The organism is Streptomyces sp. NPDC101166 (genome assembly GCF_044768125.1).
Taxonomy (GTDB): Bacteria; Actinomycetota; Actinomycetes; order Streptomycetales; family Streptomycetaceae; genus Streptomyces.
This window is the reverse complement of sequence record NZ_JBIWPF010000025.1, coordinates 1-92,176: the sequence shown is the minus strand read 5'-3', so window position 1 is coordinate 92,176 and position 92,176 is coordinate 1. Positions and strand designations below refer to the sequence as shown.

The 92,176-nt window shown below is 71.9% G+C and carries 77 protein-coding genes, 1 tRNA gene, 1 pseudogene and 1 riboswitch; of the genes and pseudogenes, 48 read left to right on the top strand and 31 right to left on the bottom strand.

Annotated features, from left to right (window positions below):
* Nucleotides 1-290: 290 nt before the first annotated feature.
* From ACIRS4_RS32065 to ACIRS4_RS32030, 8 genes are all read left to right on the top strand, one after another.
* Nucleotides 291-1,373 carry a transglycosylase family protein gene (locus ACIRS4_RS32065; protein WP_404202683.1) on the top strand — a complete coding sequence of 361 codons (1,083 nt, stop codon included), beginning with the start codon at nucleotides 291-293 and terminating at the stop codon, nucleotides 1,371-1,373.
* A gap of 228 nt (nucleotides 1,374-1,601) precedes the next feature.
* Nucleotides 1,602-1,770, top strand: a riboswitch (cyclic di-AMP (ydaO/yuaA leader).
* Nucleotides 1,771-1,773: 3 nt separating this feature from the next.
* Nucleotides 1,774-2,484, top strand: coding sequence for a transglycosylase family protein (locus ACIRS4_RS32060; protein WP_404202681.1), 711 nt, complete (start codon nucleotides 1,774-1,776; stop codon nucleotides 2,482-2,484).
* Nucleotides 2,485-2,800: 316 nt separating this feature from the next.
* Nucleotides 2,801-4,087 (top strand): phosphopyruvate hydratase, encoded by a 1,287-nt coding sequence (gene eno / locus ACIRS4_RS32055; protein ID WP_404202699.1) that lies wholly within the window; start codon nucleotides 2,801-2,803, stop codon nucleotides 4,085-4,087.
* Between the two features lie 217 nt (nucleotides 4,088-4,304).
* A complete protein-coding gene (locus ACIRS4_RS32050; RefSeq protein ID WP_404202679.1) occupies nucleotides 4,305-4,775 on the top strand; it encodes a septum formation initiator family protein in 471 nt (156 codons plus the stop codon).
* A gap of 21 nt (nucleotides 4,776-4,796) precedes the next feature.
* The gene (locus tag ACIRS4_RS32045) at nucleotides 4,797-5,342 is read left to right on the top strand and encodes a DUF501 domain-containing protein (RefSeq protein ID WP_404202677.1); all 546 of its coding nucleotides are present in this window, start codon (nucleotides 4,797-4,799) and stop codon (nucleotides 5,340-5,342) included.
* Complete coding sequence (locus ACIRS4_RS32040; RefSeq protein WP_404202675.1) at nucleotides 5,339-6,280, top strand: exopolyphosphatase; 942 nt, start codon at nucleotides 5,339-5,341, stop codon at nucleotides 6,278-6,280. Before ACIRS4_RS32045 ends, ACIRS4_RS32040 begins: the two co-directional genes overlap by 4 nt.
* A gap of 475 nt (nucleotides 6,281-6,755) precedes the next feature.
* Nucleotides 6,756-8,141, top strand: coding sequence for an NAD(P)/FAD-dependent oxidoreductase (locus tag ACIRS4_RS32035; RefSeq protein ID WP_130442453.1), 1,386 nt, complete (start codon nucleotides 6,756-6,758; stop codon nucleotides 8,139-8,141).
* Between the two features lie 229 nt (nucleotides 8,142-8,370).
* Complete coding sequence (locus ACIRS4_RS32030) at nucleotides 8,371-9,672, top strand: class I SAM-dependent methyltransferase (RefSeq protein WP_404202672.1); 1,302 nt, start codon at nucleotides 8,371-8,373, stop codon at nucleotides 9,670-9,672.
* Nucleotides 9,673-9,733: 61 nt separating this feature from the next.
* Here ACIRS4_RS32030 and ACIRS4_RS32025 read toward each other — a convergent pair whose 3' ends face one another.
* Both ACIRS4_RS32025 and ACIRS4_RS32020 read right to left on the bottom strand, forming a co-directional pair.
* Nucleotides 9,734-12,262 carry an ABC transporter permease gene (locus tag ACIRS4_RS32025; protein WP_404202670.1) on the bottom strand — a complete coding sequence of 843 codons (2,529 nt, stop codon included), beginning with the start codon at nucleotides 12,260-12,262 and terminating at the stop codon, nucleotides 9,734-9,736.
* Between the two features lie 75 nt (nucleotides 12,263-12,337).
* Nucleotides 12,338-13,108: an ABC transporter ATP-binding protein gene (locus tag ACIRS4_RS32020; protein ID WP_352247752.1), complete on the bottom strand. Its 771-nt coding sequence runs from the start codon at nucleotides 13,106-13,108 to the stop codon at nucleotides 12,338-12,340.
* A gap of 391 nt (nucleotides 13,109-13,499) precedes the next feature.
* Between ACIRS4_RS32020 and ACIRS4_RS32015 the strand changes: the two genes are divergently transcribed.
* The 3 genes from ACIRS4_RS32015 (at nucleotide 13,500) to ACIRS4_RS32005 (ending at nucleotide 16,102) form a co-directional block, all read left to right on the top strand.
* Nucleotides 13,500-13,582 (top strand) — tRNA-Leu (locus tag ACIRS4_RS32015).
* A 223-nt stretch (nucleotides 13,583-13,805) separates the two neighbouring features.
* Nucleotides 13,806-14,981, top strand: coding sequence for a 4-hydroxybenzoate 3-monooxygenase (locus tag ACIRS4_RS32010; protein WP_404202668.1), 1,176 nt, complete (start codon nucleotides 13,806-13,808; stop codon nucleotides 14,979-14,981).
* 227 nt (nucleotides 14,982-15,208) lie between these two features.
* On the top strand, nucleotides 15,209-16,102 hold the full coding sequence (locus ACIRS4_RS32005; protein WP_404202666.1) for a Bax inhibitor-1/YccA family protein: 894 nt from the start codon (nucleotides 15,209-15,211) through the stop codon (nucleotides 16,100-16,102).
* Nucleotides 16,103-16,227: 125 nt separating this feature from the next.
* On the opposite strand, the gene ACIRS4_RS32000 is transcribed toward ACIRS4_RS32005, so the two are convergent.
* Nucleotides 16,228-17,109 (bottom strand): BTAD domain-containing putative transcriptional regulator, encoded by an 882-nt coding sequence (locus ACIRS4_RS32000; RefSeq protein ID WP_404202663.1) that lies wholly within the window; start codon nucleotides 17,107-17,109, stop codon nucleotides 16,228-16,230.
* A gap of 242 nt (nucleotides 17,110-17,351) precedes the next feature.
* Nucleotides 17,352-17,762: a hypothetical protein gene (locus ACIRS4_RS31995; protein ID WP_404202661.1), complete on the bottom strand. Its 411-nt coding sequence runs from the start codon at nucleotides 17,760-17,762 to the stop codon at nucleotides 17,352-17,354.
* Between the two features lie 226 nt (nucleotides 17,763-17,988).
* Here ACIRS4_RS31995 and ACIRS4_RS31990 point away from each other — a divergent pair, with 226 nt between their 5' ends.
* Entirely contained in the window at nucleotides 17,989-18,363 is a 375-nt protein-coding gene (locus ACIRS4_RS31990; RefSeq protein ID WP_404202657.1) for a hypothetical protein, read from the top strand.
* 96 nt (nucleotides 18,364-18,459) lie between these two features.
* On the opposite strand, the gene ACIRS4_RS31985 is transcribed toward ACIRS4_RS31990, so the two are convergent.
* Nucleotides 18,460-18,687, bottom strand: a complete 228-nt coding sequence (locus ACIRS4_RS31985) for a DUF4287 domain-containing protein (protein WP_130442465.1) — start codon at nucleotides 18,685-18,687, stop codon at nucleotides 18,460-18,462.
* Nucleotides 18,688-18,820: 133 nt separating this feature from the next.
* Here ACIRS4_RS31985 and ACIRS4_RS31980 point away from each other — a divergent pair, with 133 nt between their 5' ends.
* On the top strand, nucleotides 18,821-19,102 hold the full coding sequence (locus ACIRS4_RS31980; RefSeq protein WP_130442467.1) for a hypothetical protein: 282 nt from the start codon (nucleotides 18,821-18,823) through the stop codon (nucleotides 19,100-19,102).
* Nucleotides 19,103-19,114: 12 nt separating this feature from the next.
* Here the strand turns inward: ACIRS4_RS31980 and ACIRS4_RS31975 are convergent, their stop codons facing one another.
* From ACIRS4_RS31975 to ACIRS4_RS31965, 3 genes are all read right to left on the bottom strand, one after another.
* Nucleotides 19,115-19,903 carry a hypothetical protein gene (locus ACIRS4_RS31975; protein ID WP_404202697.1) on the bottom strand — a complete coding sequence of 263 codons (789 nt, stop codon included), beginning with the start codon at nucleotides 19,901-19,903 and terminating at the stop codon, nucleotides 19,115-19,117.
* A gap of 290 nt (nucleotides 19,904-20,193) precedes the next feature.
* Nucleotides 20,194-21,411 carry an acetyl-CoA C-acetyltransferase gene (locus tag ACIRS4_RS31970; protein WP_404202655.1) on the bottom strand — a complete coding sequence of 406 codons (1,218 nt, stop codon included), beginning with the start codon at nucleotides 21,409-21,411 and terminating at the stop codon, nucleotides 20,194-20,196.
* Nucleotides 21,412-21,634: 223 nt separating this feature from the next.
* Nucleotides 21,635-22,672 (bottom strand): SGNH/GDSL hydrolase family protein, encoded by a 1,038-nt coding sequence (locus ACIRS4_RS31965; RefSeq protein ID WP_404202653.1) that lies wholly within the window; start codon nucleotides 22,670-22,672, stop codon nucleotides 21,635-21,637.
* A 146-nt stretch (nucleotides 22,673-22,818) separates the two neighbouring features.
* On the opposite strand from ACIRS4_RS31965, the gene ACIRS4_RS31960 reads away from it, so the two are divergent.
* Complete coding sequence (locus ACIRS4_RS31960) at nucleotides 22,819-24,207, top strand: cystathionine beta-synthase (RefSeq protein ID WP_404202651.1); 1,389 nt, start codon at nucleotides 22,819-22,821, stop codon at nucleotides 24,205-24,207.
* A gap of 379 nt (nucleotides 24,208-24,586) precedes the next feature.
* Here the strand turns inward: ACIRS4_RS31960 and ACIRS4_RS31955 are convergent, their stop codons facing one another.
* Entirely contained in the window at nucleotides 24,587-25,015 is a 429-nt protein-coding gene (locus tag ACIRS4_RS31955) for a hypothetical protein (protein WP_404202695.1), read from the bottom strand.
* A gap of 183 nt (nucleotides 25,016-25,198) precedes the next feature.
* Between ACIRS4_RS31955 and ACIRS4_RS31950 the strand changes: the two genes are divergently transcribed.
* Nucleotides 25,199-26,077, top strand: coding sequence for a MurR/RpiR family transcriptional regulator (locus tag ACIRS4_RS31950; protein ID WP_404202650.1), 879 nt, complete (start codon nucleotides 25,199-25,201; stop codon nucleotides 26,075-26,077).
* A 179-nt stretch (nucleotides 26,078-26,256) separates the two neighbouring features.
* Nucleotides 26,257-26,811, top strand: coding sequence for a hypothetical protein (locus tag ACIRS4_RS31945; RefSeq protein ID WP_404202693.1), 555 nt, complete (start codon nucleotides 26,257-26,259; stop codon nucleotides 26,809-26,811).
* 14 nt (nucleotides 26,812-26,825) lie between these two features.
* Here ACIRS4_RS31945 and ACIRS4_RS31940 read toward each other — a convergent pair whose 3' ends face one another.
* Genes ACIRS4_RS31940 through ACIRS4_RS31925 form a run of 4 tightly spaced genes read right to left on the bottom strand, consistent with a single transcriptional unit; the run spans nucleotide 26,826 to nucleotide 28,966 of the window.
* Complete coding sequence (locus tag ACIRS4_RS31940; protein WP_356682719.1) at nucleotides 26,826-27,200, bottom strand: hypothetical protein; 375 nt, start codon at nucleotides 27,198-27,200, stop codon at nucleotides 26,826-26,828.
* A complete protein-coding gene (locus tag ACIRS4_RS31935) occupies nucleotides 27,176-27,721 on the bottom strand; it encodes a roadblock/LC7 domain-containing protein (RefSeq protein ID WP_404202648.1) in 546 nt (181 codons plus the stop codon). Before ACIRS4_RS31935 ends, ACIRS4_RS31940 begins: the two co-directional genes overlap by 25 nt.
* A gap of 34 nt (nucleotides 27,722-27,755) precedes the next feature.
* Complete coding sequence (locus ACIRS4_RS31930) at nucleotides 27,756-28,580, bottom strand: transcriptional regulator (RefSeq protein ID WP_404202645.1); 825 nt, start codon at nucleotides 28,578-28,580, stop codon at nucleotides 27,756-27,758.
* A complete protein-coding gene (locus ACIRS4_RS31925) occupies nucleotides 28,577-28,966 on the bottom strand; it encodes a hypothetical protein (protein WP_130442484.1) in 390 nt (129 codons plus the stop codon). The genes ACIRS4_RS31930 and ACIRS4_RS31925 overlap by 4 nt, the downstream gene beginning before the upstream one ends.
* A 444-nt stretch (nucleotides 28,967-29,410) precedes the next feature.
* On the opposite strand from ACIRS4_RS31925, the gene hutU reads away from it, so the two are divergent.
* Genes hutU through hutI form a run of 4 tightly spaced genes read left to right on the top strand, consistent with a single transcriptional unit; the run spans nucleotide 29,411 to nucleotide 35,053 of the window.
* Nucleotides 29,411-31,075: a urocanate hydratase gene (hutU, locus tag ACIRS4_RS31920; RefSeq protein ID WP_404202643.1), complete on the top strand. Its 1,665-nt coding sequence runs from the start codon at nucleotides 29,411-29,413 to the stop codon at nucleotides 31,073-31,075.
* A gap of 17 nt (nucleotides 31,076-31,092) precedes the next feature.
* Entirely contained in the window at nucleotides 31,093-32,385 is a 1,293-nt protein-coding gene (locus ACIRS4_RS31915) for an allantoate amidohydrolase (RefSeq protein WP_404202691.1), read from the top strand.
* Nucleotides 32,382-33,761, top strand: coding sequence for a formimidoylglutamate deiminase (locus ACIRS4_RS31910; protein WP_404202641.1), 1,380 nt, complete (start codon nucleotides 32,382-32,384; stop codon nucleotides 33,759-33,761). Before ACIRS4_RS31915 ends, ACIRS4_RS31910 begins: the two co-directional genes overlap by 4 nt.
* Nucleotides 33,758-35,053, top strand: a complete 1,296-nt coding sequence (gene hutI, locus ACIRS4_RS31905) for an imidazolonepropionase (RefSeq protein ID WP_404202639.1) — start codon at nucleotides 33,758-33,760, stop codon at nucleotides 35,051-35,053. Before ACIRS4_RS31910 ends, hutI begins: the two co-directional genes overlap by 4 nt.
* Nucleotides 35,054-35,207: 154 nt before the next feature.
* Here the strand turns inward: hutI and ACIRS4_RS31900 are convergent, their stop codons facing one another.
* Nucleotides 35,208-36,113 carry an RNA polymerase sigma factor SigF gene (locus ACIRS4_RS31900; protein WP_404202637.1) on the bottom strand — a complete coding sequence of 302 codons (906 nt, stop codon included), beginning with the start codon at nucleotides 36,111-36,113 and terminating at the stop codon, nucleotides 35,208-35,210.
* 248 nt (nucleotides 36,114-36,361) lie between these two features.
* Between ACIRS4_RS31900 and ACIRS4_RS31895 the strand changes: the two genes are divergently transcribed.
* The 5 genes from ACIRS4_RS31895 to ACIRS4_RS31875 all read left to right on the top strand — a co-directional run bounded on the left by ACIRS4_RS31895 (nucleotide 36,362) and on the right by ACIRS4_RS31875 (nucleotide 41,330).
* On the top strand, nucleotides 36,362-36,739 hold the full coding sequence (locus tag ACIRS4_RS31895; protein ID WP_358798628.1) for an STAS domain-containing protein: 378 nt from the start codon (nucleotides 36,362-36,364) through the stop codon (nucleotides 36,737-36,739).
* Between the two features lie 431 nt (nucleotides 36,740-37,170).
* Nucleotides 37,171-37,653: an ATP-binding protein gene (locus ACIRS4_RS31890; protein ID WP_404202635.1), complete on the top strand. Its 483-nt coding sequence runs from the start codon at nucleotides 37,171-37,173 to the stop codon at nucleotides 37,651-37,653.
* 247 nt (nucleotides 37,654-37,900) lie between these two features.
* The gene (locus tag ACIRS4_RS31885) at nucleotides 37,901-38,650 is read left to right on the top strand and encodes a peptidase (protein WP_404202633.1); all 750 of its coding nucleotides are present in this window, start codon (nucleotides 37,901-37,903) and stop codon (nucleotides 38,648-38,650) included.
* 41 nt (nucleotides 38,651-38,691) lie between these two features.
* Entirely contained in the window at nucleotides 38,692-39,939 is a 1,248-nt protein-coding gene (locus ACIRS4_RS31880) for a hypothetical protein (RefSeq protein ID WP_404202631.1), read from the top strand.
* 119 nt (nucleotides 39,940-40,058) lie between these two features.
* Nucleotides 40,059-41,330 (top strand): hypothetical protein, encoded by a 1,272-nt coding sequence (locus ACIRS4_RS31875; protein ID WP_404202689.1) that lies wholly within the window; start codon nucleotides 40,059-40,061, stop codon nucleotides 41,328-41,330.
* Nucleotides 41,331-41,388: 58 nt separating this feature from the next.
* Here the strand turns inward: ACIRS4_RS31875 and ACIRS4_RS31870 are convergent, their stop codons facing one another.
* The gene (locus tag ACIRS4_RS31870; RefSeq protein ID WP_404202629.1) at nucleotides 41,389-42,885 is read right to left on the bottom strand and encodes an oligopeptide:H+ symporter; all 1,497 of its coding nucleotides are present in this window, start codon (nucleotides 42,883-42,885) and stop codon (nucleotides 41,389-41,391) included.
* A 448-nt stretch (nucleotides 42,886-43,333) separates the two neighbouring features.
* On the opposite strand from ACIRS4_RS31870, the gene ACIRS4_RS31865 reads away from it, so the two are divergent.
* Nucleotides 43,334-44,011: a response regulator transcription factor gene (locus ACIRS4_RS31865; RefSeq protein ID WP_404202627.1), complete on the top strand. Its 678-nt coding sequence runs from the start codon at nucleotides 43,334-43,336 to the stop codon at nucleotides 44,009-44,011.
* Nucleotides 44,012-44,072: 61 nt separating this feature from the next.
* Nucleotides 44,073-45,347, top strand: coding sequence for an ATP-binding protein (locus ACIRS4_RS31860; protein ID WP_404202626.1), 1,275 nt, complete (start codon nucleotides 44,073-44,075; stop codon nucleotides 45,345-45,347).
* Nucleotides 45,348-45,375: 28 nt separating this feature from the next.
* Here ACIRS4_RS31860 and ACIRS4_RS31855 read toward each other — a convergent pair whose 3' ends face one another.
* Nucleotides 45,376-45,894, bottom strand: a complete 519-nt coding sequence (locus tag ACIRS4_RS31855) for a GtrA family protein (RefSeq protein WP_404202625.1) — start codon at nucleotides 45,892-45,894, stop codon at nucleotides 45,376-45,378.
* Nucleotides 45,895-46,114: 220 nt separating this feature from the next.
* Between ACIRS4_RS31855 and ACIRS4_RS31850 the strand changes: the two genes are divergently transcribed.
* On the top strand, nucleotides 46,115-47,254 hold the full coding sequence (locus ACIRS4_RS31850) for a 5-(carboxyamino)imidazole ribonucleotide synthase (protein WP_404202624.1): 1,140 nt from the start codon (nucleotides 46,115-46,117) through the stop codon (nucleotides 47,252-47,254).
* Here ACIRS4_RS31850 and ACIRS4_RS31845 read toward each other — a convergent pair.
* Nucleotides 47,244-48,186 (bottom strand): annotated as a pseudogene (locus tag ACIRS4_RS31845) (RNA-guided endonuclease TnpB family protein); the annotation flags it as partial. The gene ACIRS4_RS31850 and the pseudogene ACIRS4_RS31845 overlap by 11 nt on opposite strands.
* Nucleotides 48,187-48,292: 106 nt before the next feature.
* Here ACIRS4_RS31845 and purE point away from each other — a divergent pair.
* Complete coding sequence (gene purE / locus ACIRS4_RS31840; RefSeq protein WP_404202622.1) at nucleotides 48,293-48,817, top strand: 5-(carboxyamino)imidazole ribonucleotide mutase; 525 nt, start codon at nucleotides 48,293-48,295, stop codon at nucleotides 48,815-48,817.
* A 5-nt stretch (nucleotides 48,818-48,822) separates the two neighbouring features.
* Nucleotides 48,823-50,001, top strand: a complete 1,179-nt coding sequence (locus ACIRS4_RS31835; RefSeq protein WP_404202620.1) for a dipeptidase — start codon at nucleotides 48,823-48,825, stop codon at nucleotides 49,999-50,001.
* Between the two features lie 200 nt (nucleotides 50,002-50,201).
* On the opposite strand, the gene ACIRS4_RS31830 is transcribed toward ACIRS4_RS31835, so the two are convergent.
* Entirely contained in the window at nucleotides 50,202-51,545 is a 1,344-nt protein-coding gene (locus ACIRS4_RS31830) for a UDP-glucose dehydrogenase family protein (RefSeq protein ID WP_404202618.1), read from the bottom strand.
* 201 nt (nucleotides 51,546-51,746) lie between these two features.
* Here ACIRS4_RS31830 and ACIRS4_RS31825 point away from each other — a divergent pair, with 201 nt between their 5' ends.
* On the top strand, nucleotides 51,747-52,904 hold the full coding sequence (locus ACIRS4_RS31825; RefSeq protein WP_404202616.1) for an acyl-CoA dehydrogenase: 1,158 nt from the start codon (nucleotides 51,747-51,749) through the stop codon (nucleotides 52,902-52,904).
* Nucleotides 52,905-53,039: 135 nt separating this feature from the next.
* Here ACIRS4_RS31825 and ACIRS4_RS31820 read toward each other — a convergent pair whose 3' ends face one another.
* Nucleotides 53,040-55,889 carry a fibronectin type III domain-containing protein gene (locus ACIRS4_RS31820; protein ID WP_404202614.1) on the bottom strand — a complete coding sequence of 950 codons (2,850 nt, stop codon included), beginning with the start codon at nucleotides 55,887-55,889 and terminating at the stop codon, nucleotides 53,040-53,042.
* A 379-nt stretch (nucleotides 55,890-56,268) separates the two neighbouring features.
* On the opposite strand from ACIRS4_RS31820, the gene ACIRS4_RS31815 reads away from it, so the two are divergent.
* On the top strand, nucleotides 56,269-56,631 hold the full coding sequence (locus tag ACIRS4_RS31815) for a four-helix bundle copper-binding protein (RefSeq protein ID WP_404202613.1): 363 nt from the start codon (nucleotides 56,269-56,271) through the stop codon (nucleotides 56,629-56,631).
* A gap of 63 nt (nucleotides 56,632-56,694) precedes the next feature.
* Here ACIRS4_RS31815 and ACIRS4_RS31810 read toward each other — a convergent pair whose 3' ends face one another.
* The gene (locus ACIRS4_RS31810; RefSeq protein ID WP_404202612.1) at nucleotides 56,695-57,972 is read right to left on the bottom strand and encodes an LCP family protein; all 1,278 of its coding nucleotides are present in this window, start codon (nucleotides 57,970-57,972) and stop codon (nucleotides 56,695-56,697) included.
* Between the two features lie 120 nt (nucleotides 57,973-58,092).
* Here ACIRS4_RS31810 and ACIRS4_RS31805 point away from each other — a divergent pair, with 120 nt between their 5' ends.
* On the top strand, nucleotides 58,093-58,650 hold the full coding sequence (locus ACIRS4_RS31805) for an acyl-CoA thioesterase (protein ID WP_404202610.1): 558 nt from the start codon (nucleotides 58,093-58,095) through the stop codon (nucleotides 58,648-58,650).
* Nucleotides 58,651-58,704: 54 nt separating this feature from the next.
* Here the strand turns inward: ACIRS4_RS31805 and ACIRS4_RS31800 are convergent, their stop codons facing one another.
* The gene (locus ACIRS4_RS31800; RefSeq protein WP_404202608.1) at nucleotides 58,705-60,180 is read right to left on the bottom strand and encodes an LCP family protein; all 1,476 of its coding nucleotides are present in this window, start codon (nucleotides 60,178-60,180) and stop codon (nucleotides 58,705-58,707) included.
* A 132-nt stretch (nucleotides 60,181-60,312) separates the two neighbouring features.
* Between ACIRS4_RS31800 and ACIRS4_RS31795 the strand changes: the two genes are divergently transcribed.
* Nucleotides 60,313-61,356 carry a glycosyltransferase family 2 protein gene (locus ACIRS4_RS31795; protein ID WP_404202606.1) on the top strand — a complete coding sequence of 348 codons (1,044 nt, stop codon included), beginning with the start codon at nucleotides 60,313-60,315 and terminating at the stop codon, nucleotides 61,354-61,356.
* A gap of 18 nt (nucleotides 61,357-61,374) precedes the next feature.
* Here ACIRS4_RS31795 and ACIRS4_RS31790 read toward each other — a convergent pair whose 3' ends face one another.
* The 4 genes from ACIRS4_RS31790 to ACIRS4_RS31775 form a co-directional block, all read right to left on the bottom strand.
* On the bottom strand, nucleotides 61,375-63,144 hold the full coding sequence (locus tag ACIRS4_RS31790) for an LCP family protein (RefSeq protein WP_404202604.1): 1,770 nt from the start codon (nucleotides 63,142-63,144) through the stop codon (nucleotides 61,375-61,377).
* Between the two features lie 95 nt (nucleotides 63,145-63,239).
* A complete protein-coding gene (locus tag ACIRS4_RS31785) occupies nucleotides 63,240-65,003 on the bottom strand; it encodes an LCP family protein (protein WP_404202602.1) in 1,764 nt (587 codons plus the stop codon).
* Nucleotides 65,004-65,269: 266 nt separating this feature from the next.
* Nucleotides 65,270-66,469, bottom strand: coding sequence for an LCP family protein (locus ACIRS4_RS31780; RefSeq protein WP_404202600.1), 1,200 nt, complete (start codon nucleotides 66,467-66,469; stop codon nucleotides 65,270-65,272).
* A 166-nt stretch (nucleotides 66,470-66,635) separates the two neighbouring features.
* Entirely contained in the window at nucleotides 66,636-67,400 is a 765-nt protein-coding gene (locus ACIRS4_RS31775; RefSeq protein WP_404202598.1) for a TIGR03089 family protein, read from the bottom strand.
* A 128-nt stretch (nucleotides 67,401-67,528) separates the two neighbouring features.
* On the opposite strand from ACIRS4_RS31775, the gene ACIRS4_RS31770 reads away from it, so the two are divergent.
* Nucleotides 67,529-68,920: a peptidoglycan recognition protein gene (locus ACIRS4_RS31770; RefSeq protein WP_404202596.1), complete on the top strand. Its 1,392-nt coding sequence runs from the start codon at nucleotides 67,529-67,531 to the stop codon at nucleotides 68,918-68,920.
* Nucleotides 68,921-69,075: 155 nt separating this feature from the next.
* Nucleotides 69,076-70,158 carry a sugar phosphate nucleotidyltransferase gene (locus ACIRS4_RS31765; RefSeq protein ID WP_404202594.1) on the top strand — a complete coding sequence of 361 codons (1,083 nt, stop codon included), beginning with the start codon at nucleotides 69,076-69,078 and terminating at the stop codon, nucleotides 70,156-70,158.
* 88 nt (nucleotides 70,159-70,246) lie between these two features.
* On the opposite strand, the gene ACIRS4_RS31760 is transcribed toward ACIRS4_RS31765, so the two are convergent.
* From ACIRS4_RS31760 to ACIRS4_RS31745, 4 genes are all read right to left on the bottom strand, one after another.
* Nucleotides 70,247-71,269 carry a DNA-3-methyladenine glycosylase family protein gene (locus ACIRS4_RS31760; RefSeq protein WP_404202592.1) on the bottom strand — a complete coding sequence of 341 codons (1,023 nt, stop codon included), beginning with the start codon at nucleotides 71,267-71,269 and terminating at the stop codon, nucleotides 70,247-70,249.
* A gap of 78 nt (nucleotides 71,270-71,347) precedes the next feature.
* Nucleotides 71,348-72,646 (bottom strand): coenzyme F420-0:L-glutamate ligase, encoded by a 1,299-nt coding sequence (locus tag ACIRS4_RS31755; protein ID WP_404202687.1) that lies wholly within the window; start codon nucleotides 72,644-72,646, stop codon nucleotides 71,348-71,350.
* 23 nt (nucleotides 72,647-72,669) lie between these two features.
* Entirely contained in the window at nucleotides 72,670-73,629 is a 960-nt protein-coding gene (gene cofD, locus ACIRS4_RS31750; RefSeq protein WP_404202590.1) for a 2-phospho-L-lactate transferase, read from the bottom strand.
* A 107-nt stretch (nucleotides 73,630-73,736) separates the two neighbouring features.
* Nucleotides 73,737-74,255, bottom strand: a complete 519-nt coding sequence (locus ACIRS4_RS31745) for a cysteine dioxygenase (RefSeq protein WP_404202587.1) — start codon at nucleotides 74,253-74,255, stop codon at nucleotides 73,737-73,739.
* 710 nt (nucleotides 74,256-74,965) lie between these two features.
* Here ACIRS4_RS31745 and ACIRS4_RS31740 point away from each other — a divergent pair.
* The 3 genes from ACIRS4_RS31740 to ACIRS4_RS31730 all read left to right on the top strand — a co-directional run bounded on the left by ACIRS4_RS31740 (nucleotide 74,966) and on the right by ACIRS4_RS31730 (nucleotide 80,640).
* Nucleotides 74,966-75,229 (top strand): WhiB family transcriptional regulator, encoded by a 264-nt coding sequence (locus ACIRS4_RS31740; RefSeq protein WP_030792866.1) that lies wholly within the window; start codon nucleotides 74,966-74,968, stop codon nucleotides 75,227-75,229.
* Nucleotides 75,230-75,451: 222 nt separating this feature from the next.
* The gene (locus ACIRS4_RS31735; RefSeq protein WP_404202585.1) at nucleotides 75,452-79,150 is read left to right on the top strand and encodes a glycosyltransferase; all 3,699 of its coding nucleotides are present in this window, start codon (nucleotides 75,452-75,454) and stop codon (nucleotides 79,148-79,150) included.
* The gene (locus tag ACIRS4_RS31730; RefSeq protein WP_404202583.1) at nucleotides 79,147-80,640 is read left to right on the top strand and encodes a DUF5719 family protein; all 1,494 of its coding nucleotides are present in this window, start codon (nucleotides 79,147-79,149) and stop codon (nucleotides 80,638-80,640) included. Before ACIRS4_RS31735 ends, ACIRS4_RS31730 begins: the two co-directional genes overlap by 4 nt.
* 43 nt (nucleotides 80,641-80,683) lie before the next feature.
* On the opposite strand, the gene ACIRS4_RS31725 is transcribed toward ACIRS4_RS31730, so the two are convergent.
* Nucleotides 80,684-81,133 (bottom strand): metallopeptidase family protein, encoded by a 450-nt coding sequence (locus ACIRS4_RS31725; RefSeq protein ID WP_404202581.1) that lies wholly within the window; start codon nucleotides 81,131-81,133, stop codon nucleotides 80,684-80,686.
* A 295-nt stretch (nucleotides 81,134-81,428) separates the two neighbouring features.
* Between ACIRS4_RS31725 and ACIRS4_RS31720 the strand changes: the two genes are divergently transcribed.
* The 8 genes from ACIRS4_RS31720 (at nucleotide 81,429) to ACIRS4_RS31685 (ending at nucleotide 89,787) form a co-directional block, all read left to right on the top strand.
* Complete coding sequence (locus ACIRS4_RS31720; protein ID WP_130442553.1) at nucleotides 81,429-81,851, top strand: DUF3499 domain-containing protein; 423 nt, start codon at nucleotides 81,429-81,431, stop codon at nucleotides 81,849-81,851.
* 109 nt (nucleotides 81,852-81,960) lie between these two features.
* A complete protein-coding gene (locus ACIRS4_RS31715; RefSeq protein WP_404202578.1) occupies nucleotides 81,961-83,325 on the top strand; it encodes a phosphomannomutase/phosphoglucomutase in 1,365 nt (454 codons plus the stop codon).
* A 129-nt stretch (nucleotides 83,326-83,454) separates the two neighbouring features.
* Nucleotides 83,455-83,625 (top strand): Trm112 family protein, encoded by a 171-nt coding sequence (locus ACIRS4_RS31710; protein ID WP_404202576.1) that lies wholly within the window; start codon nucleotides 83,455-83,457, stop codon nucleotides 83,623-83,625.
* A gap of 110 nt (nucleotides 83,626-83,735) precedes the next feature.
* On the top strand, nucleotides 83,736-84,869 hold the full coding sequence (locus tag ACIRS4_RS31705) for an SIS domain-containing protein (RefSeq protein ID WP_404202574.1): 1,134 nt from the start codon (nucleotides 83,736-83,738) through the stop codon (nucleotides 84,867-84,869).
* 93 nt (nucleotides 84,870-84,962) lie between these two features.
* Nucleotides 84,963-86,114 carry a mannose-6-phosphate isomerase, class I gene (manA, locus tag ACIRS4_RS31700; protein ID WP_404202572.1) on the top strand — a complete coding sequence of 384 codons (1,152 nt, stop codon included), beginning with the start codon at nucleotides 84,963-84,965 and terminating at the stop codon, nucleotides 86,112-86,114.
* 136 nt (nucleotides 86,115-86,250) lie between these two features.
* A complete protein-coding gene (locus tag ACIRS4_RS31695; protein ID WP_404202570.1) occupies nucleotides 86,251-87,231 on the top strand; it encodes a cation diffusion facilitator family transporter in 981 nt (326 codons plus the stop codon).
* 281 nt (nucleotides 87,232-87,512) lie between these two features.
* Nucleotides 87,513-88,970, top strand: a complete 1,458-nt coding sequence (ahcY, locus tag ACIRS4_RS31690) for an adenosylhomocysteinase (RefSeq protein ID WP_404202568.1) — start codon at nucleotides 87,513-87,515, stop codon at nucleotides 88,968-88,970.
* Between the two features lie 199 nt (nucleotides 88,971-89,169).
* The gene (locus tag ACIRS4_RS31685; protein WP_404202566.1) at nucleotides 89,170-89,787 is read left to right on the top strand and encodes a hypothetical protein; all 618 of its coding nucleotides are present in this window, start codon (nucleotides 89,170-89,172) and stop codon (nucleotides 89,785-89,787) included.
* Between the two features lie 62 nt (nucleotides 89,788-89,849).
* Here the strand turns inward: ACIRS4_RS31685 and ACIRS4_RS31680 are convergent, their stop codons facing one another.
* Complete coding sequence (locus ACIRS4_RS31680; protein WP_404202685.1) at nucleotides 89,850-90,734, bottom strand: RDD family protein; 885 nt, start codon at nucleotides 90,732-90,734, stop codon at nucleotides 89,850-89,852.
* Between the two features lie 129 nt (nucleotides 90,735-90,863).
* Here ACIRS4_RS31680 and ACIRS4_RS31675 point away from each other — a divergent pair, with 129 nt between their 5' ends.
* On the top strand, nucleotides 90,864-91,868 hold the full coding sequence (locus ACIRS4_RS31675; RefSeq protein WP_404202564.1) for a stage II sporulation protein M: 1,005 nt from the start codon (nucleotides 90,864-90,866) through the stop codon (nucleotides 91,866-91,868).
* Nucleotides 91,869-92,176: the final 308 nt, after the last annotated feature.

Below are 92,176 nucleotides of genomic sequence, written 5' to 3'. Positions count from 1 at the left end.
CGAGTACATCCAGTACACGGGCGATGCTCCGCCTTGCGATCCACCGCGCCGGACGCCGCGAGCTTCCCGGCAAACCTTTCCGGTCACGGCACTAGCGCCGGCTCCCAAACCTGATGTGGTGTGACCGGATTGCGAAACGAAGGTGACCGATCCTCAAGTCTGTGATCTTCACGTGATCTACGCGGCATTAACTTGTGACAAGCGATCGTCTGCCGATACGTTCACTCGTCAACGCGGCGACCCTCTTCCGCTCGCCGCGAGGGCACTGCTGTCTCGAGAAAGGCGTTCGCATGCTCACCGGGAACGGTCGTCACCGTCGCCCCCGCCAGGCCCCGGCCCTCATCGTCGCGGCCGGTGTGACCGGTTCCGCCATCGCCATCCCCCTGCTCGGCGCCTCGGCGGCGAGCGCGGCCGACGGCGCCGTGTGGGACCGGGTGGCGGAGTGCGAGAGCGGCGGCTCCTGGAGCGCGAACCAGGGTGGCGGTGAGTACGGCGGCCTGTCCCTCAGTCAGGAGGACTGGGACAAGTACGGCGGGAGCGACTACGCCTCGCGCCCCGACCTGGCCAGCCGCAACCAGCAGATCGCCGTCGCCCAGAAGGTCCTCGCCGGCGAGGGTGTGGGCGCGTGGGGCACCTGCGGGCTGACCTCCGGGCTCACCGCCGACGCGGCCACGGGCGACGTGGACACCGGCGTCGCGGACGACTCGTCCGACTCCTCCATCACCTCCGGCCTGGCCGACCTCTCCAGAGGCTCCGGTTCCTCGGGCTCCTCCGGCTCCTCCCAGGATTCCGGCAGCGGCTCCGCCGGATCCGAGAAGGATGCGGGGAAGGCGCAGTCTTCGCCCTCCACGTCACCTTCGTCCCCTTCTTCTCATTCTTCTCCTTCGTCCGGTTCGTCCACCCCGTCCTCCTCCGCGGACGACGGGTCGGCGAAGCCGGACACCGCGGCCGGCTCCGGCGGGGCGCAGACGGGCCACAGCTCGCCCACGGAGTCCCCGAAACTGGACGAGTCGGACAAGTCCGGCCAGGATGCCGGTTCCTGGAGCCTCGTCGACACCGGATCCCTCGCCGCGGGCTCCGCCGACGCGGAGACGCTCGGCGCCGACGCCCTCGGCTCGGGGCGCCACCGCGGCTCCACCGCGGACGAGAACACCGGTGACGGTGCCGCCCAGTCCTCCGGCCGCCACGCCGCCAACTCCCTCGGCGCGGCCGACACCTACACCGTCCGCGTCGGCGACTCCCTCGCCTCCATCGCCGACTCCCTTGGCGTCGACGGCGGATGGCGCGCCCTCTATGACGCCAACCGGGATGCCATCGGCGCCGACCCGGCCGACATCGCACCCGGTCAGACCCTGGTCACCGCGGTCGGCTGACCCGGCGGGGGAGCGGGCGAAGAGGGTGGAAAACCCCCCGAAACGGGGGGAGTTCACGTCACCTTTCGCGCCGAATGTCCGGTTCGGTGAAAGTGTGGGATGAGTCTCAGAAGCCCCTATCGTCTTTGATATTCCGTCGGTCGCGTGCCTACGGTCGTGACCGCTCGGCAACCCGAGCCCCGGCTGCCGCAACGCCGAATCCTGCCGACGGCCGCCCGGGAACAGTCGTCGCGTCAAGCGCCGCGGGCAGGAGCGGGGGACCCAAGGTAAGCGCCGGGCCCAGCGGTTCAGCTGGATCCGGCTAGGGGTGAAGCCACGCCTCCGACGGAGGAGTGGCCGGGCAACTCAACCGGCCCGAACCCGACAGCTCACCTCGTAGGCGTCGGTGAGGGGATCCACCATGCTGTTTTCCGCCAAGGGCAAGCACCGTCGTCCGGCCAAGGCCACCCGTGCCGCCGCGCTGGCCGGTGTCACCGGCGTCGCCATCGCCGCCCCGCTGATGGCCGCGGGCAACGCCTCCGCCGCCACCTCCTCCGAGTGGGACGCCGTCGCCCAGTGCGAGTCGGGCGGCAACTGGTCCATCAACACCGGCAACGGCTACTACGGCGGTCTGCAGTTCTCCGCCTCCACCTGGTCCGCGTACGGCGGCACGCAGTACGCCTCCACCGCCGACAAGGCGAGCAAGTCGCAGCAGATCCAGGTCGCCGAGAAGGTCCTCTCGAGCCAGGGCAAGGGCGCCTGGCCGGTCTGCGGCAAGGGCCTGTCCGGCGCCGCGTACACCGGCGGCTCCTCCGACGGCGGCTCCGCTTCCGGCTCCTCCGACAGCGGTTCCGGCTCCTCGGACTCGGGCAGCCGCTCCACCGAGAAGCAGAGCGCCTCCCGCTCGACCGAGCGTCCGGCCGTCAAGAGCCAGAAGACCGTCACCACGCCGACCGGCGAGAAGGTCAAGAAGGGCGACGGCGAGTACAAGGTCGTCGAGGGCGACACCCTCAGCTCCATCGCCACGAAGCAGAAGGTCGCCGGCGGCTGGGCCAAGCTCTTCGAGCTGAACAAGGACATCGTCGACGACGCCAACCTCATCTACCCGGGCCAGCAGCTTCACCTGAAGTGACACCCGGCTCCGGACGAAGCCACGGCGCCCTCACGAGCGAGGCCCACACCCTCAAGGCCTCGTGAGAGCCGCCCCCGTCCCCATGGGCTCCCCGCCCCGGTGCGTCTTCCCCCGTACGCACCGGGGCGGGGTTCGTTCTTTCCGCCGCCGGGTGTTCTCCCGGTGTTCGCTCACCCTCCTTGCCGAAACCTCTTTGTTCCGGCCGGGAACAATGTGTACCGTCTGTCTGTCCACGGGACGGTCGGTCGGCTGCCGACGGCCCCGGGGCGGTTAGGCTCTAGTCGAACCAGCGTCACATCCCATGAAGGAGATGCTCGTGCCGTCCATCGACGTCGTCGTAGCCCGGGAAATCCTGGACTCCCGAGGCAACCCCACGGTCGAGGTCGAGGTCGGCCTCGACGACGGCAGCACGGGTCGTGCCGCCGTCCCCTCCGGCGCTTCCACCGGCGCCTTCGAGGCCGTCGAACTCCGCGACGGTGACCCCAACCGCTACCTCGGTAAGGGTGTCGAGAAGGCCGTCCTCGCCGTCATCGAGCAGATCGGCCCCGAGCTCGTCGGCTACGACGCCACCGAGCAGCGCCTGATCGACCAGGCCATGTTCGACCTGGACGCCACCGACAACAAGGGCTCCCTCGGCGCCAACGCCATCCTCGGCGTCTCCCTCGCCGTCGCCCACGCCGCCTCCGAGGCCAGCGACCTGCCGCTGTTCCGCTACCTGGGCGGCCCCAACGCGCACCTGCTGCCGGTGCCGATGATGAACATCCTGAACGGCGGCTCGCACGCCGACACCAACGTGGACGTCCAGGAGTTCATGATCGCCCCGATCGGCGCGGAGTCCTTCTCCGAGGCCCTGCGCTGGGGCGCCGAGGTCTACCACACCCTCAAGAAGGTGCTGAAGCGCAAGGGTCTGAGCACCGGCCTCGGCGACGAGGGCGGCTTCGCCCCGAACCTGGACTCCAACCGCGCCGCCCTCGACCTCATCCTCGAGGCCGTCAAGGAGGCCGGCTACACCCCCGGCGAGCAGATCGCCCTGGCGCTCGACGTCGCCGCCTCCGAGTTCTACAAGGACGGCGTCTACGTCTTCGAGGGCAAGGAGCGCTCCGCCGCCGAGATGACCGACTACTACGCCGAGCTCGTCGAGGCGTACCCGCTGGTCTCCATCGAGGACCCGCTGTTCGAGGACGACTGGGACGGCTGGAAGACCATCACCGAGCGCCTCGGCGACAAGGTCCAGCTCGTCGGCGACGACCTGTTCGTCACCAACCCCGAGCGCCTCGCGCGCGGCATCGAGGAGGGCGCCGCCAACGCCCTGCTGGTCAAGGTGAACCAGATCGGCTCGCTGACCGAGACCCTCGACGCCGTCGAGCTCGCCCAGCGCAACGGCTTCAAGTGCATGATGTCCCACCGCTCCGGCGAGACCGAGGACGTCACCATCGCCGACCTCGCCGTCGCCGTGAACTGCGGTCAGATCAAGACCGGCGCCCCGGCCCGCTCGGACCGCGTCGCCAAGTACAACCAGCTGCTGCGCATCGAGGAGATCCTCGACGACGCCGCGGTGTACGCCGGCCGCAGCGCCTTCCCCCGGTTCCGCTTCGCGAACTGAGACGCGGCCACGGCCTGACACCTTCAGGCAGCGTCGTACGTACGTCCCCGTACCCGGTCCCGTACCGTGTGCGGGGACGTACGCGCGTGTGACGCGGGACGAGACGGGAGGCGGGGTACATGTCCGTGCTGTGCCCTCCCGGGGGACAACCCCCGGACCCCCGGCCGAACAGCAGGTGGGTGGACATGACGGGCGGAACGCTGCGAGGTGAGGATCCGTGAGTGACCGGGACCGGTTCTCCACCACGACCAGGATCAGGCTGCTCGGCGAGCAGACGGCGGCCCGCGTCTACCGCTCGCAGACCAAACGGCAGGCCCGCCGCTCCCGCCTCACCGGCCGCGCCGCCCTGCTCGCGCTCGTCCTGTGCTCCCTCGTGGTGGCCCTCGCCTACCCCATGCGCCAGTACGTCTCCCAGCGCGCCGAGATCGCCGACCTCCAGCGCGAGCGGGAGCAGGCCCGGCAGCGGGTGGAGGAACTGCGCGACCTCAAGGCACGGTGGCAGGACGACGCCTACGCCGAGCAGCGGGTCCGGGAGCGGCTGCACTATGTGATGCCGGGGGAGACGGGCTTCGTCGTCATCGACCCGGGCGCCGCCAAGCAGTCCCGCACCGACCTCGGCGCCGCCGACCGCCCCTGGTACTCGAACGTCTGGGACGGCGTCGACAAGTCCGACGCCGCCGACCAGTGAATGACCGATAGAAAGACAGTCATGGAAACGCCCCCGCCGACCACCGAGCGCACCGAGCCCACCGACGCGGACGTCGAGGCCTTCCGGCAGCAGCTCGGACGCCCGCCGCGCGGTCTGCGCGCGATCGCCCACCGCTGTCCCTGCGGGCAGCCGGACGTCGTCGAGACGGCTCCCCGTCTGCCCGACGGCACGCCCTTCCCGACGCTGTACTACCTGACGTGCCCCAAGGCGAACTCCGCGATCGGCACGCTGGAGGCGAACGGCGTGATGAAGGAGATGACGGAGCGGCTGGGGACGGACCCGGAGCTCGCCGCCGCCTACCGGGCCGCGCACGAGGACTACGTCCGGCGGCGCGACGAGATCGAGGAGCTGAAGGGCTTCCCGAGCGCGGGCGGCATGCCGGACCGGGTGAAGTGCCTGCACGTCCTCGTGGCGCACTCGCTGGCCGCGGGCCCCGGGGTGAACCCGCTCGGGGACGAGGCGCTGGCGATGCTGCCCCAGTGGTGGGCCAAGGGCGCGTGCGTGACGCCGGCGGAGTCGCCGTCCGGCGCGGGAGAAGCGCAGTGACCCGCGTCGCCGCCGTCGACTGCGGTACGAACTCGATCCGGCTGCTGGTCGCCGACGCCGACCCCGTCACCGGTGAACTCGTCGAGCTGGACCGGCGTATGACGATCGTCCGCCTGGGACAGGGAGTCGACCGCACCGGCCGGCTGGCGCCCGAGGCGCTGGAGCGGACCTTCGCCGCGTGCCGTGAGTACGCGGCGGTGATCAAGGAGCACGGGGCCGAGCGGTTGCGCTTCGTCGCCACCTCCGCTTCCCGGGACGCCGAGAACCGGGACGAGTTCGTGCGCGGGGTGCTGGACATCCTCGGCGTGGAGCCGGAGGTCATCTCCGGCGACCAGGAGGCGGAGTTCTCCTTCACCGGGGCGACGCGGGAACTGACGGGCCGTGACGACCTGGCCAGGCCGTACCTGGTGGTGGACATCGGCGGCGGCTCGACCGAGTTCGTGGTCGGCGACGACCGGGTGCGGGCGGCGCGTTCGGTGGACGTCGGCTGTGTGCGGATGACCGAGCGGCACCTCGTGGTGGACGGCGTGGTCAGCGACCCGCCCACCGCGGAGCAGATCGCGGCGATACGCGCCGACGTCGAGGCCGCCCTCGACCTCGCCGAGGAGACGGTCCCGCTGCGCGAGGCGCGCACGCTGGTGGGTCTGGCGGGCTCGGTGACGACGGTGTCCGCGATCGCGCAGGAGCTGCCGGAGTACGACTCGCAGGCCATCCACCACTCCCGTGTCCCGCTGGAGCGGGTCCGGGAGATCGCCGAGTGGCTGCTGCGCTCCACTCACACCGAGCGCGCGGCCGTCCCGTCGATGCATCCGGGCCGGGTGGACGTCATCGCCGCGGGCGCCCTGGTGCTGCTCTCGATCATGGAACGGATCGGCGCGGAGGAGGTCGTGGTGAGCGAGCACGACATCCTCGACGGCATCGCGTGGTCGGTGGCCTGACCTGAATCCCGTGCTCGCGGGCGGGTCTTGCCATCGCCGCCGCAGCACTCCGCTGAGCAGTGCGGACAACGTATGAGCGGGTCGAAGGGGCTCTTCGGGGCCCCTTTTCGGCACTCCGGGGAGCCGCCCCGAAAAACTTCGTGAAGTTCTTCACAAGGAAATGGGCCCTGTGGGAGCGTGGATCTACCCCGGTTGGCCCTTCCGGGGGGCCAACGGCCCTGTGAACATGTTCAAAAGGCGCGCGGGTGGACGTTTTGCGAGGGGCTGGAGGAGGAGTGTTTCGGGGGGCTCACCCGGGCCATTCATCACCGGAGAGGCAGCTCACGCGGCATTGACAACGGTGCGCGATACCCTCTGGTTCCCCTTCGCCGCCATGATCTGGATCACGTGGGTCGCGGAGGATAGCACACACCCTGTGCGAGCTTGTGAAGGGGCGCACGAGCTACCCCCCTGTGGCGGGTGGATACTCGATGGCATGAGCACCACGGAGCGTCCCAGGATCCTCGTAGTAGGCGGTGGGTACGTAGGCCTGTACGCAGCTCGGCGCATCCTCAAGAAGATGCGCTACGGCGAGGCGACCGTCACGGTCGTCGACCCCCGGTCGTACATGACCTACCAGCCCTTCCTCCCCGAAACCGCCGCCGGCAACATCTCCCCGCGGCACGTCGTCGTCCCGCTGCGACGCGTGCTGCCCAAGGCGGAGGTCCTCACCGGCCGGGTCACCACCATCGACCAGGACCGCAAGGTCGCCACGATCGCCCCCCTCGTCGGCGAGGCGTACGAGCTGCCCTTCGACTACCTGGTCGTCGCGCTCGGCGCGGTCTCCCGCACCTTCCCGATCCCCGGCCTCGCCGAGCAGGGCATCGGTATGAAGGGCATCGAGGAGGCCATCGGCCTGCGCAACCATGTCCTGGAGCAGCTCGACAAGGCCGACTCGACCAACGACGAGGAGATCCGCCGCAAGGCGCTCACCTTCGTCTTCATCGGCGGCGGCTTCGCCGGCGCGGAGACGATCGGCGAGGTCGAGGACATGGCCCGCGACGCGGCCAAGTACTACAAGAACGTGTCCCGTGAGGACATGCGCTTCATCCTCGTCGACGCCGCCGACAAGATCCTCCCCGAGGTCGGCCCCAAGCTCGGCCAGTACGGCAAGGAGCACCTGGAGGGCCGCGGTGTGGAGGTCTACCTCTCCACCTCGATGGACTCCTGCGTCGACGGTCACGTCGTACTGAAGAACGGCCTGGAGGTCGACTCCAGCACGATCGTGTGGACGGCCGGCGTCAAGCCCAACCCGGTCCTCGGCCGCTACGGTCTGCCGCTCGGCCCGCGCGGTCACGTCGACTGCGCGCCGACGCTCCAGGTGCAGGGCACCGACTACATCTGGGCCGCGGGCGACAACGCCCAGGTCCCGGACGTCGCCGCCCGCAAGGCCGGCGTGGAGAACGCCTGGTGCCCGCCGAACGCGCAGCACGCGCTGCGCCAGGCCAAGGTGCTCGGCGACAACGTGGTCTCCGGCATGCGGGGCTTCCCGCAGAAGGAGTACTCGCACTCCAACAAGGGCGCGGTGGCGGGTCTCGGCCTGCACAAGGGCGTCGCGATGATCGTCATGGGCAAGATGAAGATCAAGCTCAAGGGCCGGCTGGCGTGGTACATGCACCGCGGCTACCACGGCCTGGCGATGCCGACGTGGAACCGCAAGATCCGCGTCTTCGCGGACTGGACGCTCGGCATGTTCCTCAAGCGTGAGGTCGTCGCCCTCGGCGCGCTGGAGTCCCCGCGCGAGGAGTTCTACGAGGCCGCGAAGCCGGCCCCGGTCGCAGCGGCCCCCAAGCAGGAGAAGACCGAGGTCAAGGCTTCCTGACCCCGCCCGGACCCATCCCGAAAGGGCCGCCCGCCATCCGTGGTGCGGGCGGCCCTTTCGCATGCGGGAACCACCGGGGGCGGGGCCGGAGGGACTGGTCGGGCGGGGCCGCAGGGGGCGGGTGGGCAAAGTCTGCGCAACCGGCGGCGCCAAGTGCTGGCACAGCGCCCCGCAAGTGCTTTCGTGGTGTCAGGACATTCCGGGATCACCCCTCACGGAGGTGTGCATCATGGCTGACGCCGCTCCGCGGCTCCACGCCCTCGTCGAACAGTTGCTGGCCGCCCCCTTCCGGCTGCGCATCCGCGCCTGGGACGGTTCGCAGGCCGGGCCGCCCGACGCGCCGACCCTCGTCGTACACAACCGCAGAGCCCTGCGCCGTTTCCTGTTCAAGCCGGGCGAACTGGGCCTGGCCCGTGCCTGGGTGGCCGGCGACCTGGAGATCGAGGGCGACCTCTACACCACCCTCGAGCGCATCTCCGGCCCCGTCTGGCAGCGGGGCGAGGACGCGAGACCCCTCACCGAGGCCCTGCGCGACCCCCGCTTCCGCGAGGCAGTACGCGGTCTGTTCGCCCTCGCCGGCCCGCCGCTGCCGCCCGCCCCGCCGCCGGAGGAGGTCCGCCGCCCCGGGCACCTCCACACCCGCCGCTCCGACCGCCGCGCCATCAGCCACCACTACGACGTGGGCAACGACTTCTACGAACTCGTCCTCGGCCCGTCCATGGTGTACTCCTGCGCCTACTGGGAGTCCCCCGACCGGGCCCCCGAGGCCACGCTCGAGCGGGCCCAGCACGACAAGCTGGAACTCGTCTGCCGCAAGCTCGCCCTGCCCCCCGGCAAGCGACTGCTGGACGTCGGCTGCGGCTGGGGCTCGATGGCGATCCACGCGGCGCGCGAGCACGGCGTGAGCGTCGTCGGCGTCACGCTCTCCCGGGAGCAGGCGACCTACGCCCGCAAGCGCGTCGCGGACGCCGGCCTCACCGACGTGGTCGAGATCCGCGTCCAGGACTACCGCGACGTCACCGACGGCCCGTACGACGCGATCTCGTCCATCGGCATGGCCGAGCACGTCGGAGCGGAGAAGTACCTGGAGTACGCGGCCGCCCTGCACACGCTCCTGCGCCCCGGCGGGCGGCTGCTCAACCACCAGATCGCCCGCCGCCCCCAGCAGGACGAGACCGCCTACCGCCTCGACGCGTTCATCGACGCCTACGTCTTCCCTGACGGCGAGCTCGCCCCCGTCGGCACCACGGTCACCCATCTGGAGCGCGCCGGCTTCGAGGTCCGTGACGTGGAGTCGATCCGCGAGCACTACGCCCTCACCCTGCGCCGCTGGGTCGCCAACCTGGACGCGGGATGGTCGCGGGCCACCGCCCTGACCAGCCCCGGCCGGGCCCGCGTCTGGCTCCTCTACATGGCGGCGTCCGCCCTCGCGTTCGAACGCAACCGCATCTCCGTCAACCAGGTCCTGGCCGTCCGCACCCCGGACTCGGGCGCCTCCGGCATGCCCCTGCGCGCCCGCACCTGGAACTGACGGCGCGCGCAAACGGCGAGGGACCCCGCCGCACACCGCGACGGGGTCCCTCAGTCACCGCTCACTCCGACTTGATCGCCGCCAGCATGTTCAGCCGCGCCGCCCGCCGCGCCGGCCACAGCGCCGCCAGCACGCCCACCGCGGCGGCCAGCACCAGGAACAGGGCGATCCGGCCCCACGGCAGGACGAGTTCGTACGTCGCCATGCTCGTCCCGAGCAGCTCACCGGCCGCCCAGCCGAAGAACACCCCGAGGCCGATGCCGAGCACCGCGCCGAACAGGGAGATCACCAGGGACTCCAGCCGGACCATCCGCTTGATGCCGGTGCGGTCCAGGCCGATCGCCCGCAGCATGCCGATCTCCTGGGAGCGCTCGAACACCGACATGGCCAGGGTGTTGACGACCCCGATGACCGCGACGATCACGGCCATGGCCAGCAGGCCGTAGACCATGTTCAGCATCAGCGTGAACATCTTCGCGATCTCGTCGGACAGGTCCTTCTTGTCCTGGACCCTGACGGCCGGGTTGGAGCCGAGGGCCTTCTCCAGCCGGTCCTTCGCCGCGTCCGTGGCGCCGCCCGAGGTCTTCACGAAGACCTGCATGTCGGCCGGGTCGCTCAGGTGCGGGGAGAGCACGGAGCTGTCGAGGATGATGCCCTGGATCATCTCGTTGCCCTCGTAGACGCCGGCGACGGTCAGCCGCTGCGGCTTGCCGTCCTCGTAGTGGGCGGTGAAGTCCGAACCGGCCTTCCAGCCGTGCGCCTTGGCGGTGACACCGTCGACGACGACCTGGGTGCCGCGGACCGTGAAGGCGCCGCTCTCGACCTTCAGGTCGGTCAGCTCGCCGAACGTGCGTCCGTCGACGCCGGTCAGGTACTCGGCTCCCTCGTCGATGCGGGCGTAGCCGTTGCGCATCGGGCTGGTGGCGGTGACGCCGTCGACGCCCTTCAGCTTCTTCTCGACGTCCGGCGAGAGCTCGTTGCCGTTCGCCATGGACACCACGTAGTCGGCGCGGATCGCCGCCGACGCCATCTTGTCGATCGACTTCTGGAGGCTGCCGGCCATGACCGTCATACCGGTGATGAGCGTGAGGCCGATCATCAGCGCGGAGGCGGTGGCCGCCGTGCGGCGCGGGTTGCGCACCGCGTTCTGCCGGGCCAGCTTGCCCGAGACGCCGAACACGCGCAGGGCCGGGGCCGCGGCCGCGACGAGCGGGCGCGACAGCAGCGGGGTCAGGATGAAGACGCCGATCACCAGCAGCATCGCGCCGAGACTCATGGGCGCCTGCCCGTCGGTGCCCTTCATCGTGGTCGCGGCCAGGACGGCGGCGGCGCCCGCGGCGGAGCACAGCGCGCCCAGCGTGTTGCGCAGCACCAGCGACCTGGCGGTGGCCGGGGCGTGCATGCTGCTCATCGCCGCGACCGGCGGGATCTTCGCGGCCCGGCGGCCCGGCAGCCAGGCGGCGAGCATGGTGACCAGGACGCCCACCGCGAAGGCCGTGCCGACGGTGGAGGGGGAGACCACCAGCGGTCCGGCCGGAACGACGGCGCCGAGCGAGCTGATGAGCGAGCGCAGCCCCGCCCCGATGCCGATGCCGGCGACCAGTCCGGTCACGGCCGCGGCCGTACCCACCACGAACGCCTCGATCAGCACCGAGCGGGTGATCTGCCGCCTGGAGGCGCCGACCGCGCGCATCAGCGCGAGTTCCTTGGTGCGCTGGGCGACCAGCATGGTGAAGGTGTTGGCGATGATGAACGTGCCGACGAAGAGCGCGATGCCGGCGAAGACCAGCAGGGTCTGCTTGAGGCCGGACATCTGCCGGGAGATCGTCTCCGCCTGGTCGTCGGCGAGTTGCTCGCCGGTGGCGGTCTCCGTGACGCCCTTGGGCAGCGCCTTGTCCAGCGCGGCGCGCAGCGCGGCCTGGCTGACGCCGGGCTTCGCCGTCACGTCGATCTCGTGGTAGGCGCCGGGCTTGCCGAACAGCTTCTGCGCGGTGGCGGTGTCGAAGAGGGCGAGGCTGCCGCCGGCCGCGACGTTGCCGTCGTCGGTGGTGAACACGCCGGTGATCTTCGGGGCGAGGACGGGGCCGTTCACCGAGAGCCGTACGGTGTCGCCGACCGCGTACCCGGTGCGCTTCGCGGTCGCCGAGTCGATGAGGACCTCGCCGCCGCCCTTCGGGGCACGCCCCTCGGCGAGCGGGTAGCGCGCGTCCTTCGCGCCCCAGTAGTTCCCGCCTTCCGACTGGAAGCCGCCGCCGGCGAGCTTGCCGTCCTTGCCGGCGATCGCGGTGAAGCCGCGTACGACGCCGACGGCGGAGGCGGCGCCCGGCGCGTGCGCGCTGCGGTCGAGCAACGCGTCGGTGAGGTCGGGGAGTTTGCTGATCGTGTTGCCCTCGTCCTCCGGAACCCTGGGGGTGACGGCGACGTCGACGTGGTCGAATCCCTTGGCGGAGCTCTTCTGGAGCGCCTGGGAGATGGTGTTGGTGAAGACCAGGGTCCCCGACACGAAGGCCACGCCGAGCATCACGGCGAGCACGGTCATCAGGAGCCGGGCCTTGTGCGCGGAGACATTGCGCAAGGCGGTACGGAACATGGGTGTCTTCAGTCCAGGTGGTCCGGAGGTCGAGAGGCGATCAAGTCGCCCTTTGGCAAGGAGGGTGACGCCCGATCAGCTCGTGCGGCCCTTGGTGTCGAAACGCTTCATGCGGTCCAGCACCGACTCCGCGGTCGGCCCGTGGACCTCGTCGACGATCCGGCCGTCCGCGAGGAAGACCACCCGGTCTGCGTAGGCGGCGGCCACCGGGTCGTGGGTCACCATCACCACCGTCTGCTTCAGCTCGCGCACCGAGTTGCGCAGGAAGCCCAGCACCTCGGCGCCGGAGCGCGAGTCGAGGTTTCCGGTCGGCTCGTCACCGAAGATGATCTCCGGCCGGGAGGCGAGGGCGCGGGCGACGGCGACGCGCTGCTGCTGGCCGCCGGAGAGCTGCGAGGGCCGGTGGCCGAGCCGTCCGGACAGGCCCACCATCTCGATCACCGTGTCGAGCCACTGCTTGTCCGGCTTGCGGCCCGCGATGTCCATCGGGAGGGTGATGTTCTCCAGGGCGGTGAGCGTGGGCAGCAGGTTGAACGCCTGGAAGATGAAGCCGATCTTGTCCCGGCGCAGCTTGGTGAGGTGCTTGTCCTTCAGGGAGCCCAGCTCGGTGTCGCCGATGCGCACGGAGCCGGAGGAGAAGGTGTCGAGGCCGGCGACGCAGTGCATGAGCGTCGACTTGCCCGAGCCGGAGGGCCCCATGATCGCGGTGAACTCGGCGCGCCGGAAGTCGACGGACACCCGGTCCAGGGCGACCACCCGGGTCTCGCCCTCCCCGTACGTCTTCGACAGGTCCGTGGCGCGTGCGGCCACGTCGGTGGTCCGGTCGGCGAGAGGGGCAGTGGTCACGGGTGGGGCTCCTGTCGGGACGAAGGCGTTGCCGGGGGATGTGAACCATCGTCCCGGCGGCCCGCCGCCGTGTAGTCACCCGTTGCTCCGGTTCCGAAGGCCGACTCCGGTCGGACCGGGGCACGCCGCGTCATACCTGGGGATGACACGTGACCCCGACAGGTCAAACGTCAAGAACCGGTGGAGCACCCTCGTTCGTACGGTGAAATTCCGTCATTCCGCATACAAGGCCGATGCGCGCGGGGGACGCTACTGGCAAGTGCGGATGGACAGTTCACGGTGCTGATGCACCCTCAGACGTCAATAAAATAAGACAACATCGGTTCGCTGGACCGGTGTTAGAGAGGTGCGTCCCGATAGGGTCGGAGCCTCAGTGCGGAGCCCATGGCCTGCCCGGATGGTGGAATGCAGACACGGCGAGCTTAAACCTCGCTGCCCCTCGCGGGCGTACCGGTTCAAGTCCGGTTCCGGGCATCTCCCACGCCTGCCGACACGTTCGTGTCGTTGCATCCTCCATGGAGGCCTTGACCGCCTCGACCGCCGACGGGCCGTCCACGCGCACAACCGTTGACACCGGCCGACCTCACGCGCACACTCACGTCCAGCATAAGTGAAGAAAACTTCACTGTGCGAACCGACTGCAACGCGTGAACACCGACCCCCCGTGGCGGCGACGCCCCGTCGAAGGGAACGCCCGATGCGCACCACCGTCGGCATCATCGGCGCCGGCCCCGCCGGCCTGCTTCTCGCCCGCCTCCTGCACGTCGCCGGCATCGACTCCGTCGTCCTGGAGAGCCGCGACCGCGCCTACGTCGAGCAGCGGCAGCGCGCCGGGATTCTGGAGCAGGGCACGACCGACGTGCTGCGCGCGGCCGGGGCCGGTGAGCGCATGGACCGGGAGGGGCTGCGCCACGACGGCATCGAGCTGCGGTTCGCCCGGCGGCGCCACCGGGTGGACTTCCCCGCCCTCACCGGCGGCCGGTCGGTGACCGTCTACGCGCAGACCGAGGTGTGCAAGGACCTCATCGCACTCCAGCTGAAGGAGGGCGGCCCGCTGCTCTTCGAGGCGGAGGCGCTTGCCGTGGAGGGCGCCGGCACCGACCGCCCCCGCGTCCCCTTTCGGCACGAGGGCCGCGAGGACGTGCTCGTCTGCGACTACGTCGTCGGCTGCGACGGTTTCTGGGGCGTGTCCCGCCGGGCCGTCCCCGCCGGAGCGAGCCGCGTCTTCGAACGGACGTACCCGTTCGGCTGGCTCGGCGTCCTCGCCGACGTGCCGCCCTTCCACGACGAACTGGTCTACGCCCGCCACGACCGCGGATTCGCCCTGTTGTCCATGCGCTCCCCCGCCGTCTCACGCCTCTACCTCCAGGTGCCGCAGGACACCGACGCCCGGTCCTGGAGCGACGACGCGATCTGGGCGGAGCTGGAGCGCCGCTTCGCCACCGACGACGACTGGCGACTGGAGCGCGGGCCCATCACCCAGAAGTCGGTCACCCCCATGCGCTCCTACGTCCACGAGCCCATGCGGCACGGCCGCCTCTTCCTCGCCGGCGACGCCGCCCACATCGTGCCGCCGACCGGCGCGAAGGGCCTCAACCTGGCCGTCGGCGACGTCGTCACCTTCGCGCGCGCCCTGGCCCACCGGCGGCTCACCGGATCGGCGGAACTGCTCGACGCGTACTCCGCCACCTGCCTGCGTCGCGTCTGGCAGGCCGAGCGCTTCTCCTACGACATGACGACCCTCCTCCACCGCGCCCCCGGCGCCGACCCCTTCGAGGACCGCCTCCAGCTCGCCCGCCTGGAACGCCTCGCCTCCTCGCGCGCCGCCGAGACCGACCTCGCCGAGGCGTACACCGGCTTCCTCTTCGAGTGACGCCGACGGCGGGACGCCGGCCACGCGCGCGTGGGTGATCTCCGACCGGTTCCGGACGTGTACCGGAACGGTCATGAATGACGCCGGGCGATGCCGGGAATCAGGCGGGGACATAGCGTGTTGCGCAGCACGACGAGGGAAAGATCCTCCCCAAGCAGTAGGGTCAATCCTTTGCCTACCTATTACTCTTGAGCCAAGGCCACGCTGTGTGGCCATGGAGGAGTGAAATGAGGAGCAACAACCCGGTCTTCTCGCGACGGGGGTTCAGCCGCGACAACGGCTACGCGGGCTTCAACGCCGCGCCGCAGGCCGGGGGTCCCGCTGGCGGTACGCAGCAGGGCAATCCGTACGCCCAGCCGGCCGGCAACCCGTACGCGCAGAACCCGTACGCCCAGCAGGACGCGCAGTACGGCGCCCCGCAGACCCCGGTCACCGCCGGCGGCGTGATGACCATGGACGACGTGGTCGCGCGCACCGCCATGACCCTCGGCACGGTGGTCGTCACCGCCGTCCTGTCGTGGCTGCTGCTGCCCGTCGACGAGGCCAACCTCGGCAAGTCGTACGCCATCGGCGTCGGCGCCGGCCTGGTGGCGATGGTGCTGGCGCTGGTCCAGTCCTTCAAGCGCCGTCCCACGCCCGCGCTGATCCTGTCCTACGCCGCCTTCGAGGGCGTCTTCCTCGGCGTGATCTCCAGCGCGGTGTCCACGTACATCGCGGACGGCGTCGTCGCCCAGGCGGTCCTCGGCACCATGGCGGTCTTCGCCGGCGTGCTGGTGGCCTACAAGGCGGGCTGGATCCGCGTCAACCGCCGCTTCTACGGCTTCGTGATGGCGGCCGCGCTCGGCTTCGTGCTGCTGATGGCCGTGAACATGCTGTTCGCCGTCTTCGGCGGCGGTGACGGCCTCGGCTTCCGCAGCGGCGCCCTCGGCATCGTCTTCGGCGTCATCGGCATCATCCTCGGCGCGTGCTTCCTCGCCCTGGACTTCAAGCAGGTCGAGGACGGCGTCGCCTACGGCGCCCCGCGCGAGGAGGCCTGGCTCGCGGCCTTCGGTCTCACGCTGACGCTGGTGTGGATCTACATGGAGTTCCTGCGGCTGCTGTCGATCCTGAACAGCGACTGACGAACTCGCCCCTGAGAACGCATGAGGCGCCCCGCCGGAGAATCTCCGGCGGGGCGCCTCGCGTTGGTGAGGGGCCGGGCTCGAGGAGGACCCGGCTTCGTCGCGTGCGGCCCGGCCGGCTGTCCTCAGGAGGCGAATCGGAGGCCGGTCATGAGGCCCCGGGCGTCGGCCGGAGCGGACGACACGGGAAGGTCGGAAACCGCTGTGCGCAGTTGCAGCAGGTCGGGCCACTCGTCGCCGCGCAGCACACCCTGATGGACCCGGGCGAGTTCCGCGGAGGGTTCGATGCCGACCTGGTCGAGGAAACGCTCACGGGTGCGCAGATACACGTCCGCCGCTTCCAGTCGACGGCCGGCGGCCGCCAGGGCCGGCAGTAACAGCGTCACCAGGCGTTCCCGCAGCGGGTGCACGATCACCAGGCCGAGCAGCTCCGGCAGCACCTCGCAGGCGCCGCCGTCCCACAGGCGGGCCTCGATCGCCAGCTCCGAGGCCTGGAGGCGCAGCTCGCCCAGGCGCGTGGCCTCCGCCTCCAGTTCCAGGACCGACCGGACGTCGGCCAGTGCCTCGCTGCCCCGCCACAGACTCAGCGCGGACCGCAGCGTCCGCGCCGCCGCGGACGAGTGTCCGAGGGCCAGCAGGCGCCGCCCCTCGCGCATGCGCTGCTCGAAGAGGGCGATGTCGATCTCGTCGTCGCCGGCCTCCACGCGATAGCCGACAGAGGGGCTGTGGGTGATCCACTCACGCTCACGCCCCAGGGCGGCGCGCAGTTTCATGACATGGGACCGGACCATCTGCACCGCGGAGGCCGGCGGCTCCTCCCCCCACAGGCAGCGGGAAATCCGATCCGGTGATATACCGTTGCGGCCGAGCACCAGAAGAATGGCCAGGACCTGGCGGGATTTCAAAGGAAGTCGACTGTGCCAGTTGTCCATCGCGGAAATCTCGATACTGCCGAGCGCGAGAAACTGGGGCCGGTGATGCGTGGTATCGCAGAATGCCTCGTGCAACGTTCCCCCTGAACTCAGGGGATCGTCGATGGTGGTCGCCTTTGATTATCCCCCGTGCCGAATCACGACACCGGACGACATCACGGCTGTCGGTGAACTGTCAACCAGATCCGGCCATTCGTCACCTTCCGTTGAGGATGATCTGAGGTGGGGAGCATCCCCGCTTGCGGATTTGTCCGGTACGCCGAAAAGCGCCCCGTCCGGGTGGCGGACGGGGCGCTGAGGATTCCTGGCGGCGAGATCTAGGCGATGCCCGTCTTCCAGGGGCCCGTGACGTCGGGCCAGAACGGGATCTGGACGACCGCGCGGAACTTCACCTTGCGGCCCTCGCCGAAGTCGTGGTCGAACATCGAGCAGTTGCCGCTGTCGACCGTGGCGCTGTGCGATCCCTTCTGCAGCGTCCCGTCCTTGCGCACGTACTCGTACTCGACCTTCGCGGTGTTCCCGTCGAAGGCGAGATCGCACACCTCGAACTTGTCACCGACGTTGATGAAATGCGCACTGGCGCCATGGGTCGACGAAAGGGCGTCCTGGCCGGCGAATGCCGTGCCCATGAGCGGGATGCTCAGCGCGACGGTGGCCATGCCCACGCCCAGGACCTTCTTGTGCAGCTTCATCTTCTTTCCTCCCACATCGGTGCCGATCGCGGACACCGGCCGACTGTGAACAGATGCTGCACCGGGCACGTTGCCGACGGGGGGAGAAAAGTGTTGGTTTTCCGTTGGTCACCCAACGGCAACACGCACCGAAATTCCTCTACGCAACGTAGTCAACGCAAAAGAGGACGCCCAAGTGTCGGCGGGCACAACACCGCCTCGCGAGGCTCGGTGGCAGGGGACGGAGGCCGAATCCGTCCACGAAGTCGCCCCGGAGGCAGACATGAACTTCCGTCGAAGGACTCTCGCGGTGTCCGCAGCGGCCGCAACCCTCGTCCTCGGGGGCGCCACCAGCGCCTTCGCGGGCATCGACGCGACGGCCGAGGCCGCCGGCGTGAAGGTGACGTTCCACAGCTACGGGGACTACTTCAAGGTGTGCGACATGGCGACCGACAGCGGCAACCCGTACGCCGACGTCCGCTACACGAACGCCGCCGGGTCGAGCCGGACCTGGCGCCACCAGATCGACAAGGGCTCCGGCAACTGCGGCAAGTTCGACCACAACTTCGGCGAGGGGCGCACCGTGCTCTTCCGCGCGTGCAACGACACGCCGTGGCTGCCGGACCCGTGCAGCGCGTGGAAGACCGGGGTGGCCTGACCGTCCGACGCGTACGCGCGGGGGCCGTACGCGCAGGGGGCCCGTCCCGGGCAGTCCGGGACGGGCCCCCTGCGGCTCTGTGCGAGGGTCCGCTGATCAGAGCAGCTTGCGCGCCGCCCTCCTCAGGTCGTACTCATGGATGATCGCCTTGGCGTGGCCGTACGAGAGGTTGTGCTCGTAGCGCAGCCAGCTGACCTTCTCCTCGAAGCGGAGAGCGGGGCCTTCGTCGACGGTGCGCAACCAGTCGGCGACTTCACGACCGGTGCAGTGAGGGATGCGGGCTAGCAGGTTGCGATGGGTCTCCTCGGAGAAGACTTGGGACATCGGCGCCTCCGGTACGCATGGGTGTAAGCCGGTCCTACAGGTCACCGTGCCTGAGCGTTCGCCGGTTGGCAACAGTCCGGGCGTGGCGCTGTACGCTCACCGCGTGGTTGATACGACGCCTTTGATCCGTGCGGTGGATCACTTTGCCGACCGTTTGCGGGCGGCGCCGCAGTCCCGACTCCAGCGGGGCGCCGCCGCGGAGGCGCTGGCGCTGGCCAGGGAGTTGGCCCGCTGGACGCAACGCGTGGAGGAGCCCGGCACACAGCCCCGCGAGATGCCCGACGCCGGCATGTTCGCCGCCGCCGACCAGATCACCGTCGCGGGCCACGACCTGGCCGTCGCGCTGACGGACGCCGACGACATCGCGGAGGCGGTGCGGCTGGTGGAGGAGGCCCAGAAGCGGGCCGGCGTCTGAGGGGGAGGGCCTTCACAGGCTCGCTATGACCCGGTCCGCCAGGATGTAGACGCTCTCCCCGCCGCAGGCGAAGGTCAGCGTGTACGCGCCGGAGATGCCGGAGCCGCCGAGGAGGAACGGGGTCTCGCCGGCCGCGAGGGCCGTGGAGAGGCGGTCCGCCGTCTCACGGTGGCCCGGGGTCATGCACAGGGTGGTGCCGTCGGCGAAGACGTAGACGTCGAGGGTGCCCAGCGGGCCCGGGCGGACGTCGGTCAGCTCGGTGCGGGAGGCGGCCAGGTCCTCCAGTGCCGCGACCGTGCGCTCGTGGTCGTCGACGACCGGCGACTGCACCGGGACGAAGTCCGGGTGGGAGGGGTGACGGCGGCGGGCCGCGGCCAGCTCGGCGGACTCCCCGGCGAACTCGTCGTTGTCCGCACTCGACTCGCTCACCGGCTCCAGGTGCTCCAGACCCACGAGGTCCGCCTGCCGGGGCAGGAACAGCTCGCTGTCGGGCAGGCCCAGCAGGGAGGGCGCGTCGGAGGCGTCACGGGCCTCCTGGGCGGCCCAGAACGCGCGCGCCTCGGCCAGCTCCCGCTCCCGCTCCTCCGCGAGCGCCTCGGCGACCGCGGCGCGTATCTCGTCCGTGTCCGCCGTGGTCCGGGCGGCCGGCACGAGCCCCTGCGTCCCGGCGGCGTGCCGGCCGTTCTCGGCGAGCTGGACGTGCAGGGCCGCGACCTGCCGGCGCAGTTGCAAGAGGGTGCGCAGGACGGCGACACCCACGGCGCCCGTGGCGGCCGTGGTGACCAGCAAGGCGATCGGCAAGGCGCTCACTGACGTACTCCCGGTTTCAAGTCGACCCCCGACTTCCTACATCAGCTTGAAGGGCGGACTATCCAGCTGTCAGTGCGTAACGTCACGAAACGGACAGGACTTTGGCCCGGCGCTCGTTGATGGGACTGCTCTGAGCTGCGTGAATCCCTACGTCGAGGGAGATAGGTCACATCCTGGGGGAGATTGGATCACAGAACGGCCCGGAATCCGGGGGTTTCCCGGACTCCGGGCCATCGGCTCACGGTGGGTGCCTCGGCGGCTACCCAGAGGTCGTCACGGACTCAGCTGAGGCGCTCGATGACCATCGCCATGCCCTGGCCGCCGCCGACGCACATCGTCTCCAGGCCGAACTGCTTGTCGTGGAACTGCAGGGAGTTGATGAGCGTGCCGGTGATGCGGGCGCCCGTCATGCCGAAGGGGTGGCCGACGGCGATGGCGCCGCCGTTGACGTTCAGCTTGTCCAGGTCGATGCCGAGGTCCCGGTAGGAGGGGATCACCTGGGCGGCGAACGCCTCGTTGATCTCGACCAGGTCGATGTCGTCGATGGTGAGACCGGCCCGGCGCAGGGCCTGCTGGGACGCCTCGACCGGGCCGAGGCCCATGATCTCGGGGGAGAGGCCGGACACGCCGGTCGACACGATGCGGGCGAGCGGGGTGAGGCCCAGCTCGCGGGCCTTGGTGTCGCTCATGACGACGACCGCGGCGGCGCCGTCGTTGAGGGGGCAGCAGTTGCCGGCGGTGACCAGGCCGTCGGGGCGGAACACCGGCTTCAGGCCCTGGACGCCTTCGAGGGTGACGCCGGCGCGCGGACCGTCGTCCTGGCTGACGACCGTGCCGTCGGGCAGCGTCACCGGGGTGATCTCGCGCGCCCAGAAGCCGTTCTTGATGGCTTCCTCGGCGAGGTTCTGCGAGCGGACGCCGAACTCGTCCATGTCCTGGCGGGTGACGCCCTTGGCGCGGGCGAGGTTCTCGGCGGTCTGGCCCATCGAGATGTACGGGTCGGGCAGCAGGCCGTCCTCGCGCGGGTCGTGCCAGGAGGTGCCCTCCTGCTGCGCGACGGCCTCCGTGCGGGCCTCGGCCTCGGCGAAGAGGGGGTTGTGGGTGCCCGGCATGTCGGAGCTGCCGTTGGCGTAGCGGGAGACCATCTCGACGCCGGCCGAGATGAAGACGTCGCCCTCGCCGGCCTTGATGGCGTGCAGGGCCATGCGGCTGGTCTGCAGCGAGGAGGAACAGTAACGGGTGATCGTGCAGCCGGGCAGGTGGTCCATGCCCATCTGCACGGCGACGATACGGCCCAGGTTGTGGCCCTGCTCGCCGCCGGGGAGGCCGCAGCCGAGCATCAGGTCGTCGATGTCCCTCGGGTCCAGCTCGGGGATCTTGGCGAGCGCCGCCTGGATGATCGTGGCGGTGAGGTCGTCCGGGCGCAGGTCCTTGAGGGAGCCCTTGACGGCGCGGCCGATGGGGGAGCGGGCGGTCGAGACGATGACGGCTTCGGGCATCACGGCTCCATTGGCATGCGGGGTTCTTCGTACCGGTTGGCTGGTTGGGAAGTTACCGGTACGTATGGCCTGGGTCACGGGGGTGCCGGTGTGACCCTGGCCGCAGTTTACTAAGCGCTTGCTTGGGCCTCCGGCGGTGAGCCGAAGAGGGTGCGGGTGGGTGGGGGTTCACGTCCCCGGGGGCTGCGCCCCCAGACCCCCACCGGCCCGAAGGGCCTCGTCCTCAAACGCCGGACGGGCTGGTGGGTGACGGTGACGTCTCCGGCTCCGGCACCCGGCGCCTCCGCCTCCGCTTCAGCAGGGCCCACGGCCCTCGCGGGCCCGTCGGCATCGCCGCCGTGACCTCGGTGCCGGCCTCCGCCGCCGCCTCCGCCGCGGCCCGGGCCACCGGCAGGAAGCCCTCGCGGCGGAAGGCGTCCGGCCGCTCCTCCTCCGCCGGCCACAGCCCCAGGGCCGCGCAGACCGTCGGCAGCACCGCCATCGCCGCCGTGGCGTACCCCTCCGCCGAGGGGTGGTAGTGGTCCGGTCCGAACAGCTCGCGCGGGTTCGCCTCGAACTCCGGCCCCAACAGGTCGCCCAGCGACACCGTGCGCCCGCCCTGTTCGATCGCGCCGATCGTCTGGGCCGCCGCCAGCTGGCGCGAGGCGCGCCGGGCCAGCCAGCGCAGCGGCTGGCCTACCGGCTCGATCGTGCCCAGGTCGGGACAGGTGCCGACGACCACCTCCGCGCCGGCGGTGCGCAACCGCCGTACCGCCGAGGACAGATGCCGTACCGAACGGGTGGGCGGCATGCGCTGGGTGACGTCGTTCGCGCCGATCATGATCACGCACACGTCGGGCACCCGGCCCGCGTTGCCGAGGACCGCCGCGACCTGCCGGTCGAGATCGTCGGACTGGGCGCCGGGCAGCGCCACGTTCCGCAGCTTCACCGGCCGCTCCGCCACCGCCGCCAGCCCCGACGCCAGCAGCGCCCCCGGCGTCTGCCCCGCCCGGTGGACGCCCTGGCCCGCCGCCGTGGAGTCGCCGAGCAGCGTCAGCCGCAGCGCCTCCTCGCCGGGAACCGCGTACGCCCTGCCGTACAGGCCGTCCGCGTGCGGGACACGCGGATGCGCTCCGTTGCCGTTCACATGGCGTCGCGCCAACTGCGCCTCCGCCAGCAGCAACCCGACCACCGCCGCGCCGGCCAGACCGATCCCGCCTCCGCCGTAGGCCGCGCCGGCCGCGATGCGCCGGGCCACCCTTGCCCTGGACATGCTCGTCATGCCTCGACGCCACCTCCTCGTGTCCGTACACCCACTCCTTGCCCCGTACGGACCGTCGGCCAATCTCGACGGGGAGTGAACGTGCGGAGCACGCCTTAGGCTGGCGGGACCACTACGACAGTCTTTGCAAGCAACCGGAGACAACGGTGCATTTCCACGACTCGATGATCAGCCTCGTCGGCAACACCCCGCTGGTCAGGCTCAACAACGTCACCACGGGCATCCAGGCCACCGTCCTGGCCAAGGTGGAGTACTTCAACCCGGGCGGCTCCGTGAAGGACCGCATCGCGCTGCGCATGATCGAGGCGGCCGAGCAGAGCGGAGAGCTCAAGCCCGGGGGGACCATCGTCGAGCCGACCAGCGGCAACACCGGCGTGGGGCTGGCCATCGTGGCCCAGCAGAAGGGGTACAAGTGCATCTTCGTGTGCCCCGACAAGGTGAGCACCGACAAGATCAACGTACTGCGCGCGTACGGCGCCGAGGTCGTCGTCTGCCCCACCGCCGTCGACCCCGAGCACCCGGACTCGTACTACAACGTCTCCGACCGGCTGGTGCGCGAGACGCCGGGCGCGTGGAAGCCCGACCAGTACTCCAACGCCAACAATCCGCTCTCGCACTACCACTCCACCGGCCCGGAGCTGTGGGAGCAGACCGAGGGGCGGATCACCCACTTCGTGACCGGCGTCGGCACCGGCGGCACCATCTCCGGCACCGGCCGCTACCTGAAGGACGCCAGCGACGGCAAGGTCAAGGTCGTCGGCGCGGACCCCGAGGGCTCCGTCTACTCGGGCGGCTCGGGACGGCCGTACCTCGTCGAGGGCGTCGGTGAGGACTTCTGGCCGACCGCCTACGACCGGACCGTCGCCGACGAGATCGTGCCGGTGTCCGACAAGGACTCCTTCCAGATGACGCGCCGTCTGGCCAAGGAGGAGGGGCTGCTCGTCGGCGGTTCCTGCGGCATGGCCGTCGTCGCCGCGCTCCGGGTCGCCGAGCGGCTCGGCCCGGACGACGTGGTCGTCGTCCTGCTGCCCGACAGCGGCCGCGGCTACCTCAGTAAAATCTTCAACGACGAATGGATGGCGGACTACGGCTTCCTCGAGGACGAGGGCCCCAGCGCCCGCGTCGCCGACGTCCTCAACGACAAGGTGCACGGCGCCATGCCCTCCCTCGTGCACATGCACCCGGAGGAGACGGTCGGTCAGGCCATCGAGGTGCTGCGCGAGTACGGCGTCTCGCAGATGCCCGTCGTCAAGCCCGGCGCCGGCCACCCGGACGTCATGGCCGCCGAGGTCGTCGGCTCGGTCGTCGAACGCGAGCTGCTGGACGCCCTGTTCAGCAAGAAGGCCTCGCTCGAGGACCCGCTGGAGAAGCACATGTCGGCCCCGCTGCCGCAGGTCGGCTCCGGTGAGCCGGTCGGCGACCTGATGTCCGTGCTGGGCTCGGCGGACGCGGCGATCGTCCTCGTGGAGGGCAAGCCCACCGGCGTCGTCAGCCGCCAGGACCTGCTGGCCTTCCTGGCCAAGGGCGGCAAGTGACGGCGAACGTCCGGTGAACCGCCGGTGTCGCAGCGGACGTTCGCGTTCACCCGCCGAAGCGGCGGACTTCGCGGAAGTGGTACGAGCGCGTCACGTCCGCGCAGCACACGCTTAACACGCGTCCGGCACATTGGTGGGTGTCGGCAGGGCGGCGGAGGCACCTCCCAGGCGTTGAGCGCCGGGAGAGGCTCCCCGCACCGGCCGGCGCCCGAACGGCGTCAAGGACCTCCGGAGCGGCTCCCGGACATCCATGGACGCCACGGACGCGGAGGCCCGACCCGGCCCGCGTCCCTCGCGGGGACCGCCGTCGTCCCGCCCCCCGGTACGGGGGTGCGGCGGTCCCCGCGCACACTTCCCGCGGGCCTGCGGCCCAGCCCGCTCAGCCCTCCCAGTCGCCGTCGCGCGAGCGGCCGCGCAGGCGTCCGCCGAACAGGTGCGGGCTGACGCGGGCGGCCTGGAACGCGTTGACGCCGACGATGCCCGTCCAGGTGACGATCAGTCCCGGCAGGTGGGCGGTGGCCGCGCCGATCGCCGACAGCGGGATCGCCAGCACCAGCGAGACGATGCCGAAGCCGAAACGCTCACCCCAGGAGTCCCGCTCCTCGGCCGCACGACCGCCCCGGGCCGTCGCCACCTGCTGCTCCGCGAACTGACGGCGCACCCGGCGCTCGACCGCGCCGTCGATCCGCTGGTCCACCTTCTCCAGGAACGAGTCCACCAGCGCCGACTCGTACTCCTCGCCCAGCTCCCTGCGGGCCTTCAGGGCGGCGTCGAGCTCCTTCTTCAGCTCGGTGTCCTGTGCGTCCATGCTGGTCTCCCGTCCGGTCATACCTCCACGGTAGGAACGCGCCGGGCCGCCGGCACTGGGGTTAGCCCCCCACTTCACCCGCGGCGGGGCGGGCTGCCGGCGTCCGTCGCCTTGCCTGGCTGTATAGCGTCATGCAGAGTTTGGGTTGAGTGAATAGACGACCGGATGCGGAGGGGGAGCGGCATGGGCGAGGGCGGCGGCGCGGACCGGGCGACGGGAGGCGGTGTGGCGGAGAGTCCCGCCGGGCGGCTCCAGACGCTGTTCGAGGGGCACCGGCTGACCCCGACCCAGCGGCGCATCGCGCACAGCATGGTGCGGCGCGCCGCCGACGTGCCGTTCCTGTCCAGCGTCGAGCTGGCCGAGCTGGCCGGGGTCAGCCAGCCCTCCGTCACCCGCTTCGCGGTCGCCCTCGGCTTCGACGGCTACCCGGCCCTGCGCCGGCATCTGCGCGAGGTCGCGCCCGCCGAACAACCCGCGGGCGGCGTCCCGTACAACGAGTACCAGCAGGCGGTCGAGGCCGAGATCGAGAACCTGCGGCATCTCGCGGAGGTGCTCGCCGACCCGAGGCCGGTGGAGCGGGCGGGCCGGCTCCTCGCCGCCTCGCGGCCGCTGCCGGTGCTCGGCCTGCGGGCCGCAGCCGCCCAGGCCCACGGCTTCGCGTACTTCGCCGCCAAGGTCCACCCGGACGTACGGCTGCTGCACGAGGGCGGCACCATGCTGCACGACCGGGTCGACGCGGCCGTACGCGCGGGCGCCACCGCCCTGCTCTGCTTCGCGCTGCCCCGCCACCCCCGCGAGGTCGTCGACGCCCTCGCCTACGCCAAGGAGGCGGGGCTGACCGTGGTGACGGTCGCCGACTCCGCCTTCGCGCCCGTCGCCAAGGTCTCCGACCTGCTGCTGCCGGCCGCCGTCGGCACGGGCCTCGCCTTCGACACGGCGTGCGCGCCGATGCTGCTCGGGCGGGTGCTGCTGGAGGCGATGTGCGACGGCCTGCCGGAGGCCCAGGCCCGGCTGGAGGAGTTCGACGCCAAGGCGGCGGCGCGAGGGCTGTTCGTGGAGTGAGGCCCCAGGGCGCCGGCGGGGGAGCCGCCCTGCGGGGCTGACGGGCGCCGCCGTTCTCATGCCCGTCTCACGTTCGCTCGCTACCGTGCTCGACCAGCGTTCGGACGGGCGGGAGCGTCGAGGCGACGAGGAGGCGGGACGTGACACGCGGGGATCACAGAGCTCAGGGTCTGGCTCGGGTGGCCGTGGTGGTACGGGCGGGGGCCGGCCCCCTGTGGTGGGCCGGTGCGATCGCGGCCGGCGTCGGCGTCCTGCCGCCCGGCGTCACGGGCCGGCGGATCGGGGTACTGGCCGGGGCCGCGCTGTTCCTCGTCGCCGCGGCGGTGGTGGCGCTGACGCGGCGCGCGCGGTACGCCGATCTCGCGCGCGGCGCGGTCCGCGCGGGCCGGCACGACGTCCTCCAGGACCGCGGGGTGACCGTACGGGTGTGGCGCCGCGGCCACCGCTGGTGGCTGCTGCTCGCCTTCGCCGCCGCCCTGGGCAGCGCGTTCGCCGTGCCCGCCGCCGGGGGCCTGCTGCTCGCCGGGTGCGGTGCGGGGCTCCGGCTGAAGGCCGCCTGGCTCGGACGACGGGAGCGAGCCGGGGACGTGCTGCTGTGGGTGCGGGTCGACCGGCTCTCCGCGAACGGCGGCCGCCCCGCCGGCAAGGCGGTCGAGGTCTACCGCAGCACGGGCATCGCGGCGGGCGACGCGGCCCCCGGTGGAGCCCGCCGCCGCACCGCGGCACTCGTGTAGGCGCTGCGCGCTGCTCAGACCTCCAGGTCCTCCTCGATCTTGCGGAGCTGGTGGCGGGCCATCGCCAGGTTGGCCCGCTTGGCGTCCAGTACCAGGTAGAGGAAGAGACCGTTGCCGCCGCGACCGCTGATCAGCCGGATCAGGTGGTACTGGTCGGACAGTGTGATCAGGATGTCCTCGATCTGGGCCTTCAGCCCGAGGTGCTCCATGGTGCGCATCTTGGCGCGCACCACGTCGGTGTTGCCCGCGGCGGCCACGTTGAGGTCGAAGGTCTTCCCGCCGCCCAGCGTGCCCAGCGCCATGCCGCTGGTGTAGTCGACCAGCGCGACGCCGTTGGCGCCCTCGATGGTGGCCAGGGCTTCCTTCAGCGCGGTTTCGGTGTTGGCCATGGGTGGATCTCCTCGTTGTCCGTGATCTCTGGGTTCTGCCTGTGCTGGCTGTGCGGGCCGGGGTCGCCGGGCGGTCGCCCCGGCCGTCCGGTGGTCTGGCGGCGCGGGTTCCTGCTCCTCGGGGGCGCCGCCGTCCCCGTCGGAGCGGGGGGCCCGGCGTCGACCAGCTCCCCGATGCGGACGCCGGCCCGGCGGGCCTCCAGGTGCAGCCGGCCGACGTTGACACGGTCCTGCGCGAGCACCGTCAGCACGGCGCTCTTGCCCGCCGCGTAGGTGGCGACGTAGCCGTACATCCCGCGCACGAGCAGCTCGCGGAAGTCGCCCTGCCCGGTCGCGTCGGCCATCCGCACCGCCACACCGAGGGCCGTGGCGGTGAGCGCGGCCACGCTCTCGGCCTCCACGCCGGGCGTGTCGTGCGCCAGGACGAGCCCGTCCACGCCCGCCGCGAGCGCCCCGGTCAGCTGCGGCACCCGGGCCCGCAGCCGCCGCAGCTCGGCGCGGATGTCGGGCTCCGCCGCCATCAGCTCGCTCCTCTCGGCGCGCGGTCGCTGCCGTTCAAAGGGCCTCCAGCGCATCCCTGAGCCTCTTCAGCAACGTGATGTCGGGGTCGTTGACGCGCGGCAGGGCCAGGCCCGGCGCGGGGAGCGGGACGGGCGGCGGGAACTGGGCGGTGAGCAGGCCCGCCGCCGCCAGCCGGCGGACGTCCACCAGCGTCGCGAAGGCCTGCCGGCCCAGCTCGCGGGCGATGTCCGACGCGGTGCGCACGCCGTCCACCAGCGCCAGCACCGCGCGCTGCCGGGCGGTGAGCCCCGGTGCGGCGACGGGCTCGGCCGGCAGCAGCGGCGCGCTGTCCGGCAGCGGGTCGGGCCACAGCCGGTCCAGCAGCTCGCGGCGGCGCAGCGTCTCCCGCTCCACCGCGGCCACCGGCACCGGCCGCAGGACGCCGAACCAGTTGCCGGGTCCGTAGCGGAAGTGGCCCGGTGTGCTGCTCGGGGCGAGGGCGAAGTACGCCGCGTCGTACAGCGCTCCCAGATGGCACAGTTCCAGCGCGCCCCGGCCGATCCGGCCGGCCTCCAGCAGCAGTCCGGCGGCGCCCCGCTCCTCGTCGGCGTGCTCCACCGCCTCCCGCCAGACGCCGGGATCGACCGTGCCGTGCGTCAGCAGCAGCACCTCAAGGCCGGGGGAGTGGGAGCTCTCGGCGTGCACCACCCAGCCGTCGGCGAGGTAGATCACGCCGCGCTCGCGCTCCAGGACGCCGGTGGCGCGCTCGGCCGCGAGCCGGTTCAGCATCGGGGAGACCCCACCGCCGGCGCGGTCGCGGGCCGCCGCTCTGTCCCGCACCGGCAGCCGGGGCGGCGGGGTGGTGCCCACGACCGTCATCCCAGCACCAGCCGTCCGGCCATCTCGCCCAGCCGGATCCGGGCCAGGGCGAGATTGCCGTCCGGCCGGGCCAGCCACACGTGCAGGAACACACTGCTGTCGAAGGAGGTCGGTACGAACCGGAGGACGTGGTAGCTGTCCCGGTTGCTGATGATCAGGTCCTCCACCGGGGGGTCGGCGTCCGCGTCCGTCTCCGGGGTGAACGCCCGTTGCTCGGCCGTGAGCCGCGCGACCTCCGCGGCCTCGGCGGCCGCGGCCTCGTGGTCGCCGCCCGGGAACTCCCCGACCGCTCCCAGAGCCAGCCCGCTGGTCCAGTCGACCAGCGCGGCCCCCCGGGCTCCGGGCAGGCGCATGGCCTCCAGGAGGCACTCGTCGATTCCGGGCACCGTTGGCTCCCCTCCCGCCTGCGGTTCGGCTGAGTGAGGAAGAAGCTACGCAACGTGTCCGCTTGGAGGGAGTCTTCTGGCATTTTCCAGCGGAACATGCGCTTCGGTGACTAGTGTGGGTCGACTGACCCCGATTTCTCCCCGCCCGTTCAACACCGCGCCCGGGGCGTGCGCCAAGGGGGGTGCGGGAGTGTGCCGGGTGGTGAGGGGTGGCGCTGCGCGCCCCCGTTTTCCGAGTCCCCGCCTTCGTGCCTCCTGGCTCCCCCAGGTTCGTCCGCCGGAGCTCCCCGCCTCACGGCCGGCCCCTTTCCGTTCCCCGCCCTGCCCGGCTCGGGGGCTCCGTCATGCCGCCGACGTGTTGACTAGCCCTATTCAGACGTCCAGGATGTGAATAGACAAAGCAACACTCCGCCGGGACCATCCCATCCGCAAGGAGGCAGACCCATGTCAGGACCCCGCCCCGTACGAGCGCCCCGCGGTACGGAACTGAGCGCCCTGGGATGGCAGCAGGAAGCCGCCCTGCGGATGCTGCAGAACAACCTCGACCCCGAGGTCGCCGAGCACCCCGACAAGCTCGTCGTCTACGGCGGCACCGGCAAGGCGGCCCGCGACTGGCGCTCCTTCGACGCGATGGTGCGCACGCTCAGGACGCTCAAGCAGGACGAGACCATGCTCGTCCAGTCCGGTCGCCCCGTCGGCGTCATGCAGACCCACGAGTGGGCCCCGCGCGTCCTCATCGCCAACTCCAACCTCGTCGGCGACTGGGCCAACTGGGAGGAGTTCCGCCGCCTGGAGCAGCTCGGGCTGACCATGTACGGCCAGATGACCGCCGGTTCCTGGATCTACATCGGCACCCAGGGCATCCTCCAGGGCACCTACGAGACCTTCGCCGCCGTCGCCGCCAAGAAGTTCGGCGGCACTCTCGCCGGCACGATCACCCTCACCGCCGGCCTCGGCGGCATGGGCGGCGCGCAGCCGCTCGCCGTGACCATGAACGACGGCGTCGCGATCTGCGTCGACTGCGACCCCCGGGCCATCGAACGCCGTATCGAGCACCGCTACCTCGACGTACGGGCCGACTCGCTCGACCACGCCCTGCGACTGGCCGTCGAGGCGCGCGACGCCCGCCGCCCGCTGTCCATCGGCGTCCTCGGCAACGCCGCCGAACTGGTCCCGGAACTCCTCGCCATGGACGCCCCGATCGACATCGTCACCGACCAGACCTCCGCCCACGACCCGCTGGCCTACCTGCCCACCGGGATCGCCTTCGAGGACATGGCCGACGCCGCCGCCAAGGACCCGGCCGGCTTCACCGCCCGCGCGCGGGAGTCGATGGCACGGCACGTCGAGGCGATGGTCGGCTTCCAGGACGCCGGCGCCGAGGTCTTCGACTACGGCAACTCCATTCGCGGTGAGGCGCGACTCGCCGGCTACGAGCGGGCGTTCGCCTTCCCCGGTTTCGTCCCCGCCTACATCCGCCCGCTGTTCTGCGAGGGCAAGGGCCCCTTCCGCTGGGCGGCCCTGTCCGGCGAGGCCTCCGACATCGCCAAGACCGACAAGGCGATCCTCGACCTCTTCCCTGAGAACGAGTCCCTGGCCCGCTGGATCAAGCTCGCCGGTGAGCGCGTGCACTTCCAGGGGCTGCCCGCCCGTATCTGCTGGCTCGGCTACGGCGAGCGCGACAAGGCCGGCGAGCGCTTCAACGACATGGTCGCGAGCGGTGAGCTGGCGGCGCCGCTGGCGATCGGCCGCGACCACCTCGACTGCGGGTCCGTCGCCTCCCCCTACCGCGAGACCGAGGCCATGCTCGACGGCTCCGACGCGATCGCCGACTGGCCGCTGCTGAACGCCATGGTGAACGTGGCGTCGGGCGCGTCCTGGGTCTCCCTCCACCACGGCGGCGGCGTCGGCATGGGCCGGTCCATCCACGCGGGGCAGGTCTCCGTGGCCGACGGCACGAAGCTCGCCGGCGAGAAGATCCGGCGGGTGCTGACCAACGACCCCGGGATGGGCGTCATCCGGCATGTCGACGCCGGGTACGACATCGCGGAGTCGGTCGCCGACGAGCGGAACGTGCGGGTTCCCATGCGCGAGGGTGAGCCCGCGTGAGCGGCGGCGACCCGCAGATGAGGACGCAGACCTCGCCGCCGAACCCGGGCCCGGCCGCGACCGCCCGCCCCGGGACAGGCGCCCAGGCCTCCTTTCAGCAGATGTGGCGCGAGCTGGCCGCCATCGGGCGGCACCCCGGGTCCGGTGGCTACCGGCGTTACGCCTGGACCGGCGCCGACGCCGACTGCCGGGGCTGGTTCCGGGCGCAGGCCGAGGCGCGGGGGCTGACGTACGAGCTCGACCGCAACGGCAACCAGTGGGCCTGGCTGGGCGACCCCGCCGCCGGGGACGCCGTCGTCACCGGGTCCCACCTCGACTCCGTGCCCGACGGCGGCGCCTTCGACGGCCCCCTGGGCGTCGTGTCCTCCTTCGCCGCGCTCGACGAACTGCGCGGCAGGAACGCCCGGCTGGACAAGCCCCTCGCCGTCGTCAACTTCGCCGACGAGGAGGGCGCCCGCTTCGGGCTCGCCTGCGTCGGCTCCCGGCTCGCCGCCGGGCACCTCACCGTCGAGCAGGCCCATCGGCTGACCGACGGCGACGGCGTCACGCTGCCGCGCGCCATGGAGGCGGCCGGCTACGACCCCGACGCCATCGGAGCTGACCCGGAGCGGCTCGCCCGCATCGGCGCGTTCGTCGAGCTCCACGTCGAGCAGGGCCGCGCCCTCGACCTCAGCGGCGACCCGGTCGGCATCGCCGGCGCCATCTGGCCGCACGGACGCTGGCGCTTCGACTTCCGCGGCGAGGCCAACCACGCCGGCACCACCCGGCTGGCGGACCGCCGCGACCCGATGCTGCCCTACGCCGAGACCGTGCTCGCCGCCCGGCGCGAGGCGCGGCTCGCCGGGGCCGTCGCCACCTTCGGAAAGATCGCCGTGGAGCCCAACGGGGTCAACGCCGTCCCCTCCCTGGTGCGCGGCTGGCTCGACTCCCGCGCCGCCGACCGGACGAGCCTGGACCAGGTGCTCGCCGGCGTCGAGAAGGCGGCCCGGGAGCACGCCGCGGCCCACGGCGTCGACCTCGACGTCGTCCGGGAGTCGTTCACGCCCGTCGTCGAGTTCGACCACGCGCTGCGCGACGAACTCGCCCGCATCCTCGGCGAGCAGGTGGAGCCCGACCTCAAGGTCCCCGTCCTGGGCACCGGCGCGGGACACGACGCAGGGATCCTGTCGGGGAGCATTCCGACCGCCATGCTGTTCGTGCGCAACCCCACGGGCGTCTCGCACTCCCCGGCCGAGTTCGCCGCCGAGGACGACTGCGTGGCCGGGGTGCGCGCACTCGCCGACGTACTGGAAGGGCTGGCCCGCACGTGACCCCCGCACAGCCGACCCCCGCACAGCCGACACCCCCGCAGCCGGCACGGACGTACTGGCTGGAGCACGCCTGGCTCGGCACCCGCGTCGAGCCGGGCGTCGCCCTGTGGACGCGGGACGGCCGGATCACCGCCGTCCGCACCGACACCCCCGCCCCGCCCCCCGGCGCGGAGGTTCTGCGCGGCCTCACCCTGCCCGGCCTCGCCAACGCCCACAGCCACGCCTTCCACCGCGCCCTGCGCGGCACCGTCCAGGTCGGCTCCGGCACCTTCTGGACCTGGCGCGAGGTCATGTACTCCGTGGCCGACCGGCTCACCCCGGAGACCTACCACCGGCTGGCCCGCGCGGTGTACGCGGAGATGGCCCTGGCCGGCATCACCGCCGTCGGTGAGTTCCACTACGTGCACCACGCCCCCGGCGGCGCCCCCTACGCCGACCCGAACGCGATGGGCGAGGCCCTCATCGAGGCCGCCGCCGACGCCGGCATCCGCATCACCCTCCTCGACACCGTCTACCTCTCCTCCGGCTTCGGACAGCCGCCCAACACCCACCAGCTCCGCTTCTGCGACGGCAGTGCGGACGCCTGGGCCGAACGCTGTTCACTTCTCAAGGAACGGGATCACGCGCGGATCGGTGCGGCCGTCCACTCCGTACGGGCCGTGCCCGCCGACCAGCTGGCGACCGTGGCCCGGTGGGCCGAGGAACGCGGGGCCCCGCTGCACGTGCACCTGTCCGAGCAGACCGCCGAGAACGACGCCTGCCGCGAGGCCCACGGGTGCACGCCGACCCAGCTCCTCGCCGAGCACGGCGTCCTCGGCCGACGCACCACCGGTGTCCACAACACTCACCTCACCGACGAGGACATCGCCCTCCTCGGCCGCTCCGGCACCGGCACCTGCATGTGCCCGACCACCGAACGGGACCTCGCCGACGGCATCGGCCCGGCCGCCGCCCTGCAGAAAGCGGGCTCGCCGCTCTCCCTCGGCTCCGACAGCCACGCCGTGATCGACCTGCTCGAAGAGGCCCGCGCGATGGAGCTGAACGAGCGCCTTCGCACCCGGACCCGGGGCCACTGGACCGCCGCCGCCCTGCTGCGCGCCGCCTCAGCCGACGGTCACGCCGCCCTGGGCCGCGACGACGCGGGCACGCTGGCAGCGGGCGCGGCGGCCGACTTCACGACGATCGCCCTGGACTCGGTCAGGACGGCAGGGCCGCTTCCGCGACTCGGGGCCGAGACGGCCGTATTCGCCGCGTCGGCAGCGGATGTGACGCACACGGTCGTGGCGGGGCGGCACATCGTGCGCGACGGGGTGCACCGTCTTGTGCCGGATGTGCCGCGGGCCCTCGCGGACGCCGTCGCAGCCCTGCGCGGATGACGCCCCGCCGGCCGCTCCCGCGATCCGCTTCCGCCCCCGACCCCCATCCCACCGCCGACCAGGCCAGCAAGGACGCCATGAGCAACGCGACGACCGTCAGCCCCGCCCACTCCGCGAGCACCGCGAGCACGCTCATCACCAACATCGCCGCCCTGGTCACCAACGACCCCTCCCTGAGTGACAGCTCTCCCCTCGGACTGATCCAGGACGCGGCCGTCGTCATCGAAGGCGACCGTGTCGTGTGGACCGGTGAATCAAGCAAAGCACCCGCCACTGACAATCGGGTCGACGCCGGCGGGCGGGCGGTGATCCCCGGCTTCGTGGACTCCCACTCCCACCTCGTCTTCGCGGGCGACCGCACCGAGGAGTTCAACGCCCGCATGTCGGGCCGCCCCTACACGGCCGGCGGCATCCGCACCACCGTCGCCGCCACCCGCGCCGCCACCGACGCGGAACTGGAGGCGAACCTCACCCGCCATCTCGCCGAGGCGCTCCGCCAGGGCACGACGACCTTCGAGACGAAGTCGGGCTACGGCCTGACCGTCGAGGACGAGGCCCGCGCCCTGCGCCTGGCCGCCCGCCACACCGACGAGGTCACCTACCTCGGCGCCCACGTCGTCTCCCCCGAGCACGCCGACGACCCGGCCGCCTACGTCGCCCTCGTCACCGGCGAGATGCTCGACGCGTGCGCCCCGCACGCCCGCTGGATCGACGTGTTCTGCGAGAAGGGGGCCTTCGACGGCGACCAGGCCCGCGCGATCCTCACCGCCGGCAAGGCCAGGGGACTGCACCCCCGCGTCCACGCCAACCAGCTCACCTACGGCCCCGGCGTGCAGCTCGCCGTCGAGCTCGACGCGGCCAGCGCCGACCACTGCACCCATCTGACCGACGCCGACGTGGACGCGCTCGCCGACGGCGACACCGTCGCCACGCTCCTGCCCGGCGCCGAGTTCTCCACCCGCGCCGCCTGGCCGGACGCCCGCCGCCTCCTGGACGCCGGCGTCACCGTGGCCCTCTCCACGGACTGCAACCCGGGCTCGTCGTTCACCTCGTCCGTCCCCTTCTGCATCGCGCTCGCCGTGCGGGACATGCGGATGACCCCCGACGAGGCCCTCTGGTCGGCCACGGCCGGCGGAGCGGCGGCGCTGCGCCGTACGGACGTGGGCCGCCTCACCCCCGGCGCCTACGCCGACCTCGTCCTCCTCGACGCCCCCAGCCACGTCCACCTGGCCTACCGCCCGGGAGTCCCGCTGGCCTCCCAGGTCTGGCGCCGGGGCGTCCGCGTGGTCTGAGGCGTCCTTCGCCGCGCCCGGTGAGGCGTCCTTCGCCGCGGCCCGTGAACGCGGCTGTGCCCGGGCCGTCCGTCGTGGGACGTCCCGGGCACAGGCTGATGCGGGGAGGTGGTGAAGCACGGGAGGAGGTCGCTCCTCCGCGGTCAGGAGGAGGTCACTCCTCCACGGTCAGGCCCTTGCGGAGCCGGACCAGGGTGCGGGAGAGCAGCCGGGAGACGTGCATCTGCGAGATGCCGAGCTCCTCGCCGATCTCCGACTGGGTCAGACCGGCCACGAACCGCAGGGAGAGGATCTGGCGGTCGCGGGGCGCGAGCTCGGCGATCAGCGGCTTCAGGGACTCGACGTACTCGATGCCCTCGATGCCGTGGTCCTCGTAGCCGATGCGGTCCGCGAGGGCGCCCTCGGTGTCGTCCTCCTCGGGCTGGGCGTCCAGCGAGGAGGCGGTGTAGGCGTTGGAGGCGGCCATGCCCTCGACGACCTGGTCGTTGGAGATGCCGAGGCGCTCCGCAAGCTCGGCCACCGTGGGGGCGCGGTCGAGCTTCTGGGCCAGTTCGTCGCCGGCCTTCGCCAGGTCGAGCCGCAGCTCCTGGAGCCGGCGCGGCACGCGCACGGACCACGAGGTGTCGCGGAAGAAGCGCTTGATCTCGCCGACGATGGTTGGCATCGCGAAGGTGGGGAACTCCACACCCCGGCTGAGCTCGAAGCGGTCGATCGCCTTGATCAGGCCGATCGTGCCGACCTGGATGATGTCCTCCATGGGCTCGCTGCGGGAGCGGAAGCGGGAGGCGGCGAACTTGACCAGTGCGAGGTTCAGTTCGACGAGGGTGTTGCGGACGTACGCGTACTCGTGCGTCCCTTCCTCCAGCGACTCGAGGCGCTCGAAGAGGGTCTTGGACAGGGCGCGTGCGTCGACGGCGCCCACCTCGTCGTACGGGGGGATCTCCGGGAGCCCGGCGAGTGCGTCGGCGGGCTCGAGACCCGGCGCGAGAGAATTCGGATCGTCCGGAGGGAGTGTCGACGTCGCCTTGGGGGTATGCGGTGCGTCGAGCCGGGGTGACATGATGTCCTCCATCGTTCTCGGCATACGGCTGCCGAAGCCTGTGCGTGCACTGCGGTGTGCGGCGCCTCCAAAGCCGGCCGTGTCGGATACGTGTTCCTCTAGCCCTATCGGCTTTACTCGACCGATCGCAAGTGCGTTCTGGTAGGTTATGTCCGTTTGTGGGTGATTGTTCGGCTGTTGGAGTGCGGATCGAAGGCGTAGTGTTCGAGGGCGTCAGGTAGCAGTCACGACCTCGGGAGAGACACGGCATGGACCGCGGGACGGTCGGCAGCGCACAGTCTGGCCGGCTTCTGGTGGAGGTGCGGGAAGAGGGCTCCAGCGCCGTCGTGACCCCGGCCGGTGAGTTGGATCACCACACGGCCGAATTGTTGCGTGAGCCACTCGACGACTGCCTCGCCAAGGGCATCAGCCGGCTGGTGGTGGACTGCTCACGGCTGGAGTTCTGCGACTCCACTGGGCTCAACGTCCTGCTCGGCGCCCGCCTGAAGGCGGAGGCCGCCGGAGGTGGGGTGCACCTCGCGGGCATGCTGCCCGTGGTGGCCAGGGTCTTCGAGATCACCGGCGCGGACGCCGTCTTCACCGTGCACGACACGGTCGAGGCGGCCCTCGCCGACGGGGACGGCTGACCCGTCCGCGGCCGGGCGGCCCGAGGCCGTCTCCGGCGGCTCGGGCCCGGTTCCGGGCCGCCTCCCGGGGGGTTCGTGCGACCGGCCGAACGAGTGCCGTTCCGCGCGTCGCGGCGCCGTGCGACCGGCGGCCGGGTCACCTCCGGGCGAACAGGGGGTGTTCCGCCGGTTCCGTCGGGCAGGAGACATCCTGAACGTGCATGTAGGCGGCAACGGTATGAGAAGGGGACGGGGGCGGGATGCGCAGACCGACCGTGCGGCGGCCGCTGAGCGTGTGTACTGGTTCCTGCACGCTCGAAGTCGGAGACCACGTGAGTCATACGGGCCCTGCGGGCCGTGTGATTCATGGGGACCATGTGAGTCGTGTGAACCGCGTGAGTGAAGTGAATCGTGTGAACCATGTACTGGTGAATCGGTGAGGTGAAGCGCTGATGAGCACCACCCGGCCTTGCTCGCCGGGCGACCGCGGCCATGAGCCCAGCGGCGCTTCCGGGGCGTCGACGGGCCGCCAGGTCCGCAGGCTGAGCTTCGACGGCGCGAGCGGGGTCGTTCCGATGGCGCGGGACTTCGCCCGCCAGGCGCTGTACGCGTGGGGCTGGCTGCCCGCCGCCACCGCCGACCAGCGGGCGGCCGCGGAGGACGTGCTGCTCGTCGTCTCCGAACTGGTCACCAACGCCTGCCTGCACGCCGAGGGGCCCGAGCAGCTGCTGCTCGGCTGCGACAACAAGGTGATCCGCGTCGAGGTCTCCGACCGCGGCGCGGGCCAGCCGGCCCCCCGCAACCCCCACCGCGCGGGCCGCCCCGGCGGCCACGGCATGTTCATCGTCCAGCGCCTGTGCCTCGACTGGGGAGTCGTGCGCGCACCCGGCGTCACCGGCAAGACGGTCTGGGCGGAACTGGGCGCCCCGGCCTGACATGCCCCGCCCGGCCCTCTGCGCGGGGGCCGGCGTCGGAGCCCCGGTTCGGTGCGGGAGGACGCCCCCGGGTCCGTGGCTCCGTCCCGTCGCGCCCCACGCGCCCTCGCGCGGGGCGGGCGCAACTCCGGTGTGTTCCTCCCCTTCCTTCCTCACGGTGCCCGGCGTACCTTGACGGCCCTGTCTGATGCACCGTCAGCAAATGGCGGAAGACGAACGACGAGCGCCTGTCGGGAATGAGGGGACCGTGTCGTACCGGAAGCGAACCGCCGCGCTCGCGACTGCCGCGGCTCTGGCCGGCCCGGCGGTGTGGGCGGCCGCCCCCGCGGCCAGCGCCCAGGTCGTCGACGTCAACTACGCCTGCAAGACGCCCATCGGCGACAAGAGCGCCCTCTCGCCCATCGACATCAAGGGCGTGGCGAGCGGCGGCGTCTACAAGATCACCATGTCCTGGCAGAAGGGCGTCTCCTCCAGCCCCGTCGAGCTCGGCAAGGGCGCGATGAGCCCGAGCGCCACGATCCGGCTGGGCGGCGCCGACAGCGGCACGATGACCGTCACCGGTCCCGCCAACCAGGCGGCGATCCCCGCCCAGACCCCCATCAAGATCAACGACCTGAGCGGCACGTACACCCCGAAGAAGACCGGCAAGGTCACCTTCACGCCCGGGGTGCTCACCATCAAGGCCCTCGGCACGACCACCACCTGCACCCCCACCAACAGCCCCCGGCCGGCCCTCACCCTCGACGTGACGGCGAAGGACGGCGGCGGGTCGACGGGCGGCAGTACGGGCGGCAGTACGAGCGGCGGCAGCACGGGCGGCGGCAGTACGAGCGGCGGTTCGACAGGAGGCGGCGGCACCACGCCCGACGGCGGCGGCTCCCTCCCGCGGACCGGCCCCGAGGACTCCGCGATCGCCCTCGCCACCCTCGGCGGCACCGTCCTCCTCACGGGCGCGGCGGGCGCCCTCTGGCTGACCCGGCGGACCCGCACGCCCTGATCCCACGCGCACGTGCCCCCGTACGACCGTTGGAGCCGCCGATGCCGTACGAAGACGGAGGGCGAGCCGGCCTGAACGGCGAGCCGCGCACCCCACGCCGGACGCCGCGCCGGACGGCGTCGGCCCTGGCCGCCCTGGCGCTGGCCCTGTTGCCGGCGTCCGTGCCGGCGCCCGCCCGGGCCGAAGCGGCCGCAGCGGCCGGGCAGCCCACCGTGCGGCTGTCCGTGCCCCAGCCGGGCGCGGGCGGCTCCCTCACCGTGACCGGCGGCGGCTGGCGGCCGCACGCACTGCTGACGCTGCTGATCTGTGGACAGGCCACCCCGGCCAGGGGCGTCCTCGGCGGCACCAACTCCTGCGCCAACGCGGACGGCCGGGCCGTCACCACCGACGCCGACGGCCGGTTCAGCCGCGCGCTGCCGGTGTCCGCGCCGCCCGCGCCGTGCCCCTGCGTGGTGCACGTGGCCACTGCCACCGGGCCCGAGGCCCGGGCCGACGCCGCCCTCCAGGTGGCCGGCCACCCCGTGCGGCCGCTGCCCGCCGAAGCGGGCAAGGGACGCCTGACGGTCCTCACCGACCCCTTGCTGAAGGGCTCCGACGGGCTGCTCACCTGGTTCGGCGCGCCGCCCGCCCGCACCCTGACGTTCACCGTCGGCAACGTCGGCGTCGGGGCCGTCAAGGACCCCGTGTTCGAGATCGGCACCGCCCACGGGGTGTTCGCGCCGCAGTGGGACGAACGGCAGTGGCGCGGCGCCGTCGCCCCCGGCGGCAAAACCCGCGTCGAGATCCCCGTCGAACTCGCCGCCGGCGCCCACGGCGACTACACCGTCTCGCTGAGGTACGGCGGCAAGGTCCTCGACGAGCAGCCCTGGAGCGTGGGCCGGCCCTGGGGCGTCACCGTGTTCTGGGTCCTGCTCTGCCTCGTCGTGCCGGCCGCCGTGTTCCGCGTGGGCATGGCGGTGGTGAACCGGGCGCGGCCCCGCCCGGGCAGCGCGCGCCGCGGCACGTCCGCGGCCGCACGGCGCCGCCGTGGGACGGCCGGGACGGTGAACCGCGGGCCGGGCTTCCCGGCGGACCCGCCCGCACGGTCCCCGGGAAGGCTCGGAGCCGGCTTCCCGCGCCCGCAGTGGCGCGACCGGGCCGCCACCGCCGAACAGCCGCCCGCGCAGGCCTCGACCCTGCCGTGGTTCGCCCCGGACGCCGGTCCGGGCGCGGCGGGCGGGCTCCGCGCACCGCACGACGACGACCACCCGACGAGTTCGACGACGCCCGGCAGGAAGGGACCCCCGTGAAAGAGCGCGAGAGAGCCGTACCGGGAGCGGCGGGACCTGCGGGGCAGGGGCCGGGAGCGGCGTCGTCCGGGACCGCGCCGTCCGTGCGGCGCCGGGCCGCCGTCGCGGCGGCCGCCGTCCTGACCGGCGGGGTCGCCGTACTGCTGGGCGTGGCCGTCCCGCCGGCGCAGGCCGCCGAGGTCTCCTACGCCACCCGCTGCATCCCGCCCTCGGGCATCGGCCTGCCCCCGGTCGACGGCACCACCAAGGTCGAGATCACCGCGCCCGCCACGGCGAAGGTCGGCGACACCGTCGACGTCGTCTGGAGGTTCACGCAGGCCGCGTCCAAGAACCCCGACATCATCGATCTGCCGGCCGACTCGGTCCAACCGTCCGGCACCCTCAAGGCGGCCGGCGCGCAGAGCGCGGACATCGCGATGCGGGGGCCGCGTGAGAACCCGCCCGTCCCCAAGGGCGGCGCGATGGTCCTGGCCGCCATGAAGGGCTCCCTCAAGCTGACGACGGCGGGACAGATCACGCTCACGCCGGACGCGTACGTCGTCAACGCCCTGTCGACGGACACCAGTTGCGCACCCACCCAGCAGGTGCAGCCCGCGGCGACCATCACCGTGACGGCCGGAAGCGGGAGTTCGTCCGGCGGCACGGGCGAGCCGTCCCACACCGGGACGCCGAGCCACACTCCGACCAGGCCGACCTCGCCGTCCCCGCCCGCATCCGCGTCGACCTCGCCCCCGCCCTCCGGCGGGAGCGGCGGGCAGACCGACTTCACCGGCAAGGTGGTGAACGTCCCCTACACCTGCCAGTCACCCATCGGGCAGAAGAAGGCGACCTCGCCCGTGCACATCAACGCGAAGAAGAACGGCGGGAGTTACGACCTCACCGTGCAGTTCAAGAAGTCGGTGATGGACAGCCCGATCGACATCCCGGCGAACTCGGTGAAGCCGGCCATGCAGGTGGTGCTCGGCGGGGCCGACAAGGGCTCGGTCACCGTGGAAGGGCCGAGGAACTCCGCGCCGATCAAACAGGGCGCCCCGATCGAGATCCCCGACCTGACCGGCGTCTACAAACCCGGGGCGACCGGTGAGGCCACCCTCTCGCCGGGCGTCCTGACCATCGACGCCCTCGGCACCAGGACCACGTGCACCCCGGACAGCACGTCCGTCTCGCTCACCCTGGACACCACCGAGCAGGCGAGCGGCGCGAGCGGTGCGACCGGCGGCAGCGGCTCCTCGTCGTCCACGGCGGGCGGCGCCTCCACCACCGGCGGCCTCGCCGAGACGGGCGCCGGCGAGCACGCCACCCTGAAGGCCCTCGGCCTCGTCGCGGGCACGGCCGTCCTGCTGGGCGCCGCGGTCTTCACGTACCTGCCGGGACGCCGGCGCACTCGCTGAGACGCGCGGAGGGCCGCCCCCGCGAGTGCGGGAACGGCCCTTCCGAAGGGACGCGACGTCAGTTGACGTCGCCCATGAGCTCCTTCACGCGCTTGCGGTACATCCACACCGCCACGCCCGCCACGACGGCGAGCACGGCCTCAAGGGCCACGATGCCCGTCTTGTTGAGGTCGACGCCGGCGATGGAGAGCAGACCGGTCGTGGCGTCGCCCGCGGTGACGGCCAGGAACCAGACGCCCATCATCTGGGAGGCGTACTTGGCGGGCGCCATCTTCGTGGTGACCGACAGGCCGACCGGGGACAGCGTCAGCTCGCCGACGGTCTGCAGGAAGTAGATGCCGACCAGCCACATCGCGGCCGCCTTGTGACCGCCGTCGGCGATCCCCAGCGGGGCGAGGAAGAGGAAGAAGGACGCACCGATCAGGACCAGGCCCATGGAGAACTTCACCGCGGTGCTCGGCTCCTTGCCGCGCCGGGCGAGGGCCAGCCACGCCCAGGCGAACACCGGGGCCAGCGCCATGATCATGATCGGGTTGACCGACTGGTACCAGGAGACCGGGAACTCCCAGCCGAGGACGCTGTTGTCGGCCGAGGAGTCGGCGAACAGGGAGACCGTGGAGCCGCCCTGGTCGTAGATCATCCAGAAGACGGCCGCGGCCACGAAGAACCAGATGTACGCCGACATCTTCGACTGCTCGGCGCGGTCGAGCTCCTTGTCCCGCTTGATGCGGGCGATGACCGCCACCGGGATGATCAGACCGGCCAGCGTGATCGGGACCAGCAGCCAGTTCAGCGTGTAGTGGCCGGAGAAGCCGACGACCGCGTAGAACACCGACGCGACGGCCGCCCACAGCGCGGACTTGCGCAGCGTGGACGCCTTCTCCTCGGCGGACATCGGCGTCGGGACGACGTCGGAGCGGGCGTCCAGGTGGCGGCTGCCGAGCAGGAACTGGACGAGGCCCAGCGCCATGCCGAGCGCGGCGAGCGCGAAGCCCAGGTGCCAGTTGACGTTCTCGCCGACGGTGCCGATGATCAGCGGCGCGGCGAACGCGCCCAGGTTGATGCCGATGTAGAAGACCGTGAAGCCGCCGTCGCGGCGCGGGTCGTCCGGACCGTCGTAGAGGTGGCCGACCATCGTGGAGATGTTGGCCTTCAGCAGACCGGAGCCGATCGCGACCAGGCCGAGGCCGGCGTAGAAGGTGCCGGCGCTGGGCAGGGCGAGGGTGAGGTGGCCCAGCATGATGACGACGCCGGCGACGGCGACGGTCTTGCGGGGGCCGAGGACGCGGTCCGCGAACCAGCCGCCCGGAAGGGCGAGCAGGTACACGAGCGACAGGTACACCGAGTAGATCGCGGTGGCGGTCGCCGCGCTCAGATGCAGGCCGCCCGGTGCCACCAGGTACAGCGGGAGCAGGGCCTTCATGCCGTAGTAGGAGAAACGCTCCCACATCTCGGTCATGAAGAGAGTGGCCAGTCCGCGGGGGTGGCCGAAGAAGGTCTTCTCGGAGCCGGGGGTGCCCGGGCGGGCCGAGTCCTTCGTCAGGCTGGACGCCATGGTCGTTCCTTGCTGGTCGGGACGCATGCGTGATGCGTTACGCGCCCGGTTGGGGCGGCCGGCGCCGGCGTCGGTCCGCCACAGGTCATTCCTTCGAGGACCGGCCGCAGCCGGCCCGCACACAAAAGAGACCTTCAGCGTCGGATGTGTGCCAAAGGTCCCCGCGGTGCTACAGGCGTTCTTTCACCATACGGCAGCACACTGCCGGATATGGAAGGACTTGAGACACGGATCACAGGTGAGAAGGGAACCGTGAGCGGGTATTCCAAGGTCCATTCCAGGATGGCATCCCCGGACCCCAGGTCCGTACCAAGTGCGGCCGACCGGGGGAGAGAAGACCGCCGACGGCTGTCCGGCTTGTAGGGGTCGCCCCTGAGTTGTCCCTGAGTAAGAATTCGGGGCCACCGTCACACCTCTGGCCCTGCCGCCCGCGGACTACCATCTGCTCATGACCCGAGTACTGCTCGCCGAGGACGACGCGTCCATCTCGGAGCCGCTGGCCCGCGCCCTGCGCCGGGAAGGGTACGAGGTCGAGGTGCGTGAGGACGGCCCGTCCGCGCTGGACGCCGGGATACAGGGCGGCGTCGACCTGGTCGTGCTGGACCTCGGTCTGCCCGGCATGGACGGCCTGGAGGTGGCGCGCAGGCTGCGGGCCGAGGGCCACGCCATCCCCATCCTCATCCTCACCGCCCGCGCCGACGAGGTGGACACCGTCGTCGGCCTGGACGCCGGCGCCGACGACTACGTCACCAAGCCCTTCCGCCTCGCCGAGCTGCTCGCCCGGGTCCGGGCCCTGCTCCGGCGCGGCTCCACCGAACCCCAGCAGCCGCCCGCCACCCACGGGGTGCGCATCGACGTCGAGTCGCACCGCGCCTGGATGGGAGACGAGGAGCTCCAGCTCACCGCCAAGGAGTTCGACCTGCTGCGGGTACTGGTACGCGACGCCGGACGCGTGGTCACCCGGGACCAGCTGATGCGCGAGGTGTGGGACACCACATGGTGGTCGTCCACCAAGACGCTGGACATGCACATCTCCTGGCTGCGCAAGAAGCTCGGCGACGACGCGGCGAACCCCCGGTTCATCGCCACCGTGCGGGGCGTGGGCTTCCGGTTCGAGAAGAGCTGAACGCCCCGCCGGGGCGGGGCACCCGCGTCCCGTCCCGTGAAGTCACCGCCCGGAGGGCCCCGTGCGTCGCCGTCTGATCCAGTCCACCCTCGCCGTCGTGCTCGTCGTGATCGCCGTGTTCGGGGTCTCCCTCGTCATCGTCGAGACCCGCACGATCAGCAACAGCGCGCAGGAACGCGTGGACCTGGAGGCGGCGCGGCTCGCCAGCATCGTCGACAGCCGGCTCCTGGGCGCCGGAAGCGTCGACGCCGAGGTCCTGAGCGATCAGCTCACCCAGGAGCGGTACGCCGTGATCCGCATCCCCGGCAAACCCGCCATCGAGGTCGGCTCCCGGCCCGACGGCGACGTCATCCGCGGCGACGCCCGGGGCGAGGAGGGCGAGAGCGTCGTCGTGGAGGAACCGCGCTCCTCCGTGACCCGGGAGGTCGGCCGCACGTTCCTGATCATCGCGCTGGTGGCGCTGCTCGCCGTGATCGCCGCCGTGCTCCTCGCCATCCGCCAGGCCAACCGGCTCGCCTCCCCCCTCACCGACCTCGCCGAGACCGCGGAACGCCTCGGCTCCGGCGACCCCCGCCCCCGCCACAAGCGCTACGGCGTCCCCGAGCTGGACCGCGTCGCCGACGTCCTGGACGCCTCCGCCGAACGCATCGCCCGGATGCTCACCGCCGAACGCCGGCTCGCCGCCGACGCCTCCCACCAGCTGCGCACCCCGCTCACCGCCCTGTCCATGCGCCTGGAGGAGATCACCCTCACCGACGACCCGGACACGGTGAAGGACGAGGCGACGATCGCGCTCACGCAGGTGGAACGCCTCACGGACGTCGTCGAGCGCCTGCTGACCAACTCACGCGACCCCCGCACCGGCTCCGCCGTCACCTTCGACCTCGACGAGGTCATCCAGCAGCAGCTCGCCGAGTGGCGCCCCGCCTACCGCAGCGCCGGCCGCGCCATCGTCAGCTCCGGCAAACGCCATCTGCGGGCGGTCGGCACACCGGGCGCGGTCGCCCAGGTGCTGGCGGCCCTGATCGAGAACTCCCTGATGCACGGCGGCGGCACCGTCGCGCTGCGCACCCGCGTCACCGGCAACCAGGCCGTCATCGAGGTCACCGACGAGGGCCCCGGCGTCCCCGCCGACCTGGGCGCGCGGATCTTCGAGCGGGCCATCAGCGGCCGCAACTCCACGGGCATCGGCCTCGCCGTCGCCCGCGACCTGGCGGAGGCCGACGGCGGCCGCCTGGAGATGCTCCAGGCCCAGCCCCCGGTCTTCGGCCTGTTCCTGTCCCGCACGGCCCCCTCGAAGAGGCCCGCGGTGGACGACGAGCCCACGGTGCGCTGACCGGGCAGCGCCGTGGCCGTGGCCCGTCTCAGCCGACCCGCTGCCTCGCCTGCGGCGTGCGCGACTCCTCCGCGAGCAGCGACTGAGCCCCGTCGACCGCCTCCCGCGCGGGCATCGCCCGGAACACCCACGTCCGGTACGACCAGAACCGGAACAGCGTGGCGACCCCGATCCCGACGAACTTGAACACGTTGTTCTGCAGCGGGCTGTTCCACCCGAACCCGTACGTCGCGAGGTACAGCAGACCGTTCTGGATGACCATCCCTACCGCGCTGAACAGCAGGAACAGGCTCATCTCCCGCGTGCGCCCGCTCTTGTCCAGAGCGCGGTCGCGGTAGGTGAAGTACCGGAAACCGACGTAGTTGAAGGCGATGGCGACCACGGTCGATATGACGCTGGCCCGCACCACCTGGAGATCGGTGACATGCCGGACGAGGTTGAACACACCGAGATCGACGAGGAGCCCCGCCCCGCCCACCGCGCCGAACTTGGCGAACTCGCGGACGAGTCTCTGCAGCCGTCCTCCCCCCGAGGAACCATGTCCCATGGTCGTACAGGCCCCCGTCCGGGTGTCGGTGTCGTCAACCCCGCCATGCTAACCACCCCACCTTCAGGTTTCCTGTGGTGCCGCTCACCGGACCGGCTCACCGCGGAAAGAAGCCGGAAAGGAGCCGGGAAGCGACGGGTAAGAGACCGGAAAGAGGCGGTCCGGCTCCGTTCGGGAGGCGCGGAATCCGGCCGTCGGGCGTGGCCGATACCCTAGGGGCGTGACGTTCCCGGTAGTCGGCATGGTCGGCGGAGGTCAGCTCGCTCGTATGACACACGAGGCGGGCATCCCGTTGGGCATCAGGTTCAAGCTCCTCAGTGACACCCCCCAGGATTCGGCGGCCCAGGTGGTGAGCGAAGTCGTCATCGGCGACTACCGCGACCTGGACACGCTGCGCGAGTTCGCGCGGGGCTGCGATGTGATCACCTTCGATCACGAACATGTCCCCACCGAGCATCTACGGGCGCTGGAAGCGGACGGCATCCCCGTCCGCCCCGGCCCCGACGCGCTCGTGCACGCCCAGGACAAGGGGGTGATGCGCGCCAGACTCAGCGCCATCGGCGTGCCCTGCCCGCGCCACCGCATCGTCGCCGACCCGGCGGACGTGGCGGCCTTCGCGGCGGAAGGGGACGGCTTCCCCGTCGTCCTCAAGACCGTCCGCGGCGGCTACGACGGCAAGGGCGTGTGGGTGGTCGACTCCGCCGAGGAGGCCGCGGACCCCTTCCGCGCGGGCGTCCCCGTCCTCGCCGAGGAGAAGGTCGACTACGTCCGCGAACTCGCCGCGAACGTCGTCCGCTCCCCGCACGGCCAGGCCGTCGCCTACCCCGTCGTGGAGTCCCAGCAGGTGGGCGGCGTCTGCGACACCGTCATCGCCCCCGCGCCCGGCCTCGACGAGGACCTCGCCCTGAGGGCCGAGGAGATGGCCCTCACCATCGCCAAGGAACTCGGCGTCGTCGGCCACCTCGCCGTGGAGCTGTTCCAGACCCGCGACGGCCGCATCCTCGTCAACGAACTCGCCATGCGCCCCCACAACTCCGGCCACTGGTCCATGGACGGCGCGGTCACCAGCCAGTTCGCCAACCACGTCCGCGCCGTCCTCGACCTCCCGCTCGGCGACCCGCGCCCGCGCGCCAAGTGGACCGTCATGGTCAACGTCCTCGGCGGCGACTACCCCGACATGTACTCCGCGTACCTGCACTGCATGGCCCGCGACCCCCAGCTCAAGATCCACATGTACGGCAAGGACGTGAAGCCCGGCCGCAAGGTCGGCCACGTCAACACCTACGGCGACGACCTCGACGACGTGCTGGAACGCGCCCGTCACGCTGCCGGCTACCTGAGAGGCACGATCACCGATTGACCTCGGCCCCTCCCCAGGGAGGGGTCCGTCGCGGCTCGCGCCGTGACCTTTCCTGCTTCATCGCCGACTGCCCGCCCGGAGGAACTCCGTTGGGGTCTTACACCGGCTCCACAGGCCGACACCGCCAGCCCGGCGGCCAGAAGGATTTTTGCGGCGTTGTGGTCCCGGTCGTGCTGGGTGCCGCAGCCTTCGCACGTCCATCGGCGGACGTTCAGAGGCAGCTCACCGCGGATCAGGCCGCATGTGGAGCAGGTCTTGCTCGACGGGAAGAAGCGGTCGATCGCGATCAGCTCGCGCCCGTACCAGGCGCATTTGTATTCCAGCAGGGAGCGCAGCTCCGTCCACGAGGCATCGGATATCGCACGTGCGAGAGGCCGGTTGCCGAGCAGGTTGCGGACGGTCAGATCCTCGATCACGATCGTTTGGTTCTCACGAACGAGTCGAGTGGTCAGTTTGTGGAGGAAGTCTCGGCGCCGGTCGGCGATCCTCGCGTGGATGCGCGCCACCTTGACGCGTGCCTTCTCCCGGTTCTTGGAGCCCTGGGCCTTGCGGGAGAGTGCTCGCTGGGCCCTGCTGAGGCGGGCTCGGTCCTTCCGCTCGAATTTCGGATTGGCGATCTTCTCTCCGGTGGACAGGGTGAGCAGACTGGTGAGTCCTGCGTCGAGTCCTACGGCTGCGTCCGTGGTGGGTCCGGTGTCGACCCTGCTTTCGACGAGCAAGGAGACGAACCAGCGTCCTGCCCTGAACGCCGCGTACGCGCTCTGCAGATGCCGCAACGACTGCTGCAGCGGCACGGAGGAGACCTCTGTCAGAAAACCGTGCTCCTCGGTCCTCTTCCACTCTGTGAGCATCGCAGACGTCTCCACGTAGGAGACCCTGCGCTGTTCCAGCGTCCATGCCCTAGCCTCCTCGATGTAAGCCTGTCTGGCGATCTAGGAAACCTGCTGGACGACGACCCGGACGGCGGACTGTTCCCACGTTCGAGCCGGGCCCCCGAACCGCTTGGCCATGGCCGAGAAGGTATTCAAGGAGATTGAGATGAGCCCCGTTGTTGGCATCGTCATGGGTTCGGACAGCGACTGGCCCGTCATGGAGGCCGCCGCCAAGGCCCTCGACGAGTTCGAGATCGCGTACGAGGTCGACGTAGTCTCCGCGCACCGCATGCCCCGCGAGATGATCACGTACGGCGAGCAGGCCGCCGACCGCGGACTCAAGGCGATCATCGCGGGCGCCGGCGGAGCCGCCCACCTCCCCGGCATGCTCGCCTCCGTCACCCCGCTGCCCGTCATCGGCGTGCCCGTGCCGCTGAAGTACCTCGACGGCATGGACTCCCTGCTGTCCATCGTGCAGATGCCGGCCGGCGTCCCCGTCGCCACCGTCTCCGTCGCCGGCGCCCGCAACGCCGGCCTGCTCGCCGCCCGCATCCTCGCCACGCACGACGAGGACCTGCTCGCCCGTATGCGCGACTTCCAGCAGGAACTCAACGACCAGGCCACCGAGAAGGGCAAACGCCTGCGCAACAAGGTCGAGGGCTCCGGCAGCGGCTTCGGCTTCGGGAAGTGACGGCCGTGAGCACTGTGGAGACCGCCCGGGAACTGCTGCGCGAGTTCCCGGTCGTCGACGGGCACAACGACCTGCCGTGGGCCCTGCGCGAACAGGTGGCCTACGACCTCGACGCCCGCGACATCGCCGGCGACCAGCGCGCCCACCTGCACACCGACCTGCCCCGGCTGCGCGAGGGCGGCGTCGGCGCCCAGTACTGGTCGGTGTACGTGCGCGCCGACCTGCCCGACGCGGTCCCCGCCACGCTGGAGCAGATCGACTGCGTACGGCGGCTCGTCGACCGCCACCCCGAGCACCTCCGGGCCGCGCTGACCGCCGCCGACATGGAGGCGGCCCGCACCGAGGGCCGGATCGCCTCCCTCATGGGCGCGGAGGGCGGCCACTCCATCGCCAACTCCCTGGGCACCCTGCGCGGACTGTACGCGCTCGGCGTGCGCTACATGACCCTCACCCACAACGACAACGTGGACTGGGCCGACTCCGCGACCGACGTGCCCAAGGCCGGCGGCCTGACCGCGTTCGGCCGAGAGGTCGTACGGGAGATGAACCGGCTCGGCATGCTCGTCGACCTCTCCCACGTGGCGGCGACGACCATGCGCGACGCGCTGGACGCCACGTCCGCGCCGGTGATCTTCTCCCACTCCTCCTCACGCGCGGTCTGCGACCACCCCCGCAACATCCCCGACGACGTCCTCGAACGCCTCCCCGCCAACGGCGGCATGGCGATGGTGACGTTCGTGCCGAAGTTCGTCCTGCAGGCCGCCGTGGACTGGACGGCCGCCGCCGACGACAACATGCGCGCCCACGGCTTCCACCACCTCGACACCACCGCCGAGGCGATGAAGGTGCACCGCGCCTTCGAGGAGCGCACCCCGCGCCCCGTCGCCACGGTCTCCACGGTCGCCGACCACCTGGACCACATGCGCGAGGTCGCCGGCATCGACCATCTCGGCATCGGCGGCGACTACGACGGCACCGCCTTCACCCCCGACGGCCTCGGCGACGTCTCCGGCTACCCGAACCTCGTCGCGGAACTGCTGGACCGCGGCTGGTCCAAGCCCGACCTGGCGAAGCTGACCTGGCAGAACGCTGTCCGCGTCCTCGGTGCGGCGGAGGACGTGGCCCGCGACCTGCGCGCCACACGGGCGCCCTCGAACGCCACCATCGACCGACTGGACGGCTGAGGCGGGCCGGTAAGCCCTTTCTCATCCGGCCTCCCGCACAGGGCTTCACCCCGCACGCGCCGTCCGCATACGGCAGAATGCAGCCAGACGCCGGTTCGGCCGACTGAGCCTCGGCCGAACCGGCGTCGCCCGCGCCCCGCGCCGATCGTCCCGGACGGTGGAGCCGTCGGACGGTGTCGGTCCTCGGACGGTGCCCGCCGTCAGGCGGTCGGGCGTCCCATCGCCCGGTACGTCCAGCCGGCCTTGCGCCACAGCTCCGGGTCGAGCGCGTTGCGCCCGTCGAGGATCAGCCGGGCCGCCGCCGCCTCGCCCAGCGCCGCCGGGTCCAGCTCGCGGAACTCCCGCCACTCGGTGAGATGCAGCACGATGTCCGCCCCCCGCACCGCCTCCAGGGCCGTCTCGGCGTAACCCAGCGTCGGGAAGACCCGGCGGGCGTTCTCCATGCCCTTCGGGTCGTACACCGTCACCTGGCCGCCCTGGAGATGGATCTGCCCGGCGACGTTCAGCGCGGGCGAGTCCCGCACGTCGTCCGAGTCCGGCTTGAACGTCGCGCCCAGCACGGCGACCCGCCGGCCGAGGAAGGGACCGCCGCCGAGCGCCTCCCGCGCCAGCTCGACCATCTGACCGCGCTGGCGCATGTTGATCGAGTCGATCTCGCGCAGGAAGGTCAGCGCCTGGTCGGCCCCCAGCTCGCCGGCGCGCGCCATGAACGCGCGGATGTCCTTGGGCAGACAGCCCCCGCCGAAGCCGATCCCGGCCCGCAGGAACTTCTTCCCGATCCGGTCGTCGTGACCGATCGCCTCCGCGAGCTTGGCCACGTCACCGCCCGCCGCCTCGCACACCTCCGCCATGGCGTTGATGAAGGAGATCTTGGTGGCGAGGAAGGAGTTCGCCGACGTCTTCACCAGTTCGGCGGTCGGGAAGTCGGTCACCAGGAACGGCGAGCCCTCCGCGACCGGCCCCGCGTACACCTCCCGCAGCAGCTTCTCGGCCCGCTCGCTGCGCACCCCGACGACGATCCGGTCCGGGTGCAGCGTGTCCTCGACGGCGAAGCCCTCCCGCAGGAACTCCGGGTTCCACGCCAGTTCGGCGTCCTCGCCGGCGGGCGCCAGCCGGGCGACGGTCTCGGCGAGCCGGTCGGCGGAGCCCACCGGCACGGTCGACTTGCCGACGACCAGGGCGGGCCCGTGCAGATGCGGCGCGAGGGAGGCGATCGCCGACTCGACGTAGGACATGTCACACGCGTACTCGCCGTGCTTCTGCGGAGTGTTCACGCAGACGAAGTGCACATCGCCGAAGGCGCCGGCCTCGGCGTAGTCCTGGGTGAAGCGCAGCCGCCCGGTGGATCCCTCGAACCCGGCGACGTGCCGGCGCAGCAGCTCCTGGAGCCCCGGCTCGTACATCGGGGTCTCGCCCCGCTCCAGCATCTCGATCTTCTCGCGCACGATGTCCAGGGCGAGCACCTCGAAGCCCAGTTCCGCCATGGCCGCGGCGTGCGTGGCGCCGAGATAACCGGTGCCGATCACGGTGATCTTGAGGGCCATGGACGTGCTCCTGAAGCGAGGGGGGACCGGACGGGCAACGAGCATAGTCGGGGCGTACCCGGCCCTCGGACCGGGCAGAACGCAGCCGGGGCCGCCCTGTCGCCAAGCTCACGTGTCCAGCAGGACGGGCGGGCCACTAAAATTCGAGTTACTTAACGGTAATTAGCGAGATCACCCCAGCTTCGTGGAGCGTGAGAGACCTTGGCCGGATCGGCTGACTTCGACCTGTACCGCCCGTCGGAGGAGCACGCCATGCTCCGCGACGTCGTCCGCTCACTGGCCGAGGCGAAGATCGCCCCGTTCGCCGCCGCGGTGGACGAGGAGGCCCGCTTCCCGCAGGAGGCCCTCGACGCGCTGGTCGCGGGCGACCTGCACGCGGTGCACGTGCCCGAGGAGTACGGCGGCGCGGGCGCCGACGCCCTCGCCACGGTCATCGTCATCGAGGAGGTGGCCCGCGCGTGCGTGTCCTCCTCCCTCATCCCGGCGGTGAACAAGCTGGGCTCCCTGCCGGTGATCCTCTCCGGCTCCGAGGACCTGAAGAAGAAGTACCTGTCGCCGCTGGCCAAGGGCGACGCGATGTTCTCGTACTGCCTCTCCGAGCCGGAGGCGGGCTCGGACGCGGCCGGCATGAAGACCCGGGCGGTCCGTGACGGCGACCACTGGATCCTCAACGGCGTGAAGCGCTGGATCACCAACGCGGGCGTCTCCGAGTACTACACGGTCATGGCGGTCACCGACCCGGCCAAGCGCTCCAAGGGCATCTCCGCCTTCGTCGTCGAGAAGTCCGACCCGGGCGTCTCCTTCGGCGCCCCGGAGAAGAAGCTCGGCATCAAGGGCTCCCCCACCCGCGAGGTCTACTTCGACAACGTCCGCATCCCCGCGGACCGCATGATCGGCGAGGAGGGCACCGGCTTCGCCACCGCCATGGCGACCCTGGACCACACCCGCATCACCATCGCCGCCCAGGCCCTCGGCGTCGCCCAGGGCGCGTTCGACTACGCCAAGGGCTACGTCCAGGAGCGCAAGCAGTTCGGCAAGCCCATCGCCGACTTCCAGGGCATCCAGTTCATGCTGGCCGACATGGCCATGAAGATCGAGGCCGCCCGCCAGCTGACCTACGCGGCCGCCGCCAAGTCCGAGCGCGGCGACAGCGACCTCACCTTCCAGGGCGCGGCCGCCAAGTGCTTCGCCTCGGACGTCGCGATGGAGGTCACCACCGACGCCGTCCAGCTCCTCGGCGGCTACGGCTACACCCGCGACTACCCGGTCGAGCGGATGATGCGCGACGCGAAGATCACGCAGATTTATGAGGGCACGAACCAGGTTCAGCGGATCGTGATGGCCCGCAACCTGCCTTAGCAGGGTTTTTGCAGGAGAACACAGCCCCCGGCGCGCTGGCCGGGGGCTGTCGTCGTACGTGATCAGGCGAGGGCGGGGTGGCGGCCCCGTGTACGGCCGGGCCTCAGCCCTCGCGCACGGAGCCGCCACCCGTTCTCAGCCCGCCGGTACGGCGGCGAGGTCACCCGCCGTCGAGCGGGCGCGCTGGGCGTCCCGCAGGGCCGCGGCCAGCTCCGCCGCGCCCTTCTCCAGGATCGACGCGGTCGACGGCGACACGCCCACGCCCGTGCCCGACGGCGGTTCGCCGCTACCCACGCCCGTGCCCGACGGCGGTTCGCCGCTACCCACGCCCGTGCCCGACGGCGGTTCGCCACCGCCTACGCCCGTGCCCGACGGCGGTTCGCCGCTACCCACGCCCGTGCCCGACGGCGGTTCGCCGCCGCCCACGCCCGTGCCCGACGGCGGGTTCGGGAGGGAGACGCAGTCCGACCTGGGGGACTCGGCCGCGCCGTTGATCGCGGTCACGCAGAACTCGAAGTTCCAGTAGCCGGGGAACAGGAAGGCGATGCCCCGGCCGGTGTCCTCGGTGACGTACTCGTCGGACGTGAAGGCGCCGCCCTCGGTGACGTTCCGTACCCAGACCCGGTATCCGGCGGCCTCCTTCGAACCCTTCCAGTCCAGCTGGACGGTCGTGGGATCGACGGCCGTGGCCTTCAGGTCCGTCGGCTTGGGCGGCGTGCCCGCACCGACGGTGACCGAGCGGGCCACGCCGGGCATGCCGCCGCCCGCCCGGTTCCAGGTGGCCACCGCGACGAGGTAGCGGTGGCCGGGTTTCAGATCGTCGACGTGCGCCGACCTCCCCTTGACCGCCGTGCTCTGGAAGAACGCGCCGGGGGTGTCCTTGTCCCAGAGGATGATCTCGTAGCGGTCGATCGTGTCCGTGTGCGGGCCCTTCGGGGCGTCCCAGGACACGTCGACGCCCCTGGCGGTGGCACGGGTGACGATCTTCTCGGGCGGGGCCGCGGTTTCGGGGTCCGCGACCGCGCTGACCGTCGGGGACCACGCGGACGTGCCGTCGTCACCGTTGTCGGTGCGGACCTGGTACTCCCACTTCCAGCCGTCCATGGTCCAGGTCGTGTCGAAACGGTTCGCCGCGACCGGCAGCTCGCTCCACACGGCGTTGCCCGCGATCCGGCTGCGGACGGTGTAGCCGTGGGCGCCGAAGACCGGCTGCCAGGTCACCCTGATCCCGCTCGGGACGGCCTCGGCGACGAGACCGGACACGGCGGGCGTCGGCCGGGCAGGGACCGTGCGGGGAGCGTCGGGCACGAACCTTCCGATCCCGAAGCGCCGGTGCAGGGTCTGCTCGAAGGCCCGCGCGATCTGGAACTCGCCCAGGGCATTGGGGTGCAGACCGTCGTACGCCGCCGGACACGCCTTGGCGGCACAGTCGTACGAGCCCGCCCAGTCGACCGACTCCACCCGGGAGGTTTGGGTGCTCCAGGACGGGATCGCCCTGGCGAGCATGTCGTTGTACGCGGCGGTCGTGACGGGCAGGTCCTCACGGCCCCCGATGGCGGACCGCTGGGGGACGTTGGCCACGGCGAACCGCAGGTCGGGTTTGGCGGCGCGCGCGTTGTCGACCAGGGTCTTGACGCTGTCGAGCGTGCCCTGGGCGCCGCTGACGAACCACCCCATGTCATTGAACCCGAGGCCGACGAGCAGCAGATCGGGCCTGTACTGCGTGACCATCGAGCCGATCAGCTTCTTGTCCTGGGCCGCCTGGCGTCCCCAGACCGCGAAGTGGTCGCTGTCGAAGTCCTCGTCCACCCCGGCGGCGTACCGGCCCGAGACGGGCGGATTCTCGACGGAGGGGTGGGTGGGGGGCTCGCCCTGGAGCGGCGGCACGGCGGGGCCGACGGGGTCGGGACGGTTCCTGGTCCCCTTGTACGGGCCGACGAAGTCGACCTCGACGTGCTGGCTCTTGAACCACTGCCACAACCGGTAGCGCCAGGTCCAGTCGCCCTCGTCGCCCTGGGACATGGAGTCGCCCACGACCATCACCCGAAGGGGAGTGGCGGTCCCGCTGATCCCCCGTAGCCGTTCGAGGGCCTCCAGGAGCTTCGGCCCCATCCCCGCCATGCTTCCGGCCATGAACGTGAGCACGTCGCCGAAGGCCTTGAGCTTGGTGGCGAAGTGCCGCAGGGAGACCTGGACCTTCGTGATCAGAGAGGTGGTGCCGGCGGCGGCCCAGTTCATCAGCTGTCCGGCGAAGGCCCCGCCGACCGCGCCCCACATCGCGACGGCCAACGCCTCCTTCCAGACCTCGGCGTCGCCGAGCGACCTGTCGTCGAAGTAGGCGTTCATGAGCTCGCCGACGAGCGCGCCGAGCGCGCCGCCCACGGCTCCGCACACCGGGGCGGCCGCGGGCGCCCCGACGTTGAAGGCGAGCAGGCACACCGCCGAGGACGCGATGGTGATGCCCAGGGAGACGCCGGCGGCGATCCACTTCTGCCACCAGTTCGCCGCGGTGCCGATGTCGCCCGCCGGGGCGATCAGCACGATGCTGTCGTCGACGGCGTGGACCTGCCCGTCGAAGTCGGGGCCTCCTCCCTGCGGCGGGTAGACCCCGACGCTGTCGCGCCGGGCGCGCTTGGCGAACGACTCCGCCAGGCTCATCCCCGCGCGCTGGTCGGCACGCGTCTCCTCGACCAGCGTCCTGGCCAGGTCGCGTGCCTGTTGGCGGCGTTCCGGCACGTGGAACTCGAAGGCCATGACGAGGTCGCCGTCGCTCTTCGCGAGCGGGCGAAGGGCCCCCGCGTCCTGCGCGCAGCCCATGCGCAGGGTCACGGGCCCGCCGTCGCCGGAATCGGCGGTGAAGGAAGTGCCGTGTGCGGCGCACGCCTTGACCGGCGCGGCCTCGGGGCCCTGGGCCGCGGCGGGCTCGGCGGCCGTGGTGAACATCAGCGCCAGTGACACCAGCAGCACCAGTATTCCGTCACTCACGGAGCGTCGCGCCCCGCGTCTCTTCCGTAACATTCCTGAAGTGCGCACGTCGGCGCTCCCTTCGAATTCCTTGGGGGCGGACTCCGACAGGCGCGTGAACAGCGCTTCTCACGGGCGTTCCGCCCGGCCGCGGGTCCTGGATCGACAACGCTGTCGATCTTTCCGCCTGAGCGGGCCGCCCCACAACGAGCTCCGAGCGCAAGAAATGGGGCAGCACCGGGCGCGCCGCCGAGTGGGCCCTGGGTGTCCCGGGAGCGCCGCCGCGTTCCCTCTGATCGTTCGTGTGCGCCCGATGGCGGGGTGGGCTCACCAGGCGTACGACGGAAGGGCAGGTGCGGGGTCCGCGTGTGCGGGTCCCGCCTGACCTTCAGGAGGAGCCATGACCCAGCCCGGAACCATGCCGGCCATGAGCAGGGAGATGCAGGACTGCCTCGAGGCGTGCATGGCCTGCCACAACATGTGCGAGGAGACCATGAACTCCTGCATGCAGATGGGCGGACAGGCCCAGATGCAGGTCATGCGTGCGCTCATGGACTGCTCCGAGACGACCCGTATGTGCGCCGACATGATGATGCGGCGCTCGCCCATGGCGGCCGAGATGTGCGGGCTGTGCGCCAGGGCGTGCGACATGTGTGCCGAGGCGTGTATGTCCATGCCCGACGATCAGCAGATGATGCGCTGCGCCGACGCCTGTCGCCGCTGCGCCGACATGTGCCGTGCGATGGCGGGCGCGACGATGTGAGCCGTCCCGTACGCGACCGAGGGCGCCCCGGGGAATCCGGGGCGCCCTCGCGTGCGTGGAAGCTCAGTTGCCGGAGACGGTCACCTTCTCGTCGTTCTTCAGTTCCTTGACCAGCTGCTGCACCTTGGTCTTGTCCCAGACGAGGTTGCCGCCGGTGGAGCCGGAGATCGGCATGTTCATCGACTTGCCGTCGCCGCCGCTGACGCCCTTCATCGCCCAGAACATCGACCCCAGGTCGTACAGGCCCATGTCCTTGTCGACGATCAGGGAGTCCAGGCCCGCGCCCATGGTCGGGTAGAGCTTGAACGGGTTGAGGATCGTGCCCGGGGTGGCGACCTGGCCCGCGAGGGCGGACAGGAACTTCTGCTGGTTCTTCGTGCGGTCCAGGTCGGAGCCGGCGAGCGCGTAGCGGGTGCGGACGAAGGCGAGGGCCTGCTGCCCGTCCAGGGTCTGCTTGCCCTTCTTGAAGTCGGCGCCGGACTTGGTGTCCTTGATGTCCTGCGGGATGTCCATCTCGACGCCGCCGACCGCGTCGACGATGTTGGCGAAGCCGGCGAAGCCGATCTCGACGTAGTGGTCGATGCGCAGGCCGGTGTTGAACTCGACGGTGCGCACCAGCAGCTCGGGGCCGTCCTCCGCGTAGGCCGCGTTGAGTTTCACGTGCCGGCCGGTGGCCTTGTAGGTCTTGCCGGAGTCGGAGCCCACGAAGGACGGTATCTCCACGTCGGAGTCGCGGGGCAGCGAGACCAGGGTGTCGCCGTTGGAGCCGGTGTGCAGGATCATCATCGAGTCGGTCCGCTTGCCCTCGGCGGAGCCGGTGTGCAGCTTCTTCTTGTCCTCGGCGGTCATGCCCGCGCGGCTGTCGGAGCCGACGATCAGGTAGTTGGTGCCCTCGCCCGCCTCCGGCCGGTCGATGACCTTCGACAGGTCGACCTCGCGGTGCAGCTTGGAGTCCGCCCAGAAGTACGTGCCGACGGTCGTCACCACCAGCACCGTGACGAGGCTGATCGCCGTCCACTTGATGCGGCGCCGCCAGTTCGGCGCGGGACGCGGGTCGCTGTATCTCCCGGGGCCGCCGCCGTCGGACCCGCCGCCCCCGTAGACCTGGCCCGTGTTGTAGCCGCTGTCGTATCCGGTGTTCCTCGCGTCGGTGTAGTCGCCGTATCCCTGGCCGTCGACGTACGACGGCTGCTGCGGGACGCCGGGGCTGTTCGGCGGGGCTGCGGGGCCACGGCGGACCTGCCGCATGACGCGCGCGCTCTCCGGCTGTGCGTTCGCGCTGCCGCTTCCGTACCGGTTGCCGCGGTCGTCGTCCGACCGTCCCTCGGGCCACTCGTTCATGCGGACCAGTGTGCAGGGCACAGCGGTGTGCCTTACAAGGGGCGTCGGAGAATCAGGGCCCCGCTGTTGCCAAGCTGACACAAAATCCCGGCTCGTCCGCCTCGGCATAGGGTGGAGGACATGACAGACCAGGTCACCGCAGTGGACTCGGGCAGCTCGGACATCCCGGGTAAGCCCACGTCCGCGTCCCGCACCACGCTCAGCCACATCATGACGCACAACGACACCAACCTGCTGGGGACGGTGCACGGCGGGGTGATCATGAAGCTCGTCGACGACGCCGCGGGGGCCGTGGCCGGCCGGCACTCGGGCGGGCCCGCCGTCACCGCGTCCATGGACGAGATGGCGTTCCTGGAGCCGGTCCGCGTCGGCGACCTGGTCCATGTGAAGGCACAGGTGAACTGGACCGGCCGGACCTCCATGGAGGTGGGCGTGCGGGTCATGGCCGAACGGTGGAACGAGTCCGCCCCGGCCACCCAGGTCGGCTCGGCCTACCTCGTCTTCGCCGCCGTCGACGCCGACGGCAAGCCGCGCCGGGTGCCGCCGGTCCTCCCGGAGACCGACCGCGACCGGCGGCGCTGCCAGGAGGCCCAGATCCGCCGCACCCACCGGCTGGCCCGCCGCCGCGCGATCATGGACCTGCGCGCCCGCCGGGCCGCGGAGGGGTTCGAGGACTGACACGGTCGTGTCCGAGCCCGTGAGCCGGCGTCCCGCCCGGAGCGGGGCGCCCGCTCAGGAGCAGTCCACCTCGTCGCCCCGCACCACTGTCGACTCGCCCGGTTCCGGGGCGGCGGCGCGTACCTTGCGGACCTCGCGGAAGTCCGTGCCCACCGTCACCTTCAGCGTGGGGCCCAGCCCGGGGACCGGGCGCAGGGCGCTGCCGGGGAGGGCGGCGGCCAGGGAGCGGGCGGAGCGGTCCCAGCGGGGGTCGTAGCTGATGACCGTCCGCGCGACGGCCCGGTCGGGGGCGGGGGTCGGACGGCCGGTGGCGCGGAAGCCGGTGGCCGCGAGGTCCCGGTCGACCCGCTTGGCCAGGCCCGGCGTGGGCGTGCCGTTCTCGACCTGGACGCTGATCTGCTGCGGGGGCACATCGACGGAGGCGACCGGGGCGGGGGGCTCGGGGGCGGCGGAGGCGAGCGGCTTGTCCTCGCGCAGCAGCCTGAAGACGCGCTCCGCTTTGGCGGTGTCCCACTTCAGGGTCGAGCCGATGCCCTTCACGACGTGCCCCATCTCACCGACCGGGACGGTCGTGAACTCCGAGGAGGCCGGGGAGAACGTACGCATCGCCCGGCCGAGATCGAGCAGCTCGTCCGCGCCGAAGTCGCGGTCGGCCCGTACGGAGCCGAGCGCGGCGCGGGCCACGTCCCGGAATCTCAGCGGGTTCAGCAGCAGGCCGGAGGAGGTGGCGCGGTCGACGAGGGCGGCCAGGAAGCGCTGCTGGCGCTTCATCCGGCCGAGGTCGGAGGCGGCGTCGAGGTGCCGGGAGCGCACGTACTGCAGGGCGGCGCCGCCGGTCAGGGTGTGCGTGCCGGGCGGGAGGTCCAGCCCGGTGTAGGTGTCCCTCAGGGGCCGGGTGGTGCACACCTTGACCCCGCCGAGGGCGTCGACCGTCCGCATGAAGCTGGTGAAGTCGACCTCCAGGTAGTGGTCGATCTTGACCCGGGTCATGCGCTCGACCGTCCGCACGGTGAGCTGCGGGCCGCCCTCCGCGTACGCCGCGTTGATCTTGAGGGGGTGGCCGTGGTGCGGGCGGCCGCTCAGCTGGTCGACGTGCGCGGGCGTCTCGGCGTACGAGTCGCGCGGCAGGCTGACCACGCTCGCCCGCTCCCGGTCCTCCGAGATGTGCAGGATCATGATCGTGTCGGTGCAGTGGCAGGGCGCTCCGCCCAGCCGGTAGCGCCGGCGCTCCGCCTCCGTGACGCGGTCGCGGCCGTCGGTGCCGACGAGCAGCACGTTCATGCCGTGACCGGCCTGCGGGCGGTTCTTCATGTCCTTGAAGGCGTCGACGCGGACGATGTTCGCGTCGAGGCTGCTGACCACCGAGTGGCCGATGCCGGCCGAGGCGAGGATCACGACCGAGAGGGTCGTCGCCGCCCGCATGGCCCAGCGCGGGCGTCTGCGCCGGACGGGCGAACGCGCCGCGCGCCGCGGGGGCTGCGGGCGGCGTGCGGGCCGGGAGGCGGGGGACCGGGGCGGGGTGGGGGGCATGCGGGACACCTCCGGGCTGCGGCCGTACGAGGGGGAACCGTGAGCACCGTAGGCCCATACGATCTGTAGCCCGGCGTACCGCCACCGGCGGGGCGCACCGGTGTCCCCCGTTCGCGGTAACGTGAGGGCCTTATGAACGCCAAGTCCGACGTGCAGCTCCCCGCCGTGTCCGTCATCATGCCCGTCCTCAACGAGGAGCGGCATCTGCGCGGAGCCGTCCAAGCGATCCTCGCGCAGGAGTACGCCGGCGAGATGGAGGTCGTGATCGCCCTCGGTCCGTCCACGGACCGCACGGACGAGATCGCCGCCGAGCTCGTGGCCGAGACCGCCTCCCTGGGCAGCAAGCGGGTGCACACCGTGCCCAATCCCACGGGCCGTACGCCCGCCGCGCTCAACGCCGCGATCAAGGCCTCCCGGCATCCGGTGGTGGTCCGGGTCGACGGGCACGGGATGCTCTCCCCGGACTACATCGCCACCGCGGTGCGCCTGCTGGAGGAGACCGGCGCGCAGAACGTGGGCGGGATCATGCACGCCGAGGGCGAGAACGACTGGGAGCGGGCCGTCGCCGCCGCGATGACCTCGAAGATCGGCGTCGGCAACGCGGCGTTCCACACCGGCGGCCAGGCGGGTCCCGCCGAGACGGTGTACCTCGGGGTGTTCCGGCGTGAGGCGCTGGAGCGGCAGGGCGGCTACAACGAGGAGTTCATCCGCGCCCAGGACTGGGAGCTGAACTTCCGTATCCGGGAGGCCGGCGGGCTGATCTGGTTCTCGCCCGAGCTGAGGGTGTCCTACCGGCCGCGGCCCACCGTGAAGGCGCTGGCCAAGCAGTACAAGGACTACGGGCGCTGGCGGCACGTCGTCGCCCGCTACCACGCGGGCTCGATCAACCTGCGCTATCTGGCCCCGCCGACGGCGGTGTGCGCGATCGCGGCCGGTGTGCTCGTCGGCGTGTCGGTGACGCCGGCCGGTTTCGTGATCCCGGCCGGCTACCTCGCGGCGATCGTCGCGGGGTCGGCGCCGGCCGGGAAGGGCCTGCCGCTGAAGGCGCGGCTGCGGATTCCCGTGGCCCTCGCCACCATGCACATGTCGTGGGGGTACGGCTTCCTGACCAGCCCGAGGGCGCTGGCGAGGAAGGTCATCGCCTCCCGCCGGCCGGCGGTCCTCAGCGCCACCTAGCGCCGTGCCGGGCCCGGGCTACCAGCTGTAGGCCGGGTCCACGTGCATGCACTGGCTGGTGTCGGCGGCGTTCATCGCTTCCGCCGACGTCGGCGTGTTGTCGTCCTCCTCGGCCTTCTGTTCCCCCTTGGGCGGGGCGTAGGCGGAGCCCGAGCGCCAGTCCGCCCCGACGTAGAGGGTGACGCCGGTGACGTCGGTGGACCTCTTGACCTGGCTCCTGGGGATGCCGAGCGCCTCGGCGACCCGTTCGGCGTCGCCCTGGAGGTCGGCGCTCGGGTAGCGGATCACGGTCTGTTTCTCGGAGGTGGCCGTCGAGGTGTCCGCCACGGCGCCGGTGAAGCCCTTGCCGGCCAGCAGCTGCGTGACCGTGGCCGCCCGTCCGCGGGCCGCGGCCCGGCCGTCGCCGCGGGTGCTGTTGTGGACCTGCACCGCGATGTCGCCGTCCGGGGCGGCCCTGTCGGTGACCGTGGGCGAGGGGCTCGCGGTGGTGGCGGTGGCGGGGGGTTTCCTGGCGTTCTTGCCGTCGAGGGCGATGTCCTCGCGCACCAGCCGGAACAGCTTCGCCGCGTCCTCGGTGGGCACGACCCGGGGGCCCGAGTAGCGGTTGGGCATCGTCGTCATGGTGATGCGCTCGGTGGGGACCTTCTGCAGCTCGGTGGCCAGGTCGTACATCCTGGTGATGGTGTCCAGGCCGTCGTCCACGGTGATCGCCCGGGTGGCGGCCTCGGCGAGCTTGCGCAGCGCGTTGGGGTTGGTCAGCTTCGCCTCGGACCGCAGCTGACGGACCATCGAGTTCATGTACATGTGCTGTGCCTTGGCGCGGGCGAGGTCGGTGTCGTCCTCGAAGCCGTAGCGGGTGCGCAGCCACTGCAAGGCCTGGCGGCCCTTGACGGAGTGCGTGCCCTCCGGCAGCCGCAGGCCGGAGCCCTTGCCGTCGCGGGTGTGCGAGTAGACGCTGGCGTCGACGCACACCGGGACGCCGCCGATGGCGTCGGCCATCGACACGACCCCGGAGAAGTCGATCATCATGAAGTGGTCGATGTGGATGTCGGTGAGCTTCTCCCAGGTGGCCACGGTGCAGCCCGGCCCGCCGCGCCCCAGCGAGACGTTGGTCATCTCGTTCCTCAGCGCCGCGTACTCGTGCCCGTCGTCGGGGTCCGTGCACTTGGGGATGTCGAGCAGCGTGTCGCGCGGCATGCTGATCACCGACATGTTGCTGCGGTCCGCGGAGACGTGCAGCAGCATCTGCACGTCGGCCAGCGGGGGGCCGTCGAAGGTGTCCTTGGCGCCGCCGAGCTTCTGGTTCTCGGCGGTGTTGCGGGCGTCGGAGCCGATGAGCAGGATGTTCAGCGGTTTCTGCCCGGCGGCGTTGGCCGTCGGTTCGGCCGCGCGGTCCTTGGCGTCGCCCAGGTTGAGGTCGTCGCTCTTGATGTTGCCGTTGAGATGCTCGTAGTAGAGGTATCCGGCCCCCGCGCCGCCGAGTATGACGATCGCCAGGAGCGTCGCCGACCAGCGCAGCACGCGCCGTCTGCGCCGTCTGCGGTCGGGACCGCTGCCGGCTCTGGGCCCCCCGCCGTCACCGCCGTCGCCGTCGTCCCCCCGGCCGTCGCCGCCGTCACCACCGTCGTTGCCGCCCGCTTCGGCGGGGGCGTCCCCGGCCGCGTCGCGGTCGCCGGCCGCCGTCTCGATGCCGCCCGTCGCCGGCCCCTGGCCGTCCGCCGCCCCGACGTGGTCCGCCACCGCCGCCTTGGCCGCCGACTCCTCGGCCTCGGCCGTGTTCGACCGCACACTGCTCCGCGCCACTTCCCCTGCCCTCCCCGCCCTGCGCCTGACACGGGCCCGTCCCGCGTCAAGTCAGACGCACGACGGGCCCGCAGGGTTACCTACTTGGCGCACTTGACCTTGTCCGCGGTGGACTTCTGAACGGAGTCCGGCACCTTGGTCGGAGTCGTGAGCGAGACGCCCGCGCCCTTGAAGTCCTTGCCCAGCGTCAGCGTCATCGTCGGCAGACCCTGGGCGTTCTGGACGCTCTTGCCCGGCTTGAGCGCGGCCCCCGACAGCCCCATCACGGCGGCGAGCTTGCGCGCCTGGGGGGCCTGGTCGGGCGCGTACTCGAGCGTCGTCGTGCCGAGCGGTGCGGGGGCGTTGCCCGCGTTCTCCGACTTCGTGATGCCCTTGGTGTTCTGCAGCCAGGTCAGCGTCTCCTGCGCGCTGCCGGCGGGGGCCCCGCCGTTCATGACCTGCACGCGCACCTCGGAGGCCGCGGACTGGGGGCCCTTGAGCCGGGCCGCCGCGGCCGCCGCCGCCGCGTCCTTGGAGGCCTGCGCCTGCTGCTTCACCTCGGTGAACGACACGTCGTCGCGGATCATCTGGAAGACGGTGGGGGCGGTCGACGCGTTGAGCACGACGGTCGCCTTCACCTTCTCCGCCGGGTTGTCGACCACCGGGACCGTGGCGAAGGTCAGGTTCTCGGTGTTGAGCTTGCCCAGCTCCAGACCCAGGTCCTTCAGCTTGTCGATGCTCTTGAGCTGCCTGTCGACGGTGAGCGCCTTGGTGCCCGCCTCCGCCAGCCCGATCATCTTGCCGGGGCTGGTGAGGGTGTCGTTCGACTTCAGCTTGCGCATCAGCGAGCTGAGGAACTGCTGCTGGATGTCGATCCGGCTCAGGTCGCCGCCGAAGCCCACCGAGTGCCGGGTGCGCACGTACGCGAGCGCCTGCTCGCCCGCGATGACGTGCGTGCCCTTGGACAGCTTCAGATGCGAGTCCGGGTCGTCGATGTCCTTGGCCAGGCACACCTCGACCCCGCCGACCGCCGTGGTCAGCGTCTTGACCGCGTTGAAGTCGGCCACCATGAAGTTGTCCGGGGTGACCCCGGTCAGCTCGGTCACGGTGCGCATGGTGCAGCTGGGCGTACGACCGTCCTGGCCGAGGCTGGTGTTGAAACGGGCGTTCTGCGTGCCCGGGATGACCTTGGTGGAGCCGTCCTCCTGCTCGGTCTGGCAGTCCGGGATGTCCACCATCAGGTCGCGCGGGATGCTCAACGCCGTCGCGTTGGTGCGGTCCTTTGAGACGTGCAGCAGGATCGTGGTGTCGGCGTGGCCGACGCTGCCGGAGTCGCCGTAGCCCTCGTTGCCCGAACCGGTGCGCTTGTCGGTGCCGATCAGCAGAAGGTTGATCGCCTTGTCCTTGCTGAAGCCGCCGGTGCTCGCGCCGTCGTCGGAGACGGACGTGATGTTGCCGTTGAGATGCTCCAGATACAGGTAGGCCGCGCCCGCGGTGCCCACCAGGACGAACGCCATCGTCCCGCCGGTCCACAGCAGGATCTTCTTCGCCTTCGACTTCCGCACCGGCCGGCGTCCGCGCCGGTTCGGCGGCTCCTCCGGCACACCGCGGCGCCTACGCGGCCCGGGAAGCTGCTCCGCGAGCTGCTCCGAGCTCTGCGGGGCCTGCCGGTCCGGCGCCTGTGTACGGCTGCGGACCGCTCCTGCGGCTCCCGCCGCACGGGAGGCGGATCTACGAGGTCCGGGCACCGCCGACTGCGGTGCGGAATGACTCAGTCGCAGTTCGTATTCACCGGTGTCCGGATTGAGTACCCACTGGTCTGCGGGATCGATGTTGTCCGCCCGCCCACGGCCTTGCGCGTCCACGGTTGTCCGAATCCTCCGTCGGGGCCACGCGGCGCCTTCCCCCCTCAGAGGCGCTCGGGTCTCGGTCACACAGTGCACGACCCCAGGACGGTCCTCTGGCCCGGTGCACCGGATCGCTCACACTATCCGCCCAGTTCAGCGTCGGGCGACGACGGTGACAAATTCCACTTCCCCACAATCGGGCAATTCGTTCTATTTCCTTGAACTGTTGTTCGCGGAACCGCCTCACTTGGCAAGCGCTTTACCGCGCGGTCGCCACGGGGCGCTCACGCACAGAGGTCCTGGGCGGCGGTGTTCCCGCTGAACGTGGGCGCGGGCGGCGACGGCGACCGGTACGCACCGTGGTCGGGCGACTGCGCAGGGGTGTGGTTCCGGCCGCTTCCCCGCGGCCCCTGGGCGACTCCGGGCCCGACTGTGCGTGCGACGGACACAGGAGCGTCTCTGCGCAGCCGCTCGAACAACTCTTCCGCCTCGGGCTCCACGAGTTGGTCGCGATTGGCGTTGCCCGCGTACGACTCCCGGGGAACGGTCAGGAACTGCACCCGTTCCGTGGGGATCTCCCGCAGACCGCGCACGAGTTCGTAGAGTCCGCGCAGACTCGCCAGCTCGGGATCGGTGGTGAGGGAGGACGTGGCCGCGTCCAGCACCGGATACAGCTTCGCCGGGTTCAGCAGAACGTCATTGCCACGCACCTTGCTGACCAGCGCCCCCAGGAACAGCTGCTGCCGCTCCATCCGGTCGGTGTCGCTGCCGTCGCCGAGGGACTTGCGGGCGCGCACGAACCCGAGGGCCTGCTCCCCGTCAAGCGTCACCCGCCCCGCCGGCAGCCACAGCTTGGCCGCCTTGTCGTGGATCGGCTCCTTCAGGCACACCTGCACCCCGTCCAGCGCCTCCACCATCTCCTTGAACCCGCTGAAGTCGACGACGACGTGGTGGTCGACGCGGATCCCCGTCAGCTTCTCCACCGTCCGGATGGTGCAGGCGGAGCCGCCCGTCTGAAAGGCGTAGTTGAACATCGCGAACACCGGTTCGGTCCGCGATCCGTCCCGCCGCCGGCAGCCGGGCACGTCGACCATGAGATCCCGGGGGATCGACACCGCCGTCGCGCTGCGCCGCCCGGCGGCCAGATGCAGCAGGATCGTCGTGTCCGACCGCTCCGTGCCCGAGTCCCGCCCGTAGGCGCCGTTGCCGTCGCCGGAGCGCGAGTCCGACCCGATCAGCAGGATGTTCCGAGCGTCCTTCACCAGCGCGGTCGGCCGCTCGCTCTCGTACCGGGCGAGTTCCGCCGCGGCCGCCTCGTCGGGCGTGATGTTCCCGTCGAGCAGCGCGTACACCACCCACCCCGCCACCCCCGCCCCCACGACCACCACTCCCACGGCCCCCGCCCCGACCCGCCCCCACCACCGCCGGCGCCGCCGCCGAAGGCCCACGCCGGACGCGGAGGCCCCAGCCGTCTCACCCACCACGACCCACCCCTCCTCCCGGCCGACTCCGAACACCCCGACCCCTCGACGATGGCCCCCGTCGTACGGGGGTGGGGGGCGGGGCTGGGCCGAACGGGTGACGGGGGAGAGGCGAGGGGCGACACCCCTCGCCGGGGGCACGGGGCGGCCCTGTCGGTTTTCCGCGGGCTCAGGACCCCGCGCGCACCACCGTCACCCGCTCACTCTCGATCCGCGCGGTCACGGCTTCCTCCCCCGCCCGCGACAGATTCGGGCACAGCACCACGGACCCCCCGCTGGCCAACGGCGCGTACAGCCCCGCGCTCAGCCCCTCCCAGGTGTCGTACGCCAGCCCGGACAGCAACCGAGACCCAGGCCCCGTCAGGCCGAGCCCGCCCGCGTCCCCCCGCGCCCGCTCCACCAGCTCCGCGCCCGTGTACTCGGCCCCGGCGACGATCAGCGCCGGCTCCTCCGGATCGACCGCCGTGTACGGCGTGAACCGGTCGCCGTGACCGGGCACGTCCACGGCGTAGTCGGCGTACCCCTGCGGAGGCCCCGGCACGAACCGCCGCCCCAGCGGCGCCAGCGACAGCGCGTACCGCTCCCCCCGGCAGGCGAGCCCCTCCTCGAAGCGGCCGGGCCCGGCCACCACGACGTCCGCCCGCGCCGCGTCCCCCGCCACGTCCGCGATCACGCCGACCGACGAACACGCCAGCAGCCACACCGCCGTCTGCCAGTGCGCGGGCAGCAGCAGCGCGACCCGGTCGCCGGGTTCGACGGACAGGCCGTCCTGGAGGAGGTTCGAGGTCTTGGCCACCCAATTGGCGAAGGTGGCCACGGACAATTCGACCCGTTCGCCGGTGGCATCGTCGTAGAAGGTCACCAGCGGGCGCGCTGGATCCGCGGCGAGCGCGGAACGCAGCAGGTCGGCAGGGGTGCGATCGGTGGCGTTCACCCGCGCAAGCGTACGCGCCGCACACGCCGAACACCCGCCCTGACACCACCGGTTCGGCCGAACGCCGCCGACGGCCCGTCACCTGCCCGAGGTGGCAGACCGGTACCGCTGTGCACAGCATCAGTGCCATGCGTGGATTGCTTGCTACCTCGATCGGTGTCACCTGCGCGGCGTCCCTCGCCCTCCCGTTGACGCCGTCCGCCACCGCGGTGACGGCGCGACCGGCGCCGACCGCGGAGACGGCGACCTCCGCGGCCCTGGCCACGAGCCCCGCCGCCCCGCTCCCGGGCAGCACCCAATCGCTGCCCCTGACCCCCCTCACCCGCGACCGGGCCCGCGCCGGCGCCAGCGCCGAACAGGGCGTGTCCCGCCGGGACGTACGCCCGTTCTCCCTCCTCGGCATCGTCTGGGACGACCCGGACGCCGAACTGCACGGCCGCGTCCAGGTCCGTACCCGTGACGCCAAGTCCCGCGCCTGGTCCGGCTGGCAGGACGTGGAGACCCACAACGCCGACCACGGCGCCGACCCGGACGCCGCCGAACGCTCCTCGGGCCGTGTCCGCGGCGCCACCGCCCCCCTGTGGGTGGGCGACTCCGACGGCGTCGAACTCCGTGTCAGATCCGCCACGGGCCACCGTACGGAGGACACCGCGCGCGGCGTCCGCACCGCGGCGTCGACCGCCCCGCTCCCGGCGGGCCTGAGCCTCGAACTCGTCGACCCGGGCACCGCCGCCCCGGCCCCCGCCCCCGCCACCCGGGCACTGACGTCCCGGGCCGCCGCGCCCGGGACCGCCGCGGCGGCCGAGGCCTCCGCAGCCACCGAGATCCCCGCCCTGAACCGCGAGGCGACCGAACGCGACCTCCTCGCCCACCCCGGAGCCCCGCTGTCGCCGGGGCAGCGGGCGGCGAAGCCCTACATCGGCCCCCGCCCGAGCATCGTCACCCGCCGCGGCTGGGGCGCCGACGAGTCGCTGCGGGAGAGCGGCTTCCGCTACACGACGACGGTCAAGGCGGCCTTCGTGCACCACACCGCCTCGGGCAACAACTACACGTGCGCCCAGGCCCCGTCCGTCATCCGCGGCATCTACCGCTACCACGTCAAGAGCCTGGGCTGGCGGGACATCGGCTACAACTTCCTCGTCGACAAGTGCGGAACCCTCTACGAGGGCCGCGCCGGAGGAGTGACGAAGGCGGTCATGGGCGCCCACACCCTCGGCTTCAACAGCAACAGCATGGGCATCGCCGCCATCGGCACCTACACCAGCGCCAAGCCGTCCGCCGCGACGGTGAAGGCCATCGCCAGTCTGACGGCGTGGAAGTTGGGTCTCTTCGGGGGCAATCCGAACGGAAAGACATACCTGAAGTCAGGCGGTGGCAATCTGTACGCAAAAGGTAAGAACGTACGACTGAACGTGATCTCCGGTCACCGGGACGGCTTCGCCACGGAATGCCCAGGACGGCAGCTCTACGGCAAGCTCGGCTCGGCCCGTACGACGGCGGCGCGCTACCAGGGGCGCTGAGGTCGGCCCGGGACGCCCGGGCCGGGCCCTTCACCGGGTCCCGGCCCGGGCGGACCCATGCGGACGCACATCCGTCGAAGTTGCCGCACGAGGTCTGCATACACTGGCCGGCCGAAAGAAAGTTCGGCCGGTCCCGGCAGGAAGCAGAGACGAAGGTGACAGAAGCGATCCTCCTGGTCGGCGGCAAGGGCACCCGGCTGCGCCCACTCACGGTGCACACGCCCAAACCGATGGTCAGAGCAGCGGGGGTGCCGTTCCTGACGCACCAACTGGCGCGGGCCAGAGCGGCGGGCGTGGAGCACATCGTCCTCGCGACGAGCTATCTGGCGGAGGTCTTCGAGCCGTACTTCGGCGACGGCGCGTCGATGGGCCTGCACATCGAGTACGTCACCGAGGAGGAGCCCCTCGGCACCGGTGGCGCGATCCGCAACGTCGCGTCGCGGCTGCACTCGGGCCCCGACGACCCGGTGCTCGTCTTCAACGGCGACATCCTCACCGGCCTGGACATCCGCAGGCTCGTCTCCACCCACGCCACGACCGGGGCGGACGTCTCCCTGCACCTCACCAAGGTGACCGACCCGCGCGCCTACGGACTGGTCCCCACCGACGACTCGGGCAGGGTGCTGGCGTTCCTGGAGAAGCCCCAGACGCCCGAGGAGATCGTCACCGACCAGATCAACGCGGGCGCGTACGTCTTCCGCCGCTCGGTCATCGACACCATCCCGCTCGACCGGCCGGTGTCGGTGGAGCGCGAGACGTTCCCCGGCCTCCTCGAAGCCGGCGCCCACCTCCAGGGCATGGTCGACTCGACGTACTGGCTGGACCTCGGCACGCCCGCGGCCTTCGTCCGCGGCTCCGCCGACCTCGTCCTCGGCCGCGCCCCGTCCCCGGCGCTGCCCGGCCGCTGCGGCGACCGCCTGATCCTGCCGACGGCCACGGTCGCCCCCGACGCCAAGCTGACCGGCGGCACGGTGGTCGGCGAGGGCGCCTTCGTCGCGGAGGGCGCGCGCGTCTTCGGCTCGACGATCCTGCCCGGCGCCGTCATCGAGCCCGGCGCGGTCATCACCGACTCCCTGATCGGCACCCGGGCCCGCGTCGGCGAACGCTCCGTCCTGACCGGCACGGTCATCGGCGACGACGCGGTCATCGGCGCGGACAACGAACTCCGCGACGGCGCGAGGATCTGGTGCAACGCGGAGATCCCGGCGGGAGCGGTCCGCTTCTCCTCGGACCAGTAGACGCCCGAAGCCCCGGCCGGCCGTCCCGTACGGGACGGGCAGGGGCGGTGGGGGCGGTGAGGCCGGCCTCCCGCCCGGCCATCGCGCCTCACCACAACCCGATGTCCGTCTTGCGCATCTTCGGCGCCCGCCGCCCCGGCACCCGTCCGCTCAGCAGAATCAGCCGGGCCGCACGATGCCGCTGCCCCGCGTACGGCTCCAGCAACTCCAGCATCACCGCGTCGTCCGCCTCCCGGTCCCCCGCCAGCGCGAACCCGACGATCCCCGGCAGATGCAGATCTCCCACGGTGACCTCGTCCGCCGCCCCGTGACTGCGCTGCACCGTCTCCGCCGACGTCCACGGCCCGATCCCCGGCACGACCTCCAACCGCTCCCGCGCGGCCGAAGGCTCCATCCGCACCGCCTCCTCCAGCCGGGCGGCGACCCGCACCGCCCGCAGGATCGTCGACGCCCGCTTGTCGTCCACCCCGGCCCGGTGCCACTCCCACGACGGGATCAGCGCCCACGTCCGCGGCGCCGGCATCACGAACATCGGCCCGCCCACCGGCCCCGGTCCCGGCGCGGGCTCCCCGAACTTCCGCACCAGCATCCGCCACGCCCGGTACGCCTCGTCGGTCGTGACCTTCTGCTCCAGGACCGACGGGATCAGCGACTCCAGCACCAGCCCGGTCCGCGTCAGCCGCAGTCCCGGCCGCCGGTGCCGGGCCATCGCCACCACCCGGTGCCGGGGCGTGAACGCGTCCGGGTCGTCCGACGCGCCGAGCAGGTCCGGCATCCGCTCCAGCAGCCACCGCGCCCCCGGCCCCCACGCCTCCCCGCGCACCGCGCCGCCGCCGGGGGCCGAGCAGACCCGGAGAGTCCCCGGCCCGGCGGGCGTCAGAGCGGTCCGCCACACCGACCCGTCGGGCATGGCCCGGAACGTCGGATCGCCGGGCCCCCTGCGCAGCGGCCCCAGCACCAGCCCCAGGTCCAGCGCTCCCTCCGGCGTCCATGTCCGCACCCGCGCCGCCCCGGCCCCGGCCCCGACCTGCCGGGGCACCCCGCCGGGCACGGCGACATGCCCGCCGCGCACGGTCGTACGCGTGGGCCGGGGATCGAATCGTCCAGACACGGAGAGGTTCCCGGGGAAAGCGGAAGAGGTTCTACGAGAGTAAAGGCAGCCGCGACGGCGGAGGCACCCCTACGCCACTCACCGGACCTCGATGAACGACCCCGCGTCCCGCTCCGCGCGCGCCCTCGGCTCCTCGGCCGGATGCCCGACCGCCACCGCGCCCATCGGATCCCACTCCGGCGGCAGCTCCAGCGCCTCCCGCACGACGTCCCGGCAGAACATCGTCGACGACACCCACGCGGACCCCAGCCGCTCCCCGGCCAGCGCGACCAGGAAGTTCTGCACGCCCGCCCCGGTCGCCACGACGAACATCTCCCGCTCGGCCCCGTCCCGCCGCGGATCGCCGTACGTGTGCGACCCGTCCATGACCAGACACGGAACGACCAGGTAGGGCGCGTTGCGCAGCACGTCCCCGCGCCGCACCCGCTTGGCGATCGACTCCTCGGACTTGCCGTCCCGGCGCAGGTCCGCGATCCACGCGTCCCGCATCGCGTCCAGCAGCCGCAGGCGGGACGCGGGCGACTCCAGCAGCACAAACCGCCACGGCGTCGTGTGGTGCGGCGCGGGCGCCGTGACCGCCGCCGCCACGGCCCGCCGTACCGCCCCGGCGTCGACGGGCTCGTCGGTGAAGGCACGCACGGTCCGCCGCTGGGTGACCGCCAGCCGCACCGCCTCGGAGGTGCCGAGCCGGAACATGTCGTCGCGCGCGCCGCGCACCATGGCCCGCGCGCCCTCCGCGTCGCCGTCGGCGACCACATGACCCAGGCCGCGCACGACCGCCACCGGCAGTCCCGCCGCCTTGCCCTTCACCAGGTCGCCCGCGGCGGCCAGTTCGTCGGCCGTCGCGACGACGGTCGCGCTCAGCGGGTTGCCGTGCGCGTCCGCGCCCCCGCGCAGGTCGTCGAGCACGCGCACACCGGCGGCGCCGATGGCGACGTCCGTGAGACCCGCACGCCAGGGCCGCCCGAAGGTGTCGGTGACGACGACGCCGACGCTCACGCCGAGGGCTTCGCGCAGCCCGTCGCGGATCGCGCGCGCGGAGGCGTCCGGGTCCTCGGGCAGCAACAGCACTGTGCCGGCGGGGGTGTTGGAGGCGTCGACGCCGGCCGCGGCCATCACGAGACCCTGCCGGTTCTCCACGATCCGCAGCGCACCGCGCCGGGCCACGACCCGGACGGTCTCGGCGTCCACGGCGGCCTCGCGGTCCTCGGCCCGGACGATCCGCCCCTCCGCCTTGGACACGATCTTCGACGTCACCAGCAGCACGTCCCCGTCGACGAGCGCGGGCTCGGCGGCGGCGATCAGCTTGGCGAGGTCGTCCCCGGCGTGCACCTCGGGCAGCCCGGGCACGGCCCAGACCCGGTAACCGCTCTCCATGTCCGCTCTCGTGTTCCCGACGGTCACGCTCCCCGCACCTCCTCCGCCAGGGCCAGGGCCTCGCGGGCCATCACCGCGGTCGTCTCGACGTCGGTCATCATCAGCGGCACGGCCCGGCAGCGGATCCCGGCTGTCTCGACCCGGTCGACGACGCCCGCGTCGACGGTGTCCACGAGCCAGCCGTCGAGGAGGCCCGAGCCGTAGTGCTCGGCGACCGCCGCGGCCGTCGACTCCACGCCGACCGCCGCGAGCACCTTGTCGGCCATGCCGCGCACGGGCGCGTCCCCGACGATGGGGGAGAGGCCGACCACCGGGACCCCCGCCTCCGCGATCGCCTCGCGCACGCCGGGCACGGCGAGGATCGTGCCGACGGAGACGACCGGGTTCGACGGCGGGAAGAGGACGACGTCCGCCTCCGCGATCGCCTCCAGGACCCCCGGAGCGGGCTTCGCCTGGTCGGCGCCCACCGGCACGATCGCCTCGGCCGGCACGGACGCCCGCAGCCGCACCCAGTACTCCTGGAAGTGGACCGCCTTGCGCTCCCCGTCGACCTCGACGGCGACATGGGTCTCGACCCGGTCGTCGGTCATCGGGATCAGCCGCACGCCCGGCTTCCACCGGTCGCACAGCGCCTCGGTCACCGCGCTCAGCGGGTAGCCGGCGCCGAGCATCTGTGTCCGCACGATGTGCGTGGCGAAGTCCCGGTCGCCCAGCCCGAACCACTCGGGGCCCACGCCGTACGCGGCGAGCTCCTCCTTCAGATGGAACGTCTCCTCGGCCCGCCCCCAGCCCTGCTCCTCGTTGATGCCGCCGCCGAGCGTGTACATCACCGTGTCGAGGTCCGGGCAGACCTTCAGCCCGAAGAGGTGGATGTCGTCCCCGGTGTTGCCGATGACCGTGATGTCCGCGTCCGGCACGGCCCGCTTCAGGCCGCGCAAAAACCGGGCACCGCCGATGCCGCCTGCCAGAACCACAATGCGCATGGCGCAAGTCTCGCAGGCGGGTACGACAACGCGGCGCGCGGCCGGTGCGGTGGCGTGCTGCCGGTTCCTCGGTGGGCGTGCAGCCGGTCCGGCGCGGCCGGCCGCCGTCAGGCGGTCAGCGCGTCGGCCTCGCTGCGGTCCTCGCCGCGTCCCTCGCAGTGGGGCGCCGTGTGCATGGGCATCTCGGTCAGGCCGGGGAAGTAGACGTGCAGGCTGACCGCCGGTTCCAGCGCGTCGTTGACGACCTCGTGCGCGTACCCCGGCGCGAAGACGCGCTGCGCTCCCGCGTCCAGCACGCGCGTGCCGCGCTCGGTGTGCTCGGTCAGCGCGCCGTCCAGGACGGTCAGCACACCCGAGGAGCGGCCGTGGTCGTGCGCTCCGCTGCCCTGTCCGGGCACCCAGGACAGCAGCCACACCTCGTAGCCGGGCCCGGTGCGCAGCCGGTGGTACCAGCGGGTCGTGGCGTCGTAGCGGACGAGGTGCTCCCACTGGGAGCGGTCGGCGGCGATGGAGCGGGCCATGCCGACGAACTCCGCGACGGTGGAAGGGTGTTCGCGGGGAGCCTGGAGGAGGTGCGGGACTTCGAGGATGTCGCCGGCGATCTGGAGGTCGCTGTCGCTGTTCATGGGATGCGGGGGTTCCTCGGCGGAAGAAGCGGGGGCTGGGTGCACGTGCCGTCCGCCCGGGTCACGGGCGGCAGGGAAGCCCGGGTGCGGGCGTGAAACCGAGCGGTTCGGTCGCGGTGGACCGGGAGGGACCGGAGCGGGTGAGGCTCAACAGCCGCAGGAACGACAACAGCTACAGCGAGAGCGGGCAGCACCGTGGGACCCGGCGGTGCGGGTCGAGGTGAGTGCCGAGTTCGCGAGCATGCCCACTAGGACACCGGTTCACACTCCCGCTGTCAACTCGACCACCCCCGCACGGGGCCCATTCACCTCATCAGGTTCATCTGTGAGGTGAAAGGTTTGTGCATGCCCTGGCCGGGACACATGGCGCACATGCCGGGCACGCAAGCCTCGTGGTGACCTCGTGATCCGACTGTGATCAGGTTCGCTTCCGCGCGCGTGTCGGAACGGGATCGAACCACTGGGCGTCCTCCCTCGTGCAGGCGTTGTGCGGGCGAGGTGTCCGCCGGGCCCTCGGCTGCGTGTCAAGGTTTATGGCGATTTGAACACTTACCGCACGGCCTTGGTTCCGCAGAGTGAATAAGGGGCTCAATAGCAGATCTCAGCTTGACTCGCCCGGAGCAGCACACTTGTAATTTCACTCGTGTCGTTCAGCCGACATCGGTAACGGCCACGTCACGGGGACGCGAAAGACAGAGCGAGGGGCGCACATGACCGAGCTGGTGCAGCAACTGCTGGTCGACGACGCGGGCGAGGAACTCGGCTGGCAGGAGCGCGCACTGTGCGCCCAGACCGACCCCGAGTCCTTCTTCCCCGAGAAGGGCGGCTCCACCCGGGAGGCGAAGAAGGTCTGCCTCGCGTGCGAGGTCCGCTCCGAATGCCTCGAGTACGCACTCGCCAACGACGAACGCTTCGGCATCTGGGGCGGCCTGTCCGAGCGGGAACGCCGCAGACTCAAGAAGGCGGCCGTCTGAGCGGACGGCCCGCCTCCCCCAGCGGGAAGATCGTGAACGGCCCGTCGCCGGTGGGTTATCCACAGGCGGCGGGCCGTCCTCGCCCGCCCACCGCCCCTCATCGAGACGCTTCGCGTCGCCCCTTTTGGTTCTGCCGATAGTGTGGTCGCTCGTCCGAACGCCCGCCGCCCCCACACGGCACGGGCGTCCACCGCAGTCCATCGAACCGGGGCCCGTACCTCGATGTCCGTGCACAGCCACACGGCAGCCCAACACGACGCTGCCACACCGCAGTTCCCGCGCCATGTGGTGACCGCGGTCCTCGTCTCCCACGACGGCGCCCGCTGGCTCCCCGACGCGCTCGCCGGGCTGCTCGGCCAGGAGCGCCCCGTCCAGGCCGTCATGGCCGCCGACACCGGCAGCGCCGACGACTCCGCCCAGCTGGTCACCGACGCGCTCGGCCCCGACCGCGTGCTGCACCTCGCCCGGCGCACCGGCTTCGGCCAGGCCGTCGAGGAGGCCGGCCGCGCCGCCCCGGTCCTCACCCCCGAGGAACTGCCCTACCTCAAGCGCCCCAGCGGCTGGGACCCCGTCACGCGCACATGGCGCGACGGCGCCTACGACCTCCCCGAGCTCCCGCACGGAGAGCCCGTCCAGTGGCTGTGGCTGCTGCACGACGACTGCGCCCCCGAACCGGGCGCCCTCGCCGAACTCCTGCGCGTCGTCGACAACGAACTCGAACTCGGCCGCGACGACGTGGCAGTCGTCGGTCCCAAGCTGCGCGGCTGGTACGACCGCCGCCAGCTCCTGGAGGTCGGCGTCACCATCGCCCGCTCCGGCCGCCGCTGGACGGGCCTGGACCGCCGCGAACAGGACCAGGGCCAGCACGACCACGTCCGCCCCGTGCTGTCGGTGTCCACCGCCGGCATGCTCGTCCGCCGCGACGTCTTCGAGGAACTCGGCGGCTTCGACCGCCGCCTGCCCCTCATGCGCGACGACGTCGACCTGTGCTGGCGCGCCACCGCCGCCGGCCACCGCGTCCTCGTCGCCCCCGACGCCGTCGTACGGCACGCCGAGGCCGCCTCCCGGGAGCGGCGCGCGGTCGACTGCGCGGGCCGCACCACGGCCTCCCCCCACAAGGTGGACAAGGCCGGCGCCGCCTACACCCTCCTCGTCAACAGCCGCACCGCCCAGCTCCCCTGGATCCTGGTGCGCCTCGTCCTCGGCACCCTGCTGCGGACCGTCGTCTACCTCGTCGGCAAGGTCCCCGGACAGGCCGTCGACGAGATCCGCGGCCTGCTGGGCACCCTGCTGCGGCCCGAGCGGATCATCGCCGCGCGGCGCGACCGCGCCAGGCCGCAGATCGACAAGGGCGAACTACGGGCGCTGTTCCCGCCACCGGGCGCGACCGTCCGGGCGGCCGTCGAGCAGATCGCCGGCAACCTCTTCGGCGCCTCCGACCCCGAGGCCCCCGGCGGCGCCGGACGGCACGGCGGCGCCATCGAATCCGGACCCGGCGGCGACGACGCCGACTTCCTGGAGATCGAGCAGTTCGCCCGTGTCAAGCGCATCGCCCGCAAACCGGGCCCGGTGCTCTTCCTGGTGCTGCTCCTCATCTCCCTGGTCGCCTGCCGCAGCCTCCTGGGTGGCGGCGCGCTCGCCGGCGGCGCCCTGCTGCCCGCCCCGGCCGACGCCTCCGACCTCTGGTCGCGCTACCTGGACGCCTGGCACCCCGTAGGCGCGGGCGGCACCCCGGCCGCACCCCCCTACCTCGCGATCGTCGCCCTGCTGGCCTCCCTGCTGTTCGGCTCGACCGGCCTCGCCGTCACCGTCCTGCTGGTCTGCTCGGTGCCGCTGGCCGGCCTCACCGCCTACTTCGCCTCCCGCCCCCTCGTCACCTCCCGCCTGCTGCGCGCGTGGGCCGCCGTCGTCTACGCCTTCCTGCCCGCCGCCACCGGCGCCCTCGCCGGCGGCCGCGTCGGCACCGCCGTCCTGGCCGTCCTGCTGCCGCTCATCGCGCGCGCCGGCATCACCGCCGCCGGCCTCGCCAACTCCTCCGGAGCGCGCGGCAGCTGGCGGGCGACCTGGGCGTACGCGCTGCTGCTGACGATCACCACCGCGTTCACGCCGATCGTCTGGCCCGTCGCCCTGGCCCTCGGCCTCGCCGTGCTGGCCGTGCGCCGCACCGAACTCCTCGCCTACGGCCCGCGTTTCCTGGCCCAGCTCGGCACCCCCCTGCTGATCCTCGCGCCCTGGTCGCTGACCCTGATCCCGTCCGGCTTCCTCACCGAGGCCGGCCTCCCCTACAGCCCCTCCACGGCCACCGCCGCCGACCTCCTCGGCGCCAGCCCCGGCGGACCGGGCACCGTCGACGGCCTGATGCTCATCGGCGTCGTCCTCGCCGCCCTCGCGGCCCTCCTGCGCTCCGAGCGCCAGGCGGGGATCCGCACGGCGTGGGCCGTCGCCCTGGTCGGTCTCGTCTTCGCCGTCCTGTCCAACCAGTCCGCCTGGGCCGGCCCCGCCACCCTCGTCTACGGCATCGCCCTGCTCGCCGCCGCCCTCCTCGGCGCCGACGGCGCGCGAGGGCGCGTCGCCGAACAGAGCTTCGGCTGGCGCCAGCCGGTCGCCGCCCTCATCGCCTTCGCCTCGGCCGCCGGCCCGCTGCTCGTCGCCGCCGGCTGGATGCTCGGCGGCGCCGACGGCCCGCTGGAGCGCCGCGACCCCGTCCAGGTGCCCGCGTTCGTCGCCGAGGACAGCAACACCCGCGACCAGGCCCGCACCCTCGTCCTCGCCGGGGACTCCACCGCGCATGTCGGCTACATGCTGGTCCGCGGCTCCGGCACCCGCCTGGGCGACGCCGAACTAGCCGCCGCCGACGGCGAGAACGACGTCCTGAGCAAGGTCGTCGCCAACCTCGTCGCCGGCTCCGGCGCCGACCAGAGCGACCAGCTCGGCAAGTTCGCCGTGCGCTACGTCCTCGTCCACAAGGGCGCGCCCCGCGAGATCACCCGCGTCCTGGACTCCACCCCCGGACTGTCCCGGCTCAGCCAGCAGGCCGGCGGCGCCCTGTGGCGCGTCGACCAGGAGGTCTCCCGCGCGGCCGTCGTCACCGCGTCCGGCAAGGGCACGCCGGTGCCCGTCGCCGCCGGCCCGGTGGACATCCACACCGAGCTCCCCGACGGCGACGACGGCCGGATCCTGCGCCTGGCCGACGCCGCCGCCGACGGCTGGACCGCCACCCTCGACGGCAAGCCGCTCACCCGCACCACCGTCGACGGCTGGGCCCAGGGCTTCGAACTCCCCGCCGGCGGCGGCGACCTGGACGTCACCTACGACGACCCGTTCACCCACACCGCCTGGCTGTGGGCCCAGGGCGCCCTCGCCGTCGTCCTCGTCGTCCTCGCCCTCCCCGGCCGCCGCCGCGACGTCGACGACGACCTCCCCGAGGAGGAACCACGGCCCGAGACGGCCGCCGACGGCGAAGGCCGCCGCGCCCGCCGCCTGCGCGCCCAGGCCGAAGCCGAGGAAGCCGCACGGGCCGAAACCGAGGAAGCCGCCCGGCCCGAGGCCGAGGACTTCCCGCCCCCGCCGCAGGAGACCCCGGCCGCCGTCCCCCAGCAGACCTCCTACGCCGACTGGGACGCACCCGGCTACGCGGGCGCCGCCCACGGCGACGAGCAGTATCAGGGCGCCCACCAGCAGTACCCGCCGGGCGGCTACGACCAGCAGTCCTACGCCCCCTACCAGGCCACCCCCTACGACCCCTACGACCCTTACGCCTACGAAGGGCAGACCCCGCAGACGGGCCCCTACGACCAGCCCTACCAGCAGCAGGGTTACGACCCCTCGGCGTACGACCAGGCCGTCCACGACCCCCGCTACGACCCGAACCGCGACCCCCACGGCACCGGCAGCGAGCGCCCCGACGGGAGCCAGCAGTGAAGCGCACCACCCTGTCCCTGATCGCCGGCACGACCGCGCTCGCCGCCGTCACCGGGTTCGCCGCGCTCACCCAGCCGACCGCCCCCGGCGCCGGCGCCGCCGCGAAGGCGGCCGCCGTCCTGCCCGTGGAACGCTCCAGCCTGCTCTGCCCGGCGCCCAGCACCTCCGACCTCGCCGAGACGACGTACACGTCCTTCACGCCCGTCACCAAGGGCACCAAGAGTGACGGCACGACCGCACTGCTGCCCGCCGCCGGGAAGACCGCCGCGGGCGGCGACGGCAAGAAGAAGACCCCGGCCAAGCCCGTCCTCACGCCGAAGGCGCCCGGTACGCCCGCCGCCGGCGCCACCTCCGGCGGCGCGTCGCCCGCGCTGATGGGCACCGCCGAGGGCAGGTTCGCGCCCGGATGGACCCTCCAGGAGACCACCGAGGTCGCCGCCGGCACCGGCCGCGGCCTCCTGGGCGTCAACTGCACCGCCCCGGACACCGACTTCTGGTTCCCGGGCGTCAGCACCGCAGCCGACCGCACCGACTACCTCCATCTCACCAACCCGGACGACTCCGCCGCCGTCGTCGACATCGAGCTCTACGACAAGGACGGCCCCGTCGCGACCACCGCGGGCGACGACTTCACCGTCCCCGCCGGGTCCGGCGAGCCGATCCTGCTGTCCACGCTCACCGGCGAGAAACAGGACGACCTCACCGTCCACGTCAACGTCCGCAGCGGCCGCGTCGGCGCCGCCGTCCAGGCCCTGGACGACAAACTCGGCGGCGACTGGCTCGCCGCCTCCACCGACCCGGCGGGCAGCCTGGTCGTCCCCGGCATCCCCAAGGACGCCACGGCCGTCCGCCTCGTCGCCTTCACCCCGGCCGACTCCGACGCCGACCTGAAGGTCCAACTCGCCTCCCCGTCCGGCCTGATCACCCCGGCCGGCAAGGAGACACTGCACGTCAAGGCGGGCACGACGACCGCCGTAGACCTCGGCGACGTCACCCGCGGAGAAGCCGGCTCGCTCGTCCTGACCCCCACCGACCAGTCCGTGCCGGTCGTCGCCGCGGTCCGGGTGGTGCGCGGCAAGGGCGACAAGCAGGAGTCCGCCTACCTCCCCGCCACCAGCCCGGTCGGCACACGCGCGTCCGCCGTCGCCAACACCGCCAAGGGCACCACCCTCTCCCTGACCGCCCCCACCGGCACGGCCAAGGTCAAGGTCACCGCCTCCGCCGGCAGCGAGGGCGGAACGGCCGCCACCCAGACGTACACGATCAGGGCGGGCACCACCCAGGACGTGCAACTCCCCGCCCCCGCGGGTCTGAAGGGCACCTACGCCCTCACCGTGGAACCCCTCACCGACACCCCCGTCTACGCCTCCCGCACCCTGACGGCCTCGATCGAAGGACTCCCGGGCTTCACCATCCAGACCCTCCCCGCCGACCGCGGAACAGTCGCGGTCCCACAGACGGAGGAGGACATGACGGTGCTGCAGAAGTGATCAGCCGCGGGAGGGCCGCAGCAGGGGGCACGCGAACCCCCGCTCAGTCCTCCCCGTAGCGGGGATCCACCGTCTCCGGAGTGAGCCCCAGCAGCTCCGCCACCTGCTCCACCACCACCTCGTGCACCAACGCGGCCCGCTCCTCGCGCCCCTTGGTGCGGATCTCCACCGGCCGCCGGTAGACGACCACCCGCGCCCGCCGGCCCTCCCGCGCGGGGATCGTCCCGCCCAAGGGCACCGCCTCGTCGTTCCACGGCCCACCCGCGCCGTCCAGCCGCGGCACCTCCAGCACCATGAAGTCGATCTCGGCGAGCTGCGGCCAGCGCCGCTCCAGCCGCTCCACCGAGTCCTGCACCAGGTCCGCGAACACCTCGGCACGACTCGCCGCCAACGGCACCTGAGGGGGCGCGATCGGCCCCCGCATGCCCCGTCCGTGACGATCACGACGACGGGGCCCGGGGGCTGCGCTACGGGGCGGTACGGGGTTGTCCATCACCACTGAAGCGTATTCCCCGAGGGGACCCGCCGCCGGACCCCCACGCGGTGCCCCGCCCCGCACCGGCCGCCGCGCACCCCATGTCGGCGGATGACCATTCCAGCCAAGGTTGGGCTCGATTCCGTATCTCTCCAAGACCGTCGATCTCACGGCAATTGATGGTGTTTGTCCCCGCCGACGACCGCATCCGACGCCTCTCCTTGCCTGGAGGGGTGGCGTTCCCGCAGGTCAGCGGGGTATGACTGGAGTCGTCTGTGGGGCGTTTCACAACCCGACACGGTGGAGTGACCTGGTGGAGAGTCGTCGCGGCCCGCTCAAGAGTGCGGTACCGTCCAACGTCGTGAGCCCTGTACGTCGCTGTTCGCGCACCGCCTGCGGCCGACCCGCCGTCGCGACGCTGACGTACGTCTACGCCGACTCGACCGCGGTCCTCGGCCCGCTCGCCACCTACGCCGAACCCCACTGCTACGACCTGTGCGCCGAGCACTCCGAACGCCTCACCGCCCCCCGCGGCTGGGAGGTCGTCCGACTCCTCGACGGCTCGGCTCCCGCGCGCCCCAGCGGCGACGATCTGGAAGCGCTTGCCAACGCCGTCCGCGAGGCCGCCCGCCCGCAGGAACGCTCCGCCGGAGCCGGCGGCACGGGCCGCGGTGCGGACCCGATGGAGGTCGCACGCCGCGGCCACCTGCGCGTGCTGCGCTCACCCGACAACTGAGCCGCTGCCGCCCAGGTGAGCCGCGCGGCACGCGCCCGCAGCCGCAGAAGGCCGTCGGCCGCTCCGGGTAGTTTGTGGTGACTCGCAGAACTTCCAGGAAGGGTTGGCCGTGGCTGCTGATCTGTCGCAGATCGTGAAGGCGTACGACGTGCGCGGGGTGGTCCCGGACCAGTGGGACGAGTCCCTCGCCGAACTGTTCGGGGCGGCCTTCGCCCAGGTGACCGACGCCGAGGCGATCGTCGTCGGCCACGACATGCGCCCCTCCTCACCCGGCCTGTCCGCCGCCTTCGCGCGCGGCGCGGCGGCCCGCGGCGTGCACGTCACCCAGATCGGACTGTGCTCCACCGACCAGCTGTACTACGCCTCCGGCGCGCTGAACCTGCCCGGCGCGATGTTCACCGCCTCGCACAACCCGGCCCGCTACAACGGGATCAAACTGTGCCGCGCGGGCGCGGCACCCGTGGGCCAGGACAGCGGCCTGGCCGAGATCCGCGAACTCGTCGAGAGATGGACCGAGTCGGCCGCCCCCGAACCGGCCGCCGAACGGGGAACCCTCAGCCACGCCGACACGTTGGACGACTACGCCGCGCACCTGCGCTCACTCGTCGACCTGACGTCCATCCGCCCCCTGAAGGTCGTCGTCGACGCGGGCAACGGCATGGGCGGCCACACCGTCCCCACCGTCCTCGCCGGCCTGCCCCTCACCGTCGTCCCGATGTACTTCGAACTCGACGGCACCTTCCCCAACCACGAGGCCAACCCCCTCGACCCGGCCAACCTCGTCGACCTCCAAAAGCGCGTCCGCGCAGAAGGCGCCGACCTCGGCCTCGCCTTCGACGGCGACGCCGACCGCTGCTTCGTCGTCGACGAACAGGGCGAACCGGTCTCCCCGTCGGCCATCACCGCCCTCGTCGCCGTCCGCGAACTCGCCCGCCACGGCGGCCGCGGCACCGTCATCCACAACCTGATCACCTCCTGGACGGTCCCCGAGGTCGTCCGGGAGAACGGCGGCGCCCCCGTCCGCACCCGCGTCGGACACTCCTTCATCAAGGCCGAAATGGCCCGCACCGGCGCGATCTTCGGCGGCGAACACTCCGCCCACTACTACTTCAAGGACTTCTGGAACGCCGACACCGGAATGCTGGCCGCCCTCCACGTCCTGGCCGCCCTCGGCGAACAGCCCGCCCCGCTCTCCTCCCTCGTCGACCAGTACGACCGCTACAGCGGCTCCGGCGAGATCAACTCCACCGTCGACGACCAGACAGCCCGGATCGCGGCCGTCCGCACCGCCTACGCCGACCGCCCCGACACCACCCTCGACGAACTCGACGGCCTCACCGTCTCCGCCGCCGACTGGTGGTTCAACGTCCGCCCCTCCAACACCGAACCCCTCCTCCGCCTCAACGCCGAAGCCAGGGACGAGCCGACCATGCGCAAAATCCGCGACGAGGTCCTGGCACTGATCCGCGCCTGACCCCCGGCGCCGGCCACACCACGGACACCCCCACGCCCCCGCCGCACCGGCGGTACCCTGACCAGGCACATCCACGGGCCCCGTACCACCCGGCCGCGCGACCCGACACCCATCCGAAGGGACACCCCCATGCCGCTCGAAGCCGGCCTCCTGGAGATCCTCGCCTGCCCCGCCTGCCACGCCCCCCTCCAGGAGCAGGACACCGAGCTGATCTGCACCGCTCAGGACTGCGGCCTCGCCTACCCCGTGCGCGACGGCATCCCCGTCCTCCTCGTCGACGAGGCCCGCCGCCCCGCGTGACGCCCGACCGGCCGCACCCCCACGCGAACACCCCACGTCCGGAGGGCGACCACCGCGGGTGACGGCGCCCCGACGACCCGCGACGCCCCGGCGATCGGAGACCTGACGCCATGCTCGACGAATCGCTGCTCGACACGCCGGAGGCCCTGGCCGAGGCAGACCACCGCGCCCTCCTGCGCGGAGCGGCCGAGGCCGGCGCCCGCGTCCGCACCGCCGCCCGGCACGCCACCGAGGCCGGCGTCCACCGGCTCAAACCGGACGGCCGCCCCCGCGCCATCCTCATCGCCGGCCCCGGCGCGGCCGCCATCTGCGTCGCCGACCTCCTCGGCACCCTCGCCGGCGCCGCCTGCCCCGTCACCCGCCTCGCCCCCGCCGGCGTGGCCCCCGCCGCCGGCGCCCTGCGCTGGGAACTCCCCGGCTGGGTCGGCTCCATCGACCTCCTCCTCATCACCACCCCGGACGGCTCCGAACCCGGCCTCTCCCTCCTCGCCGAGCAGGCGTACCGCCGCGGCTGCACCGTCGTCGCCGTGGCCCCCGCCAGCTCCCCGCTGACCGAGGCCGTCAGCGCCGCGCACGGCCTGTTCATCCCGCTCGCCACCGCCCCCTACGAGCACGACGAACAGCCGCCCGTCGCCGCGTCCGCCCCCGGCGTGCTGTGGGCCCTGCTCACCCCGCTCCTCGCGCTCCTGGACCGCATCGCCCTGATCTCCGCCCCGCCCGAGGCGCTCGAACAGGTCGCCGACCGGCTGGACCACATCGCCGAACGCTGTGGCCCCGCCATCGCGACCTACAGCAACCCCGCCAAGACCCTGGCCGCCGAACTCGCCGACGCCCTCCCCGTCGTGTGGACCGAAGGCGTCTCCGCCGGCCCCGCCGGCCGCCGCTTCGCCGCCGCGCTCGCCGAACTCTCCGGCCACCCCGCCCTCGTCGCCGAACTCCCCGAGGCCCTCGCCTCCCACAACGCGCTGCTCGCCGGCCCGCTCGCCGCCAGCGCCGACCCGGACGACTTCTTCCGCGACCGCGTCGAGGAGCCACCCGCCCTCCACGCGCGCGTCGTGCTGCTGCGCGACCGCCCCATCGGCGGACTCACCGCCGCCCCGGCTGCCCGCGACCTCGCCCTCAGCCACGACACCCCGGTCAGCGAACTCGAACCGGAGCCCGGCGACGAACTCGTCACCCTCGCCGAACTGATCGCCGTCACCGACTTCGCCGCCGTCTACCTGGCGCTCGCCTCGGGAGCCTGACACAGCGACAGCCGGCCGTGGGCCCTCCGCGGCCGACCCCATGACAGCCACGCAGACACACGGACCGTCAGACAGACAGGCAGAGAACACGCCATGGACCGCCTCGACAACACCGTCCGCCCCTACGCCTGGGGTTCGCCCACCGCCATCCCCGGCCTCCTCGGCGTCGAACCCACCGGCGAACCGCAGGCGGAGATGTGGATGGGAGCCCACCCCGGCGCCCCCTCCCGCACCGCCCGGGGCACCCTCGTCGAGGTCATCGAAGCCGACCCGGAACGCGAACTGGGCGCCAGGACGACAGCCAAGTTCGGCCCCCGCCTGCCCTTCCTCCTCAAGCTCCTCGCCGCCGGAGCACCCCTCTCCCTCCAGGTCCACCCCGACCTGCGACAAGCCCGGGAGGGCCACGAGGACGAGGAGTGCCGCGGCATCCCCGTCGACGCCCCCCACCGCAACTACAAGGACGCCAACCACAAGCCCGAACTCGTCTGCGCCCTCACCGAGTTCGACGGCCTCTGCGGCTTCCGCGAACCGGCCCGCGCCGCCGCCCTCCTCGAAGGCCTGGGCGTCGACTCGCTCAAGCCCTACGTCGACCTCCTGCACGCCCGGCCCGAGGACGCCGCCCTGCGTGAGGTCCTCACCGCGCTCCTCACCGCCGACCGCGACGAGATGGCCCACACCGTCGCCGAGGCGGCGGCCGCCTGCGACCGCCTCGGCGGCGACTACGCCCCCTACGCCGGCATCGCCCACCACCACCCCGGCGACCCCGGCGTCATCGCCGCCCTGCTCCTCAACCACGTCCGGCTCCAGCCCGGCGAGGCCCTCTTCCTCGGCGCCGGCGTTCCCCACGCCTACCTCAGCGGCCTCGGGGTCGAGATCATGGCCAACTCCGACAACGTCCTGCGCTGCGGCCTCACCCCCAAGCACGTCGACGTCCCCGAACTCCTGCGCATCGTCCGCTTCGAGCCCGGCGACCCCGGCGTCCTGCGCCCCGAGGCCGCCCCCGACGGCGAGGAGGTCTACGACACCCCGGTCGACGAGTTCCGCCTCTCGCGCCACGTCCTGCCGGAGGGCGCCGCCGCCCGCGACCTCACCGTCCCCACCCCGCAGATCCTGCTCTGCACCGCCGGCGCCGTCCATGTCGGCGAGCACCGGCTGACACCCGGTCACTCCGTCTTCGTCCCCGCGGGCGAAAAGGTCCAAATGTCCGGAGCGGGCACGCTCTTCCGTGCCACCGTCGTCCTCTGACGCATCGCCCACCACCCGCCGGGCACACGCACCTCGGCCCGTGCTGCAACAATGGCCCACCGCAAAGGACGGGCAAAGCCGACGACGGCACGAGCGCCCCGAGGACGACCCGAGGACGAAGGGACCACGCGAACACATGAGCGCGTCAGGCGGCACCAAGGCGATCGTGGCGGCACTGGGCGCCAACCTCGCGATCGCGGCATCGAAGTTCGTCGCGTTCGCCTTCAGCGGCTCCTCGTCGATGCTCGCCGAGGGCGTCCACTCGCTCGCCGACTCCGGCAACCAGGCACTCCTCCTGGTCGGCGGCAAGAAGGCCCAGCGCGAGGCCACGCCGCAACACCCCTTCGGCTACGGCCGCGAACGCTACATCTACGCCTTCCTCGTCTCCATCGTCCTCTTCTCCGTCGGCGGCATGTTCGCCATCTACGAGGGCTACGAGAAGCTCCAGCACCCGCACGAGATCGACCACTGGTACTGGCCCGTCGGCGTCCTCGTCTTCGCGATCATCGCCGAGTCGTTCTCCTTCCGGACGGCCATCAAGGAGTCCGACCCCCTGCGCGGCGACCACTCCTGGAAGGAGTTCGTGCGCCGCGCCAAGGCCCCCGAGCTCCCCGTCGTCCTCCTGGAGGACTTCGGTGCCCTCGTCGGCCTCGTCCTCGCCCTCCTCGGCGTCGGCCTCGCCATCGTCACCGGCGACGGCGTCTGGGACGGCATCGGCACCATCTGCATCGGCGTCCTGCTCGTCCTGATCGCCCTCGTCCTGGCTGCCGAGACCAAGTCCCTCCTCCTCGGCGAGGCCGCCGGCCCGGAGGAGACCCGCAAGATCGAGGCCGCCCTCGTCGACGGCGACACCGTCACCCGCGTCATCCACATGCGCACGCTCCACCTCGGTCCCGAGGAGCTCCTCGTCGCCGCCAAGATCGCCGTGCAGCACGACGACACCGCCACCGAGATCGCGAACGCCATCGACGCCGCCGAGGCGCGCATCCGCCAGGCCGTCCCCATCGCCCGCGTCATCTACCTCGAGCCGGACATCTACAGCGAGGCCGAAGCCGCCAAGGGCGCCGACCCCGAAGCCACCCCCGGCGGCCCCTCCCACCCCCCGGCCGACCACTGATCCTCCCTTCCCCAAGGCCTCACCCACAGTGATGGTCCTGATCTGTTCGGAGCCGGACTGGGGTCGCCCCGCGCCAGCGGTGTAGCTTGGATCGGAGCCAGACGTCGCTGCTGATGGCGGTCGGGCGGTCCACCGACGGACCGACCGAGGGAGAGAGGGCCTCCGACGGACTGCGCTGCGCGTACGCGGGCAAGCACGGGTCCCCTTCGAGCACCCCTGTGTCCGCCGCCGCGCAGTCAGCCGTATCCAGACCTCGTCCCAAACACCGAGGAGCAGCTCGCATGACGACTGTCGACAACCGACAGGACTTCAAGGTCGCCGACCTCTCCCTGGCCGAGTTCGGCCGCAAGGAGATCACGCTCGCCGAGCACGAGATGCCGGGCCTGATGGCGATCCGCAAGGAGTACGCCGACGCCCAGCCCCTCGCCGGCGCCCGCGTCACCGGCTCCCTGCACATGACCGTCCAGACCGCCGTTCTCATCGAGACCCTGGTCGCCCTCGGCGCCCAGGTCCGCTGGGCCTCGTGCAACATCTTCTCCACCCAGGACCACGCGGCAGCCGCCATCGCCGTCGGCCCGAACGGCACGCCGGACAACCCCCAGGGCGTCCCGGTCTTCGCCTGGAAGGGCGAGACCCTGGAGGAGTACTGGTGGTGCACGGAGCAGGCGCTGACCTGGCCGAACACCCCCACCGGCGGCCCCAACATGATCCTCGACGACGGCGGCGACGCCACCCTCCTCGTCCACAAGGGCGTCGAGTACGAGAAGGACGGCAAGGTCCCCTCCGTCGACACCGCCGAGAACGAGGAACACCGCGTCATCCTCGAACTCCTCAACCGCACCATCACCGACGGCTCCCAGAAGTGGACCCAGCTCGCCTCGGAGATCCGCGGCGTCACCGAGGAGACCACCACCGGCGTCCACCGCCTGTACGAGATGCAGCGCGACGGCCAGCTCCTCTTCCCGGCCATCAACGTCAACGACGCCGTCACCAAGTCGAAGTTCGACAACAAGTACGGCTGCCGCCACTCCCTCATCGACGGCATCAACCGCGCCACCGACGTCCTCATCGGCGGCAAGACCGCCGTCGTCTTCGGCTACGGCGACGTCGGCAAGGGCTGCGCCGAGTCCCTGCGCGGCCAGGGCGCCCGCGTCATCGTCACCGAGATCGACCCCATCTGCGCCCTCCAGGCCGCGATGGACGGCTACCAGGTCTCGACCCTCGACGAGGTCGTCGACAAGGCCGACATCTTCATCACCACGACCGGCAACAAGGACATCATCATGGCCGCCGACATGGCCAAGATGAAGCACCAGGCCATCGTCGGCAACATCGGCCACTTCGACAACGAGATCGACATGGCCGGCCTCGCCCAGATCCCCGGCATCGTCAAGGACGAGGTCAAGCCGCAGGTCCACACCTGGACCTTCCCCGACGGCAAGGTCATCATCGTCCTCTCCGAGGGCCGCCTGCTGAACCTCGGCAACGCCACCGGCCACCCGTCGTTCGTGATGTCCAACTCCTTCGCGGACCAGACCCTGGCCCAGATCGAGCTGTTCACCAAGCCCGAGGAGTACCCGACCGGCGTCTACGTGCTCCCCAAGCACCTCGACGAGAAGGTCGCCCGCCTCCACCTGGACGCACTCGGCGTGAAGCTGACCACGCTCCGCCCCGAGCAGGCCTCCTACATCGGCGTCGAGGTCGACGGCCCCTACAAGCCGGACCACTACCGCTACTGAGTCCACAGCCCCGCCCACCGGGGAACACGTCCGCTGACGCGTTCCCCGGCACCGGCAGGCCCTCCGAGACAGGCCCCCGCACCCCCGTGTCGGGGGCCTGTCCCGTCGGCCCACGACCGACCCGGCCCTCCTTCGACTCACCAGCACCAGGCCGGCTCGCCGAGCTGACCGGACCAGCCCGTCACACCCCAGGACCCCCATGCCCCGCGGCCGGTATTCGCTCCACGATCCGCACGATCACACCCCTCTCGCCCACGAGCACTTCCACTGCGCCCCCGGCCCCTCCGGCTGGCGCTACGTCTCCCAGCTGACCACCCCCACCGGCGAGCACACCGGCTCCGTCGACCTCACCCTCGACGACCTCGGCCGCCCCCTCCGACTCGAACTCCACGCCGCCGGCTGGCAGGTGCGCGGCGCCGCCCTCGACGGCGTCACCTGGGTCCGCACCGACCCCACCGGCGCCGAGGCCACAGAAGGCAACGTCCCCGCCCACGCCTTCACCGGCGCCTCGCCCGCCTTTCTCATCGCCACCGCCCGTCTCCTCCGTCTCGCTCCCTCCCCGTCCGCGACCCGCGTCCGCCTCGTCGCCTTCACCGATCCGGTCCTCGCACCGCGCACCCTCGACCAGTCCTGGGCCCTGGTGAAGAGAGAAGCACACGCCACTGACAACGACCCCCTGACCGTGGACGAATACCAGGTCACAGCCCTGGACACCGGAGAACAGCACGCCGTGCACATCGCCGGCGACATCGTCCTCGCAGCCCCCGGCATCGAGCTGGAAGACCTCGAATCGCCCCCGTCGACGTTCACCGACTGAGGAAGACGCGGGGAAGAAGGGGGAGGGCGGGGAAAGGGGAAGGGCGGGGAAAGGGGGAGCCGCTACGCCGGAGGCACGAACCCGGTGGCCCTCCCCTCGCCCTCCGACGAACCGGACACAGGCGGTACCGGCGGAACGACGGGAGAAGAAGAGACGGGCGGGGCCGACGGACCGTACGCATCCGCCACCGGACCGCCCCCGGCCCCGAAGGCCCGCCGCGCCTCCCGGTCCCGCCGCTCGTGCACCACCGCGGCCAGGAACGCGGCCGCGGGCACCCCCGGCGGCACCGGAGCCCCCGTCCGGGCCGCGACATCACCGGCCAGCCGCTCCGCGATCGTCCGGCCCACCTGCGGATCCAACTGATCCATCCGCCCCAGGTACTGCCGGACCGCCAGCCACAGATCGTCCGGCACCGCCGACAGATCGAGCCCGGAGAACCGCCCCACCAGCCACGGCGGAGCAGCCGGCATAAAACCGTTCCGCGCCACAGGCACCCGCTCCCGCACCACCAGCGTCCCGGCGAAGACGTCCCCGAGCCGCCGCCCCCGCGCCGACACCAGCGAGGCCACGCACGCCACCACCCCCGCAGTCAGCAGGATCTCCACCACCCCCAGCGCACCCCGCACCAACGCATGCCGGAACCGGATCGGCCCGCCGTCGTCCCGCACCACCCGCAGCCCGCAGGCCAACTTCCCGAGCGAGCGCCCATGACTGAGCGTCTCCACCGCGATCGGCACCCCCACCAGCACCGACAAGAACGAGGCGATCGCCACCGCCCTTCGCGCCGCCTCGTCCAGCGACGCCGTGGCCGCCAGCAAAGCGACGCTGACGACGACATAACCCGCGATGACGACGAGCAGATCGAGCAGGACGGCCAGAGCCCTGCTCGGCAGCCTGGCGGGGCGCAGCTCCAACGCCACCGCCTCACCCGTCACCAGCTCGCCCACGACCACCGCCCCTTCCCCGACCCGCTCGGACGACGGCCAGTCTGCCAAGCTGACCGCACATCGCGCCTCCGTAGGACAAGCTGACATCACCACCGGTCGCCGACGAGAAGCCGAGGAGCAGACACCCCGATGGACCTCGACGTCTTCGTCTCCGCCCACCGCGCCGAATGGGACCGCCTCGACGCACTCCTGCGCCGACGCCACCTCACCGGCGCGGAAGCCGACGAACTCGTCACCCTCTACCAGCGCACGGCCACCCACCTCTCCCTCATCCGGTCCAGCGCCCCCGACCCGCAGCTCACCGGACGGCTCAGCCAACTCGTGGCACGCGCGCGCAGCACGGTCACCGGCACCCGACGCGCCTCATGGCACGACGTCGCCCGCTTCCTCACCCGGGGCTTTCCCGCCGCCGTCTACCGCGCGCGGCACTGGTGGACACCCACCGCGCTCGTCTCCACCGCCACAGCGGCCCTGCTCGGCTGGTGGATCGGAACCCACCCGGAGGTCCAGGCCTCCCTGGCCGCCCCGGACGAACTGCGCGCGCTCACCCGCCCCGGCGGCCAGTACGAGACCTACTACTCGAGCCACCCGGCCGCCTCGTTCGCCGCCCAGGTCTGGACGAACAACGCCCAAGCCGCGGCCATGTGCCTGGTCCTCGGCGTCTTCCTGGGCCTGCCCGTCCTGTGGATCCTCCTCCAGAACATGCTCAACCTCGGCGTCGGCATCGGCCTCATGTCCTCGGCCGGCCGCCTCGACACCTTCCTCGGCCTGGTCCTCCCGCACGGCCTCCTCGAGCTGACCGCGGTCTTCGTCGCCGCCGGCACCGGCCTGCGACTCGGCTGGACCGTCATCGATCCCGGCCCCCGCTCCCGCCGTACCGCCCTCGCCGAGGAAGGGCGCGCCGCCGTCGGCATGGCGATCGGCCTCGCCCTCGTCCTGTTCGTCTCGGGCGCCATCGAAGGCTTCGTCACCCCCTCAGGCCTGCCCACCTGGGCCCGCATCGCCATCGGCATCACCGCCGAACTGGCCTTCCTGGCCTACGTCTACGTCCTCGGCGGCCGCGCCGCCCGCGCGGGGGACACCGGCGACCTGGTGGCTGCCGAACGCAGCGCCACGGTGCCGACAGCCGCCTGATGTGCGTGGGCGTCCGCCGAACTGCTAGTCTCCTCTTCGCCCCACAAAAACCGTTGACACGGAGCGCGTGGGGAGGTAGATTCGAACAGTTGCCTGGACTGGACCTGGTCCGGTCGGCAACGGGTTAGTATCTATAAGGGCCTCACGGAACTTCGATTCCAAAGAAGCCCCTCCCCGATGAATCGGAAACAACGGCCGGTCTGACCGGCTGAAAACTTCTGATAAAGTCGGAACCGCCGGAAAGGAAACCGCGAAACAAAAGCGGGAACCTGGAAAGCACCGAGGAAATCGGATCGAGAAAAGATCTG

Bases quoted from the DNA above. Each gene is read 5' to 3' on its own strand.
- ACIRS4_RS31855 (WP_404202625.1), bottom strand. From the start codon at position 45,894: ATGGGACATGGTTCCTCGGGGGGAGGACGGCTGCAGAGACTCGTCCGC.
- ACIRS4_RS32035 (WP_130442453.1), top strand. From the start codon at position 6,756: ATGAGCACCACGGAGCGTCCCAGGATCCTCGTAGTAGGCGGTGGGTAC.
- ACIRS4_RS31740 (WP_030792866.1), top strand. From the start codon at position 74,966: ATGACCGAGCTGGTGCAGCAACTGCTGGTCGACGACGCGGGCGAGGAA.
- cofD (WP_404202590.1), bottom strand. From the start codon at position 73,629: ATGCGCATTGTGGTTCTGGCAGGCGGCATCGGCGGTGCCCGGTTTTTG.
- ACIRS4_RS31830 (WP_404202618.1), bottom strand. From the start codon at position 51,545: ATGGCCCTCAAGATCACCGTGATCGGCACCGGTTATCTCGGCGCCACG.
- ACIRS4_RS31965 (WP_404202653.1), bottom strand. From the start codon at position 22,672: ATGACGAGCATGTCCAGGGCAAGGGTGGCCCGGCGCATCGCGGCCGGC.
- ACIRS4_RS31970 (WP_404202655.1), bottom strand. From the start codon at position 21,411: ATGCCCGAAGCCGTCATCGTCTCGACCGCCCGCTCCCCCATCGGCCGC.
- manA (WP_404202572.1), top strand. From the start codon at position 84,963: ATGGACCGCCTCGACAACACCGTCCGCCCCTACGCCTGGGGTTCGCCC.
- ACIRS4_RS32065 (WP_404202683.1), top strand. From the start codon at position 291: ATGCTCACCGGGAACGGTCGTCACCGTCGCCCCCGCCAGGCCCCGGCC.
- ACIRS4_RS31865 (WP_404202627.1), top strand. From the start codon at position 43,334: ATGACCCGAGTACTGCTCGCCGAGGACGACGCGTCCATCTCGGAGCCG.
- ahcY (WP_404202568.1), top strand. From the start codon at position 87,513: ATGACGACTGTCGACAACCGACAGGACTTCAAGGTCGCCGACCTCTCC.
- ACIRS4_RS31870 (WP_404202629.1), bottom strand. From the start codon at position 42,885: ATGGCGTCCAGCCTGACGAAGGACTCGGCCCGCCCGGGCACCCCCGGC.
- purE (WP_404202622.1), top strand. From the start codon at position 48,293: ATGAGCCCCGTTGTTGGCATCGTCATGGGTTCGGACAGCGACTGGCCC.
- ACIRS4_RS31770 (WP_404202596.1), top strand. From the start codon at position 67,529: ATGCGTGGATTGCTTGCTACCTCGATCGGTGTCACCTGCGCGGCGTCC.
- hutI (WP_404202639.1), top strand. From the start codon at position 33,758: ATGACGCCCCGCCGGCCGCTCCCGCGATCCGCTTCCGCCCCCGACCCC.
- ACIRS4_RS31895 (WP_358798628.1), top strand. From the start codon at position 36,362: ATGGACCGCGGGACGGTCGGCAGCGCACAGTCTGGCCGGCTTCTGGTG.
- ACIRS4_RS31880 (WP_404202631.1), top strand. From the start codon at position 38,692: ATGCCGTACGAAGACGGAGGGCGAGCCGGCCTGAACGGCGAGCCGCGC.
- ACIRS4_RS31915 (WP_404202691.1), top strand. From the start codon at position 31,093: ATGAGGACGCAGACCTCGCCGCCGAACCCGGGCCCGGCCGCGACCGCC.
- ACIRS4_RS31805 (WP_404202610.1), top strand. From the start codon at position 58,093: ATGACAGACCAGGTCACCGCAGTGGACTCGGGCAGCTCGGACATCCCG.
- ACIRS4_RS31695 (WP_404202570.1), top strand. From the start codon at position 86,251: ATGAGCGCGTCAGGCGGCACCAAGGCGATCGTGGCGGCACTGGGCGCC.
- ACIRS4_RS31985 (WP_130442465.1), bottom strand. From the start codon at position 18,687: ATGTCCCAAGTCTTCTCCGAGGAGACCCATCGCAACCTGCTAGCCCGC.
- ACIRS4_RS31735 (WP_404202585.1), top strand. From the start codon at position 75,452: ATGTCCGTGCACAGCCACACGGCAGCCCAACACGACGCTGCCACACCG.
- ACIRS4_RS31890 (WP_404202635.1), top strand. From the start codon at position 37,171: ATGAGCACCACCCGGCCTTGCTCGCCGGGCGACCGCGGCCATGAGCCC.
- ACIRS4_RS32005 (WP_404202666.1), top strand. From the start codon at position 15,209: ATGAGGAGCAACAACCCGGTCTTCTCGCGACGGGGGTTCAGCCGCGAC.
- ACIRS4_RS32025 (WP_404202670.1), bottom strand. From the start codon at position 12,262: ATGTTCCGTACCGCCTTGCGCAATGTCTCCGCGCACAAGGCCCGGCTC.
- ACIRS4_RS31940 (WP_356682719.1), bottom strand. From the start codon at position 27,200: ATGGCCAACACCGAAACCGCGCTGAAGGAAGCCCTGGCCACCATCGAG.
- ACIRS4_RS31725 (WP_404202581.1), bottom strand. From the start codon at position 81,133: ATGGACAACCCCGTACCGCCCCGTAGCGCAGCCCCCGGGCCCCGTCGT.
- ACIRS4_RS31705 (WP_404202574.1), top strand. From the start codon at position 83,736: ATGCTCGACGAATCGCTGCTCGACACGCCGGAGGCCCTGGCCGAGGCA.
- ACIRS4_RS31710 (WP_404202576.1), top strand. From the start codon at position 83,455: ATGCCGCTCGAAGCCGGCCTCCTGGAGATCCTCGCCTGCCCCGCCTGC.
- ACIRS4_RS31795 (WP_404202606.1), top strand. From the start codon at position 60,313: ATGAACGCCAAGTCCGACGTGCAGCTCCCCGCCGTGTCCGTCATCATG.
- ACIRS4_RS31755 (WP_404202687.1), bottom strand. From the start codon at position 72,646: ATGGAGAGCGGTTACCGGGTCTGGGCCGTGCCCGGGCTGCCCGAGGTG.
- ACIRS4_RS31815 (WP_404202613.1), top strand. From the start codon at position 56,269: ATGACCCAGCCCGGAACCATGCCGGCCATGAGCAGGGAGATGCAGGAC.
- ACIRS4_RS31810 (WP_404202612.1), bottom strand. From the start codon at position 57,972: ATGAACGAGTGGCCCGAGGGACGGTCGGACGACGACCGCGGCAACCGG.
- ACIRS4_RS31800 (WP_404202608.1), bottom strand. From the start codon at position 60,180: ATGCCCCCCACCCCGCCCCGGTCCCCCGCCTCCCGGCCCGCACGCCGC.
- ACIRS4_RS31675 (WP_404202564.1), top strand. From the start codon at position 90,864: ATGGACCTCGACGTCTTCGTCTCCGCCCACCGCGCCGAATGGGACCGC.
- hutU (WP_404202643.1), top strand. From the start codon at position 29,411: ATGTCAGGACCCCGCCCCGTACGAGCGCCCCGCGGTACGGAACTGAGC.
- ACIRS4_RS31745 (WP_404202587.1), bottom strand. From the start codon at position 74,255: ATGAACAGCGACAGCGACCTCCAGATCGCCGGCGACATCCTCGAAGTC.
- ACIRS4_RS31685 (WP_404202566.1), top strand. From the start codon at position 89,170: ATGCCCCGCGGCCGGTATTCGCTCCACGATCCGCACGATCACACCCCT.
- ACIRS4_RS32045 (WP_404202677.1), top strand. From the start codon at position 4,797: ATGGAAACGCCCCCGCCGACCACCGAGCGCACCGAGCCCACCGACGCG.
- ACIRS4_RS31935 (WP_404202648.1), bottom strand. From the start codon at position 27,721: ATGGCGGCGGAGCCCGACATCCGCGCCGAGCTGCGGCGGCTGCGGGCC.
- ACIRS4_RS31955 (WP_404202695.1), bottom strand. From the start codon at position 25,015: ATGGACGCACAGGACACCGAGCTGAAGAAGGAGCTCGACGCCGCCCTG.
- ACIRS4_RS32060 (WP_404202681.1), top strand. From the start codon at position 1,774: ATGCTGTTTTCCGCCAAGGGCAAGCACCGTCGTCCGGCCAAGGCCACC.
- ACIRS4_RS31990 (WP_404202657.1), top strand. From the start codon at position 17,989: ATGAACTTCCGTCGAAGGACTCTCGCGGTGTCCGCAGCGGCCGCAACC.
- ACIRS4_RS31950 (WP_404202650.1), top strand. From the start codon at position 25,199: ATGGGCGAGGGCGGCGGCGCGGACCGGGCGACGGGAGGCGGTGTGGCG.
- ACIRS4_RS32010 (WP_404202668.1), top strand. From the start codon at position 13,806: ATGCGCACCACCGTCGGCATCATCGGCGCCGGCCCCGCCGGCCTGCTT.
- ACIRS4_RS32030 (WP_404202672.1), top strand. From the start codon at position 8,371: ATGGCTGACGCCGCTCCGCGGCTCCACGCCCTCGTCGAACAGTTGCTG.
- ACIRS4_RS31930 (WP_404202645.1), bottom strand. From the start codon at position 28,580: ATGACGGTCGTGGGCACCACCCCGCCGCCCCGGCTGCCGGTGCGGGAC.
- ACIRS4_RS31900 (WP_404202637.1), bottom strand. From the start codon at position 36,113: ATGTCACCCCGGCTCGACGCACCGCATACCCCCAAGGCGACGTCGACA.